The organism is Embleya sp. NPDC025285 (assembly GCF_055558835.1).
Genome location: NZ_JBVHLU010000001.1, coordinates 114,582 through 229,924, shown reverse-complemented (window position 1 = coordinate 229,924; position 115,343 = coordinate 114,582). Strand labels below are relative to the sequence as shown.

The window sequence follows — 115,343 nt, the reverse complement described above, 5'->3', positions numbered from 1 at the left end:
CTCGCGACCCGGTTCCTGACACGCCGGGTCCGCACCACGAGACCTCACGGTCACACACCCGGGTCAACGTCGCATAACGGATTTGGATCTTCCTCTAAAGCCGAGCGCCATATGTGCCGAAGGACAGGGTGACCACCCCGAAGGAGTAGCTGGTCGGGCCGCTTCTTCGGGAATCGCGATCACTGCGCAGGAGGCCCGGTGTCGGTACTTCTCGATCACCCTGCAAACCTGCTTGCCTACCGTCCTTCCAAGCCCACGGCAATGGTTGTCGTCGCGGACCCTCGGGTTCGTGACGCGGTCATCCGCCACCTGTGGGCCCTCGGTGTACGCGACGTCGTCGGGGCGTCGACCATCGCCGAGGCTCGATCCCGTGCCGGCACGCCGCGCGACCTGTGTGTCGCCGACGTGCACCTGCCGGACGGCTCCGGACTCACGCTTCTCACCGAGATGCGCGCGTCCGGTTGGCCGAACGGCTTGGCACTCTCCGCAGCCGACGACATCGGTGCCGTCCGTTCCGCGCTTGCCGCGGGCGTTCGGGGCTATGTCGTGACCGGCGCGCGAGCGGGACTGAACCCTGGACACGCACGGCAAGCGGGAATGCACCACGGGATGCCCCAGGCAAACCGCATGCGTCCGTCGGAACAGCGCGGGACGGAGCCCGGCTCCGGCGTCCGGGAGCTTTCGGCGCGCGAGATCGAGGTCCTGCGCCTCGTCGCGGAGGGCCGGTCCAACAAGGCGATCGGCCAGGCGATGGGCCTGTCGGCGCTGACGGTCAAGAGCCATCTCGCCCGCATCGCCCGCAAGATGGGCACGGGCGACCGTGCCGGCATGGTGGCCCTCGCGTTGCGGGCGGGCATCATCAGCTGACGCAGGTCGGCCGAGCATCAGGACACCTCATCAGGTACGGCCCAATCCCGGCGGGTGGACCCACCCGCCGGGATTCGGCATGTGGCGCCGCGCCCGAGACAGGTGGTCCCGCCGCCGAGCCGGCGGGCCGATTCCGACTCCCCGGCACGTCCCGGATGTTTCGCGCCGGCTGATTTTGTGCGGTTTCCACCCGCCGTACACCCCCCGTGGCGCGCCCACCTTGGCGGGGACCTGCCCGATCGGGTGGACGGGCGGGTTATTTTGGTGGGGTGACCGACGCCTCCTTCGAAACCTCATCCGAACTTCCGGCGCCGGTCCCCCCGGCGCCGGTCCCTCTACTGGCACCTCGTGAGGGCGTACCGCCGGTCGTGGCGGATCCGCGGGCGCTCGCCGAGACCGTCGCCGCCTTCGCCGCCGGAGCGGGACCGGTCGCCGTCGACGCCGAACGGGCGTCGGGCTATCGCTACGGACAACGCGCGTATCTGATCCAACTGCGTCGGGCCGGCGCGGGCAGCGCCCTGGTCGACCCCGCCGCGTGCCCGGACCTGTCCGAATTGGGCGCGGCCATCGTCGACGCCGAATGGGTCCTGCACGCGGCCTCCCAGGACCTGCCGTGCCTGGCCGAGGTCGGTATGGTGCCGCGACGGATCTTCGACACCGAGCTGGCCGGCCGGTTGGCCGCCTTCCCCCGGGTGGGACTGGGCGCGATGGTCGAGACCGTGCTCGGCTTCTCGTTGGAGAAGGGGCACTCGGCGGTGGACTGGTCCACCCGGCCGCTGCCCGAGCCGTGGCTGCGCTACGCGGCGCTGGACGTCGAGGTGCTGATCGAGCTGCGCGACGAGCTCGAAGCCGTCCTGATCGAGCAGGGCAAGCTGGACTGGGCCCTGCAGGAGTTCGCCGCGATCGCCGCCGCGCCGCCGCCGGCGCCTCGGGTGGACCCGTGGCGACGCACGTCCGGGCTGCACCGCGTGCGGCGGCGCCGCCAGCTCGCGATCGTGCGCTCGCTGTGGCTGGCCCGGGACGCCATCGCGCGGCAGAAGGACGTCTCGCCGGGCCGGGTCATCCCGGACGGCGCGATCGTCGAGGCCGCGCTCGCCGGGCCCGCCTCGGTGGCCGCGCTGCTCGCGCTGCCCGGCTTCACCGGTCGCGACAGTCGGCGTCAGGCCGGGGTGTGGCTGGCCGCGATCGAGCAGGCCCGGGCGCTGCCCGAGGTCGAACTGCCGATGTCCACGTTGCCGCACGAGGGCCCGCCGCCGGCCCGGGCATGGACGGACAAGGACCCGGCCGCCGCGGAGCGCCTGACCGCCGCCAAGACGGCCGTGGCGGCCATCGCGGACGAGCACACGCTGCCCACCGAGAACCTGCTCGCGCCGGACTACGTGCGCCGGCTCGCCTGGGCCCCGCCCGCGGCCCCCACCGCCGACGCGGTCGCCGACGTACTGCGCGCGTTCGGTGCCCGGTCCTGGCAGATCGGCCTGACCGCGCACGCGCTGTCCGGCGCGTTCCTGCGACTGGCCGCGCACGCCGCCAACGGCACGAGCGCCTGACGGCTACGGCCGTACGGCCGTGCACCGGGCGCGCCCCGCCCGGTGCACGCACCCCGGTGTCGAGCAGCGCCCGGCGTCGGCCCGCCGCCCGCGCTTCGCCGCCTGTGCGTGCCCGGACACCCTTACCGGGGCTTTGCTTTGCCCGCATTGACGCCGGAACCGCCGGGTGGTTTGGTTAGCCTCGCCTAAATTTCAACATTTGTTCGAGTCGTGGGGTGGCCTGTGTTCGCCAACTATCTGATTGGCCTGCGCGAGGGCCTGGAGGCGGCCCTCGTGGTCAGCATCCTGATCGCCTATCTCGTCAAGAGCGAGCGCCGGGACGCGCTGCCCGCGGTCTGGCTCGGGGTCGGCGCCGCGGTGGCGCTGAGCGTCGCGCTCGAGGCGACCCTCGAACTGACCTCGGCCGAGATGACGTTCAAGCAGCAGGAGTTGTTCGGCGGGTCGTTGTCGATCCTCGCGGTGCTGCTGGTGACCTGGATGATCTTCTGGATGCGGCGCACCTCGCACGCGCTCAGGGCGCAATTGCAGGGTCGGCTCGACCAGGCGCTCGCGATGGGTACCGGCGCGCTGGTGACCACCGCGTTCCTGTCCGTGGGCCGCGAGGGCCTGGAAACCGCGGTGATCGTGTGGGGCACCGCCCGCTCCACCGGCGAGAACACCGACCCGATGATCGGCGTCGCCCTCGGCCTGGCCACCGCCGTCGTCCTGGGCTACCTCTTCTACGCCGGCGCCGTCCGGATCAACCTCGCGAAGTTCTTCCTGTGGACCGGCGCCGGCCTCGTCGTCGTCGCCGCCGGCGTCCTGGCCTACGGCGTCCACGACCTCCAGGAGGCCGACTTCGTCCCCGGCCTCAACAACCGCGCCTTCGACATCACCGACACCATCCCCCCGGACAGCTGGTACGGCACCCTCTTCAAGGGCATCCTCAACTTCCAGCCCGACCCCACCGTCCTCCAGGTCGCCGTCTGGCTCGCGTATCTGGTCCCCGTGATGGCCCTGTTCCTCTTCCTCCCCAAGGGCGACGGTAAGAGCAGGACACCGGCGGCCGGCCTGGAAACCCCGGCCACCGCCTGAGCAAGGACCACACCACGGCGAAGGGCCCGATCCGTACCTCGGATCGGGCCCTTCGCGGCAACGCCCGCAGGACGGTGGGGCAGGCCGGGAGACGTACCGCGCGCGGTGGCGTGGCACGGTCGCCGCGGGTCAGCCGAACAGCGCCTTCCCCCAGTGGTCGTCCGCGCCGCGCACCCCGCCGGGACACGCGAACAGGGCCGAACCCACGTGCTGGATGTACTCGTTCATCGTGTCGTTGGCCGCGAGGTGCTGCTGGAGCGGGATGAAGCCCTTGCGCGGGTCGCGCTGGTAGGCCAGGAAGAACAGACCCGCCTCGAGCCGGCCGAGCCCGTCCGAGCCGTCCACGAACGAGTAGCCGCGGCGCAGGATGGTCGCGCCGTTGTTCGAGTCGGGATGCGACAGCCGTACGTGCGAGTTCTCCGGCAGCGCCTTGAGCGGGACCACGTCGTGTTCGCCGGTCGCGCCGTGCGGCGCGCCGACGCCCTTGGAGCGGCCGATGATGTCCTGTTGCTCCGCGAGCGAGGTCCGGTCCCAGGTCTCGATGTGCATCCGGATCCGGCGGGCGACCAGGTAGGACCCGCCGGTCATCCAGTCCGGACCCTCGCCGGCCGGCACCCACACGTGCTCGCGCAGTCGCTCGGTCTCGGTGCCGGCGATGTTGCGGGTGCCGTCCTTGAAGCCGAACAGATTGCGCGGCGTCATCGCCTCGGGCGTGGTCGAGGAGGTCTTGCCGAAACCCAACTGGGACCAGCGCACCGACACCACGCCGAAGCCGATCCGGGCCAGGTTGCGGATCGCGTGCACCGCCACCTGCGGGTCGTCCGCGCAGGCCTGCACGGCGATGTCGCCGCCGGAACGCTGCGGGTCGAGCTTGTCGCCGGGGAACAGGGGCAGTTCGGCGAGCGCCTCGGGCTTCCTCGCGGCGATCCCGAACCGGTCCTTGCCGTCCTTGTCGAACAGCGAGGGCCCGAACCCGACGGTGAGCGTGAGGTTGTTCGGCGGCAACCCCACCGCCTCGCCGGTGTCGTCCGGCGGCGACTGTGGGACGCCGCTGTCCGCGCCGGTCCCGATCGCCTTCCCGGTGGTCATCGCGGCCGCGGCCGCGGTCCACTGCCGGAGCATCCTGACCAGCTTGGCGCGGTCGTCGGTGATCACGTCGAACACGCAGAAGTGCAGCCGGTCCTGGACCGGGGTGGCGATGCCCGCCTGGTTGACGCCGTAAAAGTCCACCGCGCCCGTCGGTTCGTCGGCCGACGTGTCGTCGATGCCGGTGACCGCGGTGGCCACCCCGCCGGCTGTCGCGGCGCCGACCACGAGCGCGCCGCCGGTCCAACCCAGCAGGGCCCGTCGACTGAAACCGTCACCCGACGGCTCGACCGTCTCGGTGTCGTGCTCGATCTCGGTCATGGGCCCTCCCTATGGCGTTTGTTGCGACCGGACGTCGTGCCGCGACCGGACGTATTGCGACCGCACGTTTCGATACGGCCGGCCGCTTCGGCGCGGCCGGCCGTACCGGGCTAGGCGACGACGCCGGCCAGCTTCGACAGCGGCTCGCCGAGCGCGTTGACCGCGTCCGACAGTTCCTTGCGCTTGGCCTCGTCGACGGTGTCGTAGGAGACGTAGCCCTCGCCCTGCCTGTACTTGGTCAGCAGGCCCTGGATCTTGGCGAACTCGCCGTCGAGGGTGCCGGCCAGCGCCGCGTCCTTCTCCGCCACGTACGGCTTGAGCAGGTCGAACGCCTTCTTCGCGCCGTCCACGTTGCCCACGAAATCCCACAGGTCGGTGTGGCTGAACGCCTCTTCCTCGCCGGTGACCTTGCCGGTCGCCACCTCGTCGAGCAGTTCCTTGGCGCCGTTGGCGATCGAGGTCGGGGTGATCTCGGCCGTTCCGACCTTCGACTGCAGTGTCTTGAGGTCGGCCAGCAGCCGGTCGGCGTAGCGCTTGTCCTCGTCGGTGATCTGCCCGGTCGTCCACAACGTCTTCTCGATCCGGTGCCAGCCGGACCACTCCTGCCCCGGCTCCAGGTCCGCCTCGCGGGCGTCCATCTGCGGGTCGAGGTCGCCGAAGCTCTCCGCCACCGGCTCGATGGTCTCCCAGCCCAGGCGCGACTTCGGGTAGAGGTCCTTGGCCTTGGCCACGTCGCCGGCCTTGACCGCGTTCACGAACTCGGTGGCGATCGGCAACATCCGGTCCACCGTCTCGGTGGTGAACGCGCGGTAGTGCGCGACGGCCGTGGCCAGGCGCGGGTCGACCGGCTTCTCGGCGGGCGTACCGGCGACCGTGATCGTCTGCCGGATGCCGTCCCCCTTCATGCCCGGCTTGCAGGCGACCTCGTACTTGCCGGCCTTGATCTCGAAGGTCAGCGTCGCCGACGTGCCGGGGCCGATGTTCTCCCGCTCGGTGACGATCCGGTCGCCCTGCGCGTAGACGTAGAGCTCGGTGACCTGGCTGCCCTTGTTGGTCACCTTGATGCTGTTCTTGCCGGCCGACCAGTCCTTCTTCGCGACGTCGCACGACTTGTCCTTCGCGGTGACCTTGACCGCGTCGCCGGAGGAGGAGTCGTCACCGCCGCACGCGCTGAGGGCGAGCGGGAGCGCGAGCAACAGTCCGGTACCCAGCACACGGGCGGCGGGGCGGCGACGGACGACAGACATGGACTCTCCCGGGGACGAGACAGCGCGAAGACGGGTCGAGGCCCGGCAGACGGATGGCGTGGGGATGCGTCGCGCCCGACACGGCGGGACACACCGGGTCGAACACGCATACACAAAGCGGGTGTTCAAATGCGACGAAAGGCAGTTATTAGGCAAGGCTAACCAAGCCTAGGCTTGGCTTATTTTGTCAGCCGAATGCCCCCATACGGTCAAGCCGGGGTAAAGGCCCGCGCCGGCGAAAGTGGATCACGTCACGTCGCCCGCGACTGCCACCCGACCCCGCCCCCATCACGTGCCGAGGGGTGGGATCCCGCCCGCGGCGCGGCCCACGACGGCCCGCGACGACCCGGACGAGACGACCGGCGGGACACGTCGGTGACCGGAATGGAGCCGAGGGCTAGGACCATTGGTTACTCATGAGTAGCATGGGGCCCGAACCCATCGCAGGAGGAGTGTGCGCTCGTGCCTCGTAACGTCCGGGACGTCGTCTTCGTAGACGGCGTCCGTACCCCCTTCGGCAAGGCCGGCCCCAAGGGCATCTACCACGAGACGCGAGCCGACGACCTCGTCATCGCGTGTATCCGTGAGCTGATGCGCCGCAACCCGTCGCTGCCGCCGGGCCGCGTGGACGAGGTCGCCATCGCGGCCACCACGCAGATCGGCGACCAGGGCCTGACCATCGGCCGCACCGCGGCGCTGCTCGCGGGGCTGCCGCGCGAGGTGCCCGGCTACTCGATCGACCGCATGTGCGCGGGCGCGATGACCGCGGTCACCACGGCCGCCGGCGGCATCGCGTTCGGCGCCTACGACGTCGTGGTCGCGGGCGGTGTCGAGCACATGGGCCGCCACCCCATGGGCGAGGGCGCCGACCCGAACCCGCGGATCATCTCCGAGCAGCTCGTGGACCCGTCCGCGCTGGTCATGGGCAACACCGCGGAGAACATCCACGACCGCTTCCCGCAGCTCACCAAGGAGCGCGCGGACAAGTTCGCCGTCGGCAGCCAGGACAAGGCCGCCAAGGCGTACGCCGACAACAAGATCCAGCCCGACCTGGTGCCGGTCGCGGCCCGCTCGATCGAGCAGGGCTGGGGCCTGTCGAGCGTGGACGAGCCGATGCGCCCGGGCACCACGCTCGAGGGCCTCGGCGCGCTGAAGACCCCGTTCCGTCCGCACGGCCGGGTCACCGCGGGCAACGCGGCCGGCCTCAACGACGGCGCGACCGCGTGTCTGCTCGCCTCCGAGGACGCCGCGCGCGAGCTGGGCCTGCCGATCAAGATGCGGCTCGTGCAGTTCGCCTTCGCCGGCGTCGAGCCCGAGGTGATGGGCATCGGCCCGGTCCCGGCCACCGAGAAGGCGCTGGAGCGGGCCGGCCTCACCATCGAGGACATCGGCCTGTTCGAGCTGAACGAGGCGTTCGCGGTCCAGGTGTTGTCCTTCCTGGACCACTACAAGATCGCCGACGACGACCCGCGCGTGAACAAGTACGGCGGCGCGATCGCCTTCGGCCATCCTCTCGCCTCGTCCGGCGTGCGCCTGATGACGCAGCTCGCGCGCCAGTTCGAGGAGCACCCCGAGGTTCGCTACGGCCTGACCTCGATGTGCATCGGGCTCGGCATGGGCGGCACCGTCATCTGGGAGAACCCGAACTGGACCGCGAACACCGCGAACTCCGAGGGGAACGACAAGTGAGCGACCTGACCCGACTGGCCGCCGAGGTCTTCCCGGACGAGCTGGTCTCGCACTTCCCCGTACGCGTGCTCGATCTCCCGGGCGGCGCGGGCAGGTTCGCGCTGATCACGATCGACAACGGCTTCGACCACACCAAGCCGAACACGTTCGGCCCGGCCGGTCTGGGCGAGCTGAACGCTGCGATCGACAAGGTCGAGGCGCTGGCCGCGGCGGGCGACATCGTCGCGGCGGGCGTGACCGGCAAGCCGTTCATCTTCGCGGTCGGCGCCGACCTCAAGGGCGTCGAGAAGGTCGGCCTGCGCGAGCACGCGCACGCCATCGGCAAGGCCGGCCACGACGTGTTCAAGCGGCTGACCACGCTGCCGGTGCCCACGTTCGCGTTCTACAACGGCGCGGCGATGGGCGGCGGCGTCGAGATCGGACTGGCCTGCACGTACCGCACCATCTCCACCGCGGTGCCGGCCTTCTCGCTGCCCGAGTGCTTCCTGGGTCTGGTCCCCGGCTGGGGCGGCTGCGTGCTGCTGCCGAACCTGATCGGCCCGGACAACGCGGTCACCGTGATCATCGAGAACGCGCTGAACCAGAACCGGCAGCTCAACGGTCCCAAGGCCTTCAAGCTCGGGATCGCGGACGCGCTGGTGGACTCGGCCGACTTCCTGGCCCAGTCGCTGGTGTGGGCGGGCAAGGTCGTCTCCGGCGAGATCGTGGTCGAGCGGCCGGAGATCGACCGCGGCGCCGGTTGGGACGCGGCGATCGCCCGAGGTCGCGAGATCGCCGACTCGAAGGTGCACGGGGCCTCCCCCGCGCCGTATCGCGCGCTGGAGATCATCGACGCCGCGCGCACGGCCCGGTTCGGCGATGTCGCCTCCCTCCAGGCCGGCTTCGACGCCGAGGACGACGCGCTCGCCGATCTGATCATGGGCGACGAACTGCGCGCGGGGCTGTACTCGTTCAACCTGATCCAAAAGCGCGCCAAGCGCCCGGCCGGCGCCCCCGACCGGCAGCTCGCCCGCCCGGTCACCAAGGTCGGCGTGGTCGGCGCCGGGCTGATGGCCTCGCAGCTCGCGCTGCTGTTCGCGCGTCGCCTGCGGGTGCCGGTCGTGCTGACCGACATCGACCAGGAGCGGGTGGACAAGGGCGTCGGCTACGTGCACGCCGAGGTCGACAAGCTGCTGCTCAAGAAGCGGATCTCGGCGGACGCCGCGAACCGGCTCAAGGCGCTGGTGACCGGCTCGCTGACCAAGGACGCGTTCGCGGACGCCGACTTCGTGATCGAGGCCGTGTTCGAGGAGATGTCGGTCAAGCAGCAGGTGTTCGCCGAGGTCGAGGCCGTGGTCTCGCCGACCTGCATCCTGGCCACCAACACCTCGTCCCTGTCGATCACCGAGATGGCCTCGAAGTTGGCGCACCCCGAGCGGGTCGTGGGCTTCCACTTCTTCAACCCGGTCGCGGTCCTGCCGCTCCTGGAGATCGTGCGCGCGGAGCAGACCGACGACGGTGCGCTCGCCACCGCCTTCGCGGTCTCCAAGCAGCTCAAGAAGACCTCGGTCCTGGTCAAGGACGCCCCGGCGTTCGTGGTCAACCGCGTCCTCACCCGCTTCCTGGGCGAGGTGCTGGCCGCGGTGGACGAGGGCACCCCGATCGAGATCGCCGACAACGCGCTGGCCCCGCTGGGCCTGCCGATGTCCCCGATGGTCCTGCTCGAACTCGTCGGGCCGGCGATCGCCGCGCACGTCGGCGAAACCCTGCACACGGCCTTCCCGGACCGCTTCGGCGTCTCGCCCAACCTCGAGCGTGTGGTCAAGGCCGGGAAGCGCTCCTTCCTGACCTGGGCCTCGGGCGCCCAGGAGGTCGACCCCGAGGTCGCCGCGCTGCTGCAGGTGGGCGACTCCCCCTCCACGGAGGAGCAGGTCCGCGACCGGGCGTTGGCGGCCCTGGCCGACGAGATCAACCGCATGCTCGAAGAGGGCGTCGTCGCCGCCCCGCAGGACATCGACCTGTGCATGATCACCGGCGCCGGCTGGCCCTTCCACCTGGGCGGCATCACGCCGTACCTGGACCGCGCCGGGGTCAGCGAGAAGACCCTCGGCAAGCGCTTCCTCCCGGCGGGCGCGGCTTCGGTGCCGCGCTAGTCGACAACGTGCGAAGGGCGGCCCTGCTCCATCGGGCCGCCCTTGGCGCGCGTGTCGGACGCGGTCGGACGCGCCGGCATCGCGGTGTCGGTGCGCGCCGTGCGCGCCTGCTCGATCACGCCGCCCGCAGCAGCTCCGCGACCAGGAAGTCGAGAACCGTCTCCTCTTCGAGCTTGACGCCCGACGCGAGCATGGTCGGGGTGAGTTCGGGGTCCCATGTGGCGTTGTGGGGGCCGCCCGCGAGGGGCTCCAGTGGGGTGGCGTGCCTTCGGGCCAGACCGACGCCTGCTTCGTAGTCCGCGGTTGCCATCCGCCACGGCGAGGCGCCGAAACGGCGCAGCACCCGGTCGGCCATCGCCAGGCCCGGCCAGTCGAAGTCGCCGTGGTAGCGCAATCGGGCGCCGGCCCCGGCGAGGGCTTCGAGCAGGGTGATCACCACGGTCGCCGGGTTGCCGGCGGTACACACGAGCGCGGCTCGCACGCCGCGATCGGCGGCGACCTCGACCACCCGTGGGTTCTCGCAGACGTAGACCCGCGTCCCCGGCGGAACGGGCGGACCGGCCAGCCGACGGATCTCCCGCATGCTCAGATGCGTCTCGTATCCCGCGTCCGCGCGCTCGCGCAGCAGTCGAGAGGCCGGACTCGAACCCGGGGGCCGCAGACCGAGGGTCAGCACGGTCGCCGAGACCTCGTCGGTGACCGCGCCGGCCGTTCGCCACAGGTCACGCCGGCCCGGCGCGTGGGCGGGGATCTCACCCCGCGCGTGTCGAAGCGCCAGCCCGCGCAGCACGATCCGGGCCAGGAGCGTGCCATCGTCGAGCCCGTGCGCGGTACCGGTGACCAGGGCGGCCAGGTCGCCGCGACCGACGGGGCGATCGGGGTCGATGGTGGTCAGGACTCGGGCGCCCTGTTCGATCAGCCGCAGGGCGGCGGCCGTGTCCAGGCGGGCGAGGGTACCGGAGCGGCGTACGGACTCGACCCAGTCTCGGTCGGCGATCGTGGCGGCCTCGTCCCACAGTCGCGTCGTGGCGTCGCGGGCGCTGAGGCGTTCGCCCCGGCGGTCGCGGATGGGGCCGCCGAGCGCTTCGAGCGCGGGGATCAAACCGCCTGCGGTGGCGCGCAGTCGGGCGTCGACGTCGGCGAGCGCCACCGTGACGTTTCCGGTCGGCGACACGGACCTACCGAGCAGCATCGACAGTTCACGGCGTTCGGCCTGGTCCCAGTGCCCGCCGCGGATGTGGCCTTGCACGGTGCGGCCGTTGCCCTCCAGACGGGCACGCAGGCGTTGCCACAAGCCGGCGAGTTCGGGGCGGGCGAGCCAGGCCACGGTGGCCGGGGAGAGCTCCGGCGATGTCGGGATCTGCGGCGGATCGACGCTCGCCGTGCCACCGGGCGGGTTCGAACTCACGTCGCCACCAGGCGCTTGCGGGAGCCGTCCCAGGTGAAGTGGAGGGTTGCCACCCCGCGATGGTGCGGGTCGCGCAGGCATTCGTAGATGTGCAGCGACGGCACCTCGCGGAAGGTGCCCCACAGGCGTTCGCTGGTCAGTACGAAGTCGAGATCGAGCCGGACCAGGAGGCCCAACAGGCGCCCGTGCGTGGGTTCGTCGACCTTGGCGAACGCGTCGTCGAGCAGGATCATCCGCGGCGCCTGGACGGCACCGGCCGCGACCGACTCGAAGTGCGCGGCGGCGGTGGCGAACAGGACGAGGTAGGAGATCACCCGCTGTTCGCCCTGGCTGAGGCCGGTCCGAGCGTTGAGGGCGCGTGCGCTGCCGGGGCGCGCGTCGTCGAGAACCTGGACACCGAAGGCGTGCCATTCGCGGTAGTCCAGGGCCCGACGCAGGTGCAGGGCGTAGCCGGCGGTGGGGTCCTTGAGACGTTCGGCCTCGATCAGCCGCTGGAGCACGGTCCGCAGGCTTTCCGCGTGTTCGCGCGAGCGCAGCGCGGCGGGTCCGTCCAGCAGGTCGACCGCGGCGCGGGTATCGGCGTCGGCGTCCTCCCGGATCTTCCACACCAAGCGCGCGCCGAGGCCGTGCGAGGTGCGGACGCCGTCCAAGGTCTCGTTCATCAACGCGATCAGCGCCTTCGCCGCGAACACCTGACCGGTGAGGTTGTCACCCAGCTCGCCCAGCAGGTACTTCTCGAAGACCTCGCGCTCGCGCTCGGAGAGGCGGTTGCGGGCGTCCTGGGCCTGCCCGGCCAGTCGCAGTGCGATCAGGGCCACGTCGTGCCGCCCGTGGTCGTCGGCTATGTGGCACAACTTGACCCCGTCGGTCTCGGTCAACGCGGCGTCGTAACCGCCGCGCAGGCCGGCCCGGAGTTCGGTGTACCGGTTGAGCAGGGTCGTATCGGAGACGTCCTTCGTCGGCGCGCCGAGCCGCTCGCGAATCTCCCGCAGGAGGCCGTCGAGGGCGCGGATCCGGGCGCGGACATCGGTGCCGGGCGGCTCGGGCGCGATCAGCGCCTCGACGCCGTCGAGACCGGCGCCGCGCTGGACCTCGGGCAGCGCGAGCGCACGGCGCAGGTCCGCGCCGGCGTCGACCACGGCCTCCTCCAGGGCACTCAGATCCGCCTTGCGGGCGTCGCGTTCGGTTTCGGCTCGGATGGCCTCGTCGTGGATCCTCGCCACGGCGCGCTCCGCGGGGCGGATCTCGCCGCGGGCCTCCTCCAGGCGCCGGGACACCTCCCGCTCGCGGGCCAAAATGGCCTGCGGGTCCTCACCGAGCGCGGCCTCCAGTACGGCCAGCCCGGCCCGTTCCTCGGCGAGGTGCAGCAGGCTGTCCTCATGCGCGGCAACCAGGCGATCGTGCTCCTCGTGGGCCGTTCGCCATCCATCGCGCGCGTCCCGATGCGGCGCGAGTGCGTCGCGCGCCGCGAGGACGCGCCGACGCAGTCCCTCGACGTCGTGTCGGACCCGATCCACGAGCCCGCGCAACCTGGCCAGTTCGGCCTGTTCGGCGGGCAGCGCGTGTGCGGTCGCGTAGGCGTGGGCGCGCTCTCGACACGTGACTTCGACGACCCGCTTCGCGTCCGCGTCCCGGCGGGCGACGGCCAACCCGGTCGCCAGGTCACGCGACTGTTCGCGGGCCTCGCCGAGCCTGACCCAGGCCGCGTGCAGATCGCGGCCCGAGGGCAGGGCGCGAAGCAGGGCACGCAGTTCCTCACGCCGGCGATCGAGGCCGGCGAGCGCGGCCTGCCGGCTCTCGTGTTCGACTCGGGCGTTCTCGATCCGGATGACGAGCTCGGCGAGCCGCCGGCGCCGGGTCGCGGCGCGAACCTCGGCTCCGACGTACTCGGCCTGTGCCTTGGTGTACGTTCCGGCGGCCACGCCGAGTTTCCAGGTGCCGTCGGGAGCGATCCGGCTCGTGCCCTCGTGCACACCGATCGAGCGCAGCAGCGCCCGAACCTGACCACCGGTCACGCCGCTCTCCGGCACGGACACCGGGACGAGCAGGTCGTCCAGGCTCTGCCCGCCGATGGCACCCACCGGCACCAGGAGCACGTCGCGGGTGTCCGCGGCCAACACTCGGCCCTCGGCGGTGACCCAGCCATCGAGCAGCCCCGATGCCTCCAGCGCGGCCTCCAAGCCCGCCCGTTCGGCATCGCTCAGGTGGACGGCGAAATCGACGAGGCGGTACAGCGGCGCACCGGTACCCGGTGCCCGGAGCGCCGATCGGAACCGTCCGGCGGCAGGCATCGAGTCGACTCGGCGGGTCCACTCGTCGTGCTCGGCGCGAAGCGCGGCGAGTTCGCCGGCCGCGGTCCGGACCTGTTCGCGAGCCTCGTCGCGATCCGCGTCGAGCGCGACGACCAGCGGATCCACCACCATCCGCGCGGCGCGCTCGACGTCGTCGTACGTGTCGGCCGGCAGCGCGCGCTCCGCCAGGGGCAGCGAATCGTCCTGCGCCGCGGTCACCAGCGTCACGATCGGCGCCGCCAGGTCAGCAAGCGGGTGCGCCCACGCGCGGACCCGCTCGGCGAACACGGCGCCGACCTGCTCCACCTCGGCCGTGTGCCGGTCGATGCGCAGCCGCGCGTGCTCCACCTGGGTGTCCAGGCGCTCGACGTCCGAGGCGGCGGTCCGCGCCGCCTGACCGGCGTCGAGCGCCGCCACCAAGTGCCGATCGAGTTCGCCGACGGCACGCAGTCGGGCCCGGACCACGGGGCCGGCCGCTTCCAGTCGGCTCGCCCACTCCTCGATGGCCGCACGCAGCGGTTCGACATCCACTGCGATCACCCCGGGGGCGAAGGTCTCGACGGGGGTGGTCGGTGCGACGCCGGTCGTGGTGGCGTCGAGCCCGGCGGGTACGACCGTTCGAACGAGCGCGCGGTGTTCGGCTCCGAGATCCTTGACCGTGCCCGCGATCCGTTCGAGGTCGGCCGCGAGCCGGGCAGCGGCGGCCTCCTCCGCCCGACGGGCGGTGTCGGCGGCGCGGCCGGCGGACCGGGAGGCGTCCTCGATCGCCTGGACCCGCAGCGTACGGTCCTGGATCTCGGTCAGACTCCGGTAGGCGGCACTCTCCTGGAGGGCCCTCAACTCCGCCGTGGCGGCGCGGAACAAGTCCCCCCAGTGGGTGAGTACTTCGGTGCGCCGGTCCTCTTCGGCGCGCAGGTCGGCGGCCTTGCGCTCACTGTCCCCCGCGGCCCGCCGACCGGCGGCCAGACCGGTCAACCGATCGGCCACCCTGTCGACCCGGCCTCGGAGCACTCCGTGCAGATATCCCTGATAGCCGGTCAGGAAACGAGCCAGAGCCCGGTCCAGCTCTTCGAGATCGTGGAGGTCGTGCCGGATGGCCGCCAGGTCGTCGAGATGCTTGGCGACCATCGCCAGGATGTCCTCGTCCAGCGGCGGCAGCGCCTCGGTGAGGACGGCGGTCAGGCCACCGGCCTCGATCCGGTCCCCCACAGTGGGCCGGCGCAGGCGGTGCAGGAGATGGGTCAGGCTGCGGTAGCGGGCGACGTCCGTGAGGCCGAACAGGTCCCGGGCGACCCGGGTGCGATGCTCGGCCGCGCGATCGGTGACGTTGGCCGCGCCGACTGCCTCCTTGAGGCGGTCGATCCCGAGCGGTTGTCCGTTCTCGACGAGCGTCAAGTCGTGGTCCACGCGCCGGCTCGTGACGAAGAAGAAGGGTTTGGCCTCCTTCGTCGAGTTGGACGCGCGCACGGCCGCGCCGAGGGTGATGTGCCGGAGGGCGCCATCGCCGTCGACGCGTTCGAACTCGACCCACAGGTAGCCGAGCCGATTGGTCGCGGTATAGCCGTCGAGCATCAGCCACTTGAGCGTGGTCCGCCCGGTGCCCATCGCGTCGATCGAGCGCTGTTCGCCGTCGAGCAGGTAGGGCAGCAACATCTCGAGCGCCTTGGACTTGCCCGCACCGTTCTTGCCGCGCAGCAGCATCCGGCCGTCGGCGAAGTCGAAGCGCGCGTCGTCGTACTGCCAGACGTTGCGGATGCCCGCGCGGGAGAGGCGGAATCGGTGCGGGTGTCGCGGGAGGGCGAGGGGAATCGGCACTGTCACAAAGGGATACCTTCCTGAACCGCGCGGGGCTGCCGCTCGCGGACGCGGGCGGCATAGCGGGCGGCGATCGCGGGGACCTCCCACACGACCCCCTCCTCCCCGGCCACGGGTCTCCGCAAGAGCCTCATGTGTGCCAGGAGTCGGGTGACCTCGTCACGAAGGCGGGTGGGGTTCTCGATCAGATCGCGCTGCCACCCGGCCTTACGCCCATACTGCGCCACGAGCGCCGCGAGTGTCTCGTCGATCACCGGCTCGGCCGCGAAGACCGCGGCGGTCGGCTCGTGGGGACGCAGCCGGGCGACCAGACGTTCGATCAGCAGCAGCGCCGCCTGGGCGACCGTTCCTCGGCCGGGGAAAGCCAGATCGGACAACTCGTCGGCGGGGTCGAACAAGGCGACGCCCTCGGCGCGGATCTCCGCGTGCAGGCCGAGGAATTCCTCGAACGTGCGGGCCTCCCGCCGCTGATTCCTGCGCAGCCAGTCGTCCTCGTCCGCATCGAGTTCGTCGCGAAGGACGACGGGGGTCTCCGCCAAGCGTCGACGGACCGCCACGCGCACGCCGTGATGGCCCGGTTCCCGGGCGAGCGCGACCAGGTGCGCGGCGTCGTTCGCCTGTCCGAGCGGGCCGGCGATCAATGCCCGGGCGAGGTCGCGGTCGACGCTCAGCAGTGCCTCCGCGTCCTCCTTCTCGACGTAGTCGCCGAGGTTGCCGTCGACCTCGACCAGTACTCCCCACAGCACGAGTTGGCGCAGAGCGGCGGTGAGCGTGCGACGCTCGACCTGCCGGCCCGCGTCCTCGAGTTCGATCCGGGCGTCGACCGCCGCGCCGCGGATGTCGGTGACGAGTTGGGACAACAACACCTGATCGGACGCGGTGACCAGCGCCGCGAGGCCGAGAGTGAGGTAGGCGTAGGTCCGCGGATTGAACGGCGTCCCGGTGGAGCGGGTGAGCCCACGCCCCGCGCCCGCTCCGGGCCCGGCCTTCAGCAGCCGGGCGAAACGCGCCTCGACAACGACCTCGTAGCCGAGGAACCGACGAAAAGCGGTGGTGAGCCACTCGGCGTGCCGGCGGATCGCGGCGAACTCGTCGCGATGCGGTCCGTCCGCGAGCACCAGCGCGTCGGCGAGCAGTCGTCGGGCCGCGATACGTCGCTCGTCCGCGATCGCGGCGTCGTGGTCGAGGTCGCTCATCGACTCTCCCGGACCGTGGAAAGGCCCCAATCGGCGCCGGCCCGGCCGAGCAGGAGGCGTAGTCCCTCGATCTCGAAGTCACCTTCGGCGCTGCGTACCACCGTGCGAGCCGCGGGTTCGACGCGCAGCCCGAGCGCGATATCGAGCTCTTCGAGGTCGCAGCGGGCGCCGTCGAGGGCGGCGAGATCACCACTCACGCTGCCCAGCGCGCCGGTGAACAACTCCTCGAACAGCCCCTTGGCCGCCGTGGAGAGCCTGGCCCGCTCGAACTGGCCGGCCACTGCCCGCAGTTCGGCGGCAGCCTCGGTTCGAGCGGTCGCCTCGGCGTGGGCGCGTGCCATCAGGTGGGCCTTTTGCGCGGTGTGGTCCTCGACCGACGCCGCCCGTCCGCGTTGCGACCGCTCACCGCGCTCGCGCAGGGCGAGCGGCACCTCCGCCACCGGTCCCTCCCACCAGCTCGTTCCGGCGGGAACCGTTTGGTCGAGGTCCCCGGCCACGCCCAGCCGACGTGCCCCGTAGAGCCCGAACGCCGCCGCGTACAGGTCATGAGCGCCGGCCTCGTCGCACGCGTCGAACCAGGCGGCGAGTCGGATCAGATCGCCGCGCCGGGACTGCCCCGAAGTGGTCGAGCGGATCATCCGCTTGGCGTTGGCGAGCAGCGAGCCGAGCGCACGCATCGTCGCGGCCCGGAGCTGATCGACCTGACTGCCGCGCCCATCCGTGTCGACGAACCACGCGCGCAGCGCGTCCCAATCGGCGAGTTCGCGGCCACGACTGCGCTGTACCCGTGCGCCGGTGACCTCTTCGATGCCGGTCAGGCCGCCCCCGAGATCGTCGATCCGGCGCAGAAGGTCACCCAGATGCGGCCACAGCGCGTCGAGGGAGGCCCGGATGCGCGGCGTATGAAACGCCACGTCCGCACGGATGGCCTCGACGTAGTCGAGCAGCAGTGCCTTGAACCCGTGGTACTCGTCACCGTCGAGGTCGTAGCGCGCCAACACCTGCCCCAGGTAGGCATAGAAGTCCCGCACCGACTCGGCGAACTCACCGAACTGAACGAACAACGTGGCGACCGCGTCCCTGCCCTGCTCGGTGTCCACGCCACCGGGCGCCACCACCCCCAGAGCCAGCCCCGCCAGTTCCCGGTCCACCAGCGCGAGCAACTCGGCGGCCACCTCACGCGCCGCATCCGCCCAGGAGAGCACGTCGTCCACGTCCCGCTGGATGCGCTCGCCGAGCTTGGAGATCTGATAGCGCGCCCGGGCCCGCTGGAACTCGGCGATGCTGGCGGCCCGCACACGATGTGTACTGCGGATCAGGTTCCCCCAGCCGACCAGCGCGTCCAACCGAGCGGTCACGGTATCCAGGTCACCCCGGCCCAGCCGCTCTGCGACCTCGTGTGCCGACAGATCGGCCATCAACGAGGTCCCGAACAGTCGGACGATGGCGAGATAGTCGTCCCGCTCCGGCACACTCAGATAGCTGTACGCAACCAGCCGAGCCCGATTCTCCTGGTCGCCGTGCGTCATCCGCTCAGCCTAGGCGACCTCGGCCGGCCCCTCCCCGCGAAGCCGCCAAAAGCCACGGCCTCGGAGATCGGCTCTGCGGCGATCCGGGGAGTTCCCCCGTCGGAACCGACGGGGCCATCCATGCGGCGAACGCCACAGTGGCGGACATGAACGATGTGCCGACGGGGCCATCCATGCGGCGAACGCCACAATGGCGGACATGAACGATGTGGTGCGGGCCGTCTCGGCGGGCGAGTTGGAGCGGCTTCGGGAGATCGAGGTGGCGGCCGGGGTGGGCTTCGCGGCGGTGGGGATGCCGGAGATCGCGGCGGACGAGCCGCTGTCCGTCGAGGAGTTGGATGCGTATCGGGTCGGCGGACGGTGCCTGGTGGTCGGCGAACCGGCGCTGGCCTACGTGATCTGGGATCTCGTGGACGGCGCCGCGCACATCGAACAGGTGTCGGTGCATCCCGACGGGGCGCGGCGTGGACTGGGGCGGGCGTTGATCGATCGGGTGCAGGCGGACAGCGGGCTCGCGTCGACCCTGACCACATTTCGGGACGTGGCGTGGAACGCGCCGTACTACGCACGGATCGGATTCCGGGTGCTCGACCCGGGCGAGGTGACTCCGGGCCTGGCCGCGATCCGGGCCCACGAGGCGGCCATCGGGCTGGACCAGTGGCCGCGGGTGTGCATGCGACGGCCGTTCGCCGACCTGCGACTGTAGGGCGAGGCCCCGGAAGCACGGCGCGGGGGTGCCGCCCCGAAACCACGGCACTGAGCGACGCCCCGGAACCGCGGCTCCCGGGCGAAGCGAGAGCACGCACCGAAGTCGATCTCTTCTTCGCACTGATTTTCGGATTTCCCTGCCGTTGCCGACAGCCGGTCGACTAGCTTCTGCGCATGACGGATGCGCTGGGTGCGACGGACGAGTCGGCCGAGGTCAGCGGGACGGACGAGGAAGTCGAGCCGGAACCGACACCCGAGCGCAAGCCCTGGTCGCGACGCCGCAAGGCGGTCGTGGGACTGGTCACGCTGCTCACGCTGTCACTGTTCGTGATCGGCGGATGTACGGCCTGGCTGCTCTACTCGCTGAACTCCAACATCAAGCGGATCGACGGGGTCTTCGATCGCTCGGGCATCCCCGCCGCGGGGCCGCGTCCGGCGGCCGATCCCGCCGCCGGCCGGGCGCTGAACATCCTGCTCGTCGGGATGGACGCGGCGGCGGCCGGTGCCGATCCCGAGGCGCTGGAGGGCCGACGCAGCGACACCATGATGCTTCTGCACCTGCCCGCCGGTCGGGCGTCGATCTCGGCGATCTCGCTGCCGCGCGACTCGTGGGTGTCGATCCCCGGGCGCGGCGAGGCCAAGCTGAACGCGGCGTTCTCGTGGGGCGGGCCGGCGCTGCTCGTGGCCACCGTCGAGAACCTGACCGGGGTCCGGATCGACCACTACGCGGCGGTGGACTTCGGCGGCTTCAAGGGCATGGTCGACGCGCTCGGCGGGGTGACGGTGGACGCCGACAAGGGCGAGGCCAAGCTGGACGGCAACGAGGCGCTCAAGTTCGTGCGGCAGCGGTACGGGCTCGAACGGGGCGACCTCGACCGCGTCGCGCGCCAGCAGCAGCTCCTGGGCGCGATCGCGGAGAAGGTCACCGCGGAGGGCGTACTCGCCAGCCCGCTGCGGACCGAGAACCTGCTGCAGTCGCTGACCAGGTCGCTGACCGTCGACGACGACCTGAACTTCAAGGCGCTGCTCGACCTGGCCACCGACCTCAAGGGCATCAGCGAGTCCGACCTGGCGTTCCGTACCGCGCCGGTCGCCGGATTCGGCGAACGCGCCGGCGGCCAGAGCGTGGTCCTGCTCGACGACAAACGTTGCAAGGAGCTGTTCGCCGCGGTCCGCGCCGACATCCCGTGGCCGGAGCCGGCCCCCGGCGAACTGTGGCGGCCGTGAGCGCTCAGCGCAGTCGGTGCAGGGCCCGGCGGGCGGCCTTGGCCACGTCGGGATCGGGGTGGGTGGCCTCGGCGAAGCGCAGCACGTCCTCGGCGCACGGGTGGCCCATCGTCGCGAGTTCGCCGAAGACCACGTCGGCGCCCGGGCCCTGACTGCCGGTCACCTCGGTGAGCAGGCCCAGTACGGCGGCCTCGTGCCGGCCGAGCAGCGCCGCGGCGGCATTGTCCGCGGTGAGCCAGGCCAGGGTGCGCAGCGTCGCGGGGGGCACGTCGCGGTCGTGGGTCAGGCGCCAGTTCCACACGTGCGGGGCGAGGGTGGGATCGGCGGCGGCCTCGGCGAGGGCGCGTTCGACGGCGGCCTCGGGGAGGTCCGCGTCACCCACGTGGGCGAAGAGCATGAGCCGCTCCGTGGGGCCGGCCGCGCCCGCGACCGCAAACAGTTCGGACAGCGCGGCATCGACCGGACGGCACGCGATCCAGCTCGCGAACGTACGCGTGGCCACCGGTCGCGGCCACGCCCCCATCGCACCGAGCAGCCGGGCGCCCGACGCCGCGGTGTAGTCGTCGACGGTGGCGACCGGCAGCCCCTGCTCGCGGAACATCCGGTGCACGAGCGTGCCACCGAGGCCGGTCAACGTGATGCCCTCGGCGGTGCGCCGAACGATGCCGAGCGCCGCCAGCCGATCGGCAAGCAGGATCACACCGGCCCGAACCCGGCCGAGCAACTCGGCGGGCGTGCGATCCGCGATCGCGGGCGGGGTCGCGGGCGCGGCCCCGGGCAGGTGCGGGTCGGGCACAAGCGCGTCAGTCGCGGGCAGGTCGGTCGCAGGCGCGGCCGCAGGCGGGTCGGCCGCAGACGAGGACGAGGCGCTCACGGGCGTGCGCGGGTCGGTCGCGGGCGGGGTCGCGGGCATGCGCGGGTCGGTCGCGGGCGGATACCCGTCGCCCGCAGGCGCGGGCGCAGGCGAACTCGGCTCGGTCGCGGGTGCGGGCGAAGGCGGGCATTCGTCGGCCGCAGGCGCAGACATGCGCAAGTCGGTCGCGTGCAGGTACCCGTCGATCGCAGACGCACACGCAGACGCAGACGAACTCGAGTCGATCGCATCCGCGCCCGCGCCGCACAGCCGGCCCAGTTCCCGGACCAAGTCGGGCGCGTCCAGGATCCGGCCGAGCGCGAACGCCTCGTCGTCGGCCGGCGGCTCGGCGGGCAACGTGCGCACCACGTGGTCGAGGTCGCGGCGCACCGCCAGACCGACGAACAGCGACACCGGGAGCGGACCACCGAGCTGGACCAAGCCGGTGAACAGCGACGCGGCGAGCCCCTCAGGAACATCCCATCGCTGCTCGTGGGCCTCGCCGAACGTCGCGTTGTCCTCGGCCACCACCACCATCGCGCGCGCGGCGAGCGCGATCAGCTCGCGGTCGCCACCCTCGCGCCACACCCGCAGACCGTCCGCGACGTGCACCGCGTCGTCGGCCAGGACCAGCAGGCCGGTGCCCAGTGCGAGCGTCCAACGCCGGTGCAGGGCGTGCTCGCCCCGGGCGGTACGGGGCGGGGCGGTGGCGGGACGGGGCGGCTGCGCGCGAATGCCGAGTTCGGCCATGACCCGGCGCGCGACCCCGCCCGCGAGTACCTCCTCGTGGGTGACCGGCAACGGCCCGTGCTCCGCCACGTACTCCGCGAGCGCGGCGGCCTGCGCGAGCAGCGGTGACATCCGCGCGGCCAGCGCGCACTCGGAGGTGGGCGGCACGTACAGCGGCGGCAGCGCGGGATCGGTCGGACCGCCACCCGGGCCGGTGAGCGGCGCGGGCACACCCAGCTCCAGGAAGCGAGTGCGCAACCCGTACAGCCCCAGCGGGGTCAGCCGCACCGCCATGAACGGCGCCCCACCACCGACGAGCTCACGGATCTCCAGGACGCCGAACGCGCGCAGGTCGTCCATCTGATGAGCCAGCGTCAGGCCGGTGAACAGCGCCGGATCGGCGACCGATGGCGACCGCGGGCGGCCGTCGGGCGTATACGAGAGCAGTTCGAACAACCCGCCCATCGGCACCCATCGACCCGCGTGGTCGTACAGCTCCCGCAACAACTCGCGGATCACGTCGCCCCCGCGCAGCACGTGCCCGGCGCGACGCACCGCCGGTCGCCCGGTGGCCTCGCCCACCGCGACGCCCTCCCACAGGCTCGACCACACGCCCAGCACGTCGCGGGGTCGGCCGACCGCCAGCGCCCGGGCGAGCGCGCCGGCGGTCGCGACGGTGCGGCCGACCTCGATCAGGCCCGCAGCGCACGCGATCGACCAGACGTGGTGCAACGGCTCCACGTCACGCGCGCTGCGGACGCCCGCGATCGGTTCGATGCCCAGCAGCAGCGCGGCCTCGGCCGCGGGCGCCAAACGCAGGACCCCGGTCGCGGTGACCGGCCGGCCGCGACCGACCCAGCGGGCAAGGGTGAGCGCGGCGGCGAACGACGGCGCCGTCGACGCGGCCCGGGCCAGCTCGCGCTCGTCCGGCAACCGCACCGCCGGCAACGCCCTGCCTCGGCCGGGACCGGTCGCGTAGCCCGCCACGAACAACTTCTTCGCCGATCCCCAGCAGGTCGAATCGGCCATCCGAGCCGGGAGTTCTCCCTCGTGCCGATCCAACACCGCCAACATCGGGTCGAGCCGGTCGCTGTCCGGATGCAGGGGCCCGCGCTCGCGCAGGAACTCCAGAAACAGCCGCAACGCGGGCACGACCAGTCCGACCGTGTCGTCACGGGGCAGCGCAACGTGCGCGGGCACCAGCGTCTCCAGCAGCGCGTTCAGGTCGCCGGCGCGCCAGCGGGTGTGGTCGTCGAGCCGCAGACAGGCCACCCGCAGATCGAGCAGCGTGCCCAGGACGTCGATCATCCGCTCCGCGTCCCGGGCCGGTCGGCCCGCTCGCGCGAGCCACGTGCCGAAGTCGGCCACGATGCCGCAGGAATCGGGAGATAGCGCCACGTCGCAGAGCGTAGTGAGCGCCGCAGCCCCTTCGCATGGATTTCGGACAATCCATGCGAACCCCCAAGACCCGAAACCACCACCCCTCATGGGGCCACCGAGCACACCACCATCCGCGCCTCCACCTACCGCAATTCCCGGGCGACGCCCGCGATCAGCCCCGAAATCATCCGTACCTGCGCCGACCGGCGTCCGCGCACGCGGCGACGGTTCGCCACCCACAACCGCCGGCCCTCGCACCCGCGACCACTCGCGCCCGCGCCTGCGCCCATTCCCGCCTGCGACCGCACCCGCGACCCTCCCAGCCGCGCCCTCGACCCACCAGCGCCTGCGCCTGCGCCCCCTCGCGTCTGCCCCACACCCGCGACCACGCCCCCACCTGCGCCTGCGCCTGCGCCCATCAACCCCCGCGCCTGCACCTGTGCCCGCAGGCGTCGCCACTCGCAGCCACCGGTGCCCACGCATAACGACACCCGCACCCGCCCCCACAACCACCTGCGCCCGCGCCCGCGGCCGCGCTCACACTCGCAGGCTCCCCCACCCCGTGCGCCATGCCATTCCGCGCCCATCCCCAACGGTGATGTCCGCCACTTTTACTGACAGAGCGTCAGATCTCCAGCGGACCTGCGTGAACACCGGCGCGTCGGGACGGAAAAAGACAGCCGTCTCCCTTCAGGTGACGGGTCGTCAGGTGGCATGGTGACCCCAGCGCAGAGCACGCCCGCAACGGCGGCCCCGCGCCGAGGCGACAACGTACGCGATCCACAGTGAGGTGCCCCGTGCTGCTCGACCCTTCCGCCGCCCTGCTCACCGATCGCGTCGCCGTGGTCACCGGTGCCGCCCGGGGAATCGGCGCGGCGACGGCCGTCGCGCTGGCCAGGTTCGGCGCCGACGTCGCCATCTGCGACCGCGAGCCGCTCGGCCTCCAGGAGACCGCGAAGGCGATCGAGGCCACCGGGCGCCGCGCGTTCGCGGCCGAACTCGACGTCCGCGACGGCGACGGCGTCGAGCACTTCCTCCGCGAGGCGCACACCACGCTCGGCCCGCTGGACATCCTCGTCAACAACGCCGGCGGCGGCTTCTGGTCGCCGTTCCTGGAGGTCCGCCCCAAGGGCCAGACCGCCCTCGTCGACGAGAACTTCACCTCCGTCACACACGTGATCCGGCACGGCACCCCCCTCATGCGCGAGGGCGGCTCGATCGTCAACGTCACCAGCATCGAGGCATTCCGCGCGGCGCCCGGGTTCGCGGTGTACGCCGCGATGAAAGCCGCGGTCGAGCAACTCACCAAATCGCTCGCCCTCGAACTCTCGCACCGCCGCATCCGGGTCAACTGCGTCGCCCCCGACGCGATCCCCACCCCCGGCGACGCCGGCCTCGCGGAGACTTTCGAGACCGACGAGGGCGCCTACGACTATGCCGCCAAGGTCCCCCTCGGCCTCGGCACCCCCGACGACTGCGCCGCCCCGATCGTCTTCCTCGCCGGCGACCTGGCCCGCTTCGTCACCGGCACCACCCTGCACGTCGACGGCGGCACCATGGCCGCCTCCGGCTGGGTCCGCCGCCCGGACGGCACCTTCACCCCCTGACTGCCCCCCGCACCCGCCGGCCAGGCCCCGCACCCGCACCCGCCGGCCCCAGCGCTCGCGACCACCCGAAGCGCCCGAACATACCCACCGCCGGAACGTACACACCGCCCGTCAAACCCACCGCCCACCGGACCCGACCGACCATCCCGCCCGACCCGACCGACCGCGGAATTGGGAGTGCAATGGAATTCGGCATCTTTCTTCAGGGCTACAACCCGTCGTTCCGGCGCGAGGGAAACCCCAACGCCGAACACGAAGCGCTGATGAACGACATGGACTTCGCGATCGCCGCCGACCGGGCCGGCTTCAAGTACGTCTGGCTGAGCGAGCACCACTTCCTCGACGAGTACTCCCACCTGTCCGCCAACGACGTCATGTGCGGCTACCTCGCACACGCCACCGAGCGGATCCACATCGGCTCCGGCATCTTCAACCCGCTCCCCCAGGTCAACCACCCGGCCAAGGTCGCCGAACGGGTCACGATGCTCGACCACCTCACCAAGGGCCGCTTCGAGTTCGGCACCGGCCGCGGCGCCGGCAGCCACGAGATTCTCGGCTTCCTGCCCGGCATCGAGGACATGTCCGAGACGAAGGCCATCTGGGAGGACGTGATCCGCGAGTTCCCGAAGATGTTCCTCCAGGACACCTACGAGGGCTACGACGGCGCCTACTGGCAACTCCCGCCGCGCAAGATCCTGCCCAAGCCGTACGGTAAGTCGCACCCGGCCATGTGGTACGCCGCCGGCAGCCCGCCCTCGTACGCGATGGCCGCCCGAATGGGCCTGGGCGTACTGGGCTTCTCGATCGGCGACCCGGCGAGCGCCGAGAAGCTCGTGGCCGGCTACAAGCGCGAGATCGGCAACGCCGAACCGATCGCCGACTTCGTCAACGACAACGTACTCGCGGTCAGCACCGGCTTCGTCGCCGAAACCCGGGAACAGGCGGTCGCCAACGCGGTCGCGGCCCGGCCGATGTACCTGACCAGCAACGTCTTCCGCTACCACGACACATTCCCGCACCCGGAGGGCATCCCGTACTGGCCCGAGTTGATGCCCGACCTGACCCCCGAGCTGGTCGAGTTCGCCGCCGACGCCGGCGCGCTGATCTGCGGTGCGCCGGACGGCGTACTCGACGCGGTCAAGGCCTACGAGGCGGTCGGCGTGGACCAACTCGTGCTCGGCCTGGGCTGCGACAACCGCGAGAACACACTCAAGACCATCGAGCTGTTCGGGAAGCACATCATCCCCAAGCTCGACACCGAGCCGGAACACCGCACCACCCGGTTCCGCCGGCAGGCCTGACCACCCCCACCCGGTCGGCGCCCCCGGCCGGGTCCGTCCCGCCCGACACGTGTCACCGCACGACCCGAAAGGCAGCCATGAGCTTCAAGGAATACCCGATCCGGGTGGGCAGCATGCTGTTCACCGCCGTGGACCCCGAGCGCGGCCACGAGGTGAGCTACAACCGCTGGTACGAGCGCGACCACTACTACGCGGGCTGCATGATCGGCCCCGGCATGCTCGCGGGCAGCCGCTGGGTGGCCACCGCCGACCTCAAGGCGCTGCGCTTCCCGGCCGACACCGACGTCGTCCCGGCCATCGAGGCGGGCTCCTACGTCGCGATCTACTGGATCAACGACGGCCAGTTCGACGAGTGGAACGCGTGGGCGGTCGACCAGGTCAACTGGCTCTACGGCAACGACCGCGGCTTCCAGCACCGGATCCACGCGCACACCGGCATGTATCTGCACGACAGTCGCTGGTACCGCGACCAGGACCCGGTTCCGCTGGAGCTCGCCCTGGACCGCAACTACCAGGGTCTGGTCTCGCTCGCCGTACAGCGCGCCGAGGGCACCACGCAGGAGGACCTGGAGGCGTGGTTCACCGCGCAGTTGCCGGACTTCCTCAAGGGCTCGCCGATCGCGTCGGTGGCCGCGTGGACCGCCGTCCCGCTCAAGGACGACGCCCCCGCGTTCGTACCGCGCGACCCGAACGCGGCGACCCGCAGCATGCAGCTGTACTTCCTCGAGGGCGACCCGCGCGAGAGCTGGGACGCCTTCAAGGAGTGGGCCGAGCGGATCGACGCCTCGGGCATCGGCCGGGTCACCTACTGCGCCCCGTGGATCCCCACCGTGGTCGGCACCGACAAGTACACGGACGAACTCTGGGGCTGATCCCGACCGTTGATCGACACGTACGCGGCCCCGGGTCCAGTCGACCCGGGGCCGCGTACGTCACCGCAACAGCCGTCACCGGAACAGCCGCAACGAACATCCGTCGATGAACAGCCGCGACCACAAGCCGTCGCGATCACCGCAGTCGGCTGTGCTGCTTCCCGTAGAAGAAGTAGACGGCGAAACCGGCCACCATCCACACCACGAACCGAAGCCACGTCTCGCTGCTGAGGTTGATCATCAACCACAGCGTGGCCATCATCGACAGGATCGGCAGCCACGGCACGAACGGCACCCGGAACGCGCGCGGCAACTCGGGCCTGGTCCGGCGCAGGATCAGCACACTCGCCGCGACCACCATGAACGCGAACAGCGTGCCGATGTTGACCATGACGTCGATCTCGTGGATCGGGGTGAATCCGGCGATCGCCGCGACCACAACCGCGATCAGCATCGTACTCACGTGCGGCGTGCCGTACTTGGGATGCACCTTCGCGAACAGCGGCGGCAGCAGCCCGTCCCGGCTCATCGCGAAGAAGACCCGGCTCTGACCCATCATCAGAATCATGCACACGGTGGTCAGACCGGCCACCGCGCCGATGCTGATGATGGTCGCGATCCAGCCCTTGCCGACCGCCCGGAACGCCTCCGCCAACGGCGCGGACGACGAGAGCATGTCGTAGCGTTGCATCCCGACCACGACCAGCGAGACCGAGACGTACAGGATCGTGCAGATCAGCAGCGAGCCGAGGATCCCGATCGGCATGTCGCGCTGCGGCTTGCGGGTCTCCTCGGCGGCGGTGGCGACCACGTCGAATCCGATGTACGCGAAGAACACCAGGGCCGCGCCGGAGAAGATCCCCATCGCCCCGTAGATCTGCGGGTCGAACCCGAACAGGGTCTGCACGAGCGGCGCCTTGAGCCCGTCCTTGCCCGAGCCCGACGGCTGCGAGTCGGGCACGAAGGGGTTGTAGTTGCCGGTCTTGATGAAGAACAGACCGGCGAAGATCACCAACAACACGATCGCGATCTTGATGGTGACCATGACGAGGTTGAACCGCGCCGAGAGCTTGACGCCGAACACCAGGATCGTCGCGACTCCCAGTACCAGCACCAGCGCCGGCAGGTTGACCGTCCCGCCGTCACCGGGCGCGGCCGTGATCGCCTGCGGCAGTTCGATGTCCGCCTGCGAGAGCAGCGAGGTCAGATAACCCGACCAGCCGATCGAAACCACCCCGACGCCGAGCGCGAGTTCGAGGATCAGGTCCCACCCGATGATCCACGCGGGCAATTCGCCGAGCGTGGTGTACGAGAACGTGTACGCCGAACCCGCCACCGGGACCGTGGACGCGAATTCGGCGTAGCACAGCGCGGCGAGCCCACAGACGACCCCCGCCAGCACGAACGACAACGCGACGGCCGGACCGGCGTAGTCCCTCGCGGCGGTACCGGTCAGCACGAAGATACCCGTGCCGACCACCACGCCGACGCCGAAGACCATCAGGTCGAGCGCGGACAACTCCCGGCGTAGACCGTGCCCTTCGGAGACATCGGTGTCCTGGATGGACTGCTCGATGTTCTTGGTGCGAAACAGCGCGTTGGCCATGGCAACACCTCCTGGTGGCGGAGACCGTTGCCATGATCGAGGGTTTCACTCCTGTTTTCGGGTGACCGATCCTCGGCGCGTCAGGGTGATCTTCGAACTCGACCCCGAGGCGCCGAAGCGGCGACCGGCCCGAGACCGGCGCTCCTCGAAGCGCGAGAGCCCCCGAATCCGGGCACCGACGGGCACGGTTCGGCCCGCGAACCGAAGGATTGGACGGCCCGGGAAGGCCGCCCACCCCGCAGGCTGGGAAGCCGGGAAACGGGAAGCCCGGAAAAGCGAAACGGCCCCGGGGCCGGGAGCGGAAGCCATGGCTCCCACCCCGACCCCGAGGCCGTCACATCGCGCGCGCCGCTCTCGGGTCAGGCGGTCGTCTCGTGCTGCTCGGCGTCGGCGTCCGCCGTCTTGGACGCGATCTCCTCGACCACCTGGCGCGAGATGTCCTGGGCGTTCAGCCCGATCCGGGCCAGCACCTCCGGACGCTCCGCGTGGTCCAGGAACTCCTGCGGGATGCCGAAGTCGCGCAACGGTACGTCCACCCGCGCGTCCCGCAGCGACTGCGCGATCATCGAACCCACGCCACCGGCACGGCCGTTGTCCTCGATCGTGACCACGAGCCGGTGCCGGGCCGCCAGCGGCGCGAGCCCGGCCGGGACCGGCTTGATCCAGCGCGGGTCGACCACGGTCGCGGCAATGCCCTGGTCGGCGAGCCGGTCGGCGACCTCGACCCCGATCTCGGCCATCTGCCCGACGGTCACGATCAGCACGTCGCCGCGCTCACCGCCACCGTTGCGCTCGGGGCCGGTACGGCGCAGCACGTCCATCCCGTCGATCCGGCCGATCGCCTCGATGTCGGGACCCACCGCGCCCTTGCCGAACCGCACCACGGTCGGCGCGTCGCCGACCTCCATCGCCTCGCGCAGTTGGGCACGCACCTGTGTCGCGTCCCGGGGAGCGGCGAGCCGCAGGCCCGGCACGACCTGGAGGATCGACATGTCCCACATGCCGTTGTGGCTGGCCCCGTCCGGCCCGGTCACACCGGCCCGGTCGAGCACGAAGGTCACACCGCACTTGTGCAGCGCGACGTCCATCAGCACCTGGTCGAATGCGCGGTTGAGGAAGGTGGCGTACACCGCGACGACCGGGTGCAGGCCGCCGGTGGCCAGGCCCGCCGCCGAGGTCACCGCGTGCTGCTCGGCGATCCCGACGTCGAACACCCGGTCCGGGTGCTTGGCGGCGAACTTGTGCAGCCCGACCGGGATCAGCATCGCGGCGGTGATGCCGACGACGTCCTCGCGCTCGTCGGCGATGGCGACCATCTCGTCGGCGAACACCGACGTCCACGAAGCGCCCGACTTCTTCACCGGCAGGCCGGTCTCGGGGTTGATCACCCCGACCGCGTGGAACTGGTCGGCCGCGTCGTTGACCGCGTGCGCGTAGCCCTTGCCCTTCTGGGTGATCGCGTGCACGATCACCGGCCCGCCGAAGCCCCGGGCCCGGCGCAGCGCGTTCTCCACGGCCTCGACGTCGTGCCCGTCGATCGGACCCACGTACTTCAGGCCCAGGTCCTCGAACAGGCCCTGCGGCGCGACCGCGTCCTTGAGGCCCTTCTTGGCGCCGTGCAGCATGTCGTAGACGGGGCCGCCGACCACCGGCGTGCGGCCGAGGACGCCCTTGCCCCACTCCAGGAAACGCTCGTAACCGCGCGTGGTGCGCAGCGTCGCGAGGTGGTCGGCGAGGCCGCCCTGGGTCGGACCGTACGAGCGCTCGTTGTCGTTGACCACGATGATCACCGGGCGGTCCTTGGCCGCCGCGATGTTGTTCAGTGCCTCCCAGGCCATGCCGCCGGTCAGCGCGCCGTCGCCGATCACCGCGACCACGTGCCGATCGTGCTGCCCACGCACCTGGTACGCCTTGGCGAGGCCGTCGGCCCAGGACAGCACCGTCGAGGCGTGCGAGTTCTCGATCACGTCGTGCTCGGACTCGGCACGACTGGGGTAGCCGGACAGGCCGCCGGCCTGGCGGAGCCGATCGAAGCCGCCCTTGCGGCCGGTCACGATCTTGTGCACGTAGCTCTGGTGACCGGTGTCGAACAGGATCTTGTCGCGCGGCGACTCGAACACCCGGTGCATCGCGATCGTCAGCTCGACCACACCGAGGTTGGGACCCAGGTGACCACCGGTCTTGGAGACGGACTCCACCAGGAAGGTGCGGATCTCGTCCGCGAGCTGCGCGAGCTGCTCGGGCGAGAGGGCCTTGAGATCACGGGGTCCTCGAATGCTGTCCAGCAGGGCCACCCGTTCCTCCTTCGTCAGATCCGTCACCGCCCCCACGGGTCTGCGTGCAGGAGAGGCGTCCACCGAGTCTAGACGCGGCGGTGCACCCGGATGGTTCGCATCGAGGTACCGCGATGGGCCATCCGTGCGGAACGGCTCACATCGAGACGCCGGCGATCTGCGCCTCTGGTGTGCGTTCGACGGCGAAGGGAGACATCTCGCTCATCACCATCGCCATCGCGCCGAGCACCTCGGCCCGCTCGCCGAGCGACCCGGTGACCACGGACAGTCGGCGCGAGGCGCTGGGAATGGCGTACCGCCCGACCGACTCGACGATCGGCGCGATCAACAGGTCGCCGGCGCCGGCGAGGTCGCCGCCGAGGATGATCCGTTGCGGATTGAGCAGGTTCGTCAGGCTCGCCACACCCACTCCCACGTGCCTGCCGGCGTCCGCGACCACCCGCCGGCAGCCCGCGTCGCCGTCCTTGGCGAGCTCGATCATGCGCTGGATGGTCAGGTCGGTGCCGTGACTGCCGCGGAGCAGGTCGAGCAGGTAGGAGGCGTTGGTGAAGGTCTCCAGGCAGCCGCGGTTGCCGCACCGGCACACCGGTCCGGACTCGTCCAGCGTTATGTGACCGATCTCGCCCGCGGTACCGCCCGGGCCCCGGTACAGCCGGCCGCCGATCACCAGGCCCGCGCCGACGCCGCCGGACACCTTGAGGTAGGCCATCTCGGTACAACCCACGCCCGCGCCCCACACGAGTTCGCCCAGCGCGCCGAGGTTGGCGTCGTTGTCGACCAGGACCGGCAGGCCCAGCCGTGCCTGCATCGCCTCGCGCGGGTGGCAGCCCACCCAGCCCGGCAGGATCGTGGTCGAGCCGAGCGCGCCGGTGTCGATGTCGATCGGGCCGGGCACGCCGAGCCCGACGCCGGTGACCTCGCCCCGAACCGCGCCGGCGCGCTCGAGCAGCACGCCGAGCAGGCGGTCCGCGAGCGCGAAGCCCTCGTCGGCGGAGGAGTCGACGTCGATCGGCACGTGCTCCTCGGCGAGCACGCGGTGCGCGAAGTCACCGATCGCCACGCGCAGGTGACGGTGGCCGAAATCGATGCCGACGACGACGCCCGACGCGCGACTGAGCGAGACGTTGCGGGCCCGCCGGCCGCCGGAGGACGTGGGGGTCACCTCGACCATGTCGAGGGCCTTCAACTCCCGTACGATGTTCGACACCGTCGCGGCGGACAGCCCGGTACTCCTGGCGATCTCGGCCTGGGTGAGCGCACCCGCCATGCGCACCGCGTGCAGGACCCGATCGAGGTTGGCCCGGTGCAGCGAGGACTGGGACCCGGAGGAGTGCGACCCCGGCGGCTGGGCCTCCCGGAAGCGGGCCCCCGTCATGCCGTCGGACATCTGCGATCCCCTCACCCCGGTGCATCTGACGCACTTCTTGTGTGCAAGTCCTGAACTCTATTGCGCCCTTCGTGCGGGCAGAAGAGTCAAACCTGAACGCAGGCGTCACGATCGGGCCTCTATTCACCGCTCGGCGCGCGGTGAACGCATGGAACGTTACAAACACCCCTTTCGCGCCGGCGCCCGGCGACCCCGTGCCCGTGCCTTGTGCCCCGCGCCTTGTACCCCGTGCCCTGTGCCCTGTGCCTTGTGCACGTCTAGCGTCGCCGCGCCCCGATCACCCGCTCCGCGACGCGGAACGTGTCACGGTCACAGCCGAGGCTCCCAACGTTCGCCCGCGAGGGCCTCCTCGACCAGCCGAACCGCCCGCTCGGTGGCCGCCGCCCGCGAGCCCTCGTACTCGTACATGCGCAGCACCGCCTCCAAAGCGGCCACGGGCACCCGGCCCGCGAGTTCGACGCGCGCCGTGCCGTAGCCGTGCCGGGCGGCGGCGAGCGCGGCGGCGACGTGCTGACGGGCCATCCGGGCCAGGATCAGCGGGTATTTGCGCAGCACGTCGTGGCTTCGATAGCCGGGTGGGCACAGGTCGTACAGCCAGGCGACCGCCGTGTGCTCCCAACCCGGTACACCGGGTGGCCGAACGCCTCGCGGCCAACCCGCCGGCGCGATCCCGTCCCTCCCGCGGGGCTTGGATTCCGCCCCGTTCCCAGCCTCGGCACGCCTGAAGCGACCCGGCTGCTCCCAGGCCGGGGTGTCGCGATCGCCATTGCCGTACATATGTTCGATTATGCGCGGTGGTTGGCCGAGAATGCACGCGTGGATCATGGAGGGGGACATCCCGCACCCGCGTTCGACCTCCGGGTCGGCGGGATCGGCCCCGCTCCGCCCCCGTTCGACTCTCGTACGACCTTCCAGGAGGACCCGTGATCCAGGCCGACCGCTCCGGCGACGAGGCCGCGTTCGCCCACATACCGCTGGTCGGCGTGTGGCGGAACGGCTTCCTGGAATCGATCCACCACGGCACGGCCGTACTCACCGGCACCGACGGCTCGGTGGTCGAGGGACACGGCGCGGTGGACGCGCCGATGTTCCCGCGCTCGACCAACAAGCCGTTCCAGGGCCTGGCGATGGCGCGCAACGGGCTCGACCTGGACGGCGAGCTGCTCGCGCTCGCCTGCGCCAGCCACTCCGGCGAGACGTTCCACCTGGAGGGGGCCCGACGGATCCTGGCCCGGGCGGGCCTGCCGGAGAGCGCGCTGCGGTGCGTGGCGGACCTGCCCCTGGGCGCGGCGCAGCGCGACGCGTGGCTGGCGGCCGGCAAGGGGCCGGAGCGGATCGCGATGAACTGCTCGGGCAAGCACGCCGCGATGCTGCTCACCTGCGTGCGCAACGGCTGGTCGACCGAGGCCTACCTGGATCCGGAGCACCCGCTGCAGCGGGCCGTGCGCCGGGCAGTCGAGGACGTCGCCGGCGAGCCGGTCGCGGCGGTGGGTGTGGACGGGTGCGGGGCACCGCTGTTCGCCATCTCGCTCGCGGGCCTGGCCCGGTCCTACGGCCGCTTCGCGGGGGCCTCCGAGGGCACGCCCGAACGACGGATCGCGGACGCGATGCGCGCCCACCCGGAGTGGGTCGCGGGCACCGGTCGCGACGTGACGAACCTGATGCGGGCGATCCCGGGCCTGCTCGCCAAGGACGGCGCGGAGGCGGTGTACGCGGTGGGCCTGCCGGACGGTCGGGGCGCCGCGGTCAAGATCGCGGACGGGGCGACGCGGGCACACATCGTCGCCATCGCGGCGCTGCTGTGGCGCATGGGCGTGGACGAGCAGACCCTCGCCCCGTTCGCGCAGGCACCCGTCTACGGCGCCGGCGAGGTGGTCGGCGCCGTCCGCGCGTTCCCCCTTTTGGGTGAACCGACGCCCTAGCCCTGTCGCCCACACGAGCCGGGCACAAAACTGACCCTGCGGCCGGTTGGGAAACCAACCGGCCGCGCCAGTGCCGCCCGATCCCGGTGCCCTCGCACGTGCCGGCGAATGCGCCCGCGGGTGCGAGCGCAAGGGCCGCGCCCGCGAGCGCAGCCGCACCGACCGCACCCGCCACATTCCGTCCCGGATCGGCGACTCGCTCGGGCCGAACCCGAAAGGCACCGGGCCGAGCCCCCGAAGGAGCCCGACCCGGTGCCTCGATGGCGCGCGACCTACCGTCGCCGCGGCGATCGTCAGCCCTTGTTCACCAGCGACCGCAGCACGTACTGCATGATCCCGCCGTTGCGGTAGTAGTCCGCCTCGCCGGGGGTGTCGATGCGCACGACCGCGTCGAACTCGACGCCGGTGTCCGTGGTGACCTTGACGGTCTTGGGGGTGCGACCCTCGTTCAGCGCGGTGATGCCCTCGAACGCGAAGGTCTCCTCGCCGGTGAGGCCGAGGGAGGCGGCGCTGTGGCCGGCCGGGAACTGCAGCGGGATGACGCCCATGCCGATCAGGTTCGAGCGGTGGATGCGCTCGTACGACTCGGCGATCACCGCGCGCACGCCCAGCAGCGAGGTGCCCTTGGCGGCCCAGTCGCGGGACGAGCCCGAGCCGTACTCCTTGCCCGCCAGCACCACCAGCGGAATGCCCGCGGCCTGGTAGTTCACCGACGCGTCGTAGATCGTCGACACCGGGGCGTCGGCCTGCGTGAAGTCACGCGTGAAGCCGCCCTCGGTGCCCGGCGCGATCTGGTTGCGCAGACGGATGTTCGCGAACGTGCCGCGGATCATCACCTCGTGGTTGCCCCGACGCGAGCCGTACGAGTTGAAGTCCTTGCGCTCGACACCGTTCTCGGCCAGGTACTTGCCCGCCGGACTGTCGCCCTTGATCGAGCCCGCCGGCGAGATGTGGTCGGTGGTGACCGAGTCGCCCAGCTTGGCCAGCACGCGCGCGCCCGCGATGTCCACGACCGGCGCCGGCTGCATCTGCATGCCCTCGAAGTACGGAGGCTTGCGCACGTAGGTGGACTGCGGGTCCCACTCGAAGGTGGCGCCCGTCGGGATCTCCAGCGACTGCCAGCGCGAGTCGCCCGCGAAGACGTCGGCGTAGCGGTCGATGAACATGTCCTGGTCGATCGAGGAGGCCACGACCTCGGCGATCTCCTCGTCGCTCGGCCAGATGTCCGCGAGGTAGACCGGCTTGCCCTCGGAGTCCACGCCCAGCGGCTCGGTGGTGATGTCGATGTCCATCGACCCCACGAGCGCGTACGCGATCACCAGCGGCGGCGAGGCCAGGTAGTTCATCTTGACGTCGGGGTTGATCCGACCCTCGAAGTTGCGGTTGCCCGAAAGCACCGAGACGACCGCGAGGTCGGCGTCGTTGACCGCCTTGGAGACCTCCTCCGGCAGCGGGCCGGAGTTGCCGATGCAGGTCACGCACCCGTAGCCGACCAGCGAGAAGCCGACCTTCTCCAGGTACGGGATCAGGCCCGCCTTCTCGTAGTAGTCCATGACGACCTTGGACCCGGGCGCAAGCGTGGTCTTGACCCACGGCTTGCGGGTCAGACCCTTCTCGACGGCCTTCTTCGCGAGCAGCGCGGCGCCGAGCATGACCGAGGGGTTCGAGGTGTTGGTGCACGAGGTGATCGAGGCGATCACGACAGCGCCGTGGTCGATCTCGTACTCGACGCCGTCCTCGCCGACCACCGTGGTCGGGTTGTGCACGCGACCGTTGGAGCCGGTGGGCGCGTCCGAGGCCGGGAAGGACTCCTTGCCGGACTCGTCGCCGTTGGTGACGTAGTCCGCCAGCGCGCTACGGAAGCGGGCCTTGGCCTCGGCCAGCACGACCCGGTCCTGCGGGCGCTTGGGGCCGGAGATCGAGGGCACCACGGTGGAGAGGTCGAGCTCGATGTACTCCGAGTACTCCGGCTCGTGGCTCGGGTCGTGCCACAGGCCCTGGGCCTTCGCGTACGCCTCGACCAGCGCGAGCTGCTTGTCGTCCCGGCCGGTCAGTCGCAGGTAGGTGATCGTCTCGGCGTCGATCGGGAAGATCGCGCAGGTCGAGCCGAACTCCGGCGACATGTTGCCGATGGTGGCGCGGTTGGCCAGCGGCACCGCGCCGACGCCGTCGCCGTAGAACTCGACGAACTTGCCCACGACACCGTGCTTGCGCAGCATGTCGGTGATGGTCAGCACGACGTCGGTGGCGGTGACGCCGGGCTGCGCCTTGCCGGAGAGCTTGAAGCCGACCACGCGCGGGATCAACATGCTGACCGGCTGGCCGAGCATCGCGGCCTCGGCCTCGATGCCGCCGACGCCCCAGCCGAGCACGCCCAGGCCGTTGACCATCGTGGTGTGCGAGTCGGTGCCGACGCAGGTGTCGGGGTATGCCTGGCCGTTGCGCACCATGATGGTGCGAGCCAGGTGCTCGATGTTGACCTGGTGCACGATGCCGGTGCCGGGCGGTACGACCTTGAACTCGTCGAACGCGGTCTGGCCCCAACGCAGGAACTGGTAGCGCTCCTTGTTGCGGCCGTATTCGATGTCGGTGTTGATCTCGAACGCGTCCGGCCGGTTGAACACGTCGGCGATGACCGAGTGGTCGATGACCATCTCGGCGGGCGCGAGCGGGTTGATCCGGGAGGCGTCGCCGCCGAGGGCCTTCACGGCCTCGCGCATCGTGGCGAGGTCCACGACACACGGCACGCCGGTGAAGTCCTGCATGATCACGCGCGCCGGCGTGAACTGGATCTCTTCGCTCGGCTCGGCCTTCGCGTCCCAGCCGCCCAGGGCACGGATGTGATCGGCGGTGATGTTCGCGCCGTCCTCCGTGCGGAGCAGGTTCTCCAGCAGGACCTTCAGGCTGTAGGGGAGGCGCTTGCTGCCCTCCACCTTGTCCAGCCGGAAGATTTCGTACGACTCGTCACCCACGTTCAGGGTGGAGCGAGCGTCGAAGCTGTTCGCGGACACGACGGTCTCCCTTGATCTTGTGCGTTTCTCCCGCATCCTGCCGACACCCACTCGACTCACGCCAAGCAAGGTGACCCTAAGTAGGGGATGCCGGGGTCTGCGCCCCGCAGATATCTTGATGTCAAGACAAGTCTAGTCTAGGCCCCGACTCCTCCGTGCGGGTACCCGCCACACCCGCGCCGACCCGTCGCTCGCGGATTCCTGTGGGCGATCTCCCCCACACGCGCGCGTGCGCCCCTAACATGCGGACAGCGAGTCCGGCACGACCCACGCGTGGGTCCGGCGAGTGGGCCGGGTAAGCGTTCGGAGCACGAGCGCGTCGGGCGGGATGGCGACGAGGGGGATGACGCCATGAAGCGGATCCGGATCGGCGTATTGGGCGCGGCTCGCATCGCGCCGGCCGCACTGGTCAAGCCCGCGCGGCTGATCCCGGAGGTGCAGGTCGCCGCGATCGCCGCCCGCGACGCTGCCCGCGCGGATACCTTCGCGCGACGGCAGGGCATCCCGCGAGTGCATACGGACTACGCCGCCTTGATCGCGGACCCGGAGTTGGACGCGGTGTACATCCCGCTGCCCAACGGGTTGCACGCGCACTGGACGATCCGCGCGCTGGAAGCCGGCAAACATGTGCTGTGCGAGAAGCCGATGGCCGCCAACGAGGCCGAGGCACGCGAGATCGCGGACACCGCCGCGAGTGCCGGCCTGGTGGCGATGGAGGCCTTCCACTATCGGTATCACCCGCTCGCGGGCCGGATGCGCGAGATCCTGGACGACGGCGAGTTGGGCGAGATCCGCCGAATCACCACGTCGATGTGCTTCCCGCTGCCGCTGCTCGGCGACATCCGCTACCGCTACGACCTGGCGGGCGGGGCGCTGATGGACGGCGGGTGCTACGCGGTGCACCTGATGCGACTGCTGGCGGGCGACGACGGAAGCGACCCGATCGAGGTGGTGGACGCGCACGCCCTGACGGTCCGCAAGGACCGGCGGGTGGACCGCGCGATGTCGGCCCGACTGCGCCTGCCCGGCGGCGTGACCGGCACCGTGCACGCGTCGATGTTGTCCCGGCGCGTCCTGGACATGCACGCGCACGTCGTCGGCACCCGCGGCGAGATGCGCGTACTGAACTACCTGATGCCGCACCTGCCGCACCGCTTCACCGTGCACACGGGCAAGCGCAAGCGCCGCGAGCACCTGGGCGAGGCCGCGAGGACCCCGACGTACCGCCTGCAACTCCAGGCGTTCGCGGACGCGATCCGCCTCGGCGAGCCGCCGCTGACGCCCGCTGCGGACGCGGTGCCGACGCTGCGCGTCATGGACGCGATCTACCGCGCGGCGGGCCTGCCCCTGCGCGGACAGACCCCGGCCACCAGGTGAGCGCGAAAGAGCCCCGCCGTAACCGAGGCCGGCCCATCACGCCTTCGAGATACGACGCGCCGGCTCAAAGCATGATGTAGTGCAGGATCACGTCGTGGACGTGTCGGCCCTTGTCGTCGCTGCGAAACTCCACGCTGTAGGTCTGCGTGCCGACGTGGATCGCTATTTCGCTGGAGCTCAGGTACGAGCCGGTGAAGCTCTTGTTGGAGACCATGCTCACGCTGCTGATCTTCGAATAGGGCAAGGAGGTGATCGCGACCTTCTTGCCCACGAAGCTGTTGTCCTGGATGATCGCGCGCCGGTCGGTCAGGCCGATGAACCCGGTGCCGACGCCCTTCGCGTCGTAGACCGCGATGATCTGCTCACCCGGCAGCAACCCGCTCTGGATCTTCTCCAATTGCTCACGCTTGTCGAAGACGACGTTTCCCGCTCCGCTCATCCTTTGCTCCTCCTCGTCGACCTGCGACACCCAGCCTAAGGCCGCTCGATCAGCGCCATTCACTCGTCGCGTGGAAGTGTCGCAACGTGTCCTCGTACGCGGTCAGATCCAGCTCCTGTCGCGCGAGCCACTCGTCGGAGTAATACGAGTGCGCGTAGCGCTCGCCACCGTCGCACAGCAGCGTCACCACCGAGCCCGTCCGACCCGCGGCGCGCATCTCGGCCACCAGACGCAGCGCACCCCACAGGTTGGTGCCGGTCGAGCCGCCCGCCTTGTGTCCGGTACGCCGGTGCAGGTCGCGCATCGCCGCCACCGACGCGGCGTCGGGGACCTTGATCATGCGATCGACGATGTTCGGCATGAAGCTGGCCTCCACCCGGGGTCGACCGATGCCCTCGATCCGCGACGAACACGCGTCGGTGTACGCCGGATCGTGCGTGCGCCATCCGTCGAAGAAGGCCGAGTTCTCGGGATCCACGACGCAGATCTTGGAGTGGTGCCGGCGGTAGCGGACGTAGCGGCCCATGGTCGCGCTCGTGCCGCCGGTGCCGGCGCCGACCACGATCCACTCGGGGATGGGATGCCGCTCCTCGGACATCTGCTCGAACACCGACTCGGCGATGTTGTTGTTGCCCCGCCAGTCGGTCGCGCGCTCGGCGTAGGTGAACTGGTCCATGAAGTGCCCGCCGGTCTCCGCCGCCAGCGCGCGCGAGACGTCGTACACGGTGGCGGCGTCCTCGACCAGGTGACATCGGCCGCCGTGGAACTCGATCAGCTCGATCTTCTCGGGGCTGGTGGTGGCGGGCATGACCGCTACGAACGGCAGGCCGATCTGGTTGGCGAAGTACGCCTCCGAGACGGCCGTGGAACCCGAGGACGCCTCGATCACGGTGGTGCCCTCCTCGATCCACCCGTTGCACAGGGCGTAGAGGAAGAGCGAACGCGCGAGCCGGTGCTTGAGCGAGCCGGTCGGGTGGGTCGACTCGTCCTTGAGGTAGAGGTCGATGCCCCACTCCGTGGGCAGCGGGTAGGCCAGCAGGTGGGTGTCGGCGGAACGGTTCGCGTCGGCGGCGACCTTGCGGATGGCCTCGTCCACCCAGTCGCGGGTCTTGGCGCTGAAACGATCCACATCGTGGTCCACCGACGTCACGTCCACTCCCCTGGCTGGTTCGTACCCCGCGCCGGGTTCGGGCGGCGAGGGCTGCGGGATCGATGGTGATCGATCGTGGCCCAGGCTACGGGCCGACGCGCGGGCCCCTGGGCCAACCCCTCGAATGGCCCATGAGCTGCGCATACGTATTCTCGGCCGGAAGTTGTGACGTGCCGGGGGGTCCGCCGCGTCTATGGGGTGGGTACGCGCGAGGGCGCGTAGGGACGAGGAGGGTCTATGGCGGGCTTCGACGCTGAGCCGGCCGATTTCCTGGAGTTCGCCAACGCGTGCAGCGGACGGCTGTTCCGGACGGCCTGGCTCCTGTGTGGCGATTGGCATCTCGCCGAGGACCTCGTGCAAACGACGCTGGGCAAGTTGTATCGGGCCTGGAAGCGGGTCAGCCGGGCCGACAGCCCGGAGGCGTACGCGCGCACCGTGCTGACACGCACCTATCTGTCCCACCGACGCAGGCTGAGCAGCACCGAGCAGCCCTACGCCGACCTGCCGGAGGGCTCCGGCCCCGAGGAGGACCAGGCGTTGCGGTTGACGCTCTTGAAGAGCCTGGCCGAACTGCCGCCCAAGGACCGGGCGGTACTGGTCCTGCGGTACTGGGAGGACCTGAGCGTGGAGCAGACGGCGCGGCAGATGGGCGTGTCCGAGGGGGCTGTGCGCAGCAGATCGATGCGGGCGTTGGAGAAGTTGCGCAGCGTGCTCGGGGCCGAGTCGGGATGGCTCTCCGCCGCATGAGGGAGTTGCCGCGTACACCGCCGGTACGGCCGTACGGCTGGTGAGCAGCAACGACCTGTGTTCGCACGGATGTCACCGATGGCGAGGAGACGGTAGGTCTATGGGGTCCGACGAGAATGAGCTGGCGGCCGCGATGCGGACGTCGGCGTCGGGGCTGGTCCCCCCGACGGGATTGGTCGCGGGCGGCATCGCCCGAGGCAGACGCATGAAGCTGGTACGACGTATCCAGGTCGGCGCGTCGACCGCGGCGGTACTGGCCGTCGCGAGTACGACCCTGCTCGTCGTGGCGAACGGAAACGACGACCACCGCGGGCGGGTGGCGGGTCCCGCGAGCACGACCGCCGAGGTCTCCGCGCCCGCCACCGAGGCCGGGCCCAAGCCCCGGCCGACGCTCACGGTGCCGGCCGGGACGGTGCCCGTGCTGCCACCGCTGCTGCTGCACAAGCTCTTGGCACTTGTGCCGGAGAACCTCCTGACCTCCCGGCTCACCGGCTCGGACAACACGAACCGGACGTCTGCGGGAATTCACAACGCAGGCGCTTCGGCGTCGTTCGTTCTCGAGGACTCGGCGGGGCCCAGCCTGCTCTCGGTGTCGGTGGAGCAGAACGCCGACACCCCGGGAACCGTTGAATGTCCGCACCCGGGCGGCGAGGTCTACGCCAAATGCGTGAACTACGAGGCTCCGGCAGGCCGGGTGGTGGAGCGGCAGGACTGGGTCTACCCCGCGGCGCCGGACACCCCGGAGAACCGCGCGGACGGCAAGGCCGGACCGTGGGGCAACGGGCCCAAGGTCTGGTCCGTGCGAGTCCTGCGTCGTGACGGCGTCGTGATCACCATCGAGGAGATCGCCTCGCGGGAGGAGAAGGGCGACATCGGCCGGAACACGCCGATCCTGTCGATGGACCGGCTGCGTGCGATCGCCACCGACCCGACCTGGCAGCTGTGGGTGGCCTCGGACGCCAACAAGGCGGCGGCCGACGCCTCGCCCAAGATCGGCAACCGATCCCCGTTCGGCGAGAATTACCAAACCCCGCCGTCCACCTCGCCATCCCCGTCGAACACGGGGGCAGCGCGGTCGGAGAACGGGACCGAAGCCGTCTCGTCGGGGTCCGGTGTCCCCTCCGGAACCGTCGGGACCTCGCGGTCCTGAACATCTTCGACGCCTGCCGGGCATGACTCGCCGTCGGCCGGGCATGCGCCGGATATCGAGCCCCCGGGCGCCTCTGACTCCCCCCTCACGCTCCGGGGGCTCGATGCCGTCCCGGTCCTCCCGTCTGGGATCCTGACGCGGGGTCCTGCCGGCCCCGAGGAGACTTCGAGGGAGGCGGTCGCGATGACCGAGGGCATAGGGATCGGTCTGGGCGGCGTGGGGTTCGAAGGTGGCTACGCGGAATACGGCCCGGCGGACGCCGAGGACCGCGCCCGGCACATCCTGGAGGTCTTCGAACGGGCCTTCGGCGCGCTGATCGATGGCGACTCCGCCGCGTTCCGGGTGAAGTTCCGCAAAATGGCGGCTTCGGCGTTCGCGTTCTATCGGGGCACGGCCTGCCTGTTCTACGCCGACCTGGACGGTCGTGTGGACCCCTTCCTGGACGAACGCAACTCGCGGGTGTGGATCCACGGCGACCTGCACGCGGAGAACTTCGGCACGTACATGAACGCGGACGGCAAGCTCGTGTTCAACGTCAACGACTTCGACGAGGCGTACGTCGGCCCGTGGACCTGGGACGTCAAGCGCTTCGCGGCGAGCCTCGCGCTGATCGGACACGGCAAGGCCCTCAGCGACGACACGATCACGACCCTCGTCGCGGGCTACGGCGCCGCCTACCTCGACCAGCTTCGACTGCTGACCGACAAGACCACGCCACAGGAGGCCGCGCTGACCCTGGCTACGACCGAGGGGCCGCTCCTGGAGGTGCTGCGGCAGGCCCGGCTGCAGACCCGAATCGAGTTGCTCCGCTCGCAGACGGTGGTGCAAGACCACGAACGGCGATTCGCCCTGTCCGGCGGCGCGTTCGAGTTGTCCGACGACGTCAAGGCGACGGTGCTGGAGGCCTTCGGGCGCTACCTGGACACGTTGCCTCCCGCGACCCGGCAGCGGCCGGACACCTACGACGTCAAGGACGTCGTAGGGCGGCGCGGGGTCGGCATCGGCAGCGCCGGCCTGCCCTCGTACAACTTGCTGATCGAAGGCAACACGGAGGCGTTGGAGAACGACGTGATCCTGTACATGAAGCAGGGCCAGACGCCGTCGGTGAGCCACCACGTCACCGACCCCGAGGTGCGGTCCTACTTCGAGCACGAAGGACACCGCACGGTCATCTCGCAGCGCGCACTGCAGGCGCACGCGGACCCGTGGCTGGGCTACACCGACATCGACGGGGTGGGCCAGCTGGTCGCCGAGGTGTCGCCGTACGCGAACGACCTGGACTGGTCCGACCTCAACGAGGTGGACACGATCGCGGAGGTCGTGGAATACCTGGGCCGGGCCACCGCGACGATGCACGCGGTGGCCGACGAGGAAAGCGGTCACACGCTCGTACCGTTCTCGACCGAGCACGCGATCCTCGAGGCGATCGAACGCGACGAGGAGGGCTTCACGACCTCGCTCGTGGACTTCGCGCACGCGTACGGGGCGCGCGCTCGCGCCGACCACGCCATCTTCGTCGACCTCTTCCGTAACGGGCTGATTCGGCGGTTGTAGGCGCCACCGGCGGCGCGAAGACGCCCTCACGGTGCTGTCCGATTCCCGCCGGCCACTCCTGCGGGAACGGGTGACACTGGTCGACGTGATGGACGACGAGCAGTGCTACCGAGCGTGCAGCAGCCGGGACAGTCGGTTCGACGGCTGGTTCTACATGGCGGTCACGAGCACCGACATCTACTGTCGGCCGAGTTGCCCCGCGGTCAAGCCGAAGCGTGAGAACGCGCGGTTCTACCCGTCGGCTGCGGCCGCACAGGCGGCGGGTTTCCGGGCGTGCAAGCGCTGCCGTCCGGACACCTCGCCGGGTTCGCCGGAGTGGGACGTCCGCGCCGACGTGGTCGGGCGCGCGATGCGGCTGATCGCGGACGGGGTCGTCGACCGTGAGGGCGTCGGCGGCCTCGCGGGCCGGCTCGGGTACAGCGACCGCCAGTTGAACCGTCTGCTGATGGCCGAGGTCGGCGCGGGCCCTCTCGCGCTCGCCCGGGCTCGACGGGCGCAGACGGCCAGGGTCCTGCTGGAGACCTCCGACCTCCAGATCGCGCAGGTCGCGTTCGCAGCCGGGTTCGCGAGCGTGCGGCAGTTCAACGACACCGTGCGCGAGGTGTTCGGCCGCACCCCCACGGAGGTGCGTGGGCGGGCCGGCGCCCGAGGCGTCGAGCCGGGCGAGATCCGGCTGCGGCTGCCCTACCGGGAGCCGATCGCGCTCGGGCACGCGCTGGATTTTCTGGGGTTGCGGGCGATCCCCGGCGTCGAGGAGTACGTCGACGGGGTCTACCGCCGGGTGCTGTCGCTCCCGCACGGCACCGGCGTGGTCGAGCTCTCGCCCGGCCCCTCCTGGGTGTGGTGCCGCCTGGTCCTCGCCGACCTGCGCGACCTGGGCGCCGCCGTGCAGCGCTGCCGACGACTGCTCGACCTGGACGCGGACCCGCTCGCGGTCGACGAGGCGCTCGGGAGCGCCGAAGCGGGCGAGGGTGGCTTGGGCGCGCTCGTGCGGGCCACCCCGGGGCTGCGCTCGCCGGGACACGTGGACCCCGACGAACTCGCCGTGCGAGCCGTGCTCGGCCAGCAGGTCTCGGTAGCGGGCGCGCGCACGATCGCGGGCCGGCTGACGGCCCTGTACGGCAAGCCGCTGGCGGCACCCCTGGGCGGACTCACCCACGCGTTCCCCTCCGCGACCGCGCTGGCGGACGCGGATCCGGCGGATCTACCGATGCCCGTGTCACGCAAGAAGGCGCTGTTCGCGCTCACCGGTGCGCTGGCGTCGGGGACGGTCCGGCTCGACCCGGGCGTGGATCGCAGGGCGGCGGAGGCGGGCCTTTTGGCCCTTCCGGGTATCGGCCCCTGGACGGCGTCGTACATTCGACTGCGGGCACTGGGCGATCCGGACGTGTTCCTGCCCACCGACTTGGGCGTCAAGCACGCACTCGCGCGATGGGACCTCCCGGTCTCGGCCGCGCAGTCGTGGTCCCCCTGGCGCTCGTACGCACTGCACCACCTGTGGGCGAGCCTGTCCGCAGCACCCACCGTCTCGGTGAAGGAAGCAGCATGAACCAGGACGCCCTGTTCGAGGCCGTCGAAGCGCCCGACCCGCACGTGCCCCCGGCCGTGTTCCACACCCCGCTCGACGGCCCCCGCCGATACGCGGTGATGGACTCCCCGGTCGGCGAGCTGCTCATGATCGGCGACGGCGACTCGCTCACCGCCCTCTACATGGCCGCCACGCCGGGCGCGGACTGGGTACACGATCCCGGTGCGTTCACCCAGGCGCAGGCGCAGTTGAGCGCTTACTTCGCCGGCGAACTGCGCGAGTTCGACCTGCCGTTGGCGCCGGCGGGCACGGACTTCCAGCTCAAGGTCTGGTCGGCCCTGACCACCATCCCGTTCGGGCACACGATGTCCTACGGCGCCCTGGCGACGAGGTTTCTCGGCCAACCGACGGCGTCCCGCGCGGTCGGACTCGCCAACGGCCGCAACCCGATCAGCATCATCATCCCCTGCCACCGGGTGATCGGCGCCGACGGCACCTTGACCGGCTACGCGGGCGGATTGCCGCGCAAGCAGCGCCTGTTGGCGCTGGAGCACGTCCGCGTCACCAGGTAGCCGGGCCACTCCGAACCGCACCGGCGCCGGCGAGGCCGCGCGATTCACGACTGGAACGCCCGCCGCACGACCCCCGCGACCCGCCCCCGCCGGAGCGTGTCGCGCCAGGTGAAGCGCAGCACGAGCGCGCCTACGAGGGCCAGTTCGTTGGCCCGGGACCGGTCGCGAAAGAGCGCGTCGGGCCGCGAGTGCACGTCCGCGCCGTCCGCCTCCGCGAAGATCGGTCGCAAGCCGGTCAGCCACGCGAGATCCACGCGGGCCCGGCCGCCGCCGGGCAGCACGACCTCGTGCTGCAACTCGTCCGGTGCGACCCCGCCCCGAACGCAGTCGAGTCGTACCCGCGACTCCAATGGGCTCTCGGCCCGCGCGTCCGCGATTTCGAGCAACGGCCGAGCCCGTCCCGCCCCGGGCCGGCCCGCTGCCGCCCGCTCGACCGCCTCCAGCTCCGCCGCCTCGACCAGGCCCAGATGCAGCGCAGAATCGAGGACCGCCAGACCCTCCTCGGGCGGCAGCGTCGGCACCAGGTCGGCCAGTGTTCGCACCGGTGTCGTCACCGCAAATCCGTCCACCGTCACGATCTCGTCGGCCCGCAACCGGCGCCGATGCGCAACGATGCCGGGCCCACCACGACGCGACGCCGTGTCGGGCGTGGCGATGTGCACACATTCCACCGGCGGCACGCCACGCATCCCGTGCACGCGGGCCGCACTGTGCAATACGGCCACGGCTCGTTCGCCATAGGCCGCGAGCCCGGCGCGCAACAACCCGTGCGAGGAGAGCGCACATCGATCGGCATCGACGAGCCCCACGCCTCGCGCGAGTTCGCGCACCTTCCCATCGTTGACGAGTCTGCGCCACACCCGCCCGGACACCCCGGCGGATACCGCCTGTTCCCGTGTTACCACTCCGTCGTGCTGCCATGCCAACCCCCGCAAGACTCGTACGGCCTCTTCCATCCCCGGATCCTGGTCCGTGCGGCCCGCGGCGCGGTGTGAGCGGTCGCAATCTGTGGACAACCCGGCACTTGTGGACACCCAGGGGCGTGCTTTGCCGGATTCGTGGATGATCTTCAGCCATTGGACACCTTCATGATCATTGCGAGCCGCCGCGCGGCCGGCGCCAACCGGTGTGATGGGCGGGTCCCCACGCCCCGTACCGTCCCGAGGATCGCCATGCCCAACTTCCGCAAACACCGACGCGTCGCGGCCGTGTGCGCCGCGCTCGCGCTCACGGTGGGCGCCGGTTCCGCCTACGCCGAGAGCCGGCCGGCTCCCCGTGCGACCACTCCCGCCGGCGCCACCCCCGCCGCGCCCGCCAAGGTGTCCTTCAACGTCATCAGCGACGTGCAGGGCGACCTCGCGGACTTCGGTCGAGCACTCGATCAGATGAAGGTGATCAACCCCGCAAGCGGCGCGCTCGTCGTCAACGGCGACATCACCCCGCGCGGCTACAAGGCCGAGTACGACCAGGTGAAGCAGGTCCTGAACACGCGTCCGCACCCGGCGAACACGTTCTTCACGATCGGCAACCACGAGTTCTACGTGCCCAAGTACTGCAATCCGGACAAGCTGTGTCAGGAGACCTGGCCCAACGGCACCACCGAGCAGTCGCTCTTCCAGAACTTCTACGACTTCACCGGGCTCGACAAGGTCTACTACGAGCGCGTCGTCGACGGTGTCCCGATGTTGTTCCTCGGCACCGAGAAGTACATGAAGTACAGCGACCCCACCAAGTGGGACGAGGTGTGGTTCAGCGATGAGCAACTGACCTGGCTCGAGCAGCGAATGAACTACTGGGAGGCGCAGGGCAAGCCGACGTTCGTGTTCTCGCACCACGTCCTGCCGGACACGGTCTCGGGCACGCGCAACAAGCTCTACAAGTCGGACTACCTCCAAGCCGACCGCATCATGAGCATCCTGGGCGCGCACAAGGACGCCGTGCTGTTCACCTCGCACACGCACTGGGACCTGAACCTGTCCGACTGGGCGGTGCGCAAGGTCGTGCCGGGGACCGGCAACCTCGAAGGCTTCACGGTCGTCAACACCGGTGCCGTCCAAACCCAGTGGACCGACGACGGCTCGGGTGGTGAGAGCGCGCTGAGCGGGTTGGAGAACAGCGGGCTCCAGGTCGAGGTCACCAACGACCGGGTGTCGATCAAGGCCCGCGACTTCCGGCGCAACCAGTGGGTCAAGGAGCTGAACGTCCCACTGCACACCAAGTGCGCCGCGGCCAAGCCGTGGACCGAGTCGATGACGTACACGAACGGCGACACCGTCGTGTGGAACAACCACACGTGGCGCGCCAAGTGGTGGACGCGCGGCGAGACGCCGGGCACGACCGGCCAATGGGGCGTGTGGGAGGACCAGGGCGCCTGCTGATCGCCCGCGACAAGACCTGAAGGGGTGGGACCGTCGGCGGCCGGTCCCACCCCTTCGGCCGACCCGCGCCCGCATTCGGGGCGAGCCGCGGGGGCGACCACCGCATGAGGGTGCCTCCGGTGAAGGCATCGCCTCGACCGATATGGCACCGCTTCGGCCCCGCGCACGACGGTGCTCGCCGGGCCGTTGGCGACCAAGGCAACCGGTTGTCGATGCCCTCACCCGCCGAGTCGAGCACTACCGGGGCCCGGCTCGACGTCGGACCGACGACGACGGGGACGTACGCGGAAGGTCTCGTGCGAGATCGGGCGCCGCGCCCGAGGCCACCGGGGCCCGAGCCGGGCCGATCATGGGGTCGATGCGCACGATGGTCAGGTCCCCGTGCTCGAGTACGCCCGCCCTCCGTCGCGCGCCCACCCACCGGGCGAGTTCACGGGGACTGCCCGCGGCCGGCTCGCGCAATTCCTCCCACGGCCGCCCACCGGCAAGAGCGCTGCGCAGGAACCACGCACCGGCCGTGTCGTTGGCCACGTACAGCAGGTCCCGGTCGGTCCAGGTTCCTCGCGCACACCGAACCCGCCGCGCCACCGCGGCGGGGTCCGCGCCGTTGCTGGTCGCGACGTCGGGCCGTCGTGAGGTCGGAAACACCCGCCAGAGCCGGTCGCCGCGCACCTGGAAGAGATAGGCGTCGCCGAGCACCGCCGCCGCCCACTGGCCCCGCCCGGACAACCAAGGATGCGGCGCGATGTGCGCCGCGAGCACCGCGGACGCGTGCGCTCCGCGTTCCAATTTGCGTAGTTCGTAGGGCTGTACCGGCATTCCGCGCCGGTCCCGCTCGACCAGGTAGCGCTTGGTCAGGTCGGGCCATCGGTCCGCCGCACGCGCCAGCACGTCGGCGAATCCCGTACCGCCGCACAGGAGCGGGGTGGGCGCCGCACCGCACGCCCGCACCAGGAGTTCGGCCCAGCGCCGCGCGAGCAGACTCTCCGCGGCGCCGTCCGCGAGGGCGACCCGCAAGGCGCCCGGGCGGTCGACGCGGGCGCGCCTGCACGCGGGTCCGGCCGGCGGCAGGAACCCGCGTCCGGCCCCGTCGCCGATCCAGACCGCGTCCTCGTATTCGAGGGGTTCGCCTTCGTGCCGGTGCAGCGCCAGGACCGTGACGTTCGCGCGCACCGTGCCGTCTCCTCTGTGGTGGTACGAGAACCGCTCAGCCGCGTACGTCCGCGATCGGGTTGAGGATGTCGACGTAGACGGACTGGGTCTCCAACGGGACTTCGAGTTCGTCGAGACCCGCGACACGGGTGAGCAGGTTGGCCTTGCACCGCAGTGTGGCACCGTCGAGGAGGCGGTCCACGAGCGGGCGCCCGGCGGGGTGATCCGTGCGCGTGCGCACGAGCCGGTCGCGGAAGATCGCGATCAACGCCCGCTCGTCGGCCAGCCCTTGCGCACCCATCGCGCCGACGAGGCCGAGCACGTTGTTGATCGCGAGGTAGTAGCCGAGCCGTTCGTCGATCACGTGGTCGGGACACCAGGTCCCCAGGTCCCGGCCCGCGCCCGGGAGCCAGCGGGCCAGGCGCGCGCCGCGTTCGGCCGAGAAGTAGTAGCCCTGATTGCCGCGATAGCGTCCGCCGATCGGGCGGCCGTCGGTGTCCAGCACGACCAGCGTGTTCTGTTGATGTGCCTCCAGCCCGAGACCGTACTCACCGTGCAGCCACAGGATCGGTGCGACCAACACGTCCAGGTAGCGGCGGAACCACGACTCGGCCGTCTCGCGCAACGGCGTCGCGGTACGGGCGGCGAGTGTGTACAACACGTCGGCGAGCATCGACCGACCCCGCGGCAGGTCGGGGCGCGGCGCGGCCAGTCCCGCGATGCAGTACACGCGGTCGCGCGGGCCGAACGGGTTGTCCCGCACCACGAGTTCGAGGCCGGATTCGCCGCGCCCGCCGGGGACGTCCACCGCTATCCAGCCAAGATCACGCAGCACGTCGAACCCCGGGTGGGCGGAGTGCATGACGCGCTTGAGACCGGCGTCGAGCATCCGGTGCACGGCGAGGCCTCGGCGCAGTTCACTGCGGTGGTTCTCCCGGCGGGAGTTGGTGATCTCGACGCCGAGCGAGGTCTTCAGCATGACGGGCGCGCCGGTGCGGTACACGGTGCGCAGCGAGGAGGTGGCCGACCACGCGGGCCCGCCGGGGCCGAGGTCGCGGAGCAGCCCGCGCTCCAAGAGCGCGGCGACACCGGGTCGCCCGAGGACGTCGCGGGCCTGCCAGGGATGCGCCGGCAGGGCGACCATGCCCGGCGGCAGGTTCACATCGCCTTCGGCGAGCCCTGCGAGCACCACCGGCACGGGTCGCCCCAGATCGCCGTCGTGGATCGCCACCGAGGGGTCCACGGCGAACCAGTGCAGGGGGAACGATCCGCGCAATTCCGGCGAGTAGCGCGGCGACGAGGGTCCGTACATGCCTTGCCGGGACGCCGGCGAGGGATGCATCGGGTGGCCCAGAACGATCGACTGTTCGGTGCTCAGGAACGGCGTCGTTCCCGGAATGTCCTCGGGCACCTTGCGGCGCTCGGCGAGGTGGTGGGCGATCCGCCGGGTCGAGTCGATCACCCGGTCGGTCATGTCGGCGATCGCGGTGATCGAGCCGACTCGGCCGTGCGCCGCCTCGATTGCGAGGAGTACGGCCAGCGTGGTCGCGTCGAGTGCGACACCACTGCTCAGTCGGACCGGGCCGAAGCGGTGCATGCCGGTCTCGGAGCGGTACAGGATCGGCGCGACGACCGTGCTGGCGGTCGCCGGCAGCGGAAGCCGTAACGGCCCGTCCACCGGAACCGCGGTTCCGCTCTCGCGGATGCGGCAGCGAAGCAGGTTCTCTATGGCCGCGTGATCGGCGGCACGTGCGGGCGCGGGGTCGAGCAGTGGATCACTCGCCCCTCGGTCGCCGGGGGCGAGGTGTCGGGCGGCGCCGAGTACCGCGCCGGTGCGCGGGTGTTCGGGTTCGAGATGGGCCGGGTGGGCACGCGCGGGCGAGGGCTCGTCGCCTGCCGGGCCCGGAACGGGCTTTCGAGGGCTGCCCGGTCGCGCCGGCTCCGGAAGCGCCTCCGCGGATGTCGACATGTGCGGTACGTACCTCCCCTGGTCTGCACGGCCGTGGGTCGGGTTCGAATTGTGGACGCGGTCCATTCGCCACCGCTCCGAGGGACGTTCACCGTACGGCAATCCGCCGGTTATCAGAATCATGTCCCGCGACGGGCTCCCGTGTGCGGGCTTTGCGTGATGGCAACCCCTTGTCATGCTCCGGCGAGGTCGGCGGTCGCGGACCGATCGCGGGCGCGACCCGTCGCTCACGGCGTCGGCACCGGGCATGCCCGAGGACGCTTCGCCACGGTACGAACGGCCCCGTAAGAGCGGCATCAGGGGCCGGAGTCGGCAGCTCCGGTCGGTTTCGTGCTCCCCCGGGTGGGGTCGCGCGGACTTGGCAAGGTGATCGTGGGGTCCGCCGGCCCGTGACGATCGTCGATGCGAACGATTGGGGATGAGCGCGACGTGCATCTCGCACCTCGCACCCATAAGGAGTTTGCGCCATTTACGACGGATCGGGGCACCGGTGGGGAATTTCTCCGCCGCGATCTGCTCGATCCGTCGATCATCGCCACCGACCGTCCACTTGTGGTTACGATACGAACGCCCTTGTGCCGTAGGTGCCGAGGGGCGGAACGGGGGGAATCTCGGTCCAGTCCGTACTTCCGCGCGCACGTTTCCGCGGACGCTTGGACGAGGCTCCGTCACTGCCTGGAGAACGACCTGCCGCCTCCGCGCGTCGGGCCTCAGCCTTGGGCAAACACGGAATCCGGAGCCGGTCATGCCGTACCAGCATCAGCCGAACGGCCCACACCAACCGCCATACGGGCAACAGCCCCACCAGCCCTATCCGTCGCAGATCCCGCCCCCGTACCCGCCACCGCACCCACCCCCCGCGCCGCGACCGAGACGGCGGCGGCAATGGGAGGTTGATGTTGCTTCTCACGCTGATCGGGACGGTGGCGACCGTGCTGAGCGTGCTCGTCGCGGCGGGCATCGGCCCGTTCGATCTCTCGGACGACTCGCCGGCGTCGGGCAGGGCGACAAGAACGGGGCCGACCCGGCGGCCTCGGCGCAGGGGCCCGCGAAGCAGACGGCGGAAAGCTACGTCCGGGCGGTCAACGAGGTCTGTCCGGCTCGTTCGGACAACGTCACCAGGCTCTTGAACGACCTGACCGCCTCGACCGTCTCGAATGACGTCGCGCAGCAACGCACCGCGCTGAGCGACGAGCGCCGAGTTGAAGAACACCCGATCCCACATCAGGGCCGTACCGTTGCCGGCCGATCCGGCCGCGGCCGGGCCGTTCACGCAATGGCGTAACGCCTACGACAGCCGGGTCGACGCCCTGAGCGAGGCGGCCGCGACGCTGAACAGCGGCGACTCGGCGGGCTTTCGGGTCGCGTCGGACCGATTCGTCAACGAGACGGGCCCGATGAAAGACAAGCAACGCGCCCTGAACCTCGCCTGCCCGTAGCAGGCACGGGTGACGGGGCCGGGAGGGGGAAGCCGGGTGAGCGGGTCAGGCGACCGGCCACGGCAGGATCACCCACAGGGTCTTGCCGTCCGGGTGTGCCTCGATGTGGATCTGACCGCCGAGTTCGGTGACGATGTTGCGCACGATCAACAGTCCTCGACCCGACGTGTCGTCGACCGTTTCCAACAGGGCGACCGGACGGTAGGGATGGCGGTCGCGTACACCCAGCCACAACCAACCGTCGTGCACGGTACAGGTGACCGATACCTCCGGCGACAAGACGGCCGCGTGTTCGACGGAGTTGGTGATCAGCTCGGAGGCGACCAGCTTGAGGGCGTAGCCCAGATCGTGTCCGTAGGGCAGTCCCCAGTAGGTCAGATGGTCCGCCAGGGCCCGTCGGGCCTGTGCGACAGAGGCCGGTTGGGCGGGCAGGGTGAACCAGCAGGATCGCTCGTATCCCGTTCCCATGTCACCCCTTTCGGCACCGCGCCTCAGCGTACTGACCGGCGCGCTTGCGGGCGCACGGTTGACGATTCGTCATATCGCTACGATTCGATGATCGGTCGCGTGTGTGAGTGAAGGTCGACATGGGCAAGACCATCGCAGTCCACGTCCCTCCCGACGTGTGATTGTGAGCGCCGAACAGCGGCATTCCTCTGCGAATGACCGGATTGTGCACGGTGCGGATTCCAGAAGGGTGACTACCTGTGGTGGAAGATCTCGATGCCGTCGAACAGGCCATGTTGGCCAACCTTCTCGACGGTCGTCGGCCTCGTCGGCGCACCTCGGAGACGCCGACCCGGTCCAATCGACAACACCAGCCCCCGCAGCAGCAGCGCCGTCAGGCGCAGTCGGTGCCGCGTGCGGTCATCCCGGCGCCGGTGCCCGCGGCGGCACCCAACCGGGACGCTACGCGCGTTCTCGACATCGGTCGCGTGATCAAGCAGATCGACCCCCGGACCACGCCCGAGCAACGGCACGCGATGGCGACGAGCTGGACCCAGTTGGATCTGACTGCGGCCCAGGTGTTGGCCTGGCTGACCGCCGGCATCCTGCCCGCGGAGTACAAGCTGGCGGCGGCGTGCCTGGAGCGGGGCCTGACCCCGCAGGACATGAAGACTCGCCTGGACGGCGTGCGCGTGGTCGAGCGGCTGCGCAGCGACGGCGTGGACGGCGTGGTGGCGCAACTGCGCAGCGGCGCCGCGTAGGCGGGCCGCGCCGGGGGACATCGCGGGCCGGGCCGGTGGATGATCATTGACATGGTTCATTACCAAGCCTAGCTTTTAGCGATGTGAAGGATTCGGGGGCGGGTTCCGCCGCCCCACCCACTCTGACGCATCGCCAGGTCATGTTGGTCTTCTGCGGGTTGATGCTCGGCGTCATGCTGGCATCGCTCGACGCGACCATCGTCTCGACGGCGATGCCGACGATCGTTGCCGACCTCGGCGGGCTCGAACACCTGGCATGGGTGACCACCGCGTACACCCTGGCCACGGCGGTTTCGATCCCGCTGTACGGAAAGCTCGGCGACGTATACGGGCGCAAGCGGCTCTTCCAGTTCGCCATCGTGGTGTTCCTCGTGGGCTCCATGCTGTGCGGTACCGCACAGTCGATGGGCGCCCTGATCGCCTTCCGGGCGATCCAGGGACTCGGCGCCGGCGGGCTGATGAGCAACGCGCAGGCCATCATCGGCGACCTCGTACCGCCCGCCGAACGCGGTCGATACCAGGGCTTCATCGCGTCCACGGTCGCGTTCTCGACCGTGTGCGGGCCGCTGATCGGCGGCTTCTTCACCGAGGCGCTGTCGTGGCGATGGGTGTTCTATGTGAACATCCCACTGGGCGCGGTGGCGCTGATGGTCACGTCCGTGGTGCTCAGGCTGCCGCGCAAGGCCTACACCAAGCGTCCGTTCGACGGTTTCGGCCTGGCCCTGCTCACCTGCGGAACCAGTGCCTTGATCCTGTTCACCAGTTGGGGCGGTACGCAGTTCGCCTGGGTCTCCGCGTCGAGCCTGGTGCTGGCCCTGACGGCGGTCGGCGCGCTCGCGGCCTTCGTGTTGGTGGAGCGGCGTGCGGCCGACCCGTTGATTCCGCTGCGGTTGCTCTCGCGCAACACGATCGTGCGGGTCGCGTGTCCGCTGACGATGGTCACCGGTTGCCTGACCCTGGGAATGAGCACGTTCCTGCCCATCTACCAGCAGATCGTGCGCGGCCACGGGCCGACCCGGTCCGGGCTGCTGCTCGCGCCGATGATGCTCTCGATGATGGTGTGTTCGACGCTGTCGGGTCGGCTGATCTCGCGAATCGGCAAGTACAAGCGGTTCCCTCTGGTCGGCACGCTGCTGGCCGCGGCAGGGGTCGTGGTGTTGTCACTGCTCGGCGTCGACAGCCCGTACTGGCACCTGCTGATCGGGCTGATGGTGCTGGGGTTCGGGCTCGGCACGATCGGTCCGGTCACCACGCTCGCGGTGCAGAACTCGGTCGACCACGCGGACATCGGTGTGGCCACCGGCCTGAACTCGTTCGCGCGCTCGATCGGCTCGGCCCTGGGCGCGGCCGTGCTCGGCGCGGTGTTCGCGCACGGGGTGGCCGACGGGACGGGGCCGGGCCGGGCGGGTGAATCCGGCATGGGGATCACTCGGCAGGCGATCGACGCGTTGCCGGCGGAGCAGCGGGAGGCGACGCTGGTCGGGTTCGCGGACGCGCTCGACGCGGTGTTCCTGGCCGCCGTCCCGATCGCGGTGCTCGGCTTCGTCCTCGCGCTCATGTTGCGGGAGATCCCCTTGCGTCGCGGCCCGAAGCAGGTCGCGGCGGTCTCAACAAGCACCGAGCGCAAGCTGTTCGAGACCGGCTGACAGATCGCGCAGGTCCTCTGCGGCGTCCCAGGCCCAGTGGTTGGGGTTGCCGGCGAGCGCCTCGTCGGTCTCCAGTCGGCGCAGTGCGAGCCCCGCGAGGTCCAGGACCAGGTCGTGTTCGCCCTCTCCGTTCAACCGGTGCAGCACGCCCACGACGTCGCATACCCGCCGGGTGAGGCTGCGTTCGGGGATGCCTTCGATCAACCGGGAGAGACCGTAGCCGGCCATCAAGCTCAGGATCATGCCGCGTATGGCCGATAGGTCGCGCCGTTCCCGGGCCGGTTCGAACCGACGCCACCAGCACACCCACGCTTGCGGCTCCGTGGTCGCGCGAGCCTCGATCGCGGTACGACGCGGCGGGAAGGACGCCGACCGCGCGGATCCGGCGAGCATCAACCGCTCCAGCGCCGCGTCCACCGCGACCTCCAAGTCGGGGTGCGGCCGATCCGAGCACACGCGGGTTCGGGTCTGTTCGGCGGCTGTCATCGCCATCGTCGTCATGCGATGTATTGGAGCGGAGTGTCTCGTCGGCCCGCCCTGCGATCACTCGAAAGAGGGACAATGTGTCGCATGAACGAGTGGGAACTGTGGCGCCAGGACGACAATGGCGCGCGTTTCCGGATCCGGGGCCATACCAATCGTGTGGCCGCGATCGCCGGCCGATTGTCCGGACGCCGCACGAGCAGCTGTACTGGGTGGCGGGCCCACGAACCCCGAGCTGCCCGACACCGGCCGCCCCCGCGGACCTGATCCAGGTCCTGGCGGCGGATCGCGAGCCTTCGGCGCCCGCGTTCCTCGTCGCCTTCCGGGACGTCGGGGCGTCGTTGCGGGATGAGCGCTGCCTCGAACGCGACACGATCGCGGCCGTGTTCAGCGCCGCGCGGGACACCGCCGAGTCCGGGCCCGCGCGGGCGCGGGCGCGATCCCGAGCGCGAGCGGGCGGGCGAAGGCGACCCGGAGCGGGCTCCGGCGCTCGACCGCGCACGGGACCATCTGGCCCACGCAGCGGCGCAAAATTTCAAGGCGTCTACGTTCGCCGTGCCGGCGGGTTGGACGGTCCGGCAGGGCAGTGAGGGGCCCAACGTGCTGTGCGTGTGCCGCCCGCCGCGCTCCTGGGGCGCCCGAACGACGGGTGCGCGGTGGACGGCGTGGAAATCCGCCTCCCTGATCCGCCGGACGACGAAGCGGGCCGGCTGCTGCACTTCGAATCCGGATCGGGCTGGGTTCGGCAGGGCGACGCCTGGTGCCGCGGGGCGGTCCCCCCGCGGCACCATGTTGACCACGTCCTCGACGTTCGTCGAACACGGGTGCCGCCCGGTCGGACCCCAGGCCGTCGACTACCGACGCTGGTCAGCCGGTTGCGACCACGGATCGACCTATCACCCGCGGGTGTGGTGGCTGCCGACCACGAAGCCGTCCAGCGCGACCTTCGCCATGCCACCGATTCCGGACGCGACGGTCGATCGAGTTGCCGCGTCCTTCGACTTCTCGGGCTACTCCGGAGTCCGGGGACGACGGCCGTCTCCCGCGCCCGCCGTCACGGCTTCTCCCAGATCTGGAAGGCCCGGACCGTGAAGGGCACGTCGGGCACGAAGACCCCGTCGCCCGGATACGTGCTGAAGTCGCCTTCCGTGGCGCACTCCCTGCTCTGGTACATCGTCACGTAGCGATCCATGCGGTTCGCGAAGGAGAGCGCGTCGACCCCGTCGGGCAGGGAAATGCACTGCTCGACGTTGACTTCGGCCAACTCGAATGCCGCCGCCGGCGCACCGGCGAAGGCCGGCCCTGTCCAGAAGCACACCTGCCCCGGTTCACACGTGGCAGCCCCGGTCGGGTCGGCGGAGGCCCCCGGCGCCGCCACGGTCAGCAGGCTCGTGGTCAGGGCCAGCGCGCAGACAAAACGACGTCGCATGCGGTTCATCGGTGATACCCCGTTCGTCGAATCCGTTGCCCCGGTTCCGACGTGTGTCCAGGGTCGCTCGTGTATCGGCGAAGCGCCGGCAAATGTGGCCGGATTACTTCGAAAGAGTGCATTGAAGATCAACTTCTGCCATCTCGGAACCAGAGTGCGAAACGTTTCGTCGCTGTAGATATCGGCTCATTCGGAGGCTGTCATGGCTGTTGTATCCGTCCCCCGTCGCCATCTCGTCCGCTCCGCCCTCGGCGTCGCCGCCGTCGTCGGCATCACCGCCACCACCGTGTTGTCCGGGACCGCGCAGGCCGCCGGCACCACGTACCTGACCAACATCCGCACCGGACAACACGCGACCTTCGACCGCGTGGTCCTCGACTTCTCCGCCGGCCTCCCGGCGTACGGGAGCACCACGAGCAGCGGTCTCGAGCAGTGCGCGAGCGGCAAGCCCGTCAGCTTCCCGAACAGCGCCGAATACCTCGAACTGGACATCGCCGGCGCCGCGCACGACGACGACGGCAACGCCACGTACACCGGCCCGCGCCACGTGGTGACCAACATGCCTTCGCTCACCGGGTACGCGGTCACGTGCGACTTCGAGGGCAAGCTCAAGGTCGGCATCGGTTACAAGAGCAACGTGCACGAGGTGCTCACGTTCGTCCTGAACAACCCGAGCCGCATCGTGATCGACGTCAAGCGCTGACCGGGACCGGGCCGCGCTCCGCCGCAGCCGGCCCGGGCCTTCCTACCGGTTCATCCGACGTTCGACCGCCGCCAGCTCGGCGGCGGTCAGCACGTTCGGCGTGCCCACCGCGAGCGAGCGCACGTACACCTCGCACAACCACTCCAGGATCCGGGTACGGTCGTACGCCTCGATCAGGTCCCGTCCCAGGGTCACGCCCCCGTGGTTGGCCATCAGCGCCGCGCTGCGGCCGCCCGCGAGCGCCGCTCGCACCGAGGCAGCCAATTCCGGCGTCCCGTAGGTCGCGTACGGCGCGACCCGCACATCGTGCCCGCCGAGCAGCAGCACGTTGTAGTGGATCGCCGGCAACACCGGCAGCGTTGTCGCCACCACCGCCCCGAACACCGCGTGCGTGTGCACCACGGCGCCGGCGTTCGGGTCGCTCTCGTACAGCGCGAGGTGCATCGGCGTCTCGGAGGAAGGCGTCCGCGTGCCCTCCACGACCGTGCCCGTCATGTCCACGACCACGCACTCCGCCGGCGTGATGCGCTCCAGCGGGACACCGGAGGGGGTGACCGCGACCAGCGGGCCCCGGCGCACGCTCAGGTTGCCCGAGGCTCCGACCACAAGTCCGCACTCGACGATCCGTGCTCCGAACTCGCACAGTTCGCGACGCTCGTCCTCCAACAACACCGCGGCCTCCCGACCGGGATACGCCCGGATTCGCTCTGACACCACCATGACCGATCGAGGCCGACTCGGCCCGAACGGATCCAATCAGATCGGCGTACTCAGATGCCGCCGTGGTGTCGGTGGAAGGCCTCCGCGTCGACGCCCTCGCCCTCGTCGCCCACGGTCGCGCGCACCGCGGCGGACAAACCACGCGCCCGCATGCGTCTCGGTCCCGGTGCGACCATCGGGTCGCTGTTCAGGTCCTTCAGCAGAGCCACGCACAGCGCCAGCATCACCAGCACGAACGGCAACGCGACCAGGATGGTCGCCTGTTGCAGCGCGGTGAGACCACCCGCGACCAGGAGCACCGCCGCGACCGCGCCGATCAGCGCGCCCCACCCCACCACCAGCCAGCGCGCCGGTTTGAGCGAGCCGCGGCTGGTCAGCGAGCCGAGCACGAGCGAGGCCGAGTCGGCCCCGGTGACGAAGTACAGCGCGACCAGGATCATCGCCACGGTCGCGGTGACGGCGTACAGGGGTAGCGCGTCGAGCATCGCGAACAGGCCCGACTCCGGCCCGTCGGCGACCTTGGTCACCAGATCGGCCGAGCCGGTCTGTTGCAGGCGCAGCGCGGTCCCGCCCATCACCGCGAACCAGATCGTGCTCGCCCCGCTGGGTACCAGCAGGACGCCGATCACGAACTGGCGAACCGTCCGGCCGCGCGAGATGCGTGCGATGAACGTGCCCACGAATGGGGCCCAGGACAGCCACCACGCCCAGTAGAAGATCGTCCACGAGCCCATCCAGGCGTCCCCGCCGAAGGTTCCGGTACGGGTCGCCAGGGTCAGCAGATCGTTGAGGTAGCTGCCGACGGAGGCGGGCAGCACCCCGAGCACGTACACCGTCGGGCCGACCACGAACACGAACACCATGAGCACCAGCGCGAGCAGCACGTTGGCGGTGCTGAGCCACTTGACGCCGCGATGGATCCCACTGAAGGCGGACACCACGAAGGCGGCCGTGAGCGCGATGATGATCACCACGTGCAGCGTCGAGGTGTCCTTGATGTCGGTGGTCAGGTCCAGGCCCTTGGCCACCTGGAGGGCGCCGAGTCCCAGGCTGGTGGCCGAGCCGAACACGGTCGCGAAGATGGCGAGCAGGTCGATCGCCTGCCCGGCGGCACCGTCCGCGTGGCGACCCAGGAGCGGTACGAACGCGGCGCTGACCCGATTTCCGCGACCGCGCCGAAACGTGGCGTAGGCGAGGGCGAGGCCGGCGATCGCGTAGATCGCCCACGGATGCAACGTCCAGTGGAAGAGCGTCCATTCGAGCGCCGCGCCGGCCGCCCTCGGAGTCTGGGCGACCGCGCCCGAGGCCGGTGGTGGCGCGGCGAAGTGTTGGATGGGTTCGGCCACGGCGTAGAACATCAGCCCGATACCCATGCCCGCGCTGAACATCATCGCGACCCAGGCGCCGGTACTGAATTCCGGCTCGTCGTCGTCCTCGCCCAAGCGAATTCGGCCGTACTTCGACGCGGCGATGAAGACCGCGAGCACGAGAAAGGTGTCGGCGGCGACGACGAACAGCCAGCCGAAGTTGCGGATCGTCCAATCGAGTCCGGTCGACGCCGCGGTGTCGAGCGAACCCTTGGCGAGGACGCCCCACAGGACGACCGCGAGCACGAGGGCGAAGCCGATGGCCGCGACGACCGGGTCCACGCGGGGCGCGGCGGCGTCGTCCCGGCTGGATCCGCTCACGTGGTCGTCCTTTTCATCCGCTCAAGCGCCACACGACATGGTGCGGTCTCACGGATGGGGAAGGGCGGGACGCGCCGGAACAGCCTCCGGCGTCACTCCTTTGTCGCAACCACCGGCGCGTCGTTCGTCGCGGATCGGTACAACGCCACGATCTGCCGAATGCAACCCGCCCGGCAACGCGAGGCGTTCGTCGAGCGCGGTGTGGGTGGCCGATCCGAACCGGATCGACGAAGCGGCTCACGGCTGCGAGGGCGGAGCGCAGGTCGCCTTCCGAACCGGGATCGCCCGGCTCGACCGGACCGTCCGGATCACCGAGTCCCGGCCCGGCCGGGTCTCCGAACAGCACGGCACGATCCGCACGGAGCAGAGCGGGGATCACGTCGCGTTCGCTCACCGTCCCGGCGTCGTCCACCACCACCAGGTCGAAGCGCACGTCATCGGGCAATCGCCGAACCGCGCGCGGCGACATCACCCTCACGGGTGCGCCCGCCGGCGCAGCCGACGGGCCGACCCGCACCCCCGACACCGGCCTCGGGCGGACAACCGCCGTCGCCGACGCTCGGGTTCGATACCGGTGGGCGTGCGCTTGTAGGCCTACCACCCCGCCGGGCCCGCCGGCGGTGATGGTGTGGGCGAGCGAGGTGTACAGGAAGTGCTCGTACCCGCCCGCGGCCCCCTCCGGTGATACCGCTCTCGCCGTCAGGTCGGCCATGAGCGGTCCCAAGCCGGCGGTCGCGAGGGCGCGGTACCAGCGACAGCGGTCCGCCAGTCGCTCGCAGGACACGCCGTCCGCCGAGATCGACTCGGCGAGCCGATCGAGCCGCTCCCCGATATCGGGCAACGCGGCGTCCACCGGCAGGCCCAGGACCGGGAACAGCGATTCCGCGTAGCCCGCAAGCGCCTGCCGTTCGCATTCCGAGTCGGACCACGCCGGGACCATTTCCCGCAGGAACACCGTCTCGGGCAACCCGTCCGGCTGTTCCTGGAAGAGACGGACCAAGGCTCGGGCCTCGGTCATGGTGAGCCGCATTGCGGCCCGGTCGGTCGGGAATCGCGTACGTTCGCGCAGGTATCGGCGCGCCGCGGGTCGTCCGTACCAGCGTGTGGTCGCCGGCAGTCGGGGAATGGAGTACGGACCGGTGAGGACTTCCGGGTCGACCACGATCGAGAGCTGCCGCACTCGCTTGACGAGTGCGAGACACGCCGTCCATTCGGCGAGATCACGCGGCTCGGCCCGATCGGGGTGGAGCCGGGCCCGGGACGCGGCCGCCCGGATCTCGCGCCACCTTGCGCGCAGTTCGGCGACTTCGCCGACCACGGAGCGGGCCTGCTCGAGCGTGTCGATCCGCACGCCGTGCCAAGCCGCATCACGCAACCCGCCCGCATGCGCCAATCGTTCGAGGTCGCGCCCGAGCCGATGGGCCTCGTTCGGATCGAGCGCCGACACAAGCTCCGGATCGAGCACGGGCCCGGTCCACAACGGCCGCCCCACGAGGTGATCCTGAACTCCGGCCAGGGTCAACCCCCAAGCCCCGTACGGCGCGACCATCGAGCGCGCATGCCGAGGCGCGTTACAACCAGCACGCGTCCGCCGGCGTCGAGTTCGCGGCGGATCACCATCGCGGCGGTCCTGGTCTTGCCCGTACCGGCCACCCCCACGACCACCAAAGCGGGAGGACGGGCAGACGCGGCGGCGAGTACCCGTATCTGGTCCAGGTCGGCGTCGCCCACCCACCCGACCACCGCCGCGTCGGGCTCAGCCGCCCGCAGCGTCACCGCGGCCCCGGCCAAGGCCGCGACGACGCCTCCGCGAGCGGTGTACCAGTGATGCCCCGAGTCGGTCGGCAACGGAAACCGCCCGTTCGCCCACCGCGGCAAAGCGGCACCGACGACCTCGTCCTGACTGTGCGTCATGTCCCGTCCCCCTCAGGAAGACTCTCCTCCGGGACCGCACACGACCGCAGGGGGCAATCCCTCAAAACCGGGAGCCCGCCGAACACGTCCACCGGCCCCGGACACTGGCGACGGACACCGGCGCCGACCACAACGCATCACCGGCAACCGCTTGCGGCCGCAGCCGGACGCCCATCGCCATCGCCATCGCCCATCGCGCGTCGCGCGTCGCGCGTCGCCCGCAGAGGTCCCCCGCCCGCGAGCCCGCCCCATCACCCCCGATACAGCCTCGCGACCACCTCCTCGATCGTCGGCTCCCGCACGGACACGTCCCGCAGGCCCCCGTCGCGCGCGATCCTGGCGATCAACTCCCCCGCAGGCACGCCGTCCAGCGCGAAGGTGACTCGCCTGCCGTCCGCCTCGACCGCCTCGATCGCGACCCCGGGCATCCGCACGTCCAGCGCACGCGCCTCGTCCAGATCCACCACCACCCGCCGGCGCGAGCCGTAGCGCGCGTGCAGGGCCTCCAGCGTCCCGTCGTGCACGACCTGGCCGCGGTCGATCACGATCAGCCGCCGGCACAGGTGCTCGATGTCGGCGAGGTCGTGCGTCGTGAGCACGGTCGTGACGTCCCCGCGTGTGCCGATCTCGGCCAGGAAGGCGCGCAGCGACTGCTTGCTGACCACGTCGAGTCCGATCGTCGGCTCGTCCAGGAACAGCACATCGGGACCGTGCAGGAGGGCCGCCGTGATCTCGCCGCGCATCCGCTGCCCGAGCGAGAGTTGACGCACCGGTGTGTCCATGAACTCGTCGAGTTCGAGCATCGCCCGGCACTGTCGGAGCCTGGCCTCGTGCTCGACGGCGGGCACCGCGTAGACGAACCTCAGCAACCTGAACGACTCGCGCAGCGGCAGGTCCCACCACAGCTGCGAGCGCTGTCCGAAGACCACCCCGATCCGACGGGCGAGCCGGCGTCGACGGGGCACCGGTTCCAGGCCGCAGACCCGTACATGCCCCGAGGTCGGCGTCAGGATCCCGGTCATCATCTTGAGGGTGGTCGACTTGCCGGCGCCGTTGGGTCCGATGTAGCCGACCGTCTCGCCGCGCGCGACGCTCAACGCGACGCCGTCCACGGCGGCCACCGTGAGCGATTCCCGGCGGACCCGGCCGATCTTGCGCCTGACGGTGAACTCCTTGCGCAGGTCACGCACTTCGATCATCGTCTCGGTCGCGGTCTGGGTGATGGTCTCGGTCGCGGTCACGATCCCGTACTCCTGTAGTGCCGAATCCCGGTCCGCCACACCAGCAGCGCGATCGTCCAGGCGAACGCCGCGACGACCGGGGACAACCATGCGAGCCAGTCCGGCCCGCCGAGTGGATCCGCGCGTCCCGTCAGGAACAGCGCGGGGTGATAGCCGACCAGCGCGAGGCCGACCCCGTAGCCGAACACCCGGCGCAGCAACCCCGGGTAGATCGTCGCCGGGTAGCGGGCGAACTCCTTGCCGCCGTAGGTGAACGCGTTGGCCATCTCGCCGGATTCGACGAACCAGAACGCGACACAGGCCCCCAGTACGAACACCGCGGCGAACAGCGCACAGCCCGCGATCGGAGTCAGCACGAGCACCAGTACGCGCGTGGGAGTCCAGTGCAGGTCCGCGTACACGAGTACGACCACCAGCAACACCAAGGACTGCGCGGCTCGACCGATCCGGCGCAACGCGAAGTCGGTGGCGAGCAGTTGCGGCAGTACGCGCAACGGACGGACCAGGATCGCGTCGAGCATGCCCTTGCGCACGTACAGGGACAGTCGTTCGATGTTGCCGACGAGCAGGTCGGCGAGGTCGAACGCGAAGACCGCGAGCGCGGACATCACGAGCACCTCACGCAGCCCGAATCCGCCGACCGTCGGCGACACCCGGAACACCACGAGGACGACGGCGGCCTCGACGAGCGTGGTAAGCGCGCAGGACGCGACGTCGATGGTGAACGAGGCGCGGTACTGGGTCTGACTGCGGATCTGGGCTCGTACCAGATGCGCGTACGCCTGGATCGTGCTCGACTCAGCCACCCTGGATCACCAGCTTGTCGGTCGCGGCCCGCTGCACGCGCCGCACGACGGGCACCAGGATCGCAACCCAGAACAACTGGAGCACGACGCTGCCGATCTGCTGTGCGGGGCCGGGACGTTCGACCACCACGTCGAGCGGGATCTGAAACAGGCCGGGGAACGGGGTGCACAACCACAACACGGCCTGGGCCCAGTCGGGCAGGAACCGCAGCGGGAAGAAGGTGCCGGCGAGTACACCCGAGGCGAGCAGCCACACCGCGCCGATACCGCGCGCGTCGAGCAGCCAGAACGCGCCGAGGTTGACGAGGTAGCGCAGCGCGAAGCTGAGCACCGTACCCAGGGTCAGCGAGAGCACGAACAGCGGGATCGTGTAGGGACGTTGCGGGACGTACAGGGTGAACATCAGCGCGCCGGCGAGGACGGGTACCACCATCCGGGCGAGCACCGCGTAGGCGGCCCGGCCGAGGTCGGCGGCCAGGAACGCCTCGAAGGGGTCGATGGGGCGCAGCAGGTCGGCGGTCACGTCGCCGCTGCGGACCCGGTCGGCGAGTTCGTTCCAGGTCCACACGTGGACGACGCTGAGGATGCCCTGACCGACCCAGACGTAGGTGGCGAGTTGCGCCGCGTCGTAGCCGCCGGGCCGGCGGCCGTCGTCGGCGAGGGCGCGCAGCAACGAGTAGATCATCACACCGAAGACGATGTTGGTGAACAGTCCGGCGAGGGTTGCCTGCCGGTAGGTGGACCAGCGGCGGAAGCCCGCGCCGAACAGCGCGCCGAAGCGGTACAGCCGGGCCCGTCGGTCCGGCGGTTGGTCGATCCGCAGTGAGCGCGCGGAAGCGAACGACATGGTGAAATCCCTTTCCCCGGGCAGCGTGCGGCGTCGGCGGGGCCGAGCGGACACGCGACTCCGGGCATACCGAAGTGACCTCGGTCGGAGGTGTGGGGATGCTCACTCTTGGTTTCGTTGCGCCGAGCCTGATGCGTGACGAACGCCGGCCCCGGCCCGCAACACCCCGGGCAAGGCGAGCAAGAGTAGCGGACGAGCGGGTACGTTTCACCCCGGTTTTACTGACCCGTACGAGTGGGCACCCGATTTTTTCGCCGCAAAGGATGAACCGATCAGCCCACTCGTGTGACGATCGTGCGCATGGTGCAGCAGTTGGGCAAGGGACAGAACACGCCGGTGGCCGCCGCGAAGGTAAGCGCGGTCTTCGTCTGGCGACCGGGGCCGAGTACGCCCGGTCTGGACGCGTCGGCGCTGTTGTTGGGTGCGTCGGGTCGCGTCTCGGGCGACGCGGACTTCGTGTTCTACAACCAGCCGACCCATCCCTCCGGCGCGGTCCGCCACGCGGGCAAGAGCGAGGGGACGTGGTCGAGGGACGCGCTGGAGATCGACCTGGGGTCGCTTCCGGCGAGTGTGGATCGGGTGGTGCTCGCGGCGTCGGCGCACAGTGGCACCTTCGCGGGCATCCGGGATCTGCACCTGTTGGTGAGCGATCCGGGGGCCGAGGTGGACCTGGTCCGGTTCGACATCGCGGATGCGACCGTGGAGACCGCGATGCTCGCGGGCGAATTGTACCGCCGGGGCGGGGCCTGGAAGTTCCGCGCGATCGGGCAGGGCTACTCGACCGGTCTGGAGGGGCTCGCGACCGACTTCGGCATCTCGGTGACGGCCCCGCCTCCGCCGCCCCCTCGGGTGCAGGCACCTCCGCCGCCCCCGCCGGCACCCACACCTCCGCCGGCGCCTCGGCTGAACGTCCGCAAGCCCGAGCCGGTACGGCAGCCGCCCGCACCGCCCGCCCCCGCGCCGACGCCGGCGCCCGCGACCACTCCGAACCGGCCGCCGGTGCGGTTGAGCAAGGTGACGCTGACCAAGGCCTCACCGATGGTCTCGCTGAGCAAGGAGGGCATCACCGGCAGCCGCATGCGGGTGAACCTCAACTGGGTGCAGGCAGCTCCCGGGCGCGGCATGCTCAAGCGGCTGATGGGGCCGACCGACCTCGACCTGTGTTGCCTGTGGGAGCTCAACGACGGCACGAAGGGCATCGTGCAGGCGCTCGGCAACATGTTCGGTTCGGCGGACGCGCCGCCGTACGTGTACCTGGACGGAGACGACCGGACCGGCGCGAACACCGCGGGCGAGAACCTGTACATCAACCTCGACCACAAGAACAGCTTCAAGCGCCTGCTGATCTTCGCGTTCATCTACAAGGGTGTGACGTTCGACGACGCGCAGGCGGTGGTGACGCTCACGCCGGCGACCGGCCCCGAGTTGGAGATCCGGCTCGACGAGACCGGCGGTGCGGCGCGCTCGTGCGCGATCGCGCTCGTCCAGAACCAGGGCGGGGACCTGACGATCCAGCGCGAGGTGCGCTACATCAAGGGCAACCAGGAGAAGGTCGACCAGACCTACGGCTGGGGCCTGCAATGGCGAGCGGGCACCAAGGACTGACAAGGGAACCGAACACGGGACCGCGACCCCGATCGCGGGTGCGGGCGCGGGCGCGGCTACGCGCTGGCGGTCGCGAGCGCAGCGCCCTTGTGGTCGCGACCGTAGGTGCGCTTGCGGGTACCCGCAGGCGGTCGCGAGGGTACGCATGCGACCGCCGGCGCCCACGCGTGCGCGATCGCCCGTGAGGACGCAGGCGGTGGCGGTGGCAGCCGCACGCGCAGCCGAACGCTCACGCGAGCGCGAGCGCGAGCGGGCGCGGGCGCGCAGCCAGGTGGTCGCCGGCGCGGTCGCGAGCGCAGGCTCGCGACCGCGGTCGCGGGTACGAGGACACCGGTCGCAGGCGCAGGTGCGCGCCCCGTCACGCCGCCTCCGCCGCCGCCGCGACCGCGCTCCCTGCCCGGGACCCGTCCCGCCCCGCCTCGCCCGCGTGTCAGACCTTGAGCCCCAGGTCTCCGCTCGTCCCGGTCATGCGTCGTCCGGGTGTGTCCCCTCCGGGCGTACTCCGATCCCGGGCAGGTCGACATACCCGCCCGACGTCCATGCCCGAGTGCGCAGCCGCCGAGCGCCGTCGATGCCCCAGAAGGCGAACGCCTCCAGGATCGACTCGGCCGCCGCAACCGCGTGTTCGGTGCCGGGACGCAGCCATACCTGGCGTCCGTTGCCCGGCACGTTGCCCAGTTCGAGGCGGTCCTGCCCGACCCGGATCTCGACCGTGTGCGCGGGTTCGGCTACATCCCCCAGCACCAACAGGACCGGTTCCACCCACCCGACCAGCGGCATGTCCACCACCAGCGAGGACAGTACGCGCGGCAACGCCTCACAAAAGTCGGCCCAGTCGCGCGGGTCCGGCCCGAACGGCAGGAACAGTTCCGCCAGGCTCATGTCCGGCCGACTGACACACCAGATGTAGGGCAGCTCGGCCAGGGACCCCGCCCGCTCGAAGCCGCGCCGCTCGAACGCCTCGCCGGCGCGCGTCGGAAACAACTCCATGACGAGCGCCTCGTTCGCGTCGTCCCGAGAAAGGCGCAGCGTGATCCGACGCGATCGCCAGCGCAGCCACGCGGCGGGCCCGCCTCGCCACGGCGCGGGCCCCAGCGTCGCGGTCAGCGCCGCGCCCAGGCGGGTGTGCGCGGCGTCCAACTCCCGCCCTCGATCGCGGACGTAGGGCACGGCGCCCCATGAGCCGGAACCTGGGCCGTACGCGTATTGACCCGGCACCGACGGGCCTTGGAACCCGGGCGCCGGCGGCGGTGGGTCCACCCGGACCGGTAGTGGGGCGCTGAAGCGCACGCACGGCGCGCCCTCGGCGAGTTCGCCGGGGTCCGCCCGGCACTGCAGCCCGGGTATGCCGGTCTCGATCGCCACCTGCCCGTCCTCGACGCGGCGAGTCTCCCAGCCGAGCCGTCCGGCGGTCTCCTGCATGGCCTCGACGGACCAGTCCCCCCACTCGGCGCCTCGGGCGGCGAGCAGCGTTCGAGCGAGTGTGTCGGCGGCAGGCATCACGGAGACGGCCATGCTCGACATGGTCACAGGACACGGGCCGATCGGACCAGACCCTTTACCGATCCGCGCTCGAAAAGATCGTCGGCGAACCCGGGCCCCACACGTGTCCACCGCGATCCGCATCGCCTCCCCCGTCACGCCGACACACCCCCGCAGCCCCCCGAAGGCCCCGCCTCACCCGCGACACCGGGCCCGCGACACCGAGCCCTCGACCCCTCGCCTCCGACCCTCCGCCCCTCTGACCCTGTGGTCCTCTGACCTTCGGCTATTTGGCCCTCGCAACCCTCTCGGCCCCCTCGACCCTCTCAACCCCTCGACCCGCCGTCACAACAAACTGGTCTCCGGATACTTGCCACTGGGCGTGACAATCGTCCCCGCGTTGCCCCGGAGGATCTCCGCGGCCTGGTCGAGCGCGCCGATCGCCGCCATGTCGCCGGTCATCTCGACGAAGCGGCAGATCGCGTCGACCTTGGGGCCCATCGAACCGGCCGGGAAGTCCCCCGCGCGCAGTTGCATGGGGGTGGAGTTGGTGATCTCCTGCGCGTCGGGTTGTCCGAATCCGCGGACCACTCGGGGGACATCGGTGAGCAGCAACAGCGCGTCCGCATCCAGTGCCTCGGCCAGCAGGGCCGCGGTGAGATCCTTGTCCACCACGGCCTCGACGCCGGTGAGTTGGCCGAGTTCGTTGCGGACCACCGGGACGCCGCCGCCGCCCGCACACACCGCGACCGCCCCGGAGGCGAGCAGTTGCCGGATCAGTCGGGTCTCCACGACCCGTGCGGGTTTGGGCGAGGGAACCACCCGGCGCCACCACTTGCCGTCCGGCTTGACGATCCAACCGCGCTCGTGGGCCAGTCGCTTGGCCTCGTCCTCCTCGTACACCGGGCCGACGAACTTGGTCGGATCCTGGAACGCGGGGTCGGCGGTGGAGACGAGGGTCTGGTTGATCAGCGAGCACACCTGCCTGCCCGGCAGCGCGTTCTGGAGGGACTGGAGCAGCCAGTAGCCGATCATGCCCTGCGTCATCGCGCCCAGGACGTCGAACGGGTAGGGCTGGGTGAGCGATTGGTCGGCGGCGGACTGGAGGGCGAGCACGCCGACCTGGGGGCCGTTGCCGTGGGTGACCACGAGTTCGTGTTCGCGCGCCAGCGGGGCCAGCGATTTGACCGCCTTTTGGATGTTGTGCAGCTGGATGTCGGCGTCGGGCTTGTCCCCGCGCTGAAGCATCGCGTTTCCGCCGAGGGCGACGACGACGCGCATGGTGGATCCCTTCGGTTCGGGCGGCGAGCGCGAGCGGTCGTCGACCGGTCGCCTCGTCGCAGCAAAGCGAATGAACGTGGCAAATGGGGCGTTCCACAACCACGTGCGGCCCGGGTACCGGTTGGTCCGGTGCCCGGGCCGCGCCGTTCCTCGTACCGCGCTCTAGTCGCCGAGTGTGGCGACCATGACCGCCTTGATCGTGTGCAGGCGGTTCTCGGCCTCGTCGAAGACGATCGAGAAGTCCGACTCGAAGACCTCGTCGGTGACCTCCAGCGCCTCCATGCCGGTCTTCTCGAAGATGTCCTGGCCGACCTTGGTGTTGCGGTCGTGGAACGCCGGGAGACAGTGCATGAACTTGACCTTGGGGTTGCCGGTGGCCTTCACCACGTCCATGTTGACCTGGTATGCCTTCAGTTGTGCGATCCGGGTGTCCCACACCTCCTTGGGCTCACCCATCGACACCCACACGTCGGTGTAGAGGAAGTCCACACCCTTGACGCCTTCCGCGACGTCGGCGGTGTGGGTGATCCGGGCACCGGTTGCGGTCGCGATCTCCTTGGCCTTGGCGACGATCTCCGCGTCGTTCCACAACTCCTCGGGCGCGACCATGCGTACGTCCATGCCCAGCATCGCGGCAGTGATCATCAGCGAGTTGCCCATGTTGTTGCGGGCGTCGCCGAGGTAGGCGAACGAGACCTGGTGCAGCGGCTTGTCCGAGTGCTCGCGCATGGTGAGCATGTCCGCGAGCATCTGCGTGGGGTGCCATTCGTCGGTCAGACCGTTCCACACCGGCACGCCCGCGTACTTGCCGAGTTCCTCGACGTACTCCTGCTTGCTGCCCCGGTATTCGATGCCGTCGTACATCCGCCCGAGCACCCGCGCGGTGTCCTTCATCGACTCCTTGTGCCCGATCTGCGAGCCGCCCGGGTCGAGGTAGGTCACGCCCGCGCCCTGGTCGTACGCGGCGACCTCGAACGCGCACCGGGTGCGGGTGGAGGTCTTCTCGAAGATCAGCGCGATGTTCTTGCCGACGAGACGCTTGCGCTCGTTGCCCGCGTACTTCGCGGCCTTCAGGTCCGCGGCGAGGTCGAGCAGGTGGTTGAACTCCTTCGGAGTGAAGTCCAATTCCTTGAGGAAGTTGCGGTGACGCAGGTTGAAGGCCATGGCTCCAGGCTTCTCTTCGTGCGGGATCGAAAGGTCGGTGGACGCGTCGGGCGGGTCGGCCAACGCGTCGTCGGATCGGCAAACCGCCAGGTTAGACGGCCTCGCGCTCCACCGGACAGCTCATGCAGCGCGGCCCACCGCGACCGCGGCCGAGCTCGCTGCCCCGGATGGTGACCACCTCGATGCCGTTCTTGCGCAGGTAGGTGTTCGTGGTGACATTGCGTTCGTAGGCGAAGACCACCCCGGGTTCGACCGCGAGCACGTTGCAACCGTCGTCCCATTGCTCGCGCTCGGCGGAGCGCACGTCCTGCGTCGCGGTCAGCACCCGGATGTCGGACAGGTCCAGGGCGTTCGCGATCGCCTTGTGCATGTCGTGTGCCGGGTGGTCGGTGACCTTGAGTTCCTTGTCGTGCTCGCCCGGCTCGATCGTGTACGACGGCAGCATGCCCATGCCCGCGTACTTGGTGAAGGTCTCGCCGTCGAGCATCGTCATCACCGTGTCCAGGTGCATGAAGGCGCGTTTCTTCGGCATGTTCAGGGCGACCACCTTCGTCGCGGAACCGTGCTTGAACAGCGCCCGCGCGAGCGCCTCGACGCCCTGCGGGGTGGTCCGCTCGCTCATCCCGACCAGGACCGCGCCGTTGCCGATCACCAGCACGTCGCCGCCCTCCATCGACGCGGGGAAGCTGCTCTGGCCCGGGTTCCACACGTTGAAGTCGCCCTTGGCGAAGTTCGGGTGGTAGTTGTAGATCGCCTCGAAGTGCACGGTCTCGCGCCGCCGGGCGGGCATCATCATCGCGTTCACCGCGACGCCGTCGTAGACCCAGCACGAGGTGTCCCGGGTGAAGATGTGGTTGGGCAGCGGCTTGAGCACGAAGTCGTCCACGTCCATCGTGTGGAACGCGACGCTGTGCGGTTCCTGCATCAACTCCAGGATCTCGCGCTTGGTGATCCCGCCCACCAGGTAGCGCACCAGCTCGTTGGTGTCGAAGCCCTCGAACAGACCGCGCAACTCGTCCACCGCCAGCAGGCCGAACTCGCGTTCGTCGAAGACCCGGTCCAGCACCATCTTCTTGGCGGCCGGCTCGCCCGAGAGCGTCTCGCGCAGCAGGTCCGTGAACAGGTGGACACGAATGCCCCGATCCCGCAGCGCGTCCGCGAAACCGTCGTGCTCCTCGCGGGCCCGCTTGACCCACAAGACGTCGTCGAACAGGAGTTCGTCCTTGTTCGTCGGGGTCAGCCGCTTCATCTCCAGATCCGGGCGGTGCAGGATCACCTGCTTGAGTCGACCGGTCTCCGACTCGACGTGGAACCCCATGGATGGTCCTCCTGACCGTTGCGAACTGCGGTGTGCCTTCCGGCCATCGGGACCGGGTCCGGTTCTGCTTCCGACGGTGCTTCCCGTTCTCGTGCCGTGTGCGCCTGCGAATGATGTTTCCGATTTCGAAAGGTACGACGCACGCTGGGCGCGTGCGCCGCGCTACTCGCGCATGGCGGGGGTCGCGCCCTCGACTTCGACGCGGCTCGCCTCCTTGTCGCCGGGGCGGTACGCGCCGCGCGCGGCCTTGACCCGGAGATGGACCGGGATGCCGAGCACCAGCATGATCAGGCTCTTGAGCACCGCGTCCATGCCCGCGCCGTGGAGCATCCACAGGGCGAACAGCAAGCCCGCGACGGCGATGGTGAGGTCCTTGGCCAGTGCCGCGCGAGTGACCGCACGCTCGCGGGTGACCAGCCAGAGCAGTTGCGCCGAAGCGGAGGACAGGTAGGGGATCACGGTGGTGACGGTGGCCAGGAGCAGGATCGTCTCGAAGGCGTCCTCGGACCACACGTGGTTCACCGCGACCACGACCGAGGTCAGGACGGCGGCGACCAGCACGCCGAAGACCGGCACACCCGCCCGGTCGACAACGGCGAACCGCCGGGGGAACACGCCGTCCTTCGCCGCCGCGTACGGCATCTCCGCGCACAGCAGGGTCCAGCCGTTGAGCGCGCCGATGCCGGAGACGATCGCAACCGCGGCCATCACCCCGCCCCAGGGGCCGCCGCCGAACATGTGGTTCAGCGCGTCGGAGAACGGTGCGGACGAGTCGACGAGTTCGGCGTGCGGGACGGTCCCCATCACCGCGATCGTGCTCAGCATGTACAGGGCGGCGCAGGCGAGCGTGCCGTGGATCGAGGCCCTGCCGATGTCGCGTTCGGGGTTCTCGACCTTCCGGGCGGCCACGGACGCGGCCTCGATGCCCGAGTAGGCGAACACCACCAGCGCCGCGGAGACCTGCAAAGCGCCGAGGAAGTTCTCGTCGCTCGTGTTGAACTCGCCGAAGTTGCCGCCCTCGACGAAGAACAGACCGACAACGGCCACGAACAGCAGCGGAACGACCTTGAGCACGGTGGTCACGACTTGGAACAGGCCCGTGTTCCCGACCCCGGACAGGTTGATCAGGGCCGGGATCCACAGGCCGACCAGGGCGATCGCGATCTTGCCGGGCATGGAGTCCCAGTGCAGGAAGTAGTTCACGTAGCCCACCCAGGCCACCGCGATGGCGGCGTTGCCGACCCAGGCGGTGATCCAGAACGACCACGCGGTCAGGAAGCCGGGGAACTCGCCGAACGCCGCACGGGCGTAGGCGTACGGACCGCCGGCCGCCGGGACACGCGCACCGAGTCCGCCGAGGATCGCCGCGATCGCCAGGGCGCCGATGGTCACCAGGCCGAGGGCGAGGATGCTGATCGTGCCGTACTTGGCGAGCGTGGCCGGTAGCAGGAAGATCCCGGTGCCCAGGACGCCGCCGACCACGAGTGCGGTCGCCTGCGGGAGGCCGAGGGTGCCCTGCGAGGTCTCGCCGGCCGCGGGTGCGGACGCCTGCGACGAGGTCTCGGGTGCGGCCGCCGGCGAGGACGTGGGGGTCGTGGGATCCACCACGTGGCTCATCGCTGCTCCTCCGTGTGTCGAGGCGATCCGGCGCCGCGGGTTCGGCTCCGCTTTCCACCACGTTCGGATCCTGCACCCGGGAGCGGGCACGCACCTCCGACACAGGTCACGACCTGCGGTGTCGCCGGGACCTCTCGACACGGGACCGTCGATCCGCCTCGATCGGCACAGGACACTGAAGCGACATACCCGAAACTTTCCGGCAATCACGCACACAAGGGCGGTATCCGTGTCGCCACGGATACCGCCCTTGCTGCGAACAGGTGACGCGGACTCAGAGCCTGGGGTCCACCGGCTCCGATTCCAGCGCGAGTACGGCGAAGACCGCCTCGTGCACGCGCCACAGCGCCTCGCCGGCCGCCAGTCGGTCCAGTGCCTCGGCGCCCAGCGCGTGCTCGCGCAGCGCCATCGAACGCTTGTGGCCCAGGCCGCGATTGCGCAACCGCTCCAGGTTCACCGGTTCGGTGTAGTCGGCGCCGTAGATGATCCGCAGGTACTCCGGACCACGGCACTTGACCCCGGGCTGCACACGTCGGTTCGCCACCCGCGCCGCCTCGCCCGCGAGCGGTTTGACGACCATGCCCTCACCGCCGGCCGCGGTCAGCGCGGTCCACCACTCGATGCCCGCCGCGACCTGTTCGTCGTCGGTGACGTCCACGACCAGTCGGCCGGTGGGCGCGAGCAACCCCGAGGTGTCGGCTGCCACCAGGCGGTCGGCGAGTGCGAGATGCCACGCGTGGTCCCGCCCCAGGTAGGACCCGCCGCGCCCGGCGAGCACCTGGAACGGCGCGAAGCGCAGACCCGCGAGACCGTCGGTCTCCCAGCAGTACCGGCCGTACGCGTCCACGAAGGCGTGCGCGTTCGCCTCGCGGCCCCGGATCCGGTCGGCGAGCTCGCCGACGTCGATTCCGCGTTCGAGTGCACGCGCCAGCGCGGCGCCGGCGACCGGCAGCGCGGAGGTCGCGGCCGCGCCCACCGACGCGTACTGCCGCCGCAACAACTCCTGCGCCTTCGCCGACCACGGCATCAGCTCGGCGTCGAACAGCAACCAGTCGGTGTCCAGTTCCGCCCACAGCCCGGCGGCGTCGATCGCCGCGCGCAGCCGGTCCAGGAAGCCGTCGGTGGTGGCGCGGTCGGGGAAGAAGCCGCGGCCGGTGCGCGTCCACACCGCGCCCACACCCATCCCCTCGTCCACCCCGAACGCCTCGCGCGCGGCTGCCTCGTCCCGGCAGACCAGGGCGACCGCGCGCGAGCCCATGTGCTTCTCCTCGCAGATCGCCGTGGCGACCCCGTCCGCGCGGAACTGCGCGAACGCCTCGGCCGGATGTTCGAGCAGGCCCGGCAGCGTGCTGGTCGCGCACGGGGCCATCGTCGGCGGCAGGTACACCAGCCAGCGCGGGTCGATGGCGAACCGGCTCATCACCTCCAGGGCCGCCGCCGCGTTCTCCTGACGTACCGTCACCCTGCCCGCGCCGGCCGTCTCGACGTGCCGGCGACCGACCCCGCCGGGGCTCAGGTCGAGCACGTCGCCCAGGTCGAGGGTGCGCCCGTCCCGACCACCGGGCGCCTCCGAGGCCAACGGTCGCACCGGCTCGTACCAGACCCGCTCGGCCGCCACGGCGACCAACTCGCGCTCCGGCCAGCGCAGCGCGGTCAGCTCGCCGCCGAACACCGCGCCGGTGTCCAGGCAGATCGTGTTGTTCACCCACACGGCACGGGGCGTGGGCGTGTGGCCGTAGACCACGGTCGCCTTGCCCCGGTACTCGTCGGCCCACGGGTAGCGCACCGGCAGACCGTACTCGTCGGTCTCCCCCGTGGTGTCGCCGTACAGCGCGAAGCTGCGCACCCGACCGGACATCCGACCGTGGTACTTCTCCGGAAGACCCGCGTGGCACACCACGAGCCTGCCCTCGTCGAGCAGGTAGTGGCTCACCAGGGCCTCGCAGAAGTCGACCACCTCGGCGCGGAACTCCTCGCTCTCCGCGGCCAGTTGTTCGAGCGACTCGGCAAGGCCGTGGGTGGTCTTGACCTGCCGTCCCTTGAGCGCGCGCACCAACTTGTTCTCGTGGTTGCCCGGTACGCACAGCGCGTGTCCGGCGCCGACCATGCCCATCACCAGGCGCAGCACGCCCGGCGTATCCGGTCCGCGGTCCACCAGGTCGCCGACGAACACGGCGGTGCGGCCCAGGGGGTGTACGGCGTCGACCGGGCGCCCCGCGTCGTCGCGGGTGATCCCATAGCCGAGCTCGATCAGCAGCGTCTCCAACTCGGCGCGGCAGCCGTGGATGTCGCCGATCACGTCGAACGGCCCGGTCAGGTGCCGCAGGTCGTTGTATCGGCGCTCGTGCACGATCTCGGCGCGGGCGACCTCGTCCACGCCGGAGAGCACGTGCACCTTGCGGAAGCCCTCGCGTTGCAGGCCGCGCAGCGATCGGCGCAGGTCCCGGTGCTGGCGCTGGACCACGTGCGGGGGCAGGTGCATCCGGTCCGGGCGCTCGGCGTTGCGTGCCTGGCACTCGGCCTCGGGGATGTCCAGCACGATCGCGACCGGGAACACGTCGTGGTCGCGGGCGACCTTGACCAGGTGCGCGCGGGCCTCGCGCTGCACGTTGGTCGCGTCCACGACGGTCAGCCGGCCGGACGCGAGCCGCATCCGGGCGACGTGGTGCAGCAGGTCGAACGCGTCACCGGAGGCCGCCTGGTCGTTCTCGTCGTCGGCGACCAGGCCGCGGAAGTAGTCGGAGGAGAGCACCTGGGTGGGCTTGAAGTGGGTGCGGGCGAAGGTCGACTTGCCCGCGCCCGTGGTGCCGATCAGGACCACCAGGCACAGGTCGGGCATGGTCAATGCGCGGCGGGCGCTCGCGTCGTGGGTCATGCCGTTGCTCCGGTGCCTTCGTCGTTCGCGGTGGGGGTGGGTACGGACGTGGAGACGGCGGTGTCGCCGGGCCGGGGGTCGTCGGCGGTTCGCGTGGTGCCGGCGGGTTCGGTCTCGGTACGGGTGAACACGGCCATCTGGGTGGAGGGGCCGACCTCGGGGTCGACCTCGCCGACCGGTTCGAAGCGGGCCGCGTAGCCGTACTTGGCGGCCGCCCGTTCGGCCCACGCGCGAAACGTGGCGCGGTCCCATTCGAAGCGGTGGTCGCCGTGCCGCATGGCGCCGGCCGCGAGGCCTTCGCCGCCCGGCTCCTCGGGGGCGTAGCGGATGTTGTATTCGACGTTGGGCGTGGTCACCACGACGGTGGCCGGCCGGGCCGCGCCGAGCACCGCGTACTCCAGGGCGGGCAGGCGCGGCTCGTCCAGGTGCTCGATCACCTCGCACAGCACGGCCGCGTCGTAGCCGACGAGCCGCTTGTCGGTGTAGGTCAGCGCACCCTGGATCAGCCGCACGCGGTCGCGCTGCCGCTCCGACATCCGGGCGAGCTTGAGCTTGCGCTCGGCGATGGTGAGCGCGCGAGTGGACACGTCTACCCCGACGATCTCGCGGAAGCGCGGCTCCCGGAGCATCGACCCGATCAGCTTGCCGTCGCCACAGCCCAGGTCGAGCACGCGCTCGGCCCCGGCCGCCCGCAGGGCCGCCAGGATCGCGTCCCGCCGCTGCCTGGCGAGCGTCATGGGCCGCTCGTCCGCACCCGCACCCGCAGGTGCGCCCGCGACCACGGCGTCGGCGGTCGCCGGCGCGGTCGCGAGCGACTCGTCCGCGGCGACGGCACCTGCGCCCGCAGCGACATCGCCCGCGCCCGCGGGCACTCCGGTCGCGGGGGCACCCGCGGGCGCACTCTCGGCAGTCGCACTCGCCGGCGTCGCACCCACACCCTCGGGCACGTCCGCGGCACAAGCGGCGCTCGCAACCGCGACCGCGGCCGACTCCTCCGCCGCCCCCGCGTCCTCCTCGACCTCGTCCGGTACCGCGTTGTCCAGATTCTCCGGCGCGGTCTCGTCGACCTCGGCGAGGCGCTCGATCGCGCTGCGGGTGAGGGTGTGTCGCCGTGAGAGGTATCGGCTCGCGATCAGGTCCCGGTCCGGGTGCGCCGACAGCCAGCCCTCGCCGGCGCGGAGCAGCTTGTCCACCTCGTCGGGTGCGACCCAGTAGTGCTTCGCGTTGTCCAACACCGGCAGCAGCACGTACAACTGCCGCAGGGCCTCCGCGAGCGGCATCGTGCCGGTCAGCGCGAGCCGCACATAGCGCGAGTCGCCCCACGCCGGGAAGCGCGGATCCAGCGGAATCGGCTCGATCGCGACCTGCCATCCCAGCGGCTCGAACAGCCGCCGGACCATCTCCTCGCCGCCGCGCGCGGGCAGCGCGGGCACCTCGATCTCCAACGGCATCGCCGTCGCGGGCAGTTCGGGCCGCGCGTCGCAGCGCCCCTGCATCGCGGTACGGAAGACCGTGCCGAGCGCGACCGCGAGCAGCGACGAGGCGGCGTAGGGCCGGTCGTTGACGTACTGCGCGAGCGCGAGGTCGGGCGAGCCCTTGGCGCCCTTGCCCCGCTTGACCCCGCGCGTGAGCGCGATCGGGTCGACGTCGAGCAGCAGCGCCGCGGTGCAGCGCGTGTCGTCGGCCTCGGGGTAGAAGACGTGTGCTTCGCCGTAGGTCGTGGAGAACCGTTGCGCCTTCCCGGGATGCTTGTGCAGCAGGAAGCCGAGGTCGGTGGCGGGCTGATGGGTGGTTGCGATGGTCAGGAACACCAGGCCGATTATGTGTCAGATACCCACTCGCCGACGATCGCTTTTCACCGGTCTGCGCCCTCACTCCATACCCTCGCTCGACACACCCTCCGCGCGCCCCCGCCGTACATCCCCTCCCCCCGAGCCTTCACCCGTCGACGCCACTGTCAACGCCACTGTCAACGCCGCCTTCGACGCCACCATCGAAGCCACCGTCGCCATCGACGTCGACCGACAGTTCCACCGCCATACGAGTCGCCGCCCCGGGCGCGCTCGCGAGCTCTCGCGGGCAGTGTTGGCGCAGGCTGCCCAGGTCGATCGACAGGTCCCGTCCGGCGGCGGCGCGGACGAGCGCGGCGAACGCGGGGTGTACGGCGGTGCCGTCGTCGGGGTCGGTGTCGGTGACCACGTGGTCGGTGCACAGTTCGCGGCCGGCCGGCCGTACGCCGGCGATCGTCCGCCGGCCCGGGACGGACCAACCCTCGGGGACCGGTTCGGCGAGTGGCAGGCACAGGGCGACCTCTGCCCCGGCGGCGTCGGAGGGGCGTCCCAGGTCGAGCCAGAAGCCGCCGGTGGGTGCGATGCCGTCCGCGTGCAGGCTCGCGTACAGGTCGAGCAGTGCGCCCTCGATCGCGACGTCGGCGTCCACGACCGCGCCGTCGGGGCCCTCGATCACGGGCTCGGTGTCCTCGGGCGTCGCGACGTACTCGACGACGCCGACCCACGCCTGGGCTCCGGTCCGGCGCAGTCGCACGTCGTAGTCCACGTCGGCGCCGGCGAGCACCCGCTCCGCCGCCGCGATCGCCCGGTCCTCGCGTGCCCGTTCGGTTCGGACCGCCTCCCGGCGCGCCCGCAGCGCCTCGTGTGCGGAACCGCCGTTGCCCATCGCGGTGCGGATCGCCGCGAGCGGCACGCCGGCCGCGCGGAGCGCGCGGACCAGACCCGCCTGTTCGAGTTGGCCGATCGTGTACCGGCGGTAGCGCGTGTGCGGATCCACGTCCGCGGGCACCAGCACGCCCTGTTCGTCATACCATCGCAGCGCCTTGACGGTCAGGCCCGTGGCGCGTGCGAAGTCTCCGATGCCGAGGAACATCCCCATCACCTCCCGATCGACCACAGTGCCCTCTCCCGTGACGGGAGGGTCCACCCCAGGGCACCGGGAGGTCCACCGCAGGCGCTCGGGAAGCTCCACCGCGCGGGCACCGGAAGGCCCGACGCAGGAGCACGGGAAGCTCCACCGCGCGGGCACCGGAAGGCTCGACGCAGGAGCACGGGGAGGTCCCGGCCGCAGGGGCGCGCCGCCACGATCGTCGTGATCGCGGCGGGCGCGCGGCCCGGGTCACCAGTCGTCGGGCTCGGTGACGGTCAGCAGGCGGACGAATCTCTCGTAGGACACCTGGCAACTCTCCAGGCGCTCGTAGGTGCGGGCCGACAACGCGACGGGAGCGCTGGGTTCCAGAGCCACGCTCCAGAACCAGCCCGGCGCTCCGGTGGCCCGTCCGATGACAGGCACGAGGTCGACCACCCGGCGACGCAGCCGGTCCAACTCGATACGGCAGGCCCCCGCCGTGACATGGCCCCGAGCGGACCGCGCGAGCACGCGGCCGTTCGGGGCGATGAGCCGCCACCGCACGTGCTGCTCGGCGTCCAGGTGGACGTCGTAGCGCGCGTGCCGTTCCGGCGTACCGTCCGGGGCCCGCGACTCATCCGAAGCGACCGGCGACATAGTCGGCCGTCCGGGGGTCGCGGGGGGTGCCGAAGATCGCGGTGGTGGGTCCGGCCTCGACGATGTGGCCGGGGGTGTTCTCCGCCGCGAGGAAGAACGCACAGTGGTCGGAGACACGTTGGGCCTGCTGCATGTTGTGCGTGACGATCACGATGGTGATGTCGTCGCGCAGCTCGCCGATGGTGTCCTCGATCCGCCGGGTGGAGGTCGGGTCGAGCGCCGAGCAGGGCTCGTCCATGAGCAGCACGTCCGGGTCGACCGCCAGGGAGCGGGCGATGCAGAGACGCTGCTGCTGACCACCGGAGAGCGCGCCGCCGGGTTGCCTGAGCCGATTTCTCACCTCCATCCACAGGCCGGCCCGAACCAGCGAGGACTCCACGACGGCGTCCTTGTCCGCGTTGCGCACGCCGGTCAGCTTCAGGCCGGCGACCACGTTGTCGTAGATGGACATCGCCGGGAACGGGTTGGGCTTTTGGAAGACCATCCCGACCCGCCGCCGGGTCTCGATCGGGCGGCGGGTGGAGTCGTAGATGTCCTCGCCGTCGAGCAGGACCCGGCCCGCGAGTTGGGCGCTGGGCACGAGTTCGTGCATCCGGTTGAGGATGCGCAGGAACGTGGACTTGCCGCAGCCGGACGGCCCGATCAGGGCCGTGACGGAGTTGGCCGCCATCACGAGGTCGACGCGTTCGAGCACCTTGTGGGTGCCGAACCAGGCGCTGACGGCCTCCGCGGTGAGCGTCGAGCCACGCCCGCCGGCGGATTGGGCCGGTAAAGGCTGGGTCTCGGCTGCGGGAGCGAGAGTCGTCGCACCGCTGTCCGGGCTGGTCACGTGCGGAGCCTCCGGGGTGTGGAGTGGGACGGACGAGAACCGGCGTCAGAGCGTCGCCGGGAGTACGCGAGCGGCGGATTCGTACAGTGCCCACACGACGGCGAGCACGACCGGGGTGCCGAGCAGGAGCGTGACTCGGCGATCGGGATGGCGGCGCAGCGCCCAGGCCAGGACGACGAGCACGAGCGTGAACGCCTGTGCCCACAGCAGCAGTCGCACGCCGGCGTCCGCGTAGCCGCCGGTGCCCTTCTCGTCCGCGCGTAGACCTTGCGGACGGCGGCCCTCCTGGGCCTTGGGGGCGCCCTGCAGTTCGGCGATGACCACGGTGCGACCGCCGGGCCGGATCCACGAGTCGGCGGTGATCAGCACGAGCCGGTTCTCCCGGCCGGGCGCGAGCACGTCGTCCTTGCCGTTTCTCACGTGCCGGCGCTCGATCACCTTGTAGGTGAACTCGCCCTGCTGGGTGGTGGCTTCGATGCGCTGGCCGACGCGCAGCTTGCCGATGTCCCGGAACGGGCCGCCGAAGGTGTGTGCGCGGCCCATGATCACGCTGTGTCCGCCCTGGCCGGGCAGGCCGCTGGTGCGCAGGTGTCCGGGTCCCTTGGCGAGCGAGTCCGCGGTGGTGCCCTCGACCACGACCTGTCCGAGGCCGATCGCGGGGATCCGCAACATCGCCACGGGGCTGCCCTTGTCGATGCTGCCGCCGAGCGGGCCGACGTCGCGGTAGAGCTCGTCGGAGAGCCGGTCGGCCAGGATGCTCTGGTCGCGCGCCTGTTGGATGTCGGAGACCACGTACAGGTAGCCGACGAAGCCCGCGATGAGCAGCGCGAGCAGCGCGACCGACGCGCCGGCGATCGTGTACGGGTCGGGGCGCCCCGCACGCGGTTTGCTCGCGCTCGCGGGCGGTCGCGCGCCGGTGCTCGCGGGTGCGCCCGCAGGCGTCGATGCGGCCGCGGGGGCGGTCGCCGGCGCGGTCGCGGGCACCTTGGAGACGGTGTCGGCGGTCATGCGGCTGCCCCCTGGCGACCGATCAGGCGCAGGACGGCGGCCACCGGCGGTGGCCAGTCGCCGGTGCGGCGCTTGTGCCCGAGCGAGAGCAGCACGGGGCAGGCGAGCAGGGCGGCCCCGCTCACGCACATCAGGATCAGCAGCACGACCGCGGACGGGTCGCCGGCGAGCGCGTCCTTGATCACGTTGGCGACCGAGGGGAACGGGTTGTTGTCGGCGGGCGGGGTGGCCGCACCGACGGGGGCGGTGGAGGGCGCGGTCGACGGCGCCGCGGTCGGGGCCGGGGTCGGGTCGGTCGCAGGCGGGGTGTTCGGGTTGCCCGTGTTGCCGGCGCTCGTGCCCGCCGAGGCGCCCGCGTTGTTGTTGTCGCCGCCCTGGTCGACCGGCGGCGGGGTGGTGGGCGGCGGCTCGCCGGTCCACTTGGGCGCGGCGGCGATCTTCTGCCGGGCGGCGGCGATCTGCTGCTTCTGGGCGTCGCTGAGCGGGATGTAGCCGGGCGGCAGGCTGCCGGGCTGGAAGCTCCCGGTCTGCACCTGGCCGGCGGTGGCCGCGTAGGCGAGGAAGGCGTCGATCTTGGCCGCCTTGGCGGCGGTGAGCTTGTCCGTGGAGACCATCGCCACGTCGGTGACGGTGAGCGGGTAGGCGTTCGCGACCGTGCTCTGGAAGTCGTTGGTCAGCGTGACTCCGTCCGGCCCCGGCTTGGCGGCGGCGAGGCCGGCGCGCACGGTCGCGGGGTCGGTCGGGTCGACGAAGTTGCCCGCCGCGTTGCGGATCCTGGCCACCGGCGTGCCCATCCGGGTGGCCGCCTCGACCGAGGTGATCGCCATGACGCTGTGGAAGCCGTACTTGTCCTGGCCGTCGTCCTTGGGACCGACATCGGTCATCGAGCGGTTGGTCGGCACCGAGTTGCCCAGCCGGTTGGCGATGTCCTCGTACACCGTCTGCGGCACGTTCACATCGACGAGCATCTCCAGGCGGTTGGTGTACACCGCGAGCGGATAGCCGACGTTGCCCACGCGCCACTCCGCGGGACACACCACGTTGTTCTGGTCCGGTGTGCCCGACAGCCACGCCAGGGTCTCCCGGTCGGAGGCCAGCCACGTGGTCAGCGCCCAGATGGTGTCGTCCTGGACGCCGCGCAGGATCGGGGTCCGGATGTTCCCGGGCCAGTTGCGGGTGTCGTTGATGGCGGTGAACTCCGGGTCCGTCCACAACGACCTGATCGAACCGGGCGTCTGCGGCGCGGCCGGATACGCGCCGGTGATCAGCTTCGCGATCAGACGGGGCGTCAGTTTCATCGACGGAATGGGCAGGTGGGTCTGGACGTCGTCGATGTTGAACGCGAACGCCAGCGCCCCGTTGGTCAGCGGCGCGTACACCGTCTTGGCCTTGTCGCGGATGCCCGGCAGCGGTACCGGACGGGCCTGGTCGAGTGCGCCGCCGATCGGCTGTTGGGTGACGCCGATGTCGACGCCGTCGCTGAGGAAGACCTCGCGACCGCTGGGTCCGGAGCCGGCGCTCACCGTCATATTGACCGCGTTGTTCCGGGCGGAGCACAGACCGAACACCCACGAGGCGCCCGCCTGGGTGAACTCGCCGGAGCCGTTGACCGACAGGTCCGGGTGCTCCATGCCCGGGCACGCGTCGGGCGTGGGTACGAAGGACAGCGGCGTGAACGCGGCCTGCCCGGCGGCGAAGGCCAGTTCCATGTCGGTGTCTCGAGGCGCCAGGGTGTCGCCCAGGAGCACGGTGGACAGGGGGCGGAAGGACGTCGCGGTGCTTGTCTCGTCGGGCATCACGAACACCGCGATCGAGCACGCCTGCCGGTCGGAGCAGCCGAGTTCGGCCAGTTGCAGTGCGGGCCGCACCTGGATCCAGACCTGCCCCGATCCGTCCGCGGCTGTGGGCAGCCCGGTCTGCTTGGTCGCCAACCCCGGTGGCAGCCCGTCCGGTTGGCTGATCTCCTGGCCGTTCTGCGTCCAGCGGGGAGCCCAACAGTCCCGAGGTCGGGGCGTAGTGCCCTTGCACTGCATCACCACGATGCTGTTGGTGCCGGCGGCGAGTGTGAAGCCGGTCCACTTCACCAGGATGCGCTGGTTGACCAGGTTGGCGCTCTGCGACACGGTCACCGCGGGCCGGGCCGGCTCGGCCGCGCCGGCGGACCCCGCGACCACGCTCAGCCAGCCGGCGAGCAGGGCCACGCACAACGCGAGGACGCCGGCGACGGACAGGGCTCGTCCGTCCGGCGAGGCGGCGGATCGTTCGGTGCCCGTCACGGCGACTCCACTTCTTTCGCCCGCGTTCGGGATCGACTCCCGGCGAGGACGACCCGCGCCGATCCTCGCGCGGCGCGGCGGCACTGCGGGAGCGGAAACCGACACGGTGTTCGAAAGTTCGCCTGCGCCGCACGGACCGGACATCTCCCGGTCACCCGACCCGACCGGCTCGACCGGCTCGACCGGCTCGACCGACTCAACCGACATCGGGCCCACGTCCTCGACCGAGGCGGCTGTACAGGAACGGGGCGCCGAACACGGCCGCCGCGAGGCAGACCAGGGTCAGCGCGTAGAACCACACCGGTGGCAGCGGTGGCGAGTCGCCCGCCTCGACGGATCCCGCGCTCACGGGCCCGCCGTTGCCCTTGTCCCCGCCGGCCACGACCTCGCCGGTGCCCGCGTCGGGCGTACCGCCGCCGCTGCTCCCGTCCCCACCCTGCGCCCCGGGCACGCCCCCGGCACCGGGGTCGCCCGGCGTGGGAGTGGAACTTCCGCTCGGGTTGGCCGAGTTGTTGCTGTTCCCGTTGTTGTTGTCGTTCGTGTTGTTGTTCTGGTTGCCGCCGTTCTGCTGCGGCTGCTGCTGTTGTTGCGACTTCTGCTCCGGCGGGACCCAGGACGGGTCGAAGGTCGGGTTCGGACAGGCGTCGAAGTCGGCCTTCGTCGGCTTGTCCAGGTTCGCCGGCATCACTCCCGGGTCCGGCGCGCCGGGGATCGACTTGATCGCCTCGTAGCCGAAGCTGACCAGCTTGGGCGGCAGCGGTGAGTACCCCAACCTCGGGGCCTGCGCCTGCCCCGCGCACAGGAAGTACTTGATGAACTTGCCGAGCGTCTCACCCTTGGCCTCGTTGAACGAGAACTGCTTGGCGGCCGGCACGATCATGTAGCTGTAGCTGGAGATCGGATACGCGCGCCGATCGGCGTTGGTGTAGACGTCGTCGAGGATCTGCGTGCTGTCCGGGTTCAGCCGGGCCTTGGTGAGCGCGACGGCCACCGCGTCGGAGGTGGGCTGGACGTACACCCCGCCGGCGTTCTTGACGGAGGCGACCGGGAACTGGCGTTGGAGGGCGTAGGCGGTCTCCACGTAGGTGATCGCACCGTCGCCGTAGCCCGCCGCGACGTAGTTGGCCACACCCTCGGAGCCCGCCTGCGCCTTGGCGGCGCCCTTGACCGGGAACTCGGAGGTCATCCCGCCGGGGAAGAACGGCCGCCAGATGTCGTTGACCTGGTTGGTCAGGAAGGCGGTGAACTGTGCGCTGGTGCCCGAGCCGTCGGAGCGCACGACCGGGGTGATCGGCGTCGACGGCAGCGAGAGCGCCGGGTTGTCGTCCTTGATCGCCTTGTCGTTCCACAGCTTGATCTGGTTGGTGAAGATCCCGGCGATGGTGCGCGGCGACAGTTGCAGGTTGCGTACCTGCCGGCCGCGGATCTTGAGGTTGTACATGAATGAGGTACCGCCGGCGACGATCGGCAGGTACTTGAACTTGGTGTTCGTACTCGCCAGCGCCGCGAGTTCGTTGGTCGCCTTGCCGGTGCGGTCGACGTAGTTGCCCTGGAAGGGGATCTCCGACACCGCGAAGTCGACGAGGTGTTGGGAGAAGTCGGTGCGTCCGGCGGTGGAGCCGTTCTGGTTGTAGTCGACGGCGAGGCCGCGGGCGGCGACGTCGGCCGCCCACTGCTTGGTCGCGGGCGCGCTCCACGTGGAGCCGCTGCCGTGGATCGCGGCGGCCGCGGACGCGCTGCCGGCGGGCATCAGGGTGAGCGGGACGGCGAGCGCGGACGCCGTGGCCAGTCGTAGCAAGAGCGCGGGAACGCGCCTGATCCTGGTCATGAGGTGGGCTCCGGGGTGAGGGACTTGGCGACGGCGGAGCGCTGCCGCTTGCGACGCCCGGACTCGCCGGGGGTGCGCCCGCCGATCAGGCGCGCGAGGGTGAACAGCACGAGGACGATCAGCAGCAGGGTGACGCCGGCGCCCCACGCGAGGGAATTGAGCTCGTCGCTGGGCGACTTGTAGTTCTCCCAGATGAAGTACGGCAGCGAGTTCTGCACACCGCTGAAGGGGTTCCAGTTCATGCCCGCGCTGCCGCCCGCGACCAGCAGTACCGGCGCGGTCTCGCCGACCACGCGGGCGCAGCCGAGGATGACCGCGGTCACCAGGCCGCTGCGCGCGGTGGGCAGGACCACGTTCCACAGGGTGCGGAACTCCCCGGCGCCCAGCGCCAACGAGGCCTCGCGCAGCCCGTTGGGCACCAGGCGCAGCACCACCTCGGTCGCGCGGGTGACGACCGGCATCATCTCGACGGACAGTGCGAGACCCGCGGCCAGGCCGCAGAAGCCCTGGCCGAGCGAGATGACGAAGAAGGCGTAGACGAACAGGCCCGCGACCACCGAGGGGATCGCGGTCATCGCCTCGACGACCACCCGCACCACGGCCGCGAACCGGCCGCCGACCTCGTTCATGTAGATCGCGGCGGTCATCCCGAGCGGGACGCTCAGGACGATGGCGATGCCCATCTGCTGGAAGGTGCCGACGATGGCGTGTGCGGCGCCGACCGCGACGCCTTCGGTGCTCAGCGCGCTGAAGTGTCGCTGGGTGGCGGTGAAGAAGTCGGCGTGCAGAATCTGGCCGAAGCCCTTGACGAAGACGTACCCGATCACGGTCGCGACCGTGCCGACCATCAGGGCCGCGCCGGTGGAGATCACCGCGCCCGCGACCCGGTCGCTCGCGGCCACCCTGTCCAAGCGCATGCGGGTGGCTGTGGCGTACAGCACCAGGAAGCACACGTACGCGGTGATCAGGTATCCCTGCCAGCCGGTGACCGGCAGGATCCGCCCGTAGAGCACCCAGGCGAGGCTCGCGCCCGCGACCCCCGCGCCGAGCGCGACGCCGACGTCGTCGGGGGCCACGCGGCGCAGCGCCACGCGGGCTTCCTCCGGTGGTCGCGGCGCGGTCGCGGGCGGCGGCGCGTCGGGCCCGGGCCGAACGATCGGCTCGGTGACGGTCATCGTCGTGGATCCCCTCGGTGGTGGGTCTGGTGGAGCCGCTGTTCGGTGTTCAGATCTCGGTGGACTTGCCGCTGCGCGAGCGCGCGACCAGCACACCGGCGACGGTGTTGACGGCGAGGGTGAGGACGAAGAGCGCGAGGCCGGCGGCCATCAGCGCGGAGATCGACTCGTTGTCGGCCTCGCCGTACTTCAGGACGATCAACGAGGAGATCGTCGAGCCCTGGCCGTCGAGGATGCGGAACGAGAAGTCGGTGTTGAACGAGATGATCATCGCGACGGCGATGGTCTCGCCCAGGGCCCGGCCCAGGCCGAGCATGATGCCGCCGATCATGCCGCCGCGACCGAACGGCAGGACCACCGCGCGGATCACGCCCCAGCGGGTGGCGCCGAGCGCGAGCGCGCCCTCCTTTTCCCCGACCGGCGCCTGGCCGAACACCTCGCGGCTGACCGAGCAGCAGATCGGGATGACCATCGTGGACACGACCACGCCGGAGATGAACAGCGACGAGCTGAACTGGCTGTCCACGAAGCGGGCTTTCACGTCGATCGTGCGGATCTCGAAGATCGGCAGGAATTCCAGGTTCGTGGCGAGCCATCGGCTGACCGGGATCAACTGGGGTTGCAGCACGAAGAAGCCGAAGATGCCGTAGATGATGCTGGGCATCGCGGCCATCAGGTCCACGGTCGAGGTGAGCACGCCGCGCAGGCGCCGGGGCGCGAACTCGGTGATGTACAGGGCCGCGGTGAGCGCGATGGGCACCGCGACCACGAGCGCGACGAGCGCGACCAGGACCGTGCCGGTGAGCAGGCCGCGTACGCCGAACGTGCCGGACTTGGGCTCCCACACGTCCTCGGTCAGGAATCCCCAACCGGCCCGATCCAGTGCGCTGCTGCCCTGGTAGAGCAGGTAGCCGCCGATCGCGACGAGCAGCCCCAGGACCAGGATCGCGACGCCGCGCGTGGTCCAGCGGAAGGCGTGGTCGGCCCTGGTCCGGCGTACCACGATCCGCCGGGGCCGATCGATGAGTTCCGGCGACTCGGGTGCGAACACGGGCGGATGTGCCATGGCTGTCGGCTCCTGGAAGCGGGTGGCGAACCGACCTGACCGTTCGTCATGTCGCCCGGCGATCAAGCCGGATGCCCCTCGCCTGGAGACAACCAGAGCGCAGCCCCTCGGCAACTGTCCGCTACGGAAACAACCGGTGCCGAGGGTGTACGGCAGTTGTCGTATCCGTGCCGCTCCGGTTGTGGAGTATCCGGTTTCCGTTACAGGCGCGGTCCGTTCGTGTCGGCGCCTCGTGCGGCCCGGTGCCGTTTCCCTGCCGGACATCCCACGACGATCAAGCCGCCGGCAGCGTTGTCGGCGTCGGCCACTGCGGTCGACGGCCAGCAAATGCCAAGAGAGAGTTGGGACTTCGAATGTCCAGCGTCTTCAGCATGCGCAAGACCGCCACCGTACTGGGCACCGCGACCGCCGCCATGGCGCTCGTCGTCGGCGCCAACGCGTCGGCGAACGCGGCCACTTACGTCAACGCCGGTTCGGACACGCTGCAGAACGTCACCGCGGCGCTTGCGTCGGACTATGCCGCCAACGTGGACCCGGGCGGCAACAACTGGATAACCGTGAACGCCGGCGTCCCGGCCGGTGGCCAGGCCACCGGCAAGGCGGCGTGCAACACCCAGTACGGCACCGGCGCCAACCCGTGGCCGAACGGGTCGAGCGCCGGCATCAACGCGCTGCTGGCCGAGCGCGCCGGTACCAGTGCCAACTGCCTCAACTTCGCGCGTTCCTCGCGTGGCCCGAAGGCCGGCACCGCCGAGACCACGCTCACCTTCGTCCGCGTCGGCGGCGACGCGGTCACCTGGGCCACCAAGAAGGCCGGCGCGCCCGCGAGCCTGACCTCGGCGCAGCTGCACGGCATCTACGACTGCTCGATCACCAACTGGAGCCAGATCAACCCGAGCCTGTCGGGTGCGATCCAGAAGCACATCCCGCAGGCCGGTTCCGGCACCCGCCAGGAGTTCATCGACAAGGTGCTCGGTGGCTTCGACCCGACCTCGGCCGCGAACGGCGCCTGCGCCGCGACCGTGATCCAGACCGCGCAGGAGAACCGCGGCGACGCGCCGCAGATCACCACGACCGACGCGATCATCCCCTACTCGCAGGCCGCGTACGGCGAGCAGACCACCCCCGCGTCGGGCGTGACCAACCACACCAACGGCTTCACCCCGCGCCAGATCGACGGCAAGGCGCCGAACGCGACCGGCTTCGTCGGCAACCGCTCGGTCTACTTCGTTTACGACCCGCTGGACACCGAGAGCGACACCGACACGATCGCGTTCATCAACTGGGCCAAGGCCCCGGCTCAGGTCCCGATCTGGCAGACCTTCGGCTTCGTCGCCTAGTCCTTGCCCGAGCCGAACCGCAAGACGTGACCAGTGGCGGGCCGTCCCGAATCGAGGGATCAGGGACGGCCCGTCCCACGGGCCTTCGGGCCCGTGGCGCAACCTCTTCTCGATGAGCGCGGGGCCCCGCGCGAGAACGGTCTCGGTGTCGCGCGCACGACGCGGCCGCCGAGGAACGCCGGCAGCGGTGGGTTCGCCCTGGACGACACCGCGACGATCGTGTGCACCAGGGGGCCGAGGCTCCGGCGCAGCTCCCGATCCGGGCCTTCCACGGTTTCAGGCCCTGATTGTCGCCGGGTCGACGTGATGCTCCGACGCGGCGGCCTTCCCGATCCGATGTCTCGAGTGTCCTCGCGGCACTGTTCACCCTCCGGTGGCGGATCGCTCATCCATTCGCCATCGCGAGCGCCTGACGTTTCCCTCGCGGATGCCCAACCGGCCGCCGCGTGCTGTTTTGCTCGAACCCACTGACCCCGGAAGGGCATTTCATGAAGCTCCGTCGTCTGCTCGCGCTCACGGTCGCGGTTCCGGCCGCGCTCGCGATCGCCTCCGTGCCGGCCATCGCCACGGACGCCGCTCCCACGTCGCCGGCGACCACCGCGCCGGGCACGATCAAGGTGAGCCCGCTGTACGGCCCGGCCGACGCCACCGGCAAGGCGACCGTTCGCGCGAGTGTGCCGTGCGGCCCCGACGCGACCGCGTTCCGGTTCGTGGTGCGTTCGGAGGGCGCCAACGAGCGGGTCTTCGGTGGCTCGTTCCTGGGCACCCCGCTGCCGGCCGACAAGGTCGCGGACACCGCGGTCGTCGGCCGGCGTGCGCTGTTCCCGGTCGGCTCCGCCACGCAGGAAGGCGTCGCGCACAGGCTCGTCGCCCAGTGCTACACGACCGGCGTCGACGGTGTGTTGACCATCACCGAGCCCGCGTCGGTCGACCTGCGCGTCAACTCCGGTGTGTGGAGCGCGCTTTCGCCCGAGGCCCGGGCGCTGCCGACCAAGATCGGCGCGCTGCGCTTCGGTCTGGTCCTGTTTCGCGGCTTCGCGCCCGGTGAGCACGTGGACGGCGCGGTGCGCGCGGCCGACGGCACCTCCACCCCGGTTTCGCTCCAGCCGCAGATCGCGCCCGACGGCACCTGGGGCGGCGCGCTGCTGACGCTTCCGGCGACCGTGGCCGACGGTTCCTACACGCTCGTGCTCTCCGGCACGAACTCGAAGGCGACCACTTCGGTCGCGATCACCCTCGACTCGTCCCGCCTGTGGTGGTGACGCGGCGTCGGTGACAACGCCTTGGGCCGCCGGGATTCTCCCGGTGGCCCACTTGCGATCCGTCCCCGTTTTCCTTTCTTCTCAACGGAGTTGACCAGATGAGCCTAAGACTCGCGCGCGTGCTGGCATCGTGCGGAGCCGGGCTGCTCGTAATGTCGGCCATGCCGACGCTCGCGGCGGCAGCCGACTCCGGCTCCCCGACACCGACGATCATCGTCGCTCCGGGCACCGGCAAGATCGATACCAAGGTCACGATGAAGGCGACGGTGCCCTGCGCGGAACCGGCCGTCAACTTCCGGTGGACCGTGTCCGGGGGCACGCTCACGACGCCGCGTCTGATCGGTGGCGAGACGGGCGATCCGCTTCCCGCCGATCGCATCCCCGACCGCACCGCACCGATCCGGTTGTTCCTGGCGGCGACCGATCTCACGGGCACCTTCAAGATGACCGCGCAGTGTGTCAGCGAACTCGGCGAGTTGCTGAGTGAACCCGCGTCGGTCGACATCACCACGGCGGACGGACCGGACGGCAAGACGTGGAGCGTGGCCGCTCCGCCCACCTCCGAGCCGCCGACCACCGCGCCGCCGACGACGACGCCACCGACCGGTGAGGACGAGACGCTCGTTCTCGATCCCACGAGTGGTGAGTTGGGGGCACGGGCGAGCATCACCGCCGCGAAGGCGTGTCCTCAGGCAGCGACCAAGTTCCTGTTCATCATGACTCCTCCCGGGGGCGGCTCCGAGATTCGCATCGGCGGATTCTCCCCACAGCCGCTGCCGGCGGACCGCAAGCCGGCGATTACGCCGAAGCCGATCAACCCGAACGGGGCGGCCGGTGACTACCGCGTCCGGGCCCAGTGCCTGGATGACGCCGGCACGGTCGTGGCGAACGACCTCGCGCGGGTCAACCTGAAGCTCGAGGGGACCACCTGGAAGGTGGTGGCCACGGTCGTCCCGACCGTGGGCTTCGACGAAGAGATCAAGATTCCCGACGCGGCGGGCGTCGAGGTCAACTACTCGCTCTCGTTGACGAACTTCCCCGCGAGCGTCCCGTTCAAGGCCACGGTCACCAAGAAGAACGACACGACCTTCCCTTCGGTCGAGCTGGCCTCGGACCGGACGGACGCACAAGGTCTCTACACCGCGGTCCGCTCCATCTTCCCGCGGACCGGGGCCACGTGGACCGACGGCGACTACATCCTGACGGTCACCGCGTCCGAGACCGGGCCCAAGGTCGAACGGCCCTTCAAGATCACGCTCGTGCACGCCGGAGCCACCAACGGATCGACGACCGGCACCACGACGGGCACCACCACCGGGACCACCACGGGCACCACGGCCGGAACGACGACGGGCACCACGACCGGCACGACCACCGGGACCACCACCGGCACCACGGCCGGTGACACCACCGGAACCACCACGGGTACCACCACGGGCACCACGACCGGAACGACGACGGGCACCACGACCGGCACGACCACCGGGACCGCCTCCGGCACCAGTTCCGGCACCTCCGCCGGCAGCGGCAACGGGGGCGGCGGCGGTAGCCTCGCGCGCACCGGAAGCCTGCTGGACCCGCGCCTGCTCGGCACCGCCGGCGGCACGCTCCTGATGATCGGCGGCGTCATGTGGTACCGCGCACGCGGCACCCGCAGCGCGCTGCTCGCGGGCAGCGGCACCTTCGGCGACGGCGACGAGGACACTCCCGCGACCGCCTGACACCGAGGGAACACACCGAACGGCCGCCCGCTGTGGCACCGGGGGCGGTGGGGTGAGAAGAGGGGCTCTGTCGCAGCGCACGGGCTGCGACAGGGCCCTTTCCCGTTCCTGTTCCCGGGCCTGCCGGTCTCCCGGATCTCCCGGGTTCCCCTGGCATCCCGTTCGCCCTCGGCTCGCCGTCAGCCGCCGAGCTGGGTCATCACCTCCGAAGCGATCAACTCCAGGTGGTCCAGGTCGTCCAGGTCCAGGATCTGGAAGTAGATCCGGGTCGAACCGATCTCGGCGAACCGGCCGATCCTGTCGACCACTTCGCCCGGTGAACCGGCGAGGCCGTTCTCCCGGAGCTCGGCGGGTTCGCGGCCGATCGCCGCGGCACGCCGGGCCACCTCGGCGTCGTCCTTGCCCACGCAGGCCACCAGCGCGTTCGAGAAGACCATGTCCTCCGCCTTGCGACCGTGCTCGGTCAGTGCGCCCCGGACCCGCTCGAACTGCTGCGCGCTGGTGTCCACCGACCCGAACGGGACGTTGAACTCGTTCGCGAAGCGGGCGGCCAGGGCAGGCGTGCGCTTGGCGCCGAAGCCGCCGATCAGGATCGGCGGGTGCGGGTGCTGCGCGGGCTTGGGCAGCGCGGGCGAGTCGGCCAGGGAGTAGTGCCGCCCGTCGTAGCGGAAGGTGTCGCCGACCGGGGTGTCCCAGAGCCCGGTCAGGATGTCCAACTGCTCCTCGAGCCGCCCGAACCTCTCGCGCGGAAACGGGATCCCGTACGCGGTGTGCTCCTGTTCGAACCAGCCCGCGCCGATGCCCAGTTCGACCCGGCCCCCGGACATCGCGTCGACCTGCGCAACCTGGATCGCGAGCACGCCGGGTAGGCGGAAGGTCGCCGCCGTCATCAGCGTGCCCAGTCGGATGCGCTTGGTTTCCCGGGCCAGTCCGGCCAGGGTGATCCACGCGTCGGTGGGACCGGGCAGGCCGTCGCCGCTCATGTGCAGGTAGTGGTCCGAGCGGAAGAAGGCCCCGAAGCCGAGGTCTTCGGTGGCCTTGGCCACGGTCAACAGCGTGTCGTAGGTCGCGCCTTGCTGAGGTTCGGTGAAGATTCGAAGATCCATACGGCCATCCTCTCCCGAGCGCGCGACTCGCACGGGAGCCGGCCACGCGCAGCACACGGAGGCCGAGCAGGCGCACTACACGCGCCCCGAGCGAACGCACCGCACGGAACCGGTGCGGGCCCGGCACGCGCGACGCGATCACGCGAGCCGCGCGGGGAAGGGCACCACATGCGCCGAACCGCGCCGCCGGCGTTGCGGGATCGCGGGGGCGTGCCGATGCGGTCGGCCCGACCAGGTCGCGGTCTCCTCGGCCGCGCGCAGCCGGACCAGATTGCGGAAGACGATCGCCCAGGCCGCCGCGCAGGCCCGGCGCTCGGCGGGCTCCAGCCGCGCCCAGTCCCCGCAGGGGTTGTCCGCCACTCCTTGCCGAGCCAGGAGCGTGAGCACCTTGGCCACTCGCCCGAGCACTCGGGCGGCCCCCGCGATCGGCACACTCGCCGGATCGCCGCCGGGCAACGGAACCACCGTGTCGGCGTCGGGACCCACGATCCGGGCGACGATCTCCCGGGCGTCGCCGAGTTCGTCGGCGACCCGACACAGGCAGCCACCCCGGTCCGGCTTGCCGCTCCAGGCGTGCACCACCTCCTGCACGGTGTGCAGCGCGAGGGCGACGGCGGCCAGCGCGCGTGGCGTGGAATCGACGGTGGCCAGTTCGTCGTCCAGTTCGGCGAAGGTCTGAATGGTGTGCATGATCGCTCCCTCGTGCGGTGCTCGTCCGGCTCGCCTGCTGTCGGTCCGGTGTGTTCACGACGCCTCCAGGTTGCGCCCGAGGAGCGGACGAATCGCCCGTCACCGAACAATCTGTGGACAACCAAGCGGATTTCGGGGCGGTTTCACCCTCCGGAGTGAAGTACTTCCCCGGTTGTCCACAGGACGTCGGCACGCAGAGTGACCGTGTGCCAACCTGATCGTTTCCCGGGAGGGCGCCTCGATCGATTCCCGACCGAGCACCGCGTTCCGGCCGGCCCCCGCCCGAGGCGACCGGCGATCGAGCACACGGCACGAACACACATCAGGGGGTGGTGGCATGTCCCGCACCGACGGCGACGGCGCGGCGGGCTACACCGTCGACACCGGCGAACTGCACGGTCTGGTCCGACGCTTGCACAACATCGGCACCGACTACCTCGCGCGCGGCTGCTTCGCCGAGCCCGCCCGGGTCGCGGCCGACACCGCACTAAGCACCGACGCCCTCGGCTCGCTCCCGGGCGCCGCCGAGCTGAGCGACCGGCACCGCCGCGCCTCGGCCCGGATGGTGGACCTCCTGACCGGGATCCGCGCGGAGTTGGCCGCGACCCGGGTCGAACTCGGCCGCACCGCCGACCGGTTCACCGACGCCGAGGCCGAGGTCGGCACACTGCTGCGCACGGTGGCGCCGCGATGACCGCCCCCGACGCCGTGGAAGCGTACGCGGCGATCCACGCGGCCCGACCCGGTGCGGTCGGCGCCGCGGCCGACGGTTGGCGCCTGGCCGCCGCCCGGCTGGCCGAACTGCGGGACGCGCTCGCCGAGACCGCCCGGCACGGCACGCGGATCTGGACCGGCGGCGGCGCCGAGCGATTCACCGCCCGCTGCCACGCCTTGGCCGACGTCGCCGATCGACTCGCCGCCCAGGGCGCCGCCTTGCACGAGCACCTCGGCGCGGCGGCCCAGGCCCTGGCCCAGGCCCAGGAGCACGCGTCCGACCCGACGGCCGCGCGAGCCGCCGCCACGCGCCTGGAGGACGTGTATCGCGACCTCGGCGACCGCCTGTGCGCCCTGCCCGACCCACCGAGCCCCGCCGAAGCACCGAAACCCACACCATCGAGCGCGGCCACGACCACCGACATCACCGACCAGACCCCACCCCGCCCATGTACACCGGCCACCACCCCGGCCGCCACCGATCCCGCTACTCCCGATCCCGCTACTCCGGACCTCACTACTCCCGAACCCACCAGCAGCGACCCCACCACCCCCGCAGCCGACTCCACCCCGACAGCCGCGCCGGACGAGACCGCGCCCCCACCACCCGCCGCTACGACGGCCTCGTGCGAGCCTCCCGAGCCTCCGACTCCCGAGGCCCCCTCGACGCTCCCGCCGACCACAACGACCTCGACGACCTCGACGACCTCGACGACCTCGACGACCACACCGTCTCCGCCACCCCCGCCGACCACTCCATTGACCACCTGCATGGCCACCACGACGCCGCCCCCACCACCGCCCGACCTCCCGCCCCCACCCGCGCCGGTGTCCGCGTCCGCTCCGCCCCTCCCGCCACCCCCGAGCACCTGCGCCGCACCCCCATACCCGACCACCCCACCGGCCCAGCCCGTCGTCGGCACCCCACTGCCCCACGAGCCCCGCCCGGTGCGCCCGTCCGGAATCGGCCCACACCTCCAACACACCGCACCATCACCCTCGGCCCCGATCGCCCCGGTGACCGGCATCCGGGTCGCACCCGGCCTACACGGCGACGGCAGCGGCAACAACGACGGCTCGACGGCCACCCACGACGCCGCGCACTCCGACCTCGTCCCCGACCTCGTCGGCGGCACCGCTCGCAACGGCACCCCCGCCATCCCCACGTCCCCCACGTGGGTGACCGCCCCCACCACAGCGGGCACCCCCGCCACCCCAACCCCCCGCACCCGCCCCGGCACCCGCTACGCAACCCACCCGGCCGAAGACTGGTGGACCACCCCGCCACCGCCCCAGGCACCGGCCCCGGCCTAACCCGGCCCCATCCCAACTCAACCCAACCCGGCAGCCCCGAACCCGAACACACGAAAGGGCCGCCCCGACCAAGCCGGGACGGCCCTTCACCAAACACACCTACACCTACACCTATCTACCTACTACCAACGCCTACACCCACACACCCATACACCCATACACCCGCACACACCCACAACCAACCCCCACCACCCCACGGCCGATCACCGCCGCCCGCGCCCACCGTCCCGCTTGACCGCACGCGGCGCCGGCTCCAGGATCGCCACCGACTCCACATGATGCGTATTGGGGAACAAATCGAACGACCGCACCGACCGCAGCTTGAACCCGACACCCGCGAAGTACGCCACGTCGCGCGCCAGCGCCGCCGGGTCGCAGGCCACATACGCGACCCGTCGCGGCGTCAGCCGCGCGATCCGCTCGACGACCGCCTTGCCCGCACCCGCGCGCGGCGGGTCCAGCACCACGATGTCGGCCCGGCGCAGGAAGCCCGGTCGGCTCAGCACCTTCTCCACCGTGCCGGTCTCGAACCGCGCGCCCGGCACGTCCCGAAGGTTGTGGATCGCGTCCTCGACCGCCTGCTTGGAGCTCTCGATCCCGATGATCGTGTCGCTGTCCGCGAGCCGCTCGGAGATCGCGCCCGCGAACAGGCCGACGCCGCAGTACAGGTCGAGTGCCAGGTCGCCCGGTCGCGGCTCCAGCCCTTCCACCACGGCCTGCACGAGCACGTCGGCCGCGGCCGGGTGTACCTGCCAGAAGCCGCCCGCCGAGACCTTCCAGGTCCGTCCCGCGGCCACCTCGCGCACCGCCGGTCGGCCGTGCACCTTGCGTACCCGGCCCTTGTCGTCGGCCCGGAACACCGACACCGCGCGGTTCAGCTCGACGATCGGCATCCGCCCGTCCGCACCCTCGGCGGGCACCACGGTGACCGCGCGGTCCAGCGAGCCGGTCGCCGAGACCGCCTCGACCGAGGCGACGCCGGGCCACTCGTGCGCCTCGATGCCCAGTTCCTCGACGCCGGGCGCCGCGATCGGGCAGGAGTCGATCGGCTGCACGTCGTGCGAGCGGTGCTTGCGCAGCCCCGCGCGGCCGGTCGCCGGGTCCACGGTGAACTGCACGCGCGTTCGCCAACCGAGGCCCTCGGGCATCCCGGGCGGGCTGTCCACGCCCTCGACCTCGACGTGTACGTCGACCTTGCCCAGCCGCAACAACTGCTCGGCCACCACGTCCGCCTTGAGCCGGCGCTGCGCGGCGGGCGTGGCGTGCTGCCAGTCGCAGCCGCCGCACATACCGGGGCCGGCCACCGGGCACGCGGGGGTGATCCGGTCCGGCGAAGCGGCCAGCACCTCGACCACGTCACCACGCAGGAAGCGCGACGTGGGCCCGCCATCGGTGATCTCCACGACGGCCCGCTCGCCCGGGAGCCCGTGCCGGACGAAGATGACGCGGCCCTCGTGGCGGGCCACGCAGTGCCCACCGTGAGCGACCGGGCCGATCTCGACCTCGTACCGCTCACCCCGCAGGGACTGGTCCGATTCGGGGGTGGTCGATCCGACAGGCACGGCACTCCTCATACAGCTCAGCTCGCACAGACATCGACAAGAGTTTCGGTGATCCCTCGGCCGGCGGCGCCTGACGGCGACGCCCGGGGACGACACGACGACACAAAGAAAGCGCCTCACGGCGGTGGGCGCGGTTCCAGGGTAGTCCCTACCCGAAGAACCCGCGCCCACCGTCGTGCCCCACACCCATGCCCCACGCCCATGCCCCGAATCAACCGGCCCGCACGAGCCGACTCAGGAACCCGACCCCGATCCCGACTCCCCCGCCGACCCGCCCGACCCGCCCGCTCCGCCCGACCCGCCCGACTTGGTCGGTCCGCCCGACTTGCTCGTTCCGCCCGACCCCCGCCGACCGTCCCCGGCGCGCGGCGTGCGCGCCGGTCCACGCCGTACCGAACCGGGGGCGACCCACGCCTTCGGCTCCTTGAGCCGCTCGGACGACTCCAACTGCCACGGCACCGATGTCACCATGACCCCCGGCGTGAACAGCAGTCGGCCCTTGAGTCGCAGCGCGCTCTGGTTGTGCAGGATCTGCTCGTACCAGCGCCCGACCACGTACTCGGGGATGTACACGTTCACCACGTCGCGCGGGCTGGACCGGCGCACCGACTTCACGTACTCGATCACCGGTCGGGTGATCTCGCGATACGGCGAGTCGAGCACCTTGAGCGGCACCTCTATCCCGCGCTCGTCCCACTCCCGCCGCAGCGCCTCGGTCTCGGCCGGGTCGACGTTGACGGTGACCGCCTCGACCACGTTGGGCCGCGAGTAGCGCGCGTACGCCAGGGCCCGCAGCGACGGCTTGTGCAGCTTGGACACCAGCACGATCGCGTGCACGCGCGAGGGCAGCTTGGTGTCGTCGATCTCGACCGCCGCGAGTTCGGCGGCGACCCGGTCGTAGTGCCGGCGGATCTGCTTCATCAGCAGGAACAGCACGCCCATCGCCGCGATCGCGATCCAGGCCCCCTGGGCGAACTTGGTCACCAGCACGATCACCAGCACCGTGCCGGTCATGAACAGACCGAACGCGTTGATCACCCGGCTGCGCATCATCCGACCGCGCGCGGCCGGCTCGGTCTCGGTCTTCAGGTGCCGGGTCCAGTGCCGGATCATGCCCGCCTGGCTCATCGTGAAGGACACGAAGACGCCGACGACGTAGAGCTGGATCAGCTTGGTGGGCTCGGCGTCGAAGGCGATGATCAGCACGATCGCGAACGCGGCCAGCATGATGATGCCGTTGCTGAAGGCGAGCCGGTCGCCGCGCGTGTGCAGTTGCCGGGGCAGGTAGCGGTCCTGGGCCAGGATCGAGCCGAGTACCGGGAAGCCGTTGAACGCGGTGTTCGCGGCCAGGATCAGGATCAGACCGGTGACCGCGAGCACGAGGTAGAACAGCGGCGACGCGAACGTGCCGCCGAAGACCGCGTCGGCGACCTGGGCCACCACGGTCTTCTGCTCGTAGTCGGCGGGCGCCCCCTGGATCTGACTGGCCGGGTCCTCCGCGAACCGCACCTTCGTCATGTTCGCCAGCGCCAGCATGCCCATCAGCATGGTCACCGAGATGGTGCCCATCAGCAGCAGCGTGGAGGCCGCGTTCTTGCTCTTGGGCTTGCGGAAGGCCGGTACGCCGTTGCTGATCGCCTCGACACCGGTCAGCGCCGCACAACCGGAGGAGAAGGTACGCAGCAGCAGGAACACGAGCGCGAAGCCGCTGAAGCTGTCCTCGGCCTCGATGTGGAACCCGGCGCTCTCGGCCTCCATGTCCGCGCCGGTGGCGCCGCGGATCAGGCCGAACAGGGTCATCCCCAGGATGGCGGCCATGAACGCGTAGGTGGGAACCGCGAAGAGCTTGCCCGACTCGCGGACGCCGCGCAGGTTCATCGCCATCAGCAGCAGCACCAGACCGACCGCCAACAGCACCTTGTGTGATTGCAACGCGGGCACCGCGGAGGCCATGTTCGCCACCCCGGAGGAGACCGACACCGCCACCGTCAGCACGTAGTCGACGAGCAGCGCGCTGCCGACCGTCAAACCGGCGTTGGGACCCAGGTTGACGCTCGCGACCTCGTAGTCACCGCCGCCGCTGGGGTAGGCGTGCACGTTCTGGCGGTAGGAGGCGACGACGGTCAGCATGACCACGACGACGGCCAGACCGACCTTCCACGAGAAGTGGTAGGTCGCCATTCCCGCCATGGAAAGGGTGAGCAGAATCTCGTCCGGCGCGTAGGCGACGGAGGACAGTGCGTCGGAGGCGAAAATGGGCAACGCGATGCGCTTCGGCAGGAGCGTCTCGGACAGCTTGTCGCTGCGCAGGGCTCGGCCGACAAGGATGCGTTTGGACAGATCGGTCAGTCTTGACACGCAGGTGATCGTAAGCCCATCGACTTTCGCCGGGCCGGGGGCATGCCGCAAGGCTCCCACGTGTAACGTCTCGGCGAGGTCTGCCACCCTGGTAACACCACAAACGAGCATCAGACCGGGCACAACGGACCAAATCCGGAAGGACGGCCGTGCACATCGTCATCATGGGCTGCGGGCGCGTGGGATCCACGCTGGCCCAGACGCTCGAGGAGCTGGGGCATTCGGTGGCCGTCATCGACCGCGATCCCTCGGCGTTCCGCCGGCTGGGGTCGCACTTCTCCGGCCGCCGGATCAAGGGCATCGGTTTCGACCAGGACACCCTGCGCGAGGCCGGTATAGAAGAGGCCGGCGCGTTCGCGGCGGTCAGCAGCGGTGACAACTCGAACATCATCGCGGCGCGGGTAGCCCGCGAGACGTTCGGCGTGGAGAACGTGGCCGCGCGAATCTATGACCCTCGGCGCGCCGAGGTGTACGAACGCCTGGGCATCCCGACGGTGGCCACGGTCCGCTGGACCGCGGACCAGATGTTGCGCCGGCTGCTGCCCAGCGGCGCCGAGCCGCTGTGGCGCGACCCGTCCGGGAGCGTGCAGCTTGCCGAGGTGCACGTGAACTCGACGTGGGTGGGTCACCGGATCACCCGGCTCGAACAGGCGTCGGGCGCGCGCGTCGCTTTCATCACCCGTTTGGGCGAAGGCATCCTGCCGACCTCCGAGAGCGTGATCCAGGAGGGCGACCTCGTGCACGTGGTCATGCACCAGGCGGATGTGGCCGCCGTCGAGGCGGCCTTCGAGAAAGCGCCGGAGGAGAGCTGATGCGGGTCGCAATCGCGGGCGCGGGTGCGGTGGGTCGCTCGATCGCGGCCGAGTTGTTGGAGAACGGCCACGAGGTCCTGCTCGTCGACAAGGCACCGGACGCCATCAAGGTGGACAGCGTGCCGCAGGCCGAGTGGCTGCTCGCCGACGCGTGTGAGATCTCCTCGCTCGACGAGGCCGCGCTGCAGCGCTGCAACGTGGTGATCGCCGCGACCGGCGACGACAAGGTCAACCTGGTCGTCTCGCTGCTGGCGAAGACCGAGTACGGCGTCCCGCGTGTGGTCGCCCGGGTGAACAACCCGAAGAACGAGTGGCTGTTCAACGAGGCGTGGGGCGTGGACGTCGCGGTGTCCACGCCGCGCCTGATGTCGGCACTGGTCGAAGAGGCGGTCAGCGTCGGCGACCTGGTCCGCCTGATGCGGTTCAGCCAGGGTGACGCCAACCTGGTCGAGCTGACCCTTCCGGGCGACGCCGCCCTCGTCGGCACGCGCGTCGGTGACGTGGCGTGGCCCGAGGACACGGCGCTCGTGACGATCATCCGCGAGGGCCGGGTGCTGGTACCCGGCAAGGACGACTCGCTCGAGGCCGGCGACGAACTCTTGTTCGTCGCGGCGCCGCACCGCGAAGAGGAACTGGAGGAGCTGCTGTCGGCCTGACCGACGGCGCCCTCGAACGACGGCTCAGGCGGCGGCCAGGTCACCCATGACCTGGTCCGCCTCCTCGCTGAACGCGCGCGCGATCGGCTCCCTGCCGTACGGGCGCAGCCGCCTGCGGAAGTCCGCGAGGAAGTCGTTGCACTGCGCGGAGGACAGATTGCCCGCGATCCGCAACGCGTCGGTGGCCTTGAGACACGCCGCGTCCAGGTCGCCCTGGGCCAGGTGCGCCGCGGCCATGAAGGTGGTGTCCTGCGCACACCGGCGGGACGCGCCCGCTCGGCGCAGTTTGATCGACTCGCCCGCGAAGCCGTGGATCTTCTCCGGCAGGCCGAGGTCGCGATGGCTGTGCGCGAACTCGTGCTGGAGTTCCGACTCGTCGAAGTAGTTGCACCACGACGGGTCGTCCTCGATCGCGCCGGCCGCGTCCAGATGCCGCTCGGCGACCCCCATCGCCCGCTCGCACGCGCGCCGGTCGCCCATCGCCGCGTAGCCGCGCGCCTCCATCGCGGCCACGATCGCCCGCGCCCGTGGACCCAGCTTGTCGCCGGCCCCCTGATCGGCGGCCCGGGCCAGTTGCACCGCCTCCCAGCCGTGCCCCAGGTACACCGCCTGGCAGGCCATGTTGGCCATCACGTACGCCCCGTACGCCGGGTCGTCGGCCGCCTGCGCGAGCCGCAGCGCCTGGATGTGGTAGCGCTGGGCGAGCGCGTGCCGGCCGGAATCGAACGACAACCAGCCCGCCAGTTCGGTGAGTTCGGCGACCGCGCGGAACAACCGGCGACCCACTTCCTCGCCGTAGGAGCCGGCCAGCTTGGTGCGCGCGACGCCGTTGAGGTGGTTGACCACGGTGTCCCGCAGATCCCCGCCGCCTTGCGCGCGGTCGAGTCGACGAAAGGCCAGGACGGTCTGGTGGATGCGTAGTACGTCCGCGTCGCGCACGGTGGTGGGCCCGTGCGAGGTGAGTCTCTCGGGCTCACCCTCGGCCCGGGACGCGGTCGACCAGAACAACGCGGGAGCGGCGAACGCCCCCACGCCGAAGGCCGTGTTGGCCAGGAAAGTACGGCGGTTCATGTCTCTCTCCGACAATTCGGCCACGGCGTGTCTGACTTCGGCCGCGGTCCGGGCGACGTTCAGCCCGTCGAAGGAGTCGGGGGTCGGTGGCCGCCGGTCGCACAGCCCGAGGTCCGCGACCGTGAGTTCGCATCCCAGCCGTCGTCCGAGGGCCTCGGCCAACAGTTCGGGAATCGGCCAGCGCGGCTGGGCGCCTTCCAGCCAACGAGCCACCGAGGTGTGGCTGCACCCGAGGTGCAGGCCGCGCCGTTCGGCGACCGTGTTGACCCAGCGGGCCAGTTCGCGCCGGGAGAAACCGGCTTCCGCTACCAATGCGATGAGGTCACCGTTTCCGGCCACCATCCCCGCCTCCTTCGTCCACTGGAGGTCTAACGGGGACGCTAATGGCCCAGTTACGGGATCATGCGGGAACGGCTGATTGGACCGCACCTGGCCCAAATTCTCCGGAATCGACCGGGATGTGGTGCTCGAATGATCACTCCGATGATCAACTCGCGACCGCACCCGGTGCACGCCACACGGCTGCCCGGCACACGCCACACGGCTCGAATCATCGGTCGTCCCATGAACCGGAGCCCCTATCGCGCCGCGCAAAGACACGGATCCGATCGCCGGCGCGGAGCCACCTCTCGGTCGGCCCACGCCCGCCCCCGGGCCGCCCGACCCGCACCGGAACCGCACCGGAACCGCACCGGAACCGCGCAGGAGCCGCACCGGAACGCGAACCGCGCCCGCACCGCTCAATCCGCGACGCGGTCTTCCCGCCGCTCGTCGCGCTGCTCGACCACCGCCGACGCACCGCCGTCCACCGCGCCGCCACCCGCCGCGGACCGCTCGCCGACACCGTCCCCGTCGACCTCGTCGTCGTCGTCCTCGTCGACGACCCGCACCGGCGGCGGCGCCTTCGACATGATCAGCCAGGTGATGTAACAGACCACCAGGAACGGCGGCACGCCCAACGCGACCTTCGCGATGCCCAGCGCGGTGACGTTGCCGGACCAGTAGATCGGGATCTGGATCACGATCCGCAGCACGAACATGACGAACCAGACCCAGGTGGCCTTGCGGTACGCCGCGTACCGGCCCGGGTTCTGCCGCCAGGTGAAGTTCTCGCCCAGCGCCGGGCCGAGCACCACGCCGATGATCGGCCAGCGCACCAGGAGCGAGATCAGGTACGCGAGCGCGTAGCCGCCGGACAGCAGCATTCCGAACGCGTAGAAGTTCTCCGCCTTGCCGGACTTGACCGCGATCCAGCCGGCCAGCGCGACACCCAGGAAGCCACCGAGCGCGTGTTGCAGGGTCTCGCGACGCGCGATCCGCACCACGGCGAACGCCAGCGCGACGCCGCCCGCGGTCATCGCCGAGGTCCAGGTGGAGCGGCTGATCGTGTAGGCGATCACGAAGACCAGCCCCGGCACGGTCATGTCGATCATGCCGCGCACGCCACCGAAGGCGGCGATCATCGAGGCCGCGCTGTCGGTGGGGGCAGGCTGCTCGGCGGCCGAGTCGGAGGCGGGCTTTTCCATGTGGGCGGTCACTCGTTCACTCTCGGCCGACGGGGCGCAGCTCGTACCTGGGGTTGAACAGGACAGGCCGCCCCTGAGTGGTGCTCACCCGCCCGTGGGCGACCAACTGCCGCCCCGGCTCTATCCCGGCTATCCGCCGCCGACCGAGCCAGACCACCGACAACGCGGCCGAGCCGTCGTACAACTCGGCCTCCAGCGCGGGCACGCCCGCTCGCGGCCGAAACGTCACCGTCCGCAACGTGCCGCCGACCGTGATCAGATCCCGCTCGACCACGTCCACGATCTTGGTACAGCCGAGCCGCTGGGTGTCGTGCAGCAGCTCCTCGGCGTGCAATTCCTCATGGGTCGACGTCCACCGATCCAGCATTCGCCGCAATCGCCCGGACCGACGCTCCACCCCGGCTGCGCTACCACTCATGCCGGCAAGGGTACCGCCTAACCCACCGCCTCCCGCTGCCCGAAATCACCCGCCGACGGGCCCGACCCGCTCGGCCGAACCGACACCGGGACCGCACGCGGGCACAACGGACGCGCTAACCCTCGAACCGATACCCCATCCCCGGCTCGGTGAGCAGATGCCGCGGATGCGAAGGGTCGTGTTCCAGCTTGCGCCGCAACTGCGCCATGTAGACCCGCAGGTAGTTCGTCTCCGTCCCGTACTGCGGCCCCCACACCTCCTGCAGCAGCGCCCGCTGGCTGACCAACCGGCCCGCGTGCCGGACCAGCACCTCCAGCAGATGCCACTCGGTCGGCGTAAGCCGCACGTCGGCGCCGTCCCGGGAGACCCGCTTGGCCGCGAGGTCCACCGTGAACGAGTCGGTCACCACGACCGGCGCCTCCTCCTCGGGCACCGCACGCCGCACCGCCGCCCGCAGCCGCGCGAGCAACTCGTCCATCCCGAACGGCTTGGTCACGTAGTCGTCCGCGCCCGCGTCCAGCGCGGCCACCTTCTCCGCCGACGCGTGCCGCGCGGACAACACGATGATCGGGATCCGGGTCCAGCCGCGCAGTCCCTTGATCACCTCGACCCCGTCGATGTCCGGCAGGCCCAGGTCCAGCAGCACCACGTCCGGATGCCGGTCGGCGGCGGCGGTCAGCGCCGCCGTACCGTCCCCCGCGGTGTCCACGTCGTAGCCTCGTGCCTTGAGGTTGATGGCCAGGGCCCGCACGATCTGTGGCTCGTCGTCGACGACCAGGACCCGTGTCATCGTCGTTCCTCCAAAGTGGTTCGTTCCTCGGCCGCAGGGGTTCGCCCCTCGACCGCGCCCGCGGTGGGCGACCCGGCCGTCCGCAGCGCCAGCACCATCGTCAGCCCGCCGCCGGGGGTGTCCTCGGCCATCAACGTGCCGTCCATGGCCTCGGCGAAGCCGCGCGCGACGGCCAGGCCGAGTCCCACCCCATTGCCCTTCGGCGCGTCGCCCAAGCGTTGGAACGGCTCGAAGATCCGCTCCTTGGACTCGTCCGGCACACCCGGGCCGCGATCGGCGACCCGCAGCTCGACCAGACCCTTGAGCGCTCCCGCCGACACGTGCACCCGGCGGCCCTCGGGGTTGTGCTTGACCGCGTTCTCGATCACGTTGGCCAGCACCCGCTCCAGCAGCCCCGCGTCCGCGCACACCGCGGGCAGCGTCTCGGGGATGTCCAGCGCCACCCGGTCCTCGGCGACACCGGCCAGCGCGCCCGGCACCACCTCGTCCAGGCCGATGTCGCCCATCAGCGGGGTCACCGTCCCGGTCTGCAGCCGGCTCATGTCCAGCAGATTCCCGATCAGCGTGTCCAACCGGTCCGCGCCGAACTCGATCGCCGCCAACAGCTCGGCCTCGTCCTCCTCCGACCAGCTCACATCCTCGGCCCGCAGGCTGGACACACTGGCCTTGATCGTGGCCAGCGGCGTGCGCAGGTCGTGCGAGACCGCCGCCAGCAGCGCGGTGCGGATCCGGTTGCCCTCCTTGAGCCGGCGCGCCTGGGCCGCCTCGGCGACCAACTGCCGCCGCTCCAGCACCACCGCGGCCTGCGCGGCGAACGCGCCGAGCACCCGACGGTCCTCGGCGGGCAACACCCGGCCCGACAACGCCAACGCCAACGAGTCGGACACCGGCACGTCCACGTCCGCGTCCTCGGGCCGGACCGCCGGATGCGGCCCCACACTGCCCACGCACATCCACGGGCTGTGGTGCTCCTCGCGCTGGAGCAGCGCCACCGACTCCATCGCGAACGTCTCGCGCACCCGGTCCAACAACGCCGGCAGCGCCTGCTCGCCGCGCAGCACGCTGCCCGCCAAAAAGCTCAGCGTCTGCGCCTCGGCCTGACTTCGCGCGGCCTGATGAGTGCGTCTGGCCGCCAGGTCCACCACCGAGGCCACCGACAGCGCGACCAGCACGAAGATGCCCAACGCGAGCATGTTCTCCGGGTCGTCGATGGTCAGGTTGTGCAGCGGCGGGGTGAAGTAGTAGTTGAGCAGTATCGAGGACACCACGGCGGTCAACACCGACGCCCACAGCCCGCCGATCAGCGCGACCGCGACGGTGACCGTCAGGAACAGCAACATCTCGGTGGACAGGCCGTGACTGTCACGTGTCGCGTCCAGCGTGTACGTGAGCGCGGCCGGACCGATCACCGCCACCGCCCACGACGCGATCCGCCGCCCGCGTCCCAACGGCGAACGCAGCGGGCGCAGCACCCGCCCCACACCCGCGTGCTCGTGCGTGACGATGTGCGTGTCGATGTCGCCGGACTGCGCGGCGACGGTGGCGCCCACACCCGGGCCGAACAGGTACTGCCAGGGCTTGCGCCGGCTGCTGCCCAGCACTATCTGCGTCGCGTTCACCCCGCGCGCGAAGGACAGCAGCGCGGTGGGCACGTTCTCGCCGACCACCGAGTGGAAGGTGCCGCCGAGCGATTCGACCAGCGCGCGCTGCCTGGCCAGCGCCTCGGGCGAGGCGCCGGTGAGGCCGTCGCTGCGCGAGACGTACACCGCGAGCAGCTCGCCGCCGGAGCCGCGGGTGGCGATCCGCGCCGCCCGGCGCAGCAGCGTCTCGCCCTCCGGTCCGCCGGTGAGGCCGACCACGATCCGCTCCCGCGCCGGCCAGGTCGCGTCGATCTGGTGCTCGCTGCGGTACTGCTGGAGGTATTCGTCCACTCGGTCCGCGGTCCACAGCAGCGCGAGCTCGCGCAGCGCGGTCAGGTTGCCGACCCGGAAGTAATTGGACAACGCCGCGTCCACCTTCTCCGGCGCGTACACGTTGCCGTGCGCCATCCGCCGGCGCAGCGCCTCCGGCGCCATGTCGACCAGTTCGATCTGGTCGGCCCGGCGGGCCACCTCGTCCGGCACGGTCTCGCGCTGCGGGACGCCGGTGATCGACTCGACCACGTCGTTGAGCGATTCGAGGTGCTGCACGTTGACCGTGGAGATCACGTCGATGCCGGCGTCGAGGATCTCCTCGATGTCCTGCCAGCGCTTCTCGTTGCGCGAACCGGGCACGTTGGTGTGCGCCAGTTCGTCCACGAGGGCGATCCTGGGTCGCCGCGCGATGACGGCGTCCACGTCCATCTCGGTGAACGAGCCGCCTCGGTGGGTCATCTCCCGCCGGGGAACGACCTCCAGACCGACCAGTGCCTCCTCGGTGGTGGGCCGCCCGTGGCATTCCACGAAACCGACCACGACGTCGCTGCCGCGCCTGCGCCGACGTTGCCCTTCGCCCAACATCGCGTAGGTCTTGCCGACACCGGGCGCCGCACCGAGATAGATCCGGAGCTTGCCGCGTGCCATGTCACCCATTCTCTGCCGCGGGCCGGGGAGTGCCGACACCGGCACTCCCCGCCCCGTGCCCGCCATGACCGCGCCGGGGTCAGCCGGCGAGCCTGGCGAGCGCGATGTTGAGGTCGAGCACGTTCACCCGCTCCTGGCCGAGGAATCCGGCGTCGGGGCCGTCCACGTGCTTGTCCACCAATGCGCGCACCTCGGCCGCGCCCGGGCCGCCGCGCTCCTTGGCCACCCGTTCGACCTGGAGCAGGGCGTACGCCCTGGAGATGTGCGGGTCCAGGCCGGATCCGCTCGCGGTGACCGCGTCCACCGGCACCTTGTCCTCGCCCACGCCGTTGAATTTGGCGACCTGCGCCTTGCGGTCGGCGATGAGCTTGACGAAGACGGGGTTCTCGGGGCCGTAGTTGGACGCGCCCGAGGCCAGGCCGTCGTAGTTGGACGCCGACGGACGCGGCTGGAACCACTTGGGGTCGGGCAGCGTGCCCACCCCCTCGGCCTGCTCGGCGGTCAGCGCGCCGCCGCCTTGCAGGTAGGTGTAGCCCTCGCCGTCCGCCGTGGCGATCACCTCGCGACCGTCCGCGTCGAACTTGCGCGCGTTGCCCTGCGCGTCGACCAGGTCGAACGACTGGCCGATCAGGCCGGAGCCGACGTCCCTGCCGTGCACGCTCACCATCGATCCGTCGGCCTTGTCCTTGAAGAACGCCTGCGCGACGCCGGTCATGGACAGCGGGTACAGGATGCCCAGGATCACGGTGAGCACCAGGAAGGCCCGTAGGGACGCGCCGAGGACTCGGATGCGGGTACTGAAGTTGGAGGCCATCTGAATCAACCGATTCCGGGGATGAGCGAGACGAGCAGGTCGATGAGCTTGATCCCGACGAACGGGGCGATCAGGCCGCCGAGGCCGTAGATCCGCAGGTTGCGGCCGAGCAGCTTGTCGGCCGACATCGGCCGGTAGCGCACGCCGCGCAGTGCGAGCGGGATCAGCGCGACGATGATCAGGGCGTTGAAGACGACCGCCGAGATGATCGCCGACTCGGGGGTGGCGAGCTGCATGATGTTGAGCTTGTCCAGCGGGGCGAGCGCCTCGGCGCCCTTGATGCTCGCGAACATCGCCGGGATGATCGCGAAGTACTTCGCGACGTCGTTGGCGATCGAGAACGTGGTGAGCGCGCCTCGGGTGATCAGCAATTGCTTGCCGATCTCGACGATCTCGATCAGCTTGGTCGGGTTGGAGTCGAGGTCGACCATGTTCCCGGCCTCTTTGGCGGCCGAGGTGCCGGTGTTCATCGCCACGCCGACATCCGCCTGGGCCAGCGCCGGCGCGTCGTTGGTGCCGTCGCCGGTCATCGCGACCAGCTTGCCGCCCGCCTGCTCGCGCTTGATCAGCGCGAGCTTGTCCTCGGGGGTGGCCTCGGCCAGGAAGTCGTCGACGCCGGCCTCGTCCGCGATCGCCTTGGCGGTCAGCGGGTTGTCACCGGTGATCATCACCGTCCGGATGCCCATCCGGCGCAGTTCGTCGAAGCGCTCCCGCATGCCCTCCTTGACCACGTCCTTGAGGTGGATCACGCCCAGGACCCGGGCGCCGTCCACGTCCTCGACCGCGACCAGCAGGGGCGTGCCACCGGCGGCGGAGATGCCGTCGACGAGTTCGCCGGACCGGGCCGGCACGGCGCCGCCACGCTCGGCCACCCACGCGTTGATCGCGGAAGCGGCGCCCTTGCGCACCATCCGCACGCCGTTGTCGTCGGTCAGGTCGACGCCGGACATCCTGGTCTGCGCGGTGAAGGCGATCCACTCGGCTTGCGCCAATTCGCCCTGGTGCCGCTCGCGCAGCCCGTAGCGCTCCTTGGCCAGCACCACGATCGAGCGCCCCTCGGGGGTCTCGTCCGCGAGCGAGGACAACTGCGCGGCGTCGGCCAACTCGGCCTCGGTCACCCCGTCCACCGGGACGAACTCGGACGCCTGTCGGTTGCCCAGGGTGATCGTGCCGGTCTTGTCCAACAGCAGCGTCGACACGTCGCCCGCGGCCTCGACCGCGCGCCCCGACATCGCCAGCACGTTGCGCTGGACCAGGCGGTCCATGCCCGCGATGCCGATCGCGGACAGCAGCGCCCCGATGGTCGTCGGGATCAGGCAGACCAGCAGCGCGACCAGGATGATCATCGACTGCTCGGCGTGCGCGTACGTCGCGATCGGCTGCAGTGTGACGACCGCGAACAGGAAGACGATCGTCAGCGACGCGAGCAGGATGTTGAGCGCGATCTCGTTCGGCGTCTTCTGCCGGGCGGCGCCCTCGACGAGGGCGATCATCCGGTCGATGAAGGTCTTGCCGGGCTCGGTGGTGATCTTGACGACGATCCGGTCGGAGAGCACCTTGGTGCCGCCGGTCACCGCCGAGCGGTCGCCGCCGGACTCGCGGATCACGGGAGCGGACTCGCCGGTGATGGCCGACTCGTCCACGCTCGCGACACCGTCGACGACGTCGCCGTCGCCGGGGATGATGTCGCCGGCCTCGCACACCACGAGGTCGCCGATGGCCAGGTCGGTGGCCGCGACCCGCTCTTCCCCGCCGCCGACCACGCGTCGGGCGAACGTGTCGGTCTTGGCCTTGCGCAGCGTGTCCGCCTGCGCCTTGCCGCGTCCTTCGGCAACAGCCTCGGCCAGGTTGGCGAACACCACGGTCAGCCAGAGCCAGACGGTGACCACCCAGGCGAACACGCTCGGGTCCTTGATCGCCATGACGGTCGTGATGACCGACCCGATCTCGACCACGAACATGACCGGGGTACGGACCATGATCCGCGGGTCGAGCTTGAGCAGGGCTCCGGGCAGCGACTTGAGCAGTCGACGGGGTTCGAACAGGCCGGCCGAGACCCGGCCGGAGCCGGTGGGGGTGTCGACGTGTTCCTCGGTGGGGCGTATCGCGGTGTCTGTCATGCCAATCCCTCGGCAAGCGGCCCGAGAGCCAGGGCGGGGAAGAAGGTGAGGCCGGTGATGATCAGGATCACGCCGACGAGTTGACCCACGAACAGGGGCCGATGCGTCTGCAGGGTGCCCGCGCTGTCGGGGACGCTCTTTTGTTCGGCGAGTCGGCCGGCGAGGGCGAGCACGAGGCAGATCGGCACGAATCGGCCGATCAGCATGGCCAATCCGATCATCGTGTTGTAGAACTCGGTGTTCGCGCCGAGCCCGGCGAACGCGCTGCCGTTGTTGTTGGCGCCGGAGGTGAACGCGTACAGCACCTCGGAGATGCCGTGTGGCGAGTCGGAGTTGAGGATCGCCGCCTGTTCACCGGGCAGCGCGAGGGCGATCCCGGTGAAGGTCAGGATGGTGGCGGGCACCACGAGGATGTACATCGCGACCAGCTTCATCTCGCCGGCGCCGATCTTCTTGCCCAGGTATTCGGGCGTGCGGCCGACCATCAGGCCCGCCACGAAGACCGCCAGGATCGCCATGATCAGGATTCCGTACAGGCCCGATCCGACGCCGCCTGGCGTGATCTCGCCGAGCATCATGCCCAGCATGGTGATCCCGCCGCCGAGCCCGGTGAAGGACGAGTGGAACGAGTTGACCGCGCCGGTGGAGGTCATCGTGGTGGACACCGCGAAGACCGACGAGCCGGGGATGCCGAACCGCTGTTCCTTGCCCTCCATCGCACCGCCGGCCAGTTCCGGGGCGGCGCCGTTGCCGTGCGCCTCGGTCCACCACATCAGCAGGACGGCGACGAACCAGATCACGAACATCGCGGCGAGGATCGCGTAGCCCTGCTTGAGGCTGCCGACGAGGCGACCGAAGGTGCGGGGCATCGAGAACGGGATCACCAGGATCAGGAAGATCTCGAACACGTTGGTGAACGCGTTGGGATTCTCGAACGGGTGCGCCGAGTTGGCGTTGAAGAAGCCGCCGCCGTTGGTGCCGAGTTCCTTGATCACCTCCTGCGAGGCCACCGGACCGCCCGGAATGGTCTGCGTCCCGCCGGAGAGCGTCTGCACGGTGTGCGGGTCGGCCAGGTTCTGGATCGTGCCGGACGCGACCAGCACGATCGTGCCGATGATCGCGATCGGCAGCAGGATCCGGATCGAGCCGCGGATCAGGTCGACCCAGAAGTTGCCGATCTCGCCCGAGCGCACCCGGACGAAGCCGCGCACCAGCGCGATCGCCACGGCCATGCCCACGGCGGCCGACACGAAGTTCTGCACGGTCAGGCCGACCATCTGGACCGTGTGGCCCATCGCGGTCTCACCGGAGTAGGACTGCCAGTTCGTGTTCGCCGTGAAGGACGCGGCGGTGTTGAACGCCTGGTCCGGCGTGATCGGCTTCATCCCGAGGTCGAACGGCAGGTGGTCCTGGAACCGCTGGAGGGCGTACAGGCCCAGCAGCGAGAACATCGAGAACCCGAGCACGCTGCGCAGGTAGACGGTCCAGCGCTGCTCGGCGTCCGGGTCGGCGCCGATCAGCTTGTACAGGACGCGCTCACCGCGCAGGTGCCTGTCGCTGGAGTACACACGGGCCATGTAGTCGCCGAAGGGGCGATGTACCGCGGCCAGGACGGCTATCAGCAGGGACAGCTGGAGTATCCCCGCGAGCGTGACGCTCACCTAGAACCTCTCGGGGAAGATCAGGGCCAGGACCAGGTAGCCGAGCAGGGCGATGGCGACGCTCAGGCCGACGATGCCGTCCGCGTTCACAGCTTCGCCACCCCCTTGGCGATCACGACGACCAGCGCGAAGAACGCGATCGTCAGGACTACGAAGGCCAGATCAGCCATCGCGGGTGCTCCTTGGGACGGACAGGCGCTTGATCGCCCGTAAGGAGGACATTGATAGCACCTCCAAGCCGCCAAAAATCCCCATAAATAGGGCAAATCAGAAAGCGTTGGCGGCGTCCTGACGCGCCCATATGCCTTCTTGACGCGCCCTTGACATCAAGATTCGAAGCACCCGGAACCGGACACGCGCGCGGACCACCCGAAACCCGGGGCCGAACACGCGCACGGAGCGCCCGCGGCCGCGACCGGACACGCACGAAGCCCGACCCCGCCTCGCGGCGGGGTCGGGCTTCGGTGTCTGGTACGGGTCTTGCGGGCAAGGTGGGAGACGCCTTCGTGGGCGCCCCCGGGGCCGGTCGCGGCCTAGCGGACCTCGGTGATCTCCGGGCCGCGCTGGAACGGGTCCAGGTCACCCGCGAAGCGGTCCTCGTCGGCGCCCTGCTGCGGCACCGCGAGCCCGCTGTTCGGATCGACCTGGGCGTTCTCCGGCAGGCGCAGCAGGATCGGGTCGCGCGGCGCCATCGGTTCGTTGCCCCGGACCACGACGGTGTCGCGGAACATGGCCTCCAGGTCGGCACCGACGTTGGGATCCACCGCCGCCCGACCGGAGATCACGCCGCGCAGAAACCAGCGCGGCCCGTCACACCCGACGAAGCGCACCAACTGGTGGCCCTGGGTGCCGTCCGGAAGCTGGACCGGCACCTGGGCGCGCAGCTCCCACCCCAGGCCGGCGTCCTGCTCGTCCACGATGCCACCCTGCTGGGTGATCCCGGAGGCGATCTCGGCACGCACCTCGTGCCAGATGCTCTCGTTGCGCGGAGCGGCGAAGGCCTGGAGCTGGAGACCGCTGTCCTCGAGGACCACCGTGGCCGCGATGATCAGGTCGTTGGAGACCTCGACCCGCAGCTCCATCCGCGGGTCGCTGGGGATCAGCATCCCGCCGAGGTCGATGCGCTCCTCGTGCGGGTCCTCGAGCTCGTCGAAGTCCCACGGACCGTCCGGCCGGGGCGCGGGCGGGATCGGTCGGCTCAGCTCGTCGAGGTCCGAGTCGTCGGAGCCTTGCGCGGCCCCGTCGCTCGACGCCTCGTCGGCATCGCCCTCGTCATCGATGATGTCGTCGAGGTCTTCGTGCTCCTCGACGGGCAGATCATCCTTTTCGCTGCGTCGGCGACGACCGAACACGTCACAGTCCTTCCCTGTCGGAAGCCGAGTCTTGCACGATGCCCGCGCTGCCCGCCGCGACGGCGCTCGAAACGCCCATCGCCGCGTGCCCGCCGGTGGATCCGAAGCCGCCTTCGCCGCGCCCGGAACCGGGCAGCTCGGCGACCTCGTGGAACCCCGCTCGCTCGACCCGTTGGATCACGAGTTGGGCGATTCGGTCGCCGCGACGAAAAACGACCGGCGTACGCAGGTCGTGGTTGACCACGACAACCTTGATTTCGCCACGGTATCCCGCATCGACAGTGCCCGGGGCGTTCACCAGGGATACCCCGCACCGCACCGCGAGTCCCGAGCGCGGATGCACGAACGCGGCGTACCCGTCCGGGAGCGCGATGGCGATGCCCGTGGGCAGCACCATCCGCTCGCCGGGGGCGATCTCGGCGTCCTGCGCGGTCACCAGGTCCGCCCCCGCGTCGCCCGGGTGCTCGTACGCGGGCAGCGGAAGACCGGGGTCGAGCCGGCGCACCAGGATGTCCACACTCGTGCTCACGGGTTCACCTCGAACGCTCGGGCCGCCTTCATCAGGTCGGGGTTGTCCATGACGCGCTGTACGTCTTCCGCACGTCCATTGTCGACGAAGTGCGCGAGTCCGACGCTGACGAACAGCGCCGCGGCCTCGACCGCGATCGGCCCTTGCGGGGAGTCCAGCCGCCCGACCGCGCGCGAGTAGATCTTGCGGCCGGCCACCGCCTCGCACCACGCGTGGATGTACAGGGTGGACCCCACCGGCACCGGACGGCGGAAGTCCGTCTCCAGGTGCCCGGTCACCGCCGTGGTGTGCAGCATGTACCCGATCGCGCCGAGCGCCTCGTCGAACGCGCAGGTCAGCAGCCCGCCGTGGGCCAGGCCCGGGGCTCCTTGGTGCAGCGTGGTGACGGTGAACTCGGCGTCCACGGAGACGCCCTCGCCGGCGCGCGCGCGAATGCGCAGCCCGCCGGGGGCGGCCTCGCCGCAGCCGAAGCAGTCGCTGTAGTGCTCGCCCAGCTCGGTGCCGGGAGGAGGGGCGTCCGGGTGGGGCTGGGGCACCACCGCTTCCGGAGGCGGGGTCAGGGATGTTGGTCGACTCACGCCGAAGGACACTACCGTCGTTCCGACCGACACCTGCGCAGCGGCTTGGGAGCCGCCGGCGCCGCGGCCCGAAAGGGTCGCGGGACGGAAGGAAGCGCATGACCAAGAG

At 70.6% G+C, this 115,343-nt stretch carries 90 protein-coding genes (2 of these 90 cut by a window edge); 32 read left to right on the top strand and 58 right to left on the bottom strand.

Annotated elements, in window-relative coordinates; translation table 11 throughout:
* From ACZ4FV_RS00905 to efeU, 4 genes are all read left to right on the top strand, one after another.
* Positions 1-19, top strand: the 3' end of a protein-coding gene (locus ACZ4FV_RS00905) for a DUF3000 domain-containing protein (RefSeq protein ID WP_395859780.1). 578 nt of this gene lie to the left of the window's left edge; the window shows 19 of its 597 coding nt (coding positions 579-597); its start codon lies beyond the left edge, outside the window; it ends in the stop codon at positions 17-19.
* 179 nt (positions 20-198) lie between these two features.
* Positions 199-867: a response regulator transcription factor gene (locus tag ACZ4FV_RS00900; RefSeq protein WP_078974877.1), complete on the top strand. Its 669-nt coding sequence runs from the start codon at positions 199-201 to the stop codon at positions 865-867.
* Between the two features lie 269 nt (positions 868-1,136).
* Positions 1,137-2,414 carry an HRDC domain-containing protein gene (locus tag ACZ4FV_RS00895; protein WP_395859781.1) on the top strand — a complete coding sequence of 426 codons (1,278 nt, stop codon included), beginning with the start codon at positions 1,137-1,139 and terminating at the stop codon, positions 2,412-2,414.
* A 222-nt stretch (positions 2,415-2,636) separates the two neighbouring features.
* Entirely contained in the window at positions 2,637-3,488 is an 852-nt protein-coding gene (gene efeU / locus ACZ4FV_RS00890; protein ID WP_395859782.1) for an iron uptake transporter permease EfeU, read from the top strand.
* 129 nt (positions 3,489-3,617) lie between these two features.
* Here the strand turns inward: efeU and efeB are convergent, their stop codons facing one another.
* A complete protein-coding gene (gene efeB, locus ACZ4FV_RS00885) occupies positions 3,618-4,895 on the bottom strand; it encodes an iron uptake transporter deferrochelatase/peroxidase subunit (RefSeq protein WP_395859783.1) in 1,278 nt (425 codons plus the stop codon).
* Positions 4,896-5,005: 110 nt separating this feature from the next.
* The gene (gene efeO, locus ACZ4FV_RS00880; RefSeq protein WP_395859784.1) at positions 5,006-6,142 is read right to left on the bottom strand and encodes an iron uptake system protein EfeO; all 1,137 of its coding nucleotides are present in this window, start codon (positions 6,140-6,142) and stop codon (positions 5,006-5,008) included.
* A 462-nt stretch (positions 6,143-6,604) separates the two neighbouring features.
* Here efeO and ACZ4FV_RS00875 point away from each other — a divergent pair, with 462 nt between their 5' ends.
* Entirely contained in the window at positions 6,605-7,831 is a 1,227-nt protein-coding gene (locus ACZ4FV_RS00875; RefSeq protein ID WP_465321524.1) for a thiolase family protein, read from the top strand.
* Positions 7,828-9,963: a 3-hydroxyacyl-CoA dehydrogenase NAD-binding domain-containing protein gene (locus tag ACZ4FV_RS00870; protein WP_465321522.1), complete on the top strand. Its 2,136-nt coding sequence runs from the start codon at positions 7,828-7,830 to the stop codon at positions 9,961-9,963. The genes ACZ4FV_RS00875 and ACZ4FV_RS00870 overlap by 4 nt, the downstream gene beginning before the upstream one ends.
* A gap of 115 nt (positions 9,964-10,078) precedes the next feature.
* Here the strand turns inward: ACZ4FV_RS00870 and ACZ4FV_RS00865 are convergent, their stop codons facing one another.
* The 4 genes from ACZ4FV_RS00865 to ACZ4FV_RS00850 are packed head-to-tail and all read right to left on the bottom strand — an operon-like array spanning position 10,079 to position 18,202.
* Positions 10,079-11,371 (bottom strand): TIGR02679 family protein, encoded by a 1,293-nt coding sequence (locus ACZ4FV_RS00865; RefSeq protein WP_395859787.1) that lies wholly within the window; start codon positions 11,369-11,371, stop codon positions 10,079-10,081.
* Positions 11,368-15,483, bottom strand: a complete 4,116-nt coding sequence (locus ACZ4FV_RS00860; RefSeq protein WP_465321521.1) for a TIGR02680 family protein — start codon at positions 15,481-15,483, stop codon at positions 11,368-11,370. Before ACZ4FV_RS00860 ends, ACZ4FV_RS00865 begins: the two co-directional genes overlap by 4 nt.
* Entirely contained in the window at positions 15,480-16,673 is a 1,194-nt protein-coding gene (locus ACZ4FV_RS00855; RefSeq protein WP_395859789.1) for a TIGR02678 family protein, read from the bottom strand. The genes ACZ4FV_RS00860 and ACZ4FV_RS00855 overlap by 4 nt, the downstream gene beginning before the upstream one ends.
* Positions 16,670-18,202: a DUF2397 domain-containing protein gene (locus ACZ4FV_RS00850; protein WP_395859790.1), complete on the bottom strand. Its 1,533-nt coding sequence runs from the start codon at positions 18,200-18,202 to the stop codon at positions 16,670-16,672. The genes ACZ4FV_RS00855 and ACZ4FV_RS00850 overlap by 4 nt, the downstream gene beginning before the upstream one ends.
* A gap of 199 nt (positions 18,203-18,401) precedes the next feature.
* On the opposite strand from ACZ4FV_RS00850, the gene ACZ4FV_RS00845 reads away from it, so the two are divergent.
* Positions 18,402-18,908: a GNAT family N-acetyltransferase gene (locus tag ACZ4FV_RS00845; protein WP_465321520.1), complete on the top strand. Its 507-nt coding sequence runs from the start codon at positions 18,402-18,404 to the stop codon at positions 18,906-18,908.
* 176 nt (positions 18,909-19,084) lie between these two features.
* Positions 19,085-20,137, top strand: coding sequence for an LCP family protein (locus tag ACZ4FV_RS00840; RefSeq protein WP_402229231.1), 1,053 nt, complete (start codon positions 19,085-19,087; stop codon positions 20,135-20,137).
* A 4-nt stretch (positions 20,138-20,141) separates the two neighbouring features.
* Here ACZ4FV_RS00840 and ACZ4FV_RS00835 read toward each other — a convergent pair whose 3' ends face one another.
* Positions 20,142-23,117, bottom strand: coding sequence for a hypothetical protein (locus tag ACZ4FV_RS00835; RefSeq protein WP_465321518.1), 2,976 nt, complete (start codon positions 23,115-23,117; stop codon positions 20,142-20,144).
* Between the two features lie 779 nt (positions 23,118-23,896).
* Between ACZ4FV_RS00835 and ACZ4FV_RS00830 the strand changes: the two genes are divergently transcribed.
* From ACZ4FV_RS00830 to ACZ4FV_RS00820, 3 genes are all read left to right on the top strand, one after another.
* Positions 23,897-24,706 (top strand): SDR family NAD(P)-dependent oxidoreductase, encoded by an 810-nt coding sequence (locus tag ACZ4FV_RS00830; protein WP_395859794.1) that lies wholly within the window; start codon positions 23,897-23,899, stop codon positions 24,704-24,706.
* 182 nt (positions 24,707-24,888) lie between these two features.
* Positions 24,889-26,007 (top strand): LLM class flavin-dependent oxidoreductase, encoded by a 1,119-nt coding sequence (locus ACZ4FV_RS00825; RefSeq protein ID WP_395859795.1) that lies wholly within the window; start codon positions 24,889-24,891, stop codon positions 26,005-26,007.
* A 77-nt stretch (positions 26,008-26,084) separates the two neighbouring features.
* Positions 26,085-26,879 carry a hypothetical protein gene (locus ACZ4FV_RS00820; RefSeq protein WP_395859796.1) on the top strand — a complete coding sequence of 265 codons (795 nt, stop codon included), beginning with the start codon at positions 26,085-26,087 and terminating at the stop codon, positions 26,877-26,879.
* A gap of 136 nt (positions 26,880-27,015) precedes the next feature.
* Here the strand turns inward: ACZ4FV_RS00820 and ACZ4FV_RS00815 are convergent, their stop codons facing one another.
* From ACZ4FV_RS00815 to ACZ4FV_RS00800, 4 genes are all read right to left on the bottom strand, one after another.
* Positions 27,016-28,485 carry an amino acid permease gene (locus ACZ4FV_RS00815; protein ID WP_465321517.1) on the bottom strand — a complete coding sequence of 490 codons (1,470 nt, stop codon included), beginning with the start codon at positions 28,483-28,485 and terminating at the stop codon, positions 27,016-27,018.
* Positions 28,486-28,844: 359 nt separating this feature from the next.
* On the bottom strand, positions 28,845-30,779 hold the full coding sequence (dxs, locus tag ACZ4FV_RS00810; RefSeq protein ID WP_465321574.1) for a 1-deoxy-D-xylulose-5-phosphate synthase: 1,935 nt from the start codon (positions 30,777-30,779) through the stop codon (positions 28,845-28,847).
* Between the two features lie 136 nt (positions 30,780-30,915).
* Positions 30,916-32,046 (bottom strand): ROK family transcriptional regulator, encoded by a 1,131-nt coding sequence (locus tag ACZ4FV_RS00805; RefSeq protein WP_402229610.1) that lies wholly within the window; start codon positions 32,044-32,046, stop codon positions 30,916-30,918.
* A 429-nt stretch (positions 32,047-32,475) separates the two neighbouring features.
* Positions 32,476-32,943, bottom strand: coding sequence for a hypothetical protein (locus ACZ4FV_RS00800; RefSeq protein ID WP_395859798.1), 468 nt, complete (start codon positions 32,941-32,943; stop codon positions 32,476-32,478).
* A gap of 146 nt (positions 32,944-33,089) precedes the next feature.
* Between ACZ4FV_RS00800 and ACZ4FV_RS00795 the strand changes: the two genes are divergently transcribed.
* On the top strand, positions 33,090-34,088 hold the full coding sequence (locus tag ACZ4FV_RS00795) for an asparaginase (protein WP_465321515.1): 999 nt from the start codon (positions 33,090-33,092) through the stop codon (positions 34,086-34,088).
* A 293-nt stretch (positions 34,089-34,381) separates the two neighbouring features.
* Here the strand turns inward: ACZ4FV_RS00795 and acnA are convergent, their stop codons facing one another.
* Entirely contained in the window at positions 34,382-37,099 is a 2,718-nt protein-coding gene (acnA, locus tag ACZ4FV_RS00790; RefSeq protein WP_402229248.1) for an aconitate hydratase AcnA, read from the bottom strand.
* 351 nt (positions 37,100-37,450) lie between these two features.
* Between acnA and ACZ4FV_RS00785 the strand changes: the two genes are divergently transcribed.
* Positions 37,451-38,476 carry a Gfo/Idh/MocA family protein gene (locus ACZ4FV_RS00785; protein ID WP_395859801.1) on the top strand — a complete coding sequence of 342 codons (1,026 nt, stop codon included), beginning with the start codon at positions 37,451-37,453 and terminating at the stop codon, positions 38,474-38,476.
* 64 nt (positions 38,477-38,540) lie between these two features.
* Here the strand turns inward: ACZ4FV_RS00785 and ACZ4FV_RS00780 are convergent, their stop codons facing one another.
* Complete coding sequence (locus tag ACZ4FV_RS00780; protein ID WP_395859802.1) at positions 38,541-38,915, bottom strand: PH domain-containing protein; 375 nt, start codon at positions 38,913-38,915, stop codon at positions 38,541-38,543.
* A gap of 49 nt (positions 38,916-38,964) precedes the next feature.
* Entirely contained in the window at positions 38,965-40,071 is a 1,107-nt protein-coding gene (gene cds1 / locus ACZ4FV_RS00775; protein ID WP_465321514.1) for an L-cysteine desulfhydrase Cds1, read from the bottom strand.
* A 231-nt stretch (positions 40,072-40,302) separates the two neighbouring features.
* Here cds1 and ACZ4FV_RS00770 point away from each other — a divergent pair, with 231 nt between their 5' ends.
* From ACZ4FV_RS00770 to ACZ4FV_RS00750, 5 genes are all read left to right on the top strand, one after another.
* Positions 40,303-40,812 (top strand): SigE family RNA polymerase sigma factor, encoded by a 510-nt coding sequence (locus ACZ4FV_RS00770; protein ID WP_395859804.1) that lies wholly within the window; start codon positions 40,303-40,305, stop codon positions 40,810-40,812.
* Between the two features lie 100 nt (positions 40,813-40,912).
* Positions 40,913-41,962, top strand: coding sequence for a hypothetical protein (locus ACZ4FV_RS00765; protein WP_465321513.1), 1,050 nt, complete (start codon positions 40,913-40,915; stop codon positions 41,960-41,962).
* Between the two features lie 183 nt (positions 41,963-42,145).
* Complete coding sequence (locus tag ACZ4FV_RS00760; protein WP_465321512.1) at positions 42,146-43,516, top strand: DUF2252 domain-containing protein; 1,371 nt, start codon at positions 42,146-42,148, stop codon at positions 43,514-43,516.
* Positions 43,517-43,604: 88 nt separating this feature from the next.
* Positions 43,605-45,065, top strand: coding sequence for an AlkA N-terminal domain-containing protein (locus ACZ4FV_RS00755; protein ID WP_395859933.1), 1,461 nt, complete (start codon positions 43,605-43,607; stop codon positions 45,063-45,065).
* Positions 45,062-45,616 (top strand): methylated-DNA--[protein]-cysteine S-methyltransferase, encoded by a 555-nt coding sequence (locus ACZ4FV_RS00750; protein ID WP_465321510.1) that lies wholly within the window; start codon positions 45,062-45,064, stop codon positions 45,614-45,616. Before ACZ4FV_RS00755 ends, ACZ4FV_RS00750 begins: the two co-directional genes overlap by 4 nt.
* Positions 45,617-45,660: 44 nt before the next feature.
* On the opposite strand, the gene ACZ4FV_RS00745 is transcribed toward ACZ4FV_RS00750, so the two are convergent.
* Positions 45,661-46,521, bottom strand: a complete 861-nt coding sequence (locus ACZ4FV_RS00745; protein WP_465321509.1) for a hypothetical protein — start codon at positions 46,519-46,521, stop codon at positions 45,661-45,663.
* A 267-nt stretch (positions 46,522-46,788) separates the two neighbouring features.
* On the opposite strand from ACZ4FV_RS00745, the gene ACZ4FV_RS00740 reads away from it, so the two are divergent.
* A complete protein-coding gene (locus ACZ4FV_RS00740) occupies positions 46,789-47,994 on the top strand; it encodes a DUF4073 domain-containing protein (protein ID WP_465321508.1) in 1,206 nt (401 codons plus the stop codon).
* A gap of 237 nt (positions 47,995-48,231) precedes the next feature.
* On the opposite strand, the gene ACZ4FV_RS00735 is transcribed toward ACZ4FV_RS00740, so the two are convergent.
* Entirely contained in the window at positions 48,232-49,167 is a 936-nt protein-coding gene (locus ACZ4FV_RS00735) for a hypothetical protein (protein WP_465321506.1), read from the bottom strand.
* A gap of 34 nt (positions 49,168-49,201) precedes the next feature.
* Positions 49,202-51,115, bottom strand: coding sequence for an IucA/IucC family protein (locus ACZ4FV_RS00730; RefSeq protein WP_465321505.1), 1,914 nt, complete (start codon positions 51,113-51,115; stop codon positions 49,202-49,204).
* 1,202 nt (positions 51,116-52,317) lie between these two features.
* Here ACZ4FV_RS00730 and ACZ4FV_RS00725 point away from each other — a divergent pair.
* Entirely contained in the window at positions 52,318-52,554 is a 237-nt protein-coding gene (locus tag ACZ4FV_RS00725; protein WP_402229266.1) for a hypothetical protein, read from the top strand.
* Between the two features lie 45 nt (positions 52,555-52,599).
* On the opposite strand, the gene ACZ4FV_RS00720 is transcribed toward ACZ4FV_RS00725, so the two are convergent.
* On the bottom strand, positions 52,600-53,022 hold the full coding sequence (locus ACZ4FV_RS00720; protein ID WP_355529513.1) for an ATP-binding protein: 423 nt from the start codon (positions 53,020-53,022) through the stop codon (positions 52,600-52,602).
* Between the two features lie 242 nt (positions 53,023-53,264).
* Here ACZ4FV_RS00720 and ACZ4FV_RS00715 point away from each other — a divergent pair, with 242 nt between their 5' ends.
* Positions 53,265-53,762: a hypothetical protein gene (locus ACZ4FV_RS00715; protein WP_395859813.1), complete on the top strand. Its 498-nt coding sequence runs from the start codon at positions 53,265-53,267 to the stop codon at positions 53,760-53,762.
* A gap of 140 nt (positions 53,763-53,902) precedes the next feature.
* Complete coding sequence (locus tag ACZ4FV_RS00710; RefSeq protein ID WP_465321571.1) at positions 53,903-55,408, top strand: MDR family MFS transporter; 1,506 nt, start codon at positions 53,903-53,905, stop codon at positions 55,406-55,408.
* Here ACZ4FV_RS00710 and ACZ4FV_RS00705 read toward each other — a convergent pair.
* Positions 55,370-55,909, bottom strand: a complete 540-nt coding sequence (locus ACZ4FV_RS00705; protein WP_465321503.1) for a hypothetical protein — start codon at positions 55,907-55,909, stop codon at positions 55,370-55,372. The two genes, ACZ4FV_RS00710 and ACZ4FV_RS00705, sit on opposite strands and share 39 nt — an antisense overlap.
* 1,036 nt (positions 55,910-56,945) lie before the next feature.
* Positions 56,946-57,320 carry a peptidase inhibitor family I36 protein gene (locus ACZ4FV_RS00700; RefSeq protein ID WP_395859816.1) on the bottom strand — a complete coding sequence of 125 codons (375 nt, stop codon included), beginning with the start codon at positions 57,318-57,320 and terminating at the stop codon, positions 56,946-56,948.
* Positions 57,321-57,522: 202 nt separating this feature from the next.
* On the opposite strand from ACZ4FV_RS00700, the gene ACZ4FV_RS00695 reads away from it, so the two are divergent.
* Entirely contained in the window at positions 57,523-58,023 is a 501-nt protein-coding gene (locus ACZ4FV_RS00695) for an AMIN-like domain-containing (lipo)protein (protein WP_395859817.1), read from the top strand.
* A gap of 42 nt (positions 58,024-58,065) precedes the next feature.
* Here the strand turns inward: ACZ4FV_RS00695 and ACZ4FV_RS00690 are convergent, their stop codons facing one another.
* The 7 genes from ACZ4FV_RS00690 to ACZ4FV_RS00660 all read right to left on the bottom strand — a co-directional run bounded on the left by ACZ4FV_RS00690 (position 58,066) and on the right by ACZ4FV_RS00660 (position 65,239).
* On the bottom strand, positions 58,066-58,743 hold the full coding sequence (locus ACZ4FV_RS00690; RefSeq protein ID WP_395859818.1) for a class II aldolase/adducin family protein: 678 nt from the start codon (positions 58,741-58,743) through the stop codon (positions 58,066-58,068).
* Between the two features lie 50 nt (positions 58,744-58,793).
* On the bottom strand, positions 58,794-60,431 hold the full coding sequence (locus tag ACZ4FV_RS00685) for a BCCT family transporter (protein ID WP_402229276.1): 1,638 nt from the start codon (positions 60,429-60,431) through the stop codon (positions 58,794-58,796).
* Between the two features lie 13 nt (positions 60,432-60,444).
* A complete protein-coding gene (locus ACZ4FV_RS00680; protein WP_402229278.1) occupies positions 60,445-61,923 on the bottom strand; it encodes a hypothetical protein in 1,479 nt (492 codons plus the stop codon).
* A 26-nt stretch (positions 61,924-61,949) separates the two neighbouring features.
* Positions 61,950-62,345, bottom strand: a complete 396-nt coding sequence (locus ACZ4FV_RS00675; RefSeq protein ID WP_395859821.1) for a hypothetical protein — start codon at positions 62,343-62,345, stop codon at positions 61,950-61,952.
* 251 nt (positions 62,346-62,596) lie between these two features.
* Entirely contained in the window at positions 62,597-63,544 is a 948-nt protein-coding gene (locus ACZ4FV_RS00670; protein WP_395859935.1) for an ABC transporter ATP-binding protein, read from the bottom strand.
* A 38-nt stretch (positions 63,545-63,582) separates the two neighbouring features.
* Positions 63,583-64,392 (bottom strand): ABC transporter permease, encoded by an 810-nt coding sequence (locus ACZ4FV_RS00665; protein WP_465321501.1) that lies wholly within the window; start codon positions 64,390-64,392, stop codon positions 63,583-63,585.
* Positions 64,385-65,239, bottom strand: a complete 855-nt coding sequence (locus ACZ4FV_RS00660; protein WP_395859823.1) for an ABC transporter permease — start codon at positions 65,237-65,239, stop codon at positions 64,385-64,387. The genes ACZ4FV_RS00665 and ACZ4FV_RS00660 overlap by 8 nt, the downstream gene beginning before the upstream one ends.
* Before the next feature lie 300 nt (positions 65,240-65,539).
* On the opposite strand from ACZ4FV_RS00660, the gene ACZ4FV_RS00655 reads away from it, so the two are divergent.
* Positions 65,540-66,844, top strand: a complete 1,305-nt coding sequence (locus tag ACZ4FV_RS00655; protein WP_465321500.1) for a TerD family protein — start codon at positions 65,540-65,542, stop codon at positions 66,842-66,844.
* A 465-nt stretch (positions 66,845-67,309) separates the two neighbouring features.
* Here ACZ4FV_RS00655 and ACZ4FV_RS00650 read toward each other — a convergent pair whose 3' ends face one another.
* The 15 genes from ACZ4FV_RS00650 to pstC all read right to left on the bottom strand — a co-directional run bounded on the left by ACZ4FV_RS00650 (position 67,310) and on the right by pstC (position 88,279).
* On the bottom strand, positions 67,310-68,359 hold the full coding sequence (locus ACZ4FV_RS00650) for a hypothetical protein (protein WP_465321498.1): 1,050 nt from the start codon (positions 68,357-68,359) through the stop codon (positions 67,310-67,312).
* 312 nt (positions 68,360-68,671) lie between these two features.
* Positions 68,672-69,607, bottom strand: coding sequence for a carbamate kinase (gene arcC / locus ACZ4FV_RS00645; protein ID WP_395859826.1), 936 nt, complete (start codon positions 69,605-69,607; stop codon positions 68,672-68,674).
* Between the two features lie 162 nt (positions 69,608-69,769).
* The gene (gene argF, locus ACZ4FV_RS00640; protein ID WP_395859827.1) at positions 69,770-70,771 is read right to left on the bottom strand and encodes an ornithine carbamoyltransferase; all 1,002 of its coding nucleotides are present in this window, start codon (positions 70,769-70,771) and stop codon (positions 69,770-69,772) included.
* Positions 70,772-70,862: 91 nt separating this feature from the next.
* Complete coding sequence (locus tag ACZ4FV_RS00635) at positions 70,863-72,089, bottom strand: arginine deiminase (RefSeq protein ID WP_395859828.1); 1,227 nt, start codon at positions 72,087-72,089, stop codon at positions 70,863-70,865.
* Between the two features lie 162 nt (positions 72,090-72,251).
* Positions 72,252-73,706, bottom strand: a complete 1,455-nt coding sequence (locus tag ACZ4FV_RS00630) for an amino acid permease (RefSeq protein WP_465321496.1) — start codon at positions 73,704-73,706, stop codon at positions 72,252-72,254.
* Between the two features lie 274 nt (positions 73,707-73,980).
* Positions 73,981-76,581 carry a polynucleotide kinase-phosphatase gene (locus ACZ4FV_RS00625; RefSeq protein ID WP_465321495.1) on the bottom strand — a complete coding sequence of 867 codons (2,601 nt, stop codon included), beginning with the start codon at positions 76,579-76,581 and terminating at the stop codon, positions 73,981-73,983.
* The gene (locus tag ACZ4FV_RS00620; RefSeq protein ID WP_465321493.1) at positions 76,578-78,392 is read right to left on the bottom strand and encodes a 3' terminal RNA ribose 2'-O-methyltransferase Hen1; all 1,815 of its coding nucleotides are present in this window, start codon (positions 78,390-78,392) and stop codon (positions 76,578-76,580) included. The genes ACZ4FV_RS00625 and ACZ4FV_RS00620 overlap by 4 nt, the downstream gene beginning before the upstream one ends.
* A gap of 127 nt (positions 78,393-78,519) precedes the next feature.
* Positions 78,520-79,464 (bottom strand): MerR family transcriptional regulator, encoded by a 945-nt coding sequence (locus ACZ4FV_RS00615; protein ID WP_465321491.1) that lies wholly within the window; start codon positions 79,462-79,464, stop codon positions 78,520-78,522.
* A 246-nt stretch (positions 79,465-79,710) separates the two neighbouring features.
* Entirely contained in the window at positions 79,711-80,097 is a 387-nt protein-coding gene (locus ACZ4FV_RS00610) for a YegP family protein (RefSeq protein ID WP_355529452.1), read from the bottom strand.
* Complete coding sequence (locus ACZ4FV_RS00605; RefSeq protein WP_395859937.1) at positions 80,075-80,791, bottom strand: phosphate ABC transporter ATP-binding protein; 717 nt, start codon at positions 80,789-80,791, stop codon at positions 80,075-80,077. Before ACZ4FV_RS00605 ends, ACZ4FV_RS00610 begins: the two co-directional genes overlap by 23 nt.
* A 180-nt stretch (positions 80,792-80,971) precedes the next feature.
* Complete coding sequence (locus tag ACZ4FV_RS00600; RefSeq protein WP_465321489.1) at positions 80,972-81,934, bottom strand: sortase; 963 nt, start codon at positions 81,932-81,934, stop codon at positions 80,972-80,974.
* The gene (locus ACZ4FV_RS00595) at positions 81,931-84,210 is read right to left on the bottom strand and encodes a hypothetical protein (RefSeq protein WP_402229292.1); all 2,280 of its coding nucleotides are present in this window, start codon (positions 84,208-84,210) and stop codon (positions 81,931-81,933) included. Before ACZ4FV_RS00595 ends, ACZ4FV_RS00600 begins: the two co-directional genes overlap by 4 nt.
* 196 nt (positions 84,211-84,406) lie before the next feature.
* Positions 84,407-86,038 (bottom strand): phosphate ABC transporter substrate-binding protein PstS, encoded by a 1,632-nt coding sequence (pstS, locus tag ACZ4FV_RS00590; RefSeq protein ID WP_395859835.1) that lies wholly within the window; start codon positions 86,036-86,038, stop codon positions 84,407-84,409.
* Positions 86,035-87,213 carry a phosphate ABC transporter permease PstA gene (gene pstA / locus ACZ4FV_RS00585; RefSeq protein ID WP_395859836.1) on the bottom strand — a complete coding sequence of 393 codons (1,179 nt, stop codon included), beginning with the start codon at positions 87,211-87,213 and terminating at the stop codon, positions 86,035-86,037. The genes pstS and pstA overlap by 4 nt, the downstream gene beginning before the upstream one ends.
* A gap of 49 nt (positions 87,214-87,262) precedes the next feature.
* Complete coding sequence (pstC, locus tag ACZ4FV_RS00580; RefSeq protein ID WP_395859837.1) at positions 87,263-88,279, bottom strand: phosphate ABC transporter permease subunit PstC; 1,017 nt, start codon at positions 88,277-88,279, stop codon at positions 87,263-87,265.
* 371 nt (positions 88,280-88,650) lie between these two features.
* On the opposite strand from pstC, the gene ACZ4FV_RS00575 reads away from it, so the two are divergent.
* The 3 genes from ACZ4FV_RS00575 (at position 88,651) to ACZ4FV_RS00565 (ending at position 92,602) form a co-directional block, all read left to right on the top strand.
* Positions 88,651-89,619, top strand: coding sequence for a PstS family phosphate ABC transporter substrate-binding protein (locus ACZ4FV_RS00575; protein ID WP_395859838.1), 969 nt, complete (start codon positions 88,651-88,653; stop codon positions 89,617-89,619).
* Positions 89,620-90,107: 488 nt separating this feature from the next.
* Positions 90,108-90,881 (top strand): hypothetical protein, encoded by a 774-nt coding sequence (locus ACZ4FV_RS00570; protein WP_465321486.1) that lies wholly within the window; start codon positions 90,108-90,110, stop codon positions 90,879-90,881.
* A 161-nt stretch (positions 90,882-91,042) separates the two neighbouring features.
* Complete coding sequence (locus ACZ4FV_RS00565; RefSeq protein ID WP_465321484.1) at positions 91,043-92,602, top strand: hypothetical protein; 1,560 nt, start codon at positions 91,043-91,045, stop codon at positions 92,600-92,602.
* A gap of 179 nt (positions 92,603-92,781) precedes the next feature.
* Here the strand turns inward: ACZ4FV_RS00565 and ACZ4FV_RS00560 are convergent, their stop codons facing one another.
* Positions 92,782-93,708, bottom strand: coding sequence for an LLM class F420-dependent oxidoreductase (locus ACZ4FV_RS00560; RefSeq protein ID WP_395859842.1), 927 nt, complete (start codon positions 93,706-93,708; stop codon positions 92,782-92,784).
* 138 nt (positions 93,709-93,846) lie between these two features.
* On the bottom strand, positions 93,847-94,398 hold the full coding sequence (locus ACZ4FV_RS00555) for a hypothetical protein (protein WP_395859843.1): 552 nt from the start codon (positions 94,396-94,398) through the stop codon (positions 93,847-93,849).
* 337 nt (positions 94,399-94,735) lie between these two features.
* Here ACZ4FV_RS00555 and ACZ4FV_RS00550 point away from each other — a divergent pair, with 337 nt between their 5' ends.
* Together ACZ4FV_RS00550 and ACZ4FV_RS00545 are read left to right on the top strand one after the other, a co-directional pair.
* On the top strand, positions 94,736-95,092 hold the full coding sequence (locus ACZ4FV_RS00550) for a hypothetical protein (protein ID WP_402229342.1): 357 nt from the start codon (positions 94,736-94,738) through the stop codon (positions 95,090-95,092).
* Positions 95,089-96,426, top strand: a complete 1,338-nt coding sequence (locus ACZ4FV_RS00545; RefSeq protein ID WP_465321482.1) for a hypothetical protein — start codon at positions 95,089-95,091, stop codon at positions 96,424-96,426. Before ACZ4FV_RS00550 ends, ACZ4FV_RS00545 begins: the two co-directional genes overlap by 4 nt.
* Before the next feature lie 203 nt (positions 96,427-96,629).
* Here ACZ4FV_RS00545 and ACZ4FV_RS00540 read toward each other — a convergent pair whose 3' ends face one another.
* Positions 96,630-98,000, bottom strand: a complete 1,371-nt coding sequence (locus tag ACZ4FV_RS00540; protein ID WP_402229346.1) for a class I SAM-dependent RNA methyltransferase — start codon at positions 97,998-98,000, stop codon at positions 96,630-96,632.
* 222 nt (positions 98,001-98,222) lie between these two features.
* The gene (locus ACZ4FV_RS00535; protein ID WP_395859847.1) at positions 98,223-100,346 is read right to left on the bottom strand and encodes an APC family permease; all 2,124 of its coding nucleotides are present in this window, start codon (positions 100,344-100,346) and stop codon (positions 98,223-98,225) included.
* A 149-nt stretch (positions 100,347-100,495) separates the two neighbouring features.
* On the opposite strand from ACZ4FV_RS00535, the gene ACZ4FV_RS00530 reads away from it, so the two are divergent.
* Positions 100,496-101,158 carry a potassium channel family protein gene (locus tag ACZ4FV_RS00530; protein ID WP_395859849.1) on the top strand — a complete coding sequence of 221 codons (663 nt, stop codon included), beginning with the start codon at positions 100,496-100,498 and terminating at the stop codon, positions 101,156-101,158.
* The gene (locus ACZ4FV_RS00525) at positions 101,158-101,814 is read left to right on the top strand and encodes a potassium channel family protein (RefSeq protein WP_078974936.1); all 657 of its coding nucleotides are present in this window, start codon (positions 101,158-101,160) and stop codon (positions 101,812-101,814) included. Before ACZ4FV_RS00530 ends, ACZ4FV_RS00525 begins: the two co-directional genes overlap by 1 nt.
* A 24-nt stretch (positions 101,815-101,838) precedes the next feature.
* On the opposite strand, the gene ACZ4FV_RS00520 is transcribed toward ACZ4FV_RS00525, so the two are convergent.
* The 12 genes from ACZ4FV_RS00520 to ACZ4FV_RS00465 all read right to left on the bottom strand — a co-directional run bounded on the left by ACZ4FV_RS00520 (position 101,839) and on the right by ACZ4FV_RS00465 (position 115,234).
* Positions 101,839-103,227 (bottom strand): hypothetical protein, encoded by a 1,389-nt coding sequence (locus ACZ4FV_RS00520; protein ID WP_402229350.1) that lies wholly within the window; start codon positions 103,225-103,227, stop codon positions 101,839-101,841.
* Positions 103,228-103,625: 398 nt separating this feature from the next.
* A complete protein-coding gene (locus ACZ4FV_RS00515; RefSeq protein WP_465321479.1) occupies positions 103,626-104,423 on the bottom strand; it encodes a DUF3159 domain-containing protein in 798 nt (265 codons plus the stop codon).
* 4 nt (positions 104,424-104,427) lie between these two features.
* Positions 104,428-104,829, bottom strand: a complete 402-nt coding sequence (locus tag ACZ4FV_RS00510; protein ID WP_395859852.1) for an OB-fold nucleic acid binding domain-containing protein — start codon at positions 104,827-104,829, stop codon at positions 104,428-104,430.
* 115 nt (positions 104,830-104,944) lie between these two features.
* Positions 104,945-105,619: a response regulator gene (locus ACZ4FV_RS00505; RefSeq protein WP_078974940.1), complete on the bottom strand. Its 675-nt coding sequence runs from the start codon at positions 105,617-105,619 to the stop codon at positions 104,945-104,947.
* Positions 105,616-108,180 carry a DUF4118 domain-containing protein gene (locus tag ACZ4FV_RS00500; protein WP_395859853.1) on the bottom strand — a complete coding sequence of 855 codons (2,565 nt, stop codon included), beginning with the start codon at positions 108,178-108,180 and terminating at the stop codon, positions 105,616-105,618. Before ACZ4FV_RS00500 ends, ACZ4FV_RS00505 begins: the two co-directional genes overlap by 4 nt.
* 79 nt (positions 108,181-108,259) lie before the next feature.
* Positions 108,260-108,994 (bottom strand): potassium-transporting ATPase subunit C, encoded by a 735-nt coding sequence (locus ACZ4FV_RS00495; RefSeq protein WP_465321478.1) that lies wholly within the window; start codon positions 108,992-108,994, stop codon positions 108,260-108,262.
* Positions 108,995-108,999: 5 nt separating this feature from the next.
* Positions 109,000-111,114, bottom strand: coding sequence for a potassium-transporting ATPase subunit KdpB (gene kdpB, locus ACZ4FV_RS00490; RefSeq protein WP_465321477.1), 2,115 nt, complete (start codon positions 111,112-111,114; stop codon positions 109,000-109,002).
* Positions 111,111-112,775, bottom strand: coding sequence for a potassium-transporting ATPase subunit KdpA (gene kdpA / locus ACZ4FV_RS00485; RefSeq protein ID WP_395859856.1), 1,665 nt, complete (start codon positions 112,773-112,775; stop codon positions 111,111-111,113). Before kdpA ends, kdpB begins: the two co-directional genes overlap by 4 nt.
* Complete coding sequence (gene kdpF, locus ACZ4FV_RS00480) at positions 112,776-112,865, bottom strand: K(+)-transporting ATPase subunit F (RefSeq protein ID WP_391581698.1); 90 nt, start codon at positions 112,863-112,865, stop codon at positions 112,776-112,778.
* 443 nt (positions 112,866-113,308) lie between these two features.
* Positions 113,309-114,127, bottom strand: coding sequence for a DUF3710 domain-containing protein (locus ACZ4FV_RS00475; protein ID WP_395859857.1), 819 nt, complete (start codon positions 114,125-114,127; stop codon positions 113,309-113,311).
* Position 114,128: 1 nt separating this feature from the next.
* A complete protein-coding gene (gene dut, locus ACZ4FV_RS00470) occupies positions 114,129-114,656 on the bottom strand; it encodes a dUTP diphosphatase (protein WP_395859858.1) in 528 nt (175 codons plus the stop codon).
* On the bottom strand, positions 114,653-115,234 hold the full coding sequence (locus ACZ4FV_RS00465) for a PaaI family thioesterase (RefSeq protein ID WP_395859859.1): 582 nt from the start codon (positions 115,232-115,234) through the stop codon (positions 114,653-114,655). Before ACZ4FV_RS00465 ends, dut begins: the two co-directional genes overlap by 4 nt.
* A 98-nt stretch (positions 115,235-115,332) precedes the next feature.
* Here ACZ4FV_RS00465 and ACZ4FV_RS00460 point away from each other — a divergent pair, with 98 nt between their 5' ends.
* On the top strand, positions 115,333-115,343 hold the start of the coding sequence (locus tag ACZ4FV_RS00460) for an SDR family oxidoreductase (protein WP_395859861.1). Its footprint extends 883 nt past the window's final position; the window shows 11 of its 894 coding nt (coding positions 1-11); the start codon lies at positions 115,333-115,335; its stop codon lies beyond the right edge, outside the window.

Excerpts from the sequence above, each read along its gene's own strand:
- ACZ4FV_RS00740 (WP_465321508.1), top strand. The coding sequence starts at position 46,789 with ATGCCCAACTTCCGCAAACACCGACGCGTCGCGGCCGTGTGCGCCGCG.
- kdpB (WP_465321477.1), bottom strand. The coding sequence starts at position 111,114 with ATGACAGACACCGCGATACGCCCCACCGAGGAACACGTCGACACCCCC.
- ACZ4FV_RS00495 (WP_465321478.1), bottom strand. The coding sequence starts at position 108,994 with ATGGCCTCCAACTTCAGTACCCGCATCCGAGTCCTCGGCGCGTCCCTA.
- ACZ4FV_RS00505 (WP_078974940.1), bottom strand. The coding sequence starts at position 105,619 with ATGACACGGGTCCTGGTCGTCGACGACGAGCCACAGATCGTGCGGGCC.
- ACZ4FV_RS00550 (WP_402229342.1), top strand. The coding sequence starts at position 94,736 with ATGTCCCGCACCGACGGCGACGGCGCGGCGGGCTACACCGTCGACACC.
- ACZ4FV_RS00625 (WP_465321495.1), bottom strand. The coding sequence starts at position 76,581 with ATGACCCACGACGCGAGCGCCCGCCGCGCATTGACCATGCCCGACCTG.
- ACZ4FV_RS00845 (WP_465321520.1), top strand. The coding sequence starts at position 18,402 with ATGAACGATGTGGTGCGGGCCGTCTCGGCGGGCGAGTTGGAGCGGCTT.
- ACZ4FV_RS00510 (WP_395859852.1), bottom strand. The coding sequence starts at position 104,829 with ATGAGTGGTAGCGCAGCCGGGGTGGAGCGTCGGTCCGGGCGATTGCGG.
- ACZ4FV_RS00780 (WP_395859802.1), bottom strand. The coding sequence starts at position 38,915 with ATGAGCGGAGCGGGAAACGTCGTCTTCGACAAGCGTGAGCAATTGGAG.
- ACZ4FV_RS00710 (WP_465321571.1), top strand. The coding sequence starts at position 53,903 with ATGTTGGTCTTCTGCGGGTTGATGCTCGGCGTCATGCTGGCATCGCTC.
- ACZ4FV_RS00690 (WP_395859818.1), bottom strand. The coding sequence starts at position 58,743 with ATGGTGGTGTCAGAGCGAATCCGGGCGTATCCCGGTCGGGAGGCCGCG.
- pstC (WP_395859837.1), bottom strand. The coding sequence starts at position 88,279 with ATGGCACATCCGCCCGTGTTCGCACCCGAGTCGCCGGAACTCATCGAT.
- ACZ4FV_RS00785 (WP_395859801.1), top strand. The coding sequence starts at position 37,451 with ATGAAGCGGATCCGGATCGGCGTATTGGGCGCGGCTCGCATCGCGCCG.
- ACZ4FV_RS00705 (WP_465321503.1), bottom strand. The coding sequence starts at position 55,909 with ATGACGACGATGGCGATGACAGCCGCCGAACAGACCCGAACCCGCGTG.
- ACZ4FV_RS00600 (WP_465321489.1), bottom strand. The coding sequence starts at position 81,934 with ATGACCGCCGACACCGTCTCCAAGGTGCCCGCGACCGCGCCGGCGACC.
- argF (WP_395859827.1), bottom strand. The coding sequence starts at position 70,771 with ATGGCCTTCAACCTGCGTCACCGCAACTTCCTCAAGGAATTGGACTTC.
- ACZ4FV_RS00805 (WP_402229610.1), bottom strand. The coding sequence starts at position 32,046 with ATGGCGGGTGCGCTCACCCAGGCCGAGATCGCCAGGAGTACCGGGCTG.
- ACZ4FV_RS00500 (WP_395859853.1), bottom strand. The coding sequence starts at position 108,180 with ATGGCACGCGGCAAGCTCCGGATCTATCTCGGTGCGGCGCCCGGTGTC.
- ACZ4FV_RS00565 (WP_465321484.1), top strand. The coding sequence starts at position 91,043 with ATGCCGACGCTCGCGGCGGCAGCCGACTCCGGCTCCCCGACACCGACG.
- ACZ4FV_RS00750 (WP_465321510.1), top strand. The coding sequence starts at position 45,062 with ATGAACCAGGACGCCCTGTTCGAGGCCGTCGAAGCGCCCGACCCGCAC.
- ACZ4FV_RS00815 (WP_465321517.1), bottom strand. The coding sequence starts at position 28,485 with ATGGCCAACGCGCTGTTTCGCACCAAGAACATCGAGCAGTCCATCCAG.
- ACZ4FV_RS00670 (WP_395859935.1), bottom strand. The coding sequence starts at position 63,544 with ATGATCGAAGTGCGTGACCTGCGCAAGGAGTTCACCGTCAGGCGCAAG.
- ACZ4FV_RS00545 (WP_465321482.1), top strand. The coding sequence starts at position 95,089 with ATGACCGCCCCCGACGCCGTGGAAGCGTACGCGGCGATCCACGCGGCC.
- efeO (WP_395859784.1), bottom strand. The coding sequence starts at position 6,142 with ATGTCTGTCGTCCGTCGCCGCCCCGCCGCCCGTGTGCTGGGTACCGGA.
- ACZ4FV_RS00850 (WP_395859790.1), bottom strand. The coding sequence starts at position 18,202 with ATGACGCACGGCGACCAGGAGAATCGGGCTCGGCTGGTTGCGTACAGC.
- ACZ4FV_RS00720 (WP_355529513.1), bottom strand. The coding sequence starts at position 53,022 with ATGGGAACGGGATACGAGCGATCCTGCTGGTTCACCCTGCCCGCCCAA.
- ACZ4FV_RS00730 (WP_465321505.1), bottom strand. The coding sequence starts at position 51,115 with ATGTCGACATCCGCGGAGGCGCTTCCGGAGCCGGCGCGACCGGGCAGC.
- ACZ4FV_RS00540 (WP_402229346.1), bottom strand. The coding sequence starts at position 98,000 with ATGAGGAGTGCCGTGCCTGTCGGATCGACCACCCCCGAATCGGACCAG.
- pstS (WP_395859835.1), bottom strand. The coding sequence starts at position 86,038 with ATGACCAGGATCAGGCGCGTTCCCGCGCTCTTGCTACGACTGGCCACG.
- ACZ4FV_RS00695 (WP_395859817.1), top strand. The coding sequence starts at position 57,523 with ATGGCTGTTGTATCCGTCCCCCGTCGCCATCTCGTCCGCTCCGCCCTC.
- ACZ4FV_RS00610 (WP_355529452.1), bottom strand. The coding sequence starts at position 80,097 with ATGTCGCCGGTCGCTTCGGATGAGTCGCGGGCCCCGGACGGTACGCCG.
- ACZ4FV_RS00770 (WP_395859804.1), top strand. The coding sequence starts at position 40,303 with ATGGCGGGCTTCGACGCTGAGCCGGCCGATTTCCTGGAGTTCGCCAAC.
- efeB (WP_395859783.1), bottom strand. The coding sequence starts at position 4,895 with ATGACCGAGATCGAGCACGACACCGAGACGGTCGAGCCGTCGGGTGAC.
- ACZ4FV_RS00765 (WP_465321513.1), top strand. The coding sequence starts at position 40,913 with ATGGGGTCCGACGAGAATGAGCTGGCGGCCGCGATGCGGACGTCGGCG.
- ACZ4FV_RS00840 (WP_402229231.1), top strand. The coding sequence starts at position 19,085 with ATGACGGATGCGCTGGGTGCGACGGACGAGTCGGCCGAGGTCAGCGGG.
- pstA (WP_395859836.1), bottom strand. The coding sequence starts at position 87,213 with ATGACCGTCACCGAGCCGATCGTTCGGCCCGGGCCCGACGCGCCGCCG.
- arcC (WP_395859826.1), bottom strand. The coding sequence starts at position 69,607 with ATGCGCGTCGTCGTCGCCCTCGGCGGAAACGCGATGCTTCAGCGCGGG.
- ACZ4FV_RS00825 (WP_395859795.1), top strand. The coding sequence starts at position 24,889 with ATGGAATTCGGCATCTTTCTTCAGGGCTACAACCCGTCGTTCCGGCGC.
- ACZ4FV_RS00675 (WP_395859821.1), bottom strand. The coding sequence starts at position 62,345 with ATGACGCACAGTCAGGACGAGGTCGTCGGTGCCGCTTTGCCGCGGTGG.
- ACZ4FV_RS00820 (WP_395859796.1), top strand. The coding sequence starts at position 26,085 with ATGAGCTTCAAGGAATACCCGATCCGGGTGGGCAGCATGCTGTTCACC.
- ACZ4FV_RS00635 (WP_395859828.1), bottom strand. The coding sequence starts at position 72,089 with ATGGGGTTCCACGTCGAGTCGGAGACCGGTCGACTCAAGCAGGTGATC.
- ACZ4FV_RS00570 (WP_465321486.1), top strand. The coding sequence starts at position 90,108 with ATGAAGCTCCGTCGTCTGCTCGCGCTCACGGTCGCGGTTCCGGCCGCG.
- ACZ4FV_RS00560 (WP_395859842.1), bottom strand. The coding sequence starts at position 93,708 with ATGGATCTTCGAATCTTCACCGAACCTCAGCAAGGCGCGACCTACGAC.
- ACZ4FV_RS00555 (WP_395859843.1), bottom strand. The coding sequence starts at position 94,398 with ATGCACACCATTCAGACCTTCGCCGAACTGGACGACGAACTGGCCACC.
- ACZ4FV_RS00655 (WP_465321500.1), top strand. The coding sequence starts at position 65,540 with ATGGTGCAGCAGTTGGGCAAGGGACAGAACACGCCGGTGGCCGCCGCG.
- ACZ4FV_RS00800 (WP_395859798.1), bottom strand. The coding sequence starts at position 32,943 with ATGTACGGCAATGGCGATCGCGACACCCCGGCCTGGGAGCAGCCGGGT.
- ACZ4FV_RS00525 (WP_078974936.1), top strand. The coding sequence starts at position 101,158 with ATGCGGGTCGCAATCGCGGGCGCGGGTGCGGTGGGTCGCTCGATCGCG.
- ACZ4FV_RS00520 (WP_402229350.1), bottom strand. The coding sequence starts at position 103,227 with ATGGTGGCCGGAAACGGTGACCTCATCGCATTGGTAGCGGAAGCCGGT.
- ACZ4FV_RS00575 (WP_395859838.1), top strand. The coding sequence starts at position 88,651 with ATGCGCAAGACCGCCACCGTACTGGGCACCGCGACCGCCGCCATGGCG.
- ACZ4FV_RS00700 (WP_395859816.1), bottom strand. The coding sequence starts at position 57,320 with ATGCGACGTCGTTTTGTCTGCGCGCTGGCCCTGACCACGAGCCTGCTG.
- ACZ4FV_RS00760 (WP_465321512.1), top strand. The coding sequence starts at position 42,146 with ATGACCGAGGGCATAGGGATCGGTCTGGGCGGCGTGGGGTTCGAAGGT.
- ACZ4FV_RS00660 (WP_395859823.1), bottom strand. The coding sequence starts at position 65,239 with ATGTCGTTCGCTTCCGCGCGCTCACTGCGGATCGACCAACCGCCGGAC.
- ACZ4FV_RS00855 (WP_395859789.1), bottom strand. The coding sequence starts at position 16,673 with ATGAGCGACCTCGACCACGACGCCGCGATCGCGGACGAGCGACGTATC.
- ACZ4FV_RS00650 (WP_465321498.1), bottom strand. The coding sequence starts at position 68,359 with ATGGCCGTCTCCGTGATGCCTGCCGCCGACACACTCGCTCGAACGCTG.
- ACZ4FV_RS00630 (WP_465321496.1), bottom strand. The coding sequence starts at position 73,706 with ATGAGCCACGTGGTGGATCCCACGACCCCCACGTCCTCGCCGGCGGCC.
- ACZ4FV_RS00615 (WP_465321491.1), bottom strand. The coding sequence starts at position 79,464 with ATGTTCCTCGGCATCGGAGACTTCGCACGCGCCACGGGCCTGACCGTC.
- ACZ4FV_RS00755 (WP_395859933.1), top strand. The coding sequence starts at position 43,605 with ATGGACGACGAGCAGTGCTACCGAGCGTGCAGCAGCCGGGACAGTCGG.